The following is a 95059-nucleotide window of genomic DNA, read 5'->3' on the forward strand; positions in this document are numbered from 1 at the left end:
CGCGATCAGCTTGAGGAACGCGAGACGCCCAAGGGCGCGGTCTATTTCGCCACGCTCGAGAAACCGGGCCGGCCGGCGGCCGGGATCGTGGCCGAGGTGCTGGAGGCCACGATCCGCAATTTCCCCTGGCCCAAGTCGATGCGCTGGGGAAATTCCGCCTTGCGCTGGGTGCGCCCGCTGCATTCGATCCTGTGCATCCTCACCGACGAGGCCGGGGCGCAGGTGGTGCCGCTCACCATCGAAGGCATCGCGTCGGGCGATACCACCGAGGGGCACCGCTTCATGGCGCCGGGGAGGTTTTCCGTAACATCCTTTGAGGATTACGAGGCAAAGCTCAAGCGCGCCTCGGTCATGCTGTCGCCCGAAGACCGGGCCGCGCATATCTGGAACGACGCGCAGAACCTGGCCTTTGCCGCCGGGCTGGAGGTGGTCGAGGACAAGGGCCTGCTGGCCGAAGTGGCCGGGCTGGTCGAATGGCCGGTGGTGCTGATGGGGCAGATCGACGACGAATTCCTGGACCTGCCGCCCGAGGTGCTGCAGACCTCGATGAAGGAACACCAGAAATTCTTCTCGGTCCGCAATCCGAAAACCGGTCGGATCGAACGGTTCGTCACCGTGGCCAACCGCGAGACCGCCGACAATGGCGCGACCATTCTGGCCGGCAACCAGAAGGTGCTGTCGGCCCGTCTGGCCGATGCCAAGTTCTTCTGGGACAACGACCTGCGGGCGGCCAAATCGGACATCGCGCAATGGACGCGCGCGCTGGAAAACGTGACCTTCCACAACAAGCTGGGCACCCAGGCCCAGCGGATCGACCGCATCGCCGCGCTGGCCCGCGAACTGGCGGCAATGACGGGCGCCGACCCGGATCAGGCCGAAAAGGCGGCGCGTCTGGCCAAGGCCGATCTCAGTTCGGAAATGGTCTATGAATTCCCCGAACTTCAGGGGCTTATGGGCCGGTATTACATCGAGGCGGCGGGCGAGGACGCCGCCGTGGCCGCAGTGGCGCAGGAGCATTATTCGCCGCTGGGACCGTCGGATGACGTGCCCACCGCGCCGCTCTCGGTCACGGTGGCGCTGGCGGACAAGCTGGACACGCTGACCGGCTTCTGGGCGATCGACGAAAAGCCGACCGGCTCGAAAGACCCGTTCGCCCTGCGGCGGGCGGCGCTGGGGGTGATCCGGTTGGCTCTGGAGAACGATCTGCGCCTGCGCCTGGATCGCTTCATCGACGCGCAGCTCTTGCGGCACAAGTATCATGCGAACGGCGATGACGCCCTTCGGGATCTGATCGAGGAAATCGCTGACCGCGGCGTGTTCGGAGCCGCATACCGTTCGGTCCGCGAGAAACTGGGCGAAAACTCAGTTCTCGAACAGGTCGGACAACAGGTGCCCGACCTTTCCAACGATCTGCTCTCCTTCATCCACGACCGCCTCAAGGTCTTCCTGCGTGACGAGGGCATCCGCCACGACATCATCGACGCCTGCATCGCGATGGAGGGCAGCGACGACCTCACCCTGCTGGTCAAGCGCGCCCGCGCGCTGAATGCGGTGATCGCCACCGAGGATGGCGAGAACCTGGTGCAGGGCTTCAAGCGCGCCAACAACATCCTGACCCAGGCCGAGGAAAAGGACGGGGTGGAATACTCCTTCGGCGCCGACCCGAAATTCGCCGAAACCGACAGCGAAAAGACCCTGTTCGCCGCCCTTGACGCGGCGCAGGGCAGGATCGCGCCGGCGCTGGAGGCCGAGGACTTTCCCGCCGCCATGTCGGCGATGGCGGCGCTGCGCGGTCCGATCGACGCCTTTTTCGAGGATGTGCAGGTCAATACCGACAACGAGGTTCTGCGCCGCAACCGGCTGAACCTGCTGAGCCAGATCCGCCGGATCTGCAACACGGTCGCGGATCTGGGCCGGATCGAGGGCTGAGCCGGGGGCGCACGGCGCGGTCCAGATCGCACTTGCACCACGGGCGCAGGCGCCTATGCTGCGGTGAAACAATTGGGTGCCGCAGTGCAGAATAATCCGGATACGACCCTTGTCACCCCCAAGGCGCCGATCGCGACCGCCACCCATGGCGGGCGCGCGAAATGCCTGCAGCGCCTGGTGCGGCTGGACCTGCCGGTGCCGCGCACCGTGGCCCTGTCGTTCAACGCGGTGCATCGGATCGCCGAAGGCCGGATGCCCGATCTCGACGCAATCCTGGGGCAGTTCGATCCGACCTCGCTGCTCTGCGTGCGGCCCAGTTCCGAAGATCCCGACTGGGGCGGGCCCGGCGCGGTGCTGAACATCGGCATGAACGACGCGCGCTATGTCGATCTGTCCGACACGATGGGGGCCGAGGCGGCGGCGGCGCTCTATCTGCGCTTCGTGCAGAGCTATGCGATCCACGTGGCGCGGCTGGACCCGGACGTGTTCGACGACATCGAGGCGGACGGGCGCGAGGGTCTGCGCCTGTCGCTGCGCGCCTACGAGGACGAAACCGACGAGAGCTTTCCGCAGGATCGCGGCGAACAGCTGAGCGCCGTCCTGCGGTCGATGGCGCGCGCGTGGGAGGGCACCTCGGCCCGGCTGTTGCGGCAGGCCAAGGGCGCCCCCGCCGATGCCGGGCTGGGCCTGGTGGTGCAGGAGATGATCCCCGGCGTCGGGCCGAGCGAATGCGGCTCGGGCGTACTGCAACTGGTCGATCCGGTCACGGGCATGCCGCAGATCACCGGCCGCTATCTCAGCCAGTCGCAGGGGCGCGATGCTTTGGGCGAGGGGGTCGCGGCGCTCTACCTCGAAAAGGATCCGCGCGGCCGGTCGCTGGAAGACGTGGCGCCCGAGGCCTTCGCCGCGCTCAGGGAACATGCCGCGCTGATGCGCCGGAAGCTGCGCGAGGAAATGCAGGTGGAATTCGTGATCGAGAACGGCCACGTGCACATCCTCGACGGCGTGCGCGTGCCGCGCAGCGCGCGCGCGGCGGTGCAGATCGCGGTGCGGCTGGCCGAAGACGGCATCATCACCCCGCAGGAGGCGGTGATGCGGATCGATCCCCATTCGGTCAACGAATTGCTGCACCGGCAGGTGCACCCCGATGCCCGGCGCGACGTTCTGACGACCGGCATCGGCGCCAGCCCGGGGGCGGCGACCGGCCGGATCGTGTTCACCTCGGCCGAGGCCCAGGCCAGCGCCGCCCGCGGCGAAGCCTGCATCCTGGTCCGCAGCGAAACCTCGCCCGAGGACGTGCGCGGGATGCACGCCGCCGCCGCCGTCCTGACCGAAAAGGGCGGCATGACCAGCCACGCGGCGGTGATCGGGCGCGGCATGGGCGTGCCCTGCATCGTCGGGGCGTCGGACATGCGGTTCCGGATGAAGGAGAGGCAACTGGTCGCCCCGGACGGGCGCATATTTCAGACCGGTGACATCCTGACCATCGACGGCAGTTCGGGGCAGGTGCTGGCGGGCGAGCCCGAGATGCTCGAAGCCGCGCAGGACGGCAGTTTCCAGACCCTGATGGCCTGGGCCGATGCCGAACGCGACATCGGCATCCGGGCCAATGCCGACACGCCGGCGGACGCCCAGACCGCGCGCAATTTCAACGCCCAGGGCATCGGCCTGTGCCGGACCGAGCACATGTTCTTCGAGCCCGGCCGCCTGACCGTCATGCGCGAGATGATCTTTGCCCAGACCCCGTCGGGCCGGGCCGCGGTTCTGGAACGGCTGCTGCCGATGCAGCGCGAGGATTTCGTGCAGCTGTTCCGGATCATGGAGGGTCAGCCCGTCTGCATCCGCCTGTTCGACCCGCCTCTGCACGAGTTTCTGCCGACCACCCGTTCAGGGCAGCGCGAACTGGCCGAGGCTCTGGACCTGCCGGTGTCGGATGTCGAACGCCGCGTCGCCGCCATGTCCGAATACAACCCGATGCTGGGGCTGCGCGGCGTGCGTCTGGGCGTGACCCTGCCCGAGATCTACGACATGCAGGCGCGGGCGATCTTCGAGGCGACGCTGGAAGCCAGCAAGGACGGCGCGCCGGTCGTGCCCGAGGTGATGATCCCCCTGGTCTCGGCCAAGCGCGAGGTGGAACTGGTCAAGACCCGCATCGACGCCGTGGCCGCGGCGGTCGCGTCGGAACGGGGCGTCGAGTTCGACTATCGGCTGGGCGTCATGGTGGAAACGCCGCGCGCCTGCCTGCGCGCCGACGAGATCGCGCCCCATACCGCCTTTCTCAGCTTCGGCACCAACGACCTCACCCAGATGACCTATGGCCTGTCGCGCGACGATGCCGGACGGTTCATGTCGGCCTATGTCCGCCAGGGCGTGTTCGTCGAGGATCCGTTTCACGTTCTGGATGCGGACGGGGTGGGCGAGTTGCTGAAACTGGGCGTCGAACGCGGCCGCACGGCCAAGCCCGACATCGTGCTGTCGGTCTGCGGCGAGCATGGCGGCAACCCCGAATCAATCGCGTTCTGCCGTGCGGCGGGGTTCGATTACGTCTCGTGTTCGCCCTTTCGGGTGCCGGTCGCTCGGCTGGCTGCCGCTCAACTGGCGATTTCGTCCAGACTTGGGGGTTGACTCGCGGTTTCTTCTCAAGATTTTGTGGTTTCGGGATGGACCTGCGGACAAAAATTTTTGGCCGGACGGGCAAGAATCCTCTTGCTTTTTCCCAGGAACTGGACCTCAGACGTTTGATGAGTTAAGAGCCTCGTCGCGCCCGCCGGGGGAGGGTATGGCGCGTAAAGTGCCTGTGCGAGGTTTTCTGATGATACGCTTAATCACCGCCGCGGCGGTTATTGCCGCATTCATGCTGCCGAGCGAGTCCGTCGCGGAACGGGAATCGGCCTACACCACCGGGAAAGAGGAACTGGTGACGCGGAACGAACCGCCGGGGCAGCGTTTCCGCGAATATCTGAAACTCTTCAAGCCGCGGCAGGAGCCGGAGCCGATCACCGTGAGCTACACCCGCGAATGGCTGGACCAGCGCCCCAGGGCCTCCGGCGACGAACACTGGAAATGCCTGGCCGAGGCGCTGTATTTCGAAGCGCGCGGCGAAAGCGTCAAGGGCCAGTTCGCGGTGGCCGAGGTCATCCTGAACCGGGTCGAGAACGCGCGGTTTCCCGACACGTTGTGCGGCGTGATCCGTCAGGGCACCGGGCGCAAGTATCAGTGCCAGTTCACCTATACCTGCGACGGCCGCAAGGAAGTGATCGCCGAAAAGAAGGCCTACGAGCGGGTGGCCAAGGTGGCCCGTCTGGCCATCGACGGTGTGGCCGACGATCTGACCGACGGCGCCACGCATTACCATACCAAGGCGGTGCGCCCGTCCTGGTCGCGGGTCTACAAGGAAACCGCGCGGATCGGTGTGCACATCTTCTATCGCCACAACTACCGCACCGCCAGCAGCAACTGATTGACGCACCCGCGCTGGAAGCCGGCTGGCGCCGGCGGCGCGGGCGTCTATAGTGCGGACCAGGAGGTCCGCGATGACGATCACCCGACGACAGGTTCTGACGGCGGCGGCGGCCATGGCGCTGTTGCCGGGACACGCCCGCGCGGCCTTGCCCAGACTCGAAGTGCGCGAGGCGATGCAGCAGATCGCGCCGGACGGATACGCGCCGACGCGGATCTGGAGCTTCGAGGGCAGCGCGCCCGGACCGGAGATCCGGGCGGTGCAGGGCGGCCGGATTCAGCGCAGGGTGATCAACACCCTGAGCCAGCCCACCGCGGTGCACTGGCACGGCATCCGCATCGACAATGCGATGGACGGGGTGCCGGGCCTGACGCAGGAGGCCATCGGGCCGGGCCAGGGCTTCGACTATGATTTCGTCGTGCCCGATGCCGGAACCTATTGGTATCACTCCCACAACCGCTCGATGGAGCAGGTGGCGCGCGGCCTCTACGGACCGCTGATCGTCGATGAGCCGGCCCCGCCCGACGTGGACCGCGACCTGGTTCTGATGGTGGATGACTGGCGGCTGGACCCGGACACCGGCCAGATCGTCGATGGGTTCGACAACGGTCACGATCTCAGCCATGCCGGGCGCCTCGGCAATCTTCTGACCGTCAACGGCCGCTTCGACCCCGCCTACAAGGTGCGGCAGGGCGACCGTCTGCGGCTCCGGCTGATCAACGCGGCCAACGCCCGGATCTTCGATCTCGGCCTCGACGGGCTGGACGGGTGGATCGTGGCGCTGGACGGAATGCCCCTGGAACGACCCGAGGCGCTGACGCAAAACCTGACCCTGGCGCCTGCCCAGCGGGCCGACCTGATCGTGGACGTGACCGCCGAAACCGGGCAGACCGCAAGCCTGGTCAGCCTCGAGCGGGACGGGGGATACGGTCTGGTCCGGTTCGAAACCGCAGACCCCCGGACCGGATCCCGCCGCCCGCCGCCCGGCCCCCTGTCCCCCAACCCGATGCCCGAGATCGCGGACCTGGCGTCGGCGCCCCTGCACGAGATGCGCATGCAGGGCGGCGCGATGCGGTGGCTGGACAGGGCCCGGATCGGAGACACCGAACTCAGCGGCCGCGACCTGGCCGAGTTGGGGCGGTTCTGGGCGCTGAACGGCTTTGCCGAACGCCCGGAGGCCCCGTTTATCGACGCAGAACGCGGCAGCCTGCACCGGATCGATTTCGTCAACGACACCGCCTTTCCGCACGGCATGCATCTGCACGGCCACCATTTCCGCCCGGTGCTGCCCGACGGCCGGCTCGGCCCGTGGCGCGACACGATCCTGGTGCAGCGCGGCGAGACCCGCCGGATCGCTCTGGTGGCCGACAATCCGGGCGACTGGCTGCTGCACTGCCACATGCTCGGCCACGCGGCTTCGGGCATGATGAGCTGGATCAGGGTCTCCTGACGCCGCATTCCGCTGCTGGTGTGGCGTTTGCGAAGCTGTTATAGGCCCGCCGATCCGTCTATTCTGGGCGGACCTGTCACCCGAGCCGAAAAGGCAAGACCCATGAGTTCCGAAATCCGCCTCGCCTTTGCGCATCCTTCCGAGCGGTCCGAAGCCACCGCGCCGCGCGGCCCGCTGGACCGGATTTCGCTGCGCGACCATGTGGTCGAGGTGGAAATCGGCGCCTTTCAGGCCGAACGGGGCACGACCCAGCGCGTCTGTTTCAACATCGTGGTCGAGGTCAAGCCGATGACCGGCCCGATCGATGACGACGTGGACCGCATCCTGTCCTACGACCGCGTGACCGAGGCCATCGCCCATGAACTGGCCGCCGAGCGGCTGAACCTGCTGGAAACCCTCGCGGAACGCATCGCCGAACGGATTCTGCTTGAACCTCAGGCGGTAAGAGCTTTTGTGCGCATTGAAAAACTGGATCGCGGACCCGGTGCGCTTGGGGTTGAGATCGTGCGCGGCAAGGACGCCATCCATCACGATGTCATCATCGAAGAGCGCCCGCATCCGCGGCTGGTCTATCTGTCGAACGAGGCGATTGCCTCGGACAACCTGTCCGCCTGGATCGATCAGCTGGAGAACCGCAGGCGTCCGCTGATCCTCTGCGTCGGCGCGGCGCCCCTGCCGGTGCCGCAGACCGGCCACGCGATGACCCAGCGCCGGATCGACCTGCTGGCCATCGAGCAGAACGCCTGGGTTCTGGCGGCCCGCGATCCCCGCTGCGTGGTGGTCGCCACCCGGACCGAACTCGACTGGGCGATGAAGAACGGCCAGATCTGCGTCTGGGCGCCGTCCAAGATCGTGCTGGATGCGGTCGATGGACCCTCGGCCAAACCGGCCGACGCCGTGGCGCTGGCGGCGTGGTTCGCCGCGACCTTCGAGGCGAGCGAGATGCTGGTGATCGGCGGCGACCTGCCGTCCGAGGCCAGCGTGCCGCTGCGCGCCGTACCGGTGGAGCAGACGCGGCTTTGACGGGCTACTATCGACCGCTGGTTCAGCACGGGACCGCCCGGCCGCCCGGCGCGCTGCCGCTGGCGGGCACGGGGCTGTGGTTCACCCATGCCGAGCGCCTGCGCCGGGACGCGCCGTCCGAAATCGTTCCGGCGGCCGAAATCGCCCGCGCCGCGCTGGACCGGCTGACCGCCCCGCGCGCGCCCGTCGCCGGTCTGGACATGGGCCGGCCGCAGGTCATGGGCATCCTCAACGTCACGCCCGACAGCTTCTCGGACGGAGGTCGCCACGACACGGTCGAAACGGCGCGCGACGCGGCGCTGCGGATGGTGGCGGACGGGGCCTCCATCCTCGACATCGGCGGCGAATCCACCCGCCCCGGCGCCGAAACCGTCGCCGCCGAGGCGGAAATCGCCCGCGCCGTGCCGGTCATCCAGGCCCTCCGCGCGGAAACCGGCGTGGCCATCTCGATCGACACCCGCAAGTCCCGGGTCGCCGGCGCGGCACTGGCGGCGGGCGCGGGTCTGGTCAACGACGTGTCCGGCTTCGTCTTCGATCCCGACCTGGCGCCGCTCTGCGCCGCCCGCCAGGTGCCGGTCTGCGTCATGCACATGCAGGGCGATCCGGCGACGATGCAGGAGGATCCCCGCTACGAAAACGTGCTGCTGGACGTCTACGATTTCCTCGAAGGCCAGGTGGCCAAGCTCGAATCGCTGGGCCTCGACCGCAGCCGGATCGTGATCGACCCCGGCATCGGCTTCGGCAAGACCCAGACGCACAATCTGACCCTGCTGCGCAATCTCGGCCTGTTCCACGGGATCGGATGTCCGATCCTTCTGGGGGTCTCGCGCAAGGGATTCATCGGCCGGATCGGCAAGGAACCGCGCGCCGACGCCCGTGCGCCGGGATCGATCGCGGTGGCGCTGGCGGGTATCGCGCAGGGCGTTCAGATTGTCCGGGTGCACGACGTGCGCCAGACGGTTCAAGCCTTGCGCCTCTGGGCCGCCGTCCGGTAATCGTTGCGTGCCGGCGAAAAGCGGAGAGTGAAGATGCGCAAGCTGTTCGGAACCGACGGGGTGCGGGGCACCGCCAATTCCCATCCCATGACCGCGGAAATGGCCCTGCGAATGGGGGCGGCGGTCGGGCGGTATTTCCGCCGCGACGCCTCCGGCGTGCACCGGGTGGTGATCGGCAAGGACACGCGTCTCTCGGGCTACATGTTCGAAAACGCCCTGACCGCCGGGCTGACCTCGACCGGGATGAACGTGCTGCTGCTGGGACCGGTGCCGACCCCGGCCGTCGGGCTGATGACCCGCTCGATGCGGGCCGATCTGGGCGTGATGATCTCGGCCAGCCACAACCCGGCCGAGGACAACGGCATCAAGTTCTTCGGACCGGATGGCTACAAGCTGTCGGATCAGGCGGAACTCGAGATCGAGCGGCTGATCGAAGAAGGGGTGAAACCGGCGCAGGCGCAGAATATCGGGCGCGCGCGCCGCGTGGACGACGCGCGGTTCCGCTATGGCGAGCGGGTGAAATCCTCGCTGCCGCGCGACCTGCGGCTGGACGGTCTGAAGGTGGTGATCGACTGCGCCAACGGCGCGGCCCACCGCACCGCGCCCGAGGTTCTGTGGGAGTTGGGGGCCGAGGTGATCCCGGTGGGCGTGGCGCCGGATGGCAAGAACATCAACCTGGGCTGCGGTTCGACCCAGCCGCAGGTCGCGGCCGAAACCGTGGTCGCCCACGGTGCGGATGTGGGCATCTGCCTCGATGGCGATGCGGACCGGGTCGTGGTGATCGACGAGACCGGCACGGTCGCCGACGGCGATCAGCTGATGGCGCTTCTGGCGGCGCGCTGGGCCGCCGAGGAGCAGCTCAAGGGCGGGGCGCTGGTGGCCACGGTCATGTCCAATCTGGGGCTGGAACGGTTCCTGACCGATCGCGGCCTGCGGCTGGAGCGTACCGCCGTGGGCGACCGCTATGTGGTCGAGCGGATGCGCCAGGGCGGCTTCAACCTGGGCGGCGAGCAATCGGGCCACATCGTGATGAGCGACTACGCCACGACCGGCGACGGGCTGATGGCCGGGCTGCATTTCCTGGCCGAGATGCTGCTGTCGGGCCGCTCCGCGTCCGAGCTGGCGCGCCAGTTCACGCCGGTGCCGCAGCTGTTGAAGAACGTGCGCTTTGCCGCCGGGCAGGCGCCGCTCGACCTGCCGGCGGTGCAGGACGCCATCGCCCAGGCCGAAGGGGCGCTGAACGGCAAGGGGCGTCTGCTGATCCGCAAGTCGGGCACCGAGCCGCTGATCCGAGTGATGGCGGAATGCGAGGACGAGGCGCTGCTGGAACGCACCGTCGGGGCCGTGGTCGATGCGGTGGCCGGAGCGGTTGACGCGTGACGCCCCTCAGCCCCGGCCGAACAGGCGCTGCAAGGCGCCGTACTGGCTGAGCCCGACGCCGGACAGGATCAGCAGCAGCGCCCAGATGAGGGCGGGCGGCAGCGGCTCGCCCAGAAACACCGCGCCCAGCACCACCGCCCAGACCGGCACCTGGTAGTTGGTCAGGCTCATGAAGACCGGCCCGGCGGTGCGCACCACCGTCACCCGCAGGATGTTGGCGGCGGCGGTCGGCACCATGCCCAGAAACGCTACCAGCCACAGGGTCCGCGGCCCCGGTACCGGCGGCGGCCCTTCCACCGCCCAGGCCAGCGGGATCACCGCGACCGCGCCGATCAGCAGCAGCACGGTTGACAGCCCGATCGGATCGACCGGCGGCAGCCGGCGCAGCAGCACCGAGGCCACCGCATAGCAGGCCGCGGCCGACAGGCAGGCGAGGCGGCCGGGAAATTCCAGCGCGTCGCCGGTGCTTTCGAAGCCCTGCGCGCCGATGAGCACCGACACGCCGGCAAAGCCGATGGCAAACCCCAGGGCGCGGCGCAGGCTCATCCGCTCGCCGGGGACGAAGAAATGCGCCAGCGGCAGCACCATCAGCGCGATCGAGGCCATGGACACGCCGGTGAACCCCGAGGTGACATGTTGCTGACCCCAGGAGATCAGCGAAAACGGCAGGGCCGAGCTGAGTACCGCGATGACGACCAGCGAGATCCGCGCATCGCGGCTCAGCGGCGCGGCGAACAGCCTGCCGCCCAGCGCCTGCCAGACGACACAACTGAGCACCGCCCCGAACCCGATGCGATAGGCGGCCAGCCAGAACGGCGTCATGTCCTGCAGCACCAGTTCGATGATCAGAAAGGTGCCACCCCAGACAAAGCCCAGAATGGCGACCATGAGCCAGCTTTTCGGGGAAATTTCCAGAGGATTGTCCAAGCGCGACTCCGCATCCCTGCGCCGCGCAAGAGACCCCGGTCCATCGCCGGGGTCAACCCTGATACCACATTTCGGGCATTGCTACTGGGGAATTTCGTCCGACAGGGGCGGGAGTTGATAGTGGTGCTCTTTCCCCGCCGTGGATACGCCCTCGAGGGCGCGGATTTTCTCGACCGCTTCTTCCTCGGCAGTGCCGAATACCACGCCGATTTCGGGGATGACTTCTTCGATATCGAGCCCCAGGTCGCGCAGTTCCTCCTCCAGCATGTCTCCGCTTTCCACATGCACGTCGTCCACGACGACCTTTACGGACACTTTCGACATTGCCGTGACTCGCTTTCGATCAGTTGGTGTTGCAACCGAGTCCAATGTGGGTCTTCGCGCGAGTCTGTGCAAGGTTCACGCGGACAGCGTCGAAGGGGCCTGTGCCAGCCCCGCCCCTGCATCGCGCGGTGGCAGCTGCACGTCGGCCGCGGTTCGGATCAATTGATCCCAGAGTGCCTGCCCGCGCAGTTTCGGGTCGGACTCGGCCCAAAGGGCCGCCAGACCCGCCACATGCGGGCAAGCCATGCTGGTGCCTGGTAGCGCGCGATAGTTTCGAGGCCGTGGGACCGACGAGAACACCGAAACTCCGGGGGCGGCAATGTCCACTGCGCCACCATTGCCGTTGATCCCCCCGCACGAGAAATCGGCCACCCTCAGGTTTTGATCCAGCGCCGCCACCGCCATGACCGACGGTGAATTGGCCGGTGCGCCGACGGGGGCGATGAACCCGATGTTGCGGCGGCTTTCATTGCCGGCCGCTGCCACCACCAGCGACCCGCGGTCCAATGCCATCCGCGCAAGGCGTTCGTATTCCGGGCTGTGCGGCTCGCCCGGACGCACCGCCCGGCCCAGTGACATCGAAATCACCTCGCATCCTTCCTGAATGGCCCAGAGCATCGCGGCGAGGATGTCGCGTTCGCGGCCCGAGCCGGAATTGTTCAGAACCTTGCCGACGAAAAGCTCCGCCTCGGTGGCGACGCCATAGCGCGGAATGCCGGGCGTGTCGCTGTGGCCGCATGCCGTGCCTGCGCAATGGGTGCCGTGGCCCTGTATGTCCTGTACGGCCTCGCCGGGCACGAAGCTGCGCGACGTGACCGAGCGCCCCGAAAAATCCGGGTGTTGCAGGTCCAGCCCGGTGTCCAGAACGCAGAGTTTGATACCGGCTCCGGTGTGGTTCGAGGTCTCGGCCCCGGTTGCCGCGATGCCCCAGGTCCGGTCGGCCGTGTCATCGTATGGCGGTTGCGTGTCGAACATCCAGAATTCGGGCCGAACGTCTTCGACTGTTTCATCGAGACTCAAACGGGCCTGGGCGCCTTCGGTGTCGCTTTTTTCCGAGATCACGGCAATGCCCACATCCTCCAGCACAAGCGCCGGGGTGGTGTCGTCGAACTCAATGCCTTCCTGCCCGGCGGAAAAGGCGCGCACGCCCGCTCCGACGTTGTTTTCCAGCGCATTGATCTGGGTTGCAAGGTCAACGTCTTGATTGAAGGTCACAATCAGGCCGCCGGTGGGTTGGGGACGCAAGGCGTCAAGGATCGGATCGGTCATAGAAATCACCTTGGAGAGGAAAGAAAACACAAACAAAAGCAAAAACAATCATAGCACGAATGCGGCAAGAAATAAATCGGACCCACGAAAAAGGGGCGCCCGTTTCCTTGCGGGCGCCCCGGCTCACCGTCTGACGGTTCGCGTCAGTTCTTTTCCTGATCCACCAGCTTGCCGGCCGAGATCCAGGGCATCATCGCCCGCAGCTTCTTGCCGACTTCCTCGATCTGGTGTTCGTCGTTCAGGCGGCGGGTGCCCTTGAAGAACGGCTGGCCGACGGCGTTTTCCTGCATGAAGTCGCGCACGAACTTGCCGGTCTGGATGTCGCGCAGGATCGCCTTCATCTCCTTCTTGGTCTGCTCATAGGGCAGCACGCGCGGACCCGAGACATATTCGCCGTATTCGGCGGTGTTCGAGATCGAATAGTTCATGTTGGCGATTCCGCCTTCATAGATCAAATCGACGATCAGCTTCACCTCGTGCAGACACTCGAAATAAGCCATCTCGGGCGCATAGCCCGCCTCGACCAGGGTTTCGAAGCCGCAGCGGATCAGCTCGACCAGACCGCCGCACAGAACCGCCTGCTCGCCGAACAGGTCGGTTTCGCATTCCTCGCGGAAATTGGTCTCGATGATGCCCGACCGGCCGCCGCCGATGGCCGAACAGTAGCTGAGCGCGGTTTCCAGCGCCTTGCCCGACGCATCGGTATGCACCGCCACCAGGCAGGGCACGCCGCCGCCCTTGACATACTCGCCGCGCACCGTGTGGCCGGGGCCCTTGGGCGCCATCATGATGACGTCCACGCCCTCTTTCGGCTCGATCAGGCCGAAATGCACGTTCAGGCCGTGGGCAAAGGCGATCGCCGCGCCGGGCCTGATGTTGTCATGCACGTATTTCCGGTAGGTCTCGGCCTGCAATTCGTCGGGCATGGTGAACATGATCACGTCGCACCAGGCCGCGGCCTCGGCGATGCCCATCACCTGCAGCCCCTCGGCTTCGGCCTTCTTGGCCGAGGCGGACCCTTCGCGCAGGGCGACCACGAGGTTCTTGGCGCCCGAATCGCGCAGGTTCAGCGCGTGGGCGTGGCCCTGGCTGCCATAGCCCAGGATGGCCACTTTCTTGTCCTTGATCAGGTTGATGTCGCAATCGCGATCGTAATAGACGCGCATTTTTGCCGGTCCTTTCTGTTTCGATTGCCGTGCTTTTACCGGTGGGCCGGGCTATTGGCGAGAGCACCCGCATCGGGTATTCAGGGAAAATGAGAAAATCCATTCGTCAAAACGGAAAACAGCGAAACGATCATGCTTGACGACATCGACCGGCGCCTCCTGCGCCATTTCCAGGCCGAGCCCAGCCTCTCGACCGCCGAACTGGCCGAACGCTGCCGGATCAGCGCGGGCGCCTGCTGGCGGCGGATCGAGAAGATGCAGGCCGCCGGGATCATACAGGGGCAGGAGGCGGTGATCGACTGGGCGGCGCTGGGCTATGCGGTCGAGGTGTCGCTGCGCATCACCCTCGACAAGACGCAGCCCCGCGCCTTCGACGAATTCACCGCCGCCGCCCGGCAGGTGGCCGAGGTTCTCGAAATCCAGACCTTCCTGGGCCGCGTGGACGTGCGCCTGTCGGTGATCGCGCGGGACATGCCGCACTATCAGCAACTCTACCGCGACCGCATCCTGACCCTGCCGCATATCGCCGACATCGAGGCGCTGATGCACATCGCGCGCCTCAAGCGGGACGAGGTGCTGCCGGTATGATCGAACTGGACGATCTGGACCGCAGGCTGCTGCGCGCTCTGGCGCAGGACGCCACCCAAAGCGCGGGCGCCCTGGGGCGGCGTTTCGGCCTGTCGCAGCCGGCCACCTGGCGGCGCATCCGGCGGCTAGAACAGGCCGGCGTGATCAAGGGCCGGCGGCTGCGGCTGAATGCCGAGGCGCTGGGCTTTGGCGTGACCGTGTTCCTCGGCGTCAAGCTGGCGCGCAAGGGCCAGCTGAGCCTGGAGGATTTCGAACGCGCGGTCAGCGCCATCCCCGAGGTGCAGACGGTCGAACACGTGCTGGGGCTCTACGACTACCGCCTGCGCGTCGTGGCCCGCGATCTCGGCGATTTCGAGCGCGTGCTGCGGCGGCGGATCATGACCCTGCCCGGCGCCGGCGAGGTCGAGGCCAACGTCCTGCTCAGCGAGGAGCGCCTGCCGGGACCGATCGGTTAGCCGGCGTCAGTACCGGCTGCAGATCCTGTAGCCCGGATGGTGGGTGATGCGCGCAAAGGTGACGGGCTTGCCGCTCAGCCAGGTGGTCCGCTCGGTCTGCATCAGGGCGGCGCCCGGTGTCGTGCCCATGAACTCGGCCAGGCGGCTGTCGGCGGTGATCGCGGAAAAGGCGACCATGGCATCCGTGAAGGGCGCGGCCTTGAGCAGCCATTCATGCGGCCCCGAGGCGCTGAGATCGGCATGTTCGATCTCGGGCACGGCGGCGATGTTGATCCAGCGTTCCTCCAGTTGGAACGGGTGGTCATCGGCATAGTGCATGCACAGCAGGTGCAGCACCCGCGCGTCCTGCGGCAGCTTGATCTGCGAGGCCAGCCAGGCCGGGCAGGCGGCGATATGCCGCTCCACCAGAGCATAGCGATACTCGGCGTTCTGGTCCTCGACGATCTGACGGGTCAGGGCGATCTCCAGCCGCGCCTGTTTCGACGGGGCGCGCTTGACCCGGGTTCCGCTCTTCCGCTTGCGCTCGACGAAGCCCTGATCGGCCAGTTCGCGCAGCGCCCGGTTCACCGTGGCGCGGGCACAGCCGAATTCCTCGGCCAATTCGGTTTCCGTCGGCAGCACGCAGCCCGGAGGCCAGATGCGGTTTTCGATCCTTTTCTTGACCTCGTCCCGAACACTCTGAAAACTGATCCGCTTCTGCGCAGTCACCTGTTACCAACTCCGTACATTCATGTTCTGGCTGCAAATATCTGCCCAGAAACACGCCAAGGTGTAAAGACGCCGTGACCGCCTTTGCCGTCAATTCGCGGAAAATGGGGGGTTTCGGGACACCGATTGTCGCGATGCCGAAAACGGTCCCGGCCTATTGCGCCGCTTGTCCCCGGCGGGCCGAAGCCTTTTCCGGTGCCGTGTTTCCCGGTTTTCGCGTCGAATACAGTGCTGCGGATTGGCGGATTGCGTCTATACCCGGTGCAACGCTACCGTCACGGGGTGGCCAATCCATCAGAAGGGACCGAACATGCCGGCATTGCTCGAAACCGTCGATCCGCAGGGGCTCGAAGAATTCTCGGTGGTCTTCACCGACCGCTCGCTCAACCACATGTCCGCCGCCTTTCAGCAGGTGATGCGCGACATCTCGGATATGCTGCGCGAGGTCTACGCTGCCGACGGTGTCGCGGTGATTCCGGGCGGCGGCACCTATGCGATGGAGGCGGTGGCGCGGCAGTTCGCGCGCGGCGCCAATGTGCTGGTGGTGCGCAACGGCTGGTTCTCCTACCGCTGGAGCCAGATCTTCGAGACCGGCGGGCTGACGGCCGGCGCGACCGTGCTCAAGGCGCGCCAGACCGGCAACACCAGCCCCGCACCCTTCGCGCCGGCCCCGATCGAAGAGGTGGTCGCCGCGATTCGCGACCAGCGCCCGGATGTCGTCTTTGCCCCGCATGTGGAAACCGCCGCCGGGGTGATCCTGCCCGACGCCTACGTGACCGCCATGGCCGCCGCGGCGCATGAGGTGGGCGCGCTGATGGTGCTCGATTGCATCGCCTCGGGCTGCGTCTGGGTGGACATGAAGGCGACCGGCGTCGATGTCCTGATCTCGGCCCCCCAGAAAGGCTGGAGCGCCTCGCCCTGCGCCGGTCTGGTGATGCTGTCCGAACGCGCCGAGAAAAGGCTCGGGGACACCGCGTCGGACAGTTTCGCCATCGACCTCAGGAAGTGGCGGCAGATCATGCAGGCTTACGAAAACGGCGGCCACGCCTATCACGCCACCATGCCGACCGACGCGCTGCGGGCGTTCCGCGACACCATGCTGGAAACCCGCGCCTACGGCTTCGACAGACTGCGCGACGCCCAATGGGCGCTGGGCGACGGCGTGCGGGCGATGCTCAAGGACAAGGGCGAGACCTCGGTCGCGGCCGAAGGGTTCGGCGCGCCGGGCGTGGTGGTGAGCTATACCGCGGATCCCGAGATCCAGAACGGCAGGAAATTCGCGGCCCTGGGCATGCAGATCGCGGCGGGCGTGCCGCTGCAATGCGACGAGCCCGAAGGCTTCAGCACCTTCCGCCTCGGGCTCTTCGGGCTCGACAAGCTCTATGACGTGGAGGGCACCATCGCCCGGCTCAAGAGGGTTCTGGACCAGGTGCTGTAATGCCGGCCGGGCCTCAGCGCACGCCGAGGCCCATCTGCATCAGCGTCTTGCGCACCGGCGCCAGCGAATAGAGCGCGCTCAGCCCCATCGCCCGCGCGTCCCGCAAGGGGCGCGCCTCCACCATCGAGGCGCGGTTCAGCAGGTCGATCCCCTGGACCCGCAACGCGATCTCGCGGTGGCGCGCCGCGTGATAGGCGTTCAGCATCTCGGCATCGCCCAGCCCCTCGGGCCGCGCCTCAGCCAGATCCAGCAGGGTCCGCAGATCGCCCAGCGACATGTTCAGCCCCTGCGCGCCGATGGGAGGCACGACATGCGCGGCCTCGGCCATCAGCGCGATCCGCTCGCCCGACAGGCGCTCGGCCGACTGGCTGATGATCGGCCAGATCGTCCGGCGCGAGGCCAGCGTCAGCTTTCCGAACAGGCTGCAGGAGCGTTCGGTCATCGCGGCCTCGAAGGCGTCGCGTTCCAGGTCCAGAAGCTCAACCGCCTTCGGCCCGCGCTCCATCCACACGATCGCCGACGAGGGCTGCCCCTGCCAGTCCGGCAGCGGCACCAGCGTGAACGGCCCGCCCGAACGGTGGATCTCGGTCGAGACATTGTCGTGCGGGATCGGGTGCGTGACCGCAAAGGCCAGCGCCTTCTGGCCATAGCGCATCGTGTGTACGCCGATGCCGGCCGCTTCGCGCATGGGCGAATTGCGGCCATCCGCCGCGACCACCAGCCTGCAGCGGATGCGGCTGCCGTCGCTGAGCCCGACGCGCGCCTCTGACAGCCGGGTGAACAGGCTGGTGGTCGCGGTGCCGGGGCGGAAATCGACATTGGGCAGCTCGGCCAGCCGCGCCACCATCTCGCGCCTGAGCAGCCAGTTGGGCAGGTTCCAGCCGAACGGCTGATCCGAGATGTCGGCGGCGTTGAAATCCCGCACCACGCGCGGCTCGGGCCGGTCGCCGCCCGCATCGACGATCCGCATGATCTGCAGGGGGGCCGCGTGTTCCGCCAGCCGCTCCCACAACCCGCACTGCTCCAGCACTCCGCGCGCCGGCTGCAGGAACGCGGTCGTGCGCAGGTCGGACCCTTCGGCATCGCGCTCGGTGATCGGCGGCGCGGGATCGACGCAAATCACGTCGAACCCCGCCGCGCCAAAGGCCGCCGCCGCCGTCAGCCCGGCAATGCCGCCGCCTGAAATCAGGATGTCACAGCTTTGCATCGTTCCCTCTGCCTCCGTTGCTTGCGGACCCTAGGGCCGATGCGGTCCGGACGCCAAGTGACATCCTGTCCCGCCGCCCTAGCCGTAGGAGATCAGGATCAGGACCAGAAACATCACCGGAACCATGGCCAGCGCCGGAATGTAAAGGCCCGGCAGCCCGAACAGCAGGGCGGAACAGCCCCACATGCTCACCAGGGCCACGGCGAAATACCCGAATTCCTCGGGGCCGCCCTTGGCAACGTCGCGCGCCATCCAGCCAAACAGCGGCACGGCAAAGATCAGGCGCTGCCACAGGGGCAGGCGGCGGGGCATGTCCGCAGCACTCATCGGGGTCTCCGTTCTGTTCGTCGCTGCACCGGATATAGGGGCCGCGCCGACCCGCGATCAGGTGCAGATCGTCGCAGCCGGCGGCTCAGACCAGACGCGCCAGAAAGGCGGTCAGGTCGTCGGTGTGATGATGGATGTGATCCGCCGCATGCGGCTCGGGCGCGACATGCACGGTGCGCATGCCCATCTCGTGCGGCGCGGCCAGGTTGCGCGGGTCGTCCTCGAACATCGCGGCGGTTTCGGCGGTGATACCGTCCCGTTCGAACACCGCCTCGAACGCGACCCGCTCGGGCTTGGGGCGATACCCGGCGTGCTCCACGCCATAGACCGCGTCGAACAGCCCGGCCAGTCCGCGCGCGACCAGAACCCGCTCGGCATAGGGCGCGCTGCCGTTGGTGTAGACGATCCGCCGCCCCGGCAGACCGCGGATCAGCGCCGCCAGTTCCGCGTCGGGCGCCATGTGGCTCATGTCCACCTGGTGCACCGCGTGCAGATAGGGTTCGGGATCCAGATCGTGCTCGGCCATCAGCCCGGCCAGGGTGGTGCCGTATTGCCGCCAGTACTGGCTGCGCAGGCGGTCGGCTTCGTCCCGTTCCACCCCAAGCGCGTCCATGACATACTGGGTCATCAGCACCTCGATCTGGTCGAACAGGCGCATCTGCGGCGGGTAGAGGGTGTTGTCGAGATCGAACACCCATTGCGTGACATGAGCGAAAGCCGGTTTGACCATGCCGTGGGTGTAGGCCGGTTGCGGCGGGTTTTCAATCTTGATTGCGCCCCCGCCCGACGGATAGACAGGTCCGAACAGGGAGAACCACGACAAGATGAGCCAGAGCCGCCACAGCCACACGGATGCCTACAGCCTGATCCTCGAAGCGATCGACGTGGGGATCTACAAGCCGGGGGACCGCCTGGTGGAAAGCGAACTGGCCGAGCGGTTCGGGGTCTCGCGCACGCCCATCCGCGAGGCGCTGCAGCGGCTGGAAACGCAATCGCTGCTGGAACGCGACGGGCGGTCGCTGATCGTGGCGTCGCTGGATCACAACCAGATGGCCGAGCTCTACGTGGTGCGGCGCGAGCTCGAGGGTCTGGCCGCACGGCTGGCGGCCCGCCACGCCACCGAGGAAGAGATCAGGGTGCTGCGCGACATGGTGGCGGCGGATGACGCGCTGGTGGGCGATCCCAACGCCCTTTCGCGCGCGAACCGGCGCTTTCACGAACAGATCCACCTGGCCTCGCACAACCGCTATCTCGTGCAGCAGCTCGACCTGGTGCATCGCACCATGGCGCTGATGGCGACGACCTCGCTGGCGGCGCAGGGGCGCGGCGAGGTCGCGCAGGGCGAGCACAAGGGCATCGTCGAGGCCATCGCGGCGCGCGACGAGGAGGCGGCCGAAAAGGCGCTCAAGGATCACATCTCCATCGCCTTCATGACCCGGCTCAAGCAGGACGCGGACAAGCGCGAACGGGCCTGACACTCACGCGGGCACGTGTTCCTCGCCCGCCTGGCCGTGCTGGGTCTTGTCCCAGAAATAGGGCCGGATCGCCAGTTCCCACAGCGCCTTGTAGGCGGCGGCGACGCCCAGCGGAAAATACAGGATCATGGTCGGCACCCAGGGCATCAGGAACCTGCGGCGGCGCGACGACACCGCCAGCAGACCGACGACCAGGTTCAGGGCTTCGGCCAGCAGACACAGCCCGATGCAGGCCGCGGCGACCTGCGGCGGAACCACCCCGGTCAGCGGATGGTCCAGCCCCAGCGCCATCAGCCAGAACGACCACAGCACCGGCGCCAGCAGGAACTGCCCCACGGTTCCCAGAAAGAACGCCTGAAAGCCCAGAAACCGCTTCCAGCCCAGATCGGCGAGCAGCTGGCGCGGCGCCCGCATGTGGACCAGATAGGTCATCATGAATCCCTTCAGCCAGCGGGACCGCTGCCGCACCCACGGCCAGGGCCTGAAATTCGCCTCTTCATAGGTCACGGTGTCGATCGCCTCGGTCCGGTATCCGGCCCGGCACAGCCGCACCCCCAGATCCGCATCCTCGGTCACGTTGTGGGCGTCCCAGCCGCCCAGCCTGTCCAGCGCCCGGCGGCGAAAGAACAGCGTGGTGCCGCCCAGCGGCACCACCAGCCCGAGCCGGGCGATGCCCGGCAGGATGACCCGGAACCAGCTGCAATACTCGATGGTGAAGCATCGGCTGCGCCAGTTGGTCCGGGGGTTGTAGTAGTCCAGAACCCCCTGCAGGCAGACCACATCCTTAGGCGCGCGCGCAAAGCGCCGGACGACCTGTTCGATCTGGTCCGGCACCGGCGCATCCTCGGCATCCCAGACACCGACGAACTCGCCCCTGCAGAAATCCAGCGCATAGTTCATGGCGCGCGGCTTGGTGGTCAGGCCGTTCCGGTCGGGCACCTCGATCACCCGCATCCACCTTGGCAGGCGCGCCGAGTCCAGCGCCTTGCGGGTGATCTCGTCCTTTTCCTCAAGCACCAGGATCACGTCCAGCAACGCCTTGGGATAGGTCAGGCGTTTCAGCCGGCGCACCAGATCGCCAGCGATTTCGCGCTCCTTGTAGAGCGGCACCAGCACCGAGACATGGGGCAGCCGGCCGTCCGGGTCCGGCCCGGCCGCGGGCGCGCCGGGCGCGTCGATCAGGGCGTGCCCCGACAGATGCCCGGCGATGCCGATGATCCGCAGCGACAGGAACAGCGCCAGCGTCCCCACCGCCACTGCCGCCGCGACGGCCAGGGCGGCCAGCGGATAGGCCACGGCGGCGGCGAGCAGAAACAGCGCGATCAGCACCGCCGGCAGGCGCGAGATCAGCGTCCAGTTCCGGCAGCTCTGCGCCGCATCGACGCGTTCTTCCGCCGCCTTGGCCAGCTGCGGCGAGAACCGGTGCGCGATGGCGGCGTCGATCTGGTCGGGCCAGGCGAGGACCGGAAGGGCGGTGATCCCGGCCTCGGACAGGGCCTCGCGCACCGGCTCGAACCGGTCCGGCCGCGCGATGGCGACGAAGACGATCGGCCCCAGCCGGAACCAAGGCACGGCATTGTGCGCCAGCCAGAACGAAACGGGCATCGCGGCGCACAGTTCCGGCGCCGGTGCCGGTGCGGTGAGGTCCGCGACCTGCAGACCGTTCTGCGCGGCCAGCGCGGCCAGAACGTCCGCCGGATCGGCCCAGCCTTCCGCGATCAGGATTTCACCGATGGGGGCGTTGAGCCGCTCCTGCATGGCCAGCGCCTGGCCAAGCCGCTCCGGCGTGATGACGCCCCGCTCGACCAGATACCGGCCCAGCGGCTCGCGTGTCTCGGCGGACGGAACGGGCAGGGCCGATACCAGTCTCTGCAGGTTCTGATCGCTCATCGCCCAACCCCGGTGCACTTGCTCTGCAGCAGGTTTGGGTGAACAGGGTTAACGGGCGGTTAAGCGCACCGCGCCGCGCGTCAGGCCGCGGTCTTGCGGGCCTCCATGGCGGCGGCGAACCGTTCGAACAGGTAGAAGCTGTCCTGCGGTCCGGGCGAGGCTTCGGGATGATACTGCACCGAATAGACCGGCCGCTCCGTCATGCGGATGCCGCAGTTGGACCCGTCGAACAACGAGCGATGCGTCTCGATCACGCCGTCGGGCAGGCTCTGGGCGTCCACCGCGAACCCGTGGTTCATCGAGGTGATCTCGACCTTGCCGGTCTCCAGATCCTTCACCGGGTGGTTGGCGCCGTGGTGGCCGTGGTTCATCTTGACGGTCCTGCCGCCAAGCGCCAGCGCCAGCATCTGATGTCCCAGGCAGATGCCGAAGACCGGCAGATCGGTGCCGTCCAGAATCTCGCGGATCATCGGAACCGCATATTCGCCGGTCGCCGCCGGATCGCCCGGCCCGTTCGACAGGAACACGCCGTCCGGGCCGTGGGCCAGAACCTCGGCCGCCGTCGCCGTCGCCGGCAGCACCGTCACGTCGCATCCCGCCGAGGCCAGACAGCGCAGGATGTTGCGTTTCGCGCCATAGTCCAGCGCCACGACCTTGTTCCGGGGCGCGTCCTGCCGCGGGTATCCGTCGGGCCAGGCCCAGCGCATTTCGTCCCAGCGATAGCTCTGCGCGCAGGTGACTTTCTTGGCGAGGTCCATCCCTTCCAGCCCGGCGAACCCGCGGGCGGCGGCCACCAGCGCCTCGATGTCGAAATTGCCCTCGGGGTCATGGGCCAGCGCCACATGCGGGGCGCCCTGCTGCCGGATCTCGCGGGTGAGGCGGCGGGTATCGACGCCGCCGATGGCGATGCGCCCGCGGCGCTCCAGCCAGGCCCGCAGATCCTCGGCCGCACGCCAGTTCGACGGCGCGGTGGGATCCCATTTCACCACCATGCCCTCGGCGACCGGATCGGCGGTTTCGTCATCGTCGGGATTCACCCCGACATTGCCCACATGCGGAAAGGTGAAGGTCACGATCTGCCCGGCATAGGAGGGGTCGGTCATGATCTCCTGATAGCCGGTCATCGCGGTGTTGAAGCAGAGTTCGGCAACCGTCTGGCCCGTCGCCCCGAACCCGTGACCGAAAAACAGCGTGCCATCGGCCAGGGCCAGGCAGGCGGTGGGCTTGGACGTGGCGGACTGGGCCATGGCGCGACTCTCCTGCAGGGTAAATCGGCGCATTCCTAAGGGTGAAGCGCCGTGGGGTCAAGCCCGTTCAAATTTCCGGCATCCTTGTTTTTCAAGGGGTTAGCACTATATGACTCCTGTTGTCTCATTCTTTATGTTTTTATATGGTCGGGTTTCCGGATCCATGGGGATGGGCAGAACAAATGGACATGCGAACACGGGTGAACACCGCCCTGAAGCAAGCTATGAAGGACAAGGCCGCCGACCGGCTGTCGACGCTGCGGCTGATCAACGCCGCCATCAAGGACCGCGACATCGCCGCCCGGGGTGGCGGCAACGAGGAATCGCAGGGCTGCGGCGACACGGAAGTTCTTGAAATTCTAGGGAAAATGACCAAGCAGCGCAAGGAAAGCGCGCGCGCCTATGAAGAGGGCGGGCGGCTCGATCTTGCCGAGCGCGAGCGTCAGGAAATCGCCGTGATCGAGGAATTCCTGCCGCGGCAGCTCGACGACGAGGAGGTGGCCGAGGCCATCTCCAAGGCCATCGCCGCCACCGGGGCCGGGTCGATCCGCGACATGGGCAAGGTCATGGGCGAGCTCAAGGCGCGTCATACCGGCCAGATGGATTTCGGCAAGGTGGGCGGCATGGTCAAGGATCAGCTCTGCGCGGCGTCCAACGGCGACTGCTGAACCGGGCGCCGGAAACGACCGTCAGGCGGTCTGCCGTCCGTTCAGCCGGCGCAACAGCTCGTCATAGAGCGCGATGCGTTCGTCCTCGGACAGGAACGCGCCGATCTCCACCTCCCGGTCGCCGCCCTTGAGCGTGATGTAATGCGGCACCGGGCCGCCGCTTTCGTGCATCTCCGGACGCGCCCAATAGCGGTTGCACTGCCACTCCTGGGTGCCGCCGCGCGGATTGTGCCGCACCAGATGCGCCTGGCTGCCGGTCAGGGTCAGCACCTCGATCAGCCGCCGCTGCCGGTAGTTCACCTCCAGCGCCAGCCAGAGGCCCAGCACGACCAGCAGCAGGAACGGCAGCAGCCCCCACAGCAGGACCGAACCCAACATCGCCAGCAGCGGCACGAGCCCGAGGCCGAACACGCTCAGCACCACCGCCATCGCGCCGCGCGGCGGCAGCGAGTTGTGGGGCCACAGGTGCAGTTCCTGCACCGAATCCGAACTGTCCTTCCAACGATAGGGCATGTCCGAATGATAGCAGCGCGGCGGCGCGCGTCGAGCCGGATTCCGGCCCGGACCCGTCAGACCACGTGACCGACCCGCGCCCAGGAAAAGGCGTCGTCCAGCCGGTCGTCGCCCCAGAACAGCTCGCCCCGCACGACAAAGCTCGGCGCGCCGAACACCCCCGCCGCCATGGCGGCCTCGGTCGCGTCGTCCAGCGCGCGGACCGCTGCGGCTTCGCGTGCCCGCGCCAGCACCGGCAGAGGATCCTGATCGCTGCGATGGAGCGCCTCGGACAGCGCCGCCTCGCTGCCGGCCTCGACGCCGGTCTCGAACCAGATGCGATAGAGGTTGCGGGTAAAGCTCTCGCCCCATCCCTCGGCCATGCCCAGCAGGGCGATCTGGTTGGCCAGCGCCAGGTCCGAGATCGGATAGGGCGCGGGCAGACGGGCGTGCAGGCCGTATTTGGCGGCGCGGCGCTCGATGTCGCGCCACATATAGGCCGATTTGGCCGGCTTGCCCGCAAAGGGGATGTTGTTCTGCTCGGTCATCACCCTGCGCACGTTGAACGGGCGCCAGCGCACCGTGGCGTCATGCGCCTTGCACCAGTCCGGCAGGCGCATCACGGTCAGGAACGTGTAGGTGCTGCCAATGGAATACCAGAAATCGATCTCGGGCATCGGCACAACTCCTGAGGCGCAGGACAAACCCCGCCAAGCATAGCCGATTTTGCCCGACCTGGCGATTCCGCGGGCGGCCGCGCGTCCGCATGAACGGGGCAGGCACAAGCCAATGCACAACTCCGACACGTTCCCGCCGCGCGACGCGCGGGCCGTTTTGGCGAACGATCAATGACTGCAATGCGGACAAAGCTGACCTCTGCCGCAATTCAGTGCTAGAGTTGGCTGCGTTGAGGGAATGTGCACGCTTTGTAATCTGTTCAGGCCCCGAGCTGGATTTTGAAATTCGATGAAGCCTACAAGAAGACTCGCCGCGATACTTTCTGCTGACATCGTGAATTACTCGGGGCAGATGAAGTCTGACGAGACCCAGACCCTTGCGGAACTTCGCAAGTTGCGCAAAGAGGTGTTCGAGCCACTTGTGTCCGATCACCGGGGAAACGTCATCAAGCGTATGGGCGATGGCTGGCTCGTGGAATTCGATGCAGTCTCGGATGCGGTGCGTTGCGCCCTCGATATTCAGACCGGTGTATTGCGGCAATCTGCGCTTCAACTCCGGATCGGCGTGCATTTGGGCGATATCGCGTTTGAAGAAGAGGATATCTACGGGGACGGCGTCAATCTCGCCTCGCGTATTCAGAATTCGGCCGACCCGGGAACGGTTTTGATTTCCGATGTGGTTCAGCAGAGCATAGACGATCGGCTTGCAGAGGTTTTTCGCAAGGCGGCCGAACGAAACCTGAAGAACGTGGCCACCCCGGTCTCGGTGTTTCAGTGGGCGCCGCCGGAAGCCCCGCCGCCACGCATCGCGCCCTCATCGCACACCCAGTCCCTTCTGATCGGTGTGCTGCCTTTCGACAATCATTCTTCCGATCCCGACCAGGAGTTTTTTGCCGACGGGATCACGGAAGAGATCATCACAACCCTTGCAAAGCTGCCGAACCTGTTGGTCGTCGCCCGCAATTCCACCTTCGTCTACAAGGGCCGTTCCGTAGATATCAAACAGGTCGGATTGGAACAGGGCCTCGATCTTGTTCTCGAAGGCAGCGTGCGCCAAAGCCGCGATCGGGTGCGGATCACTGCCCAGTTGATCGACGCCAAGACCGGGATGCATCTTTGGGCAGACCGATATGATCGGCTCATCGAGGATGTCTTTGAGGTTCAGGACGAAATTGCCCTGAGAATCGCGACCGAATTGCACGTGGAGTTGCTTGAAGGCGAGATGGCGCGATTCCGCGGATCTGGAACGAAGAATCTGGATGCCTGGTCGTCACAGCTCAAGGCGGTCGAGAGTTCGAGAAAGGTAACCAAAGAGAGCTACGCTGAGGCCCGCCGACATGCCGAGCGCGCGATCTCTCTGGATCCGACCTACTCCGCACCGCTCTGCACCCTGGGTTTCATTTGCACCGTGGAAGCGCGACATGGTTTTGCCGATGACAGGGCGGCGGCTCTTGCAGAAGCCAGGAACTGCGCGCGACGTGCTTTGGAAATCGACGACTACAATCCGGAAGCCCATGCGGTTGACGCCTTTGCCGACGCAATCGAGGGCAATCTCGATGACGCGATACGGAAGTTCGACAAGGCACTGGATCTCAATCCAAACCATGCTGACGTGGCCGCACGGTTGTCGCTGACGCTGGCCTTCAATGGCCGGATTTCGGAGGCAATCCGCGCCGCTCAACAAGCGATTACGCTGAACCCTCATTATCCGGGATGGTACGCGGGTGTCCTCGGCTTTGCCAAGCGTTTGGACGGCAGTTTCGAGGAAGCCATTGCCGCATTCAAGGAATACAGCGAAATGGTTCCGGGCTTCGGCTATTTGGACCTGGCCATCGTATACGCGGAAATCGGTGAGATGGACGCGGCGAGAAGTGCGGCGCAGTCCCTTTTGGCTTTTCGGCCAAATTTCAAAATTTCGACCTGGAAGCAAACTCAGCTTTATTCCGACCGGCAGCGACTGGAACTGGATTGCGAATGCCTTCGGAATGCCGGCCTGCCTGACTGACCGTCGCTTTCCCGTATTCGTTCGATACGTTCCGTCGGAACACCACCCCAAGCCGTTTTCGAACCCGCCTCACCCCAGCCGTTCGTAGGCGGATTTAACGCCCGCAGCAATCCCGACTCTGCTTGACCGTGACCCACGAAAAGGAAACCCCGCCAGACGGCGGGGTTTCAGGCATTCTGCCGGGCGGGATCAGTGCGCGTGGCCCTTGTCCCACTCCTCCTGCTTGGGCAGGATCTCGAACGTGTGCTCGGGCGGCGGCGAGGGCAGGGTCCACTCCAGCGTGTCCGCGTATTCGTTCCAGTAGTTGTTCTGGGTCACGCGCGCGCCGCGGGTGAGCGCGTAGAACATGATCCCGAAGAACAGGATGAACGAGGCGAAGGAGATGAACGCGCCGATCGACGAGACATAGTTCCACAGGGCGAAGGCCTCGGGATAGTCGATGTAGCGGCGCGGCATGCCCTGACGGCCCAGGAAGTGCTGCGGGAAGAAGGTCAGGTTGGCGCCGATGAAGAAGGTCCAGAAATGGACCTTGCCCCAGAATTCCGGGTACTGGCGCCCGGTCATCTTGCCGAAATAGAAGTAGATCCCGGCAAAGATCGCGAACACCGCGCCCAAGCTCATCACATAGTGGAAATGCGCCACCACATAGTAGGTGTCGTGATAGGCCCGGTCCACGGCGGCCTGGCTCAGCACCACGCCGGTCACGCCGCCGACGGTGAACAGGAACAGGAAGCCGAAGGCGAACAGCATCGGCGTCTTGAACTCGATCGAGCCGCCCCACATGGTGGCGATCCAACTGAACACCTTGACGCCCGTGGGCACCGCGATGACCATCGTGGCCAGCATGAAATAGGCCTGCTGGCGCAGCGACATGCCGACCGTGTACATGTGGTGCGCCCACACGACAAAGCCCAGCACCCCGATCGCGATGATCGCCCAGACCATCGGCAGGTAGCCGAAGATCGGCTTGCGCGAGAAGGTGGCGATCACGTGGCTGATGATGCCGAAGCCCGGCAGGATCACGATGTACACTTCCGGGTGGCCGAAGAACCACAGGATGTGCTGGTACAGCACCGGATCGCCGCCGCCGGCCGGATCGAAGAAGGTGAAGCCGAAATTGCGGTCCATCAGCAGCATGGTGATGGCGCCGGCCAGCACCGGCAGGCTCAGCAGGATCAGCCAGGCGGTGACGAAGATCGACCAGGAAAACAGCGGCACCTTGAACAGGGTCATGCCGGGGGCGCGCATGTTCAGGAAGGTGGTGATCATGTTGATCGCGCCGAGGATCGAGGAGGCGCCCGATACGTGCACGGCAAAGATCGCCAGGTCCATGGACATGCCGCCCTCGGTCGTGGACAGCGGCGGGTACAGCACCCAGCCCACGCCCGAGCCCAGCTGGTCGTTGCCGCCGGGGCTGAGCATCGAGGCGACGCCCAGCGACGTGCCGGCCACATAGAGCCAGAAGGACAGGTTGTTCATCCGCGGGAACGCCATGTCCGGCGCGCCGATCTGCAACGGCATGAAATAGTTGCCGAAACCGCCGAACAGGGCCGGGATGACCACGAAGAACATCATCAGGACGCCGTGATAGGTGATCATCACGTTCCAGACATGGCCGTTGGGGGTGCAGGGATCGGCCATGAACCCTTCCATGCACATGTACTGCACGCCCGGATGCATCAGCTCCAGCCGCATGTACACGGTCATCAGGACCGAGATCAGGCCCGCGATGGCCGAGAAGATCAGGTAGAGAATCCCGATATCCTTGTGGTTGGTCGACATGAACCATCGGGTGAAAAATCCGCGCTGGTCTTCATGCTCGTGACCATGAATGGCTGCGTCTGCCATTTAGGTGCCTCCTGTTGCAACTCAACCGCGCAGCCGGACCTCTCCGGCGCGCGGGGATTCCTGCAGGTTTTAGAATGTGGAAGGCCCGCCTTCAATGGCGGAGTTTGATCTGGATCAAGATAAATGGCCGCACCCCTGTTGAAGTCGGGGGTGGCGCCCGCGTGTTTTCCGCCCTGCGCAGGCGGGTCCGCGTCGGTGCGCGCAGCATGCCGGACCTGCCATCCGTGCGCGGCGGGGACGTTCGGTCCGGTGCGGCAGGGCGAGCGATAACGGAAACGTCGGGTTCGAGTGCAGAGTTGCGAATGCTGCACTTTGTCCTAATGTCCGCACTGGAATTTGCTCACGCGGGCAAGAGTATCGCCGTCGCGATCTTATCGACATGGACGAAGTCCGTTCCGCAGCATCCACCAAAGACATTCATGCTTGGGAACTGTTTGCGGATATCTGCATATTGAGCAGCAAGTTCGTCCGGATTGCCCTCTTCAAGGTGGCCAAGCTGGCAGAGTGTGCCGTGATCCAGGGTTGATGCGTTCGCGCGCAATCCGCGAATGCGATCCGACCAGGCACCACGCTTCAGCGCCGGGCCGAAATCGACCGGGTGCGCGCAGTTGATCATGTAGTAGGCAGGTGCGGCGCCGGTCTGCGAGTCGACGGTCTCAATGGCCTCCTGCAAGCTCTCACCGCTTCGGAGGCAGCGGTTTTTTTCCAAGGTGAACGAAATCACCGACGGTAAGCCTGCCGACTGCGCCGCGCGAGCAATCCCGATGGCCTCTGCCGTGGTGTTGAGTGTTAGGGCAGTGACGATGTGCGCGCCTCCGGCCTTGAAGGTCGCGATTTGCTCGCTGTGGTAGGTTTCGGCGCCTTCGGCAGTCAGCGCCTGATCCAGTTTGTACGCATCGCCTTTTGGCCCGATGCACCCGCTGATCACCGTCTTTGCGTTAGGCAGACCAGCGGCGTGGGCCGCGTCTCGGTAAAGCTCGAAACAGGCGTGGTTCATCTCGGCCAAGCGGTCATCATCATAACCGAGCAACCGCCCCCAGTCGCGGCTGGCGCGGTAGGTCAGGCTGTCGAAGATGAAGCTTGCGCCATGTTGCACCGCGATCTCGGCAAAGGTGCGGTAATACTCGTGCAGGGCCGCTCTGGCTTTTGGGTCATGCAGCAAATGGAAGGCCGCGAATTCTTCCAGTTCGAAGCCTCGCTTGTACATCAGCCAGGTTTCGGTGCCGCCGTCCGTCAGAAACAGATCGGTCGTCTGGTGCGGCAGGGTCGGGATCGCCATGTGCTTGTCCTCTGTCAAAATTCTGATCGATACAGGCAGGCTAGGTGGGGCTGGCTAATTCGCACAAACGATCATACTTTGCGACATGGGTTAGATTTTCTACGGTGTGATCAGATCATGGCCAGGCGCTTACCGTCTCTCAATCAGCTTCGCGCGTTCGAGGCTGCTGCGCGGCATCAGAGCATCAAGAAGGGTGCCGATGAGCTGTGCGTGACACCCGCCGCCGTGGGTCATCAAATCCGCGCGCTCGAAAGCTATCTCGAAGTGACATTGTTTCATCGCGGTGTGCGGCAGATCACCCTGACCGAACAGGGGCGGCGGTTGGCTAAAGATGTCGGAGACGCCTTGGATCGGATCGAAGCAGCCGTTGCCCCAGCCTTCAGCAACAGCCTGTCAGGGCCGTTGAAAATCTCAGTCGCGCCCTTCTTTGGGAACCGATGGCTGTTGCCCCGGCTGGAACGATTCAGCGCGCAGTATCCAGAGATCGTCGTGCAGCCGGTCTTGTCGTTCGACTATGTCGATTTGGCGAAGGACGGATTTGATGCTGCGGTTCGGTACGGGGATGGGACGTGGGACGGCACGACGGCCGAGCTTGTTTTCCGCGACACGCTTCGGCCGGTTTGCGCACCGCAACTGGTCGAAGGACGCACCTTGCCGCTTGCACCCGATGACATCCTGAGCCTTCCGTTGGCCTCTGCGAAGAACTGGCCGGATGATTGGACTGCCTGGGCAGAGGCAATCGGAAGTGCATTGGCGCAGCACATGGCCCCCCATCAGCATGATAGCCGCGCATTCATGTTTGATAGCGCTCTTTCAGGTCAGGCAGTCATCCTTGCCGATTGGCGTATGACCAGTGTGGACGAAAGGGCCGGTCGTCTGGTTTGCTTGTCGGAAATCAGCGTCGAACGCTCGCAAGGCATACATATAGTGACGGCTGCATCTGAGATGGGGCGCAAGGTGCGGGCATTTGCGGATTGGATGAAGGCAGAAGCGCACGTCGTTCAATGATAGCCGCCATTGGCGCAACCGCAGCGAAAGCTCACTTTGTCCCGCACTACCGAAGTTTGGTTCTGGTAGACTTAAACCGCAATCCGCCCGACTAACGAATGCCTGCGAGGCAGTTCGATCCCATCGTGCTTCTGCCTCCGGAAATGGAGCGTGCAAAGCGCCCGCCAAGCGGGGCATTCCCCGCGAACCCCGACCGAAAACACATGTACAAAACGGTCATCTCCCCCCAAATCCACGGTACGAAACGGACAATTCACAGCTCAAACCTGCGGGTTGACCCGGCGGGGCGGCTGGCCCACAACTCTCGCGACAGCCCTGACAGAACGGATGCCCCACATGGACTACGATCCCGACAACGTCTTCGCCAGGATCCTGCGCGGCGAGATCCCCTCGACCCGCGTCTACGAAGACGACGACACGCTTGCGTTCATGGACATCATGCCCCGCGCCGACGGGCATCTGCTGGTGATCCCGAAGACCCCCTGCCGCAACCTGCTGGACGCCTCGCCCGAGCAGATGGCCGCGGTCATGCGCACGGTGCAAAAGATGGGCCGCGCGGTCATGAAAGCCTTTGGCGCTCAAGGGGTTACGGTGCAGCAGTTCAACGAGGCCGCGGGCGGGCAGGAGGTGTTTCACCTGCATTTCCACATCCTGCCGCGCCACGAAGGCGACCGGCTGCGCCCGCCGGGACAGATGGGCGACATGGACGCGATCGCGGCCCATGCCGACAAGATCCGCGCGGCGCTTGCATGAGGGCCGGCCGGGCCGCCGCCGGCAAGGGCCCGCCGGATGCCGCATGACCATCCGCACCTGACCGACCCCAGGGCCGGGGACGCGCGCGTGGCCTGGGCCATCGCGGTCAACGCCCTTCTGACGCTGGCCCAAGTGGTCGGCGGTCTTCTGTCCGGCTCTCTCGCGCTGATCGCCGACGCGCTGCACAACTTTTCGGACGCCATCGCGCTGATCATCGCCTATGCCGCGCGCAGGATCGCGCGGCGGCCGGCGGATGCGCGCATGAGCTTCGGCTATGGCCGGGCCGAGGTCATCGCGGCCCTGGTCAATTACACGACGCTGGTCGTGCTGTCGGTCTATCTCCTCTACGAGGGCGTGATGCGGTTTTTCGAACCGCAAGCGATCAACGGCTGGATGGTGGTCTGGATCGCGGCGCTGGCGCTGATCGTCGATCTGATCACGGCGGCGCTGACCTATCGCATGGCCAGGGAAAGCGTGAACATCCGGGCCGCCTTCCTCCACAACGTCGCCGACGCGCTGGGCTCGGTCGCGGTGATCGTCGCGGGTTGCGCGGTCATCCTGTTCGGTTGGACCTGGGTGGATCCGATGGTGACGATCCTGATCGCCGCCTACATCCTGTGGCACGTCAAGTCCGAGATCGGCGGCACCATCCGCATCCTGATGCAGGGCGCGCCGCCCGGACTGGACCCGGATGAGGTCGCCGGCGCCATCGAGGCGGTGGACGGCGTGCGGCAGGTCCACCACGTTCACCTCTGGAGCATGCAGGAACGCGATCCCGCCCTGGCCGCGCATCTGGTCGTGGAGCCGGGCCAGTGGGATCGGGCCGACAGCGTGAAGGCCAGGGTCAAGGCGGAACTCGACGCTCGGTTCGGAATTGGCCACGCGACGCTGGAACTGGAAAGCGCCGCACAGGCCTGCGACGAGCCGCGGCGCTTTGGACATGACTGAGAGTTTTCGGTCCCGAAGCGAATTGCCGCTCCGATTTGGGTCGGAGCGGCAGACTCGTACCAATCACACCGATCGGTCAACTCAGATATTCGTCGAGTTTCCCGGTTTAACATACCACTCACTCTGAGAATGGTGATTCCTGTGTACGCTATTTGGCCGCCGGCTGCATGGGGATTCTGCAAAAATGGTTTAAAAGGTAAGGAAAACCTGCATCATCCTGCGCATTGGCCACTTGAATTGGAAACATATCGCATCATTCGACAGGATTGTTCTCGGAGCGGGCTCTGTGCGGCCGCCGCCGCCGCTCGGGTCCGCCGGTCGCGCCCACTGGCGGGCGGCGCCGTCAGGCGGAGCGGCGGCCCGAAACCTCGCCGTCTGCCGCAGTCTCGAAAACCGCATCGAAGGTGCGTTTCAGCGCCACGTCCACATCCGCCATCGTGACCGGCAGGCCCAGATCGACCAGCGAGGTCACGCCGTGCTCGGAGATGCCGCAAGGCACGATCCCCGAGAAATGGTCCAGATCCGGTTCCACGTTGATGGAAAGGCCGTGAAAGCTGATCCATTTGCGCAGCCGGATGCCGATCGCGGCGATCTTGTCCTCGGCAACCTGTCCCGAGGCGGTGCGCGGCTTGTCCTCGCGCCGGACCCAGACGCCGACCCGCCCGTCGCGGAGTTCGCCGCGCACGTTGAATTCGGCCAGCGCCGCGATGACCCAGGTTTCAAGCTGTTTCACGAACCGGCGCACGTCGTGCCCGCGCCGCCCCACGTCAAGCATGACATAGACCACCCGCTGGCCGGGGCCGTGATAGGTGTACTGACCGCCGCGTTTGCTCTGGTGCACCGGGAACCGGTCGGGATCGGTCAGATCCTCGCGCCGCGCCGATGTCCCCGCCGTGTAGAGCGGCGGGTGTTCCAGCAGCCAGATGCATTCCGCGGCCTCGCCCGCGGCGATGGCGGCCACATGTTGTTCCATGAAGGCCACGGCCGCGTCATAGTCGGTCAGGCCGTCCGAGATCTTCCATTCCATGGGGCCTGCATAGCCCGGGGCGCGCGGCGGGGAAAGGGGCGATGTCATGCGGCCTCGGCCAGGCACCGCTCGACGATCTGCGCATAGGTTTCGACGCCCTGCGCGCCGGTCACGAGGTATTTGCCGCCGAACACCATGGCCGGGACGCCGGAAATGCCGCGGCTGGTCCAGAACGCCTGTTTTTCGCGCACAGGCGCTGCATGGGCGCCCGAGGTCAGCGCCGCACGTGCGGCCTCGGGGTCCAGCCCCGCCGACTGCGCGGCCGCGACCAGAACTTCGGTGTCGGACACGTCCTTGCGGTCGGTGAAATAGGCCGTGAACAGGGCCAGCTTCAACGGGTGCTGGCGCTCGTGCCCCTCGGCCCAATCGAGAAGCTGATGCGCCTGAAAGGTGTTCACGATGCGGCTGTCGTCATCGAAGTTGAAGGCAAATCCCAGATCCGCACCGATTGCCGTCAGCCTGTCGCGGGCCTGCTGGCTCTGTTCGGCCGTCGTTCCGTACTTTTCCATGATGTGCTCGCGCAGGTTCTGCCCCTCGGGCCCCTTGGCGGGGTTCAGCTCGAACGGGTGCCAGCGCAGCCGGGCCAAGACATCCGCCCGGGCAAGCGCTTGTTCCAGCTGCTTGAATCCGACGATGCACCACGGGCAGACCACATCCGAGACCACATCGATCCCGACGATCCGGTTTTGCGACTCGGCCATCTTTCGGGTCTCCTTCCAGGATTTCCACGCCAGGTGAGACTAGCAGATATGCCCGCGCATCCGGAAATCAATCCGATGTGTTTTTGCCTCTTCACATCAAACGCCGGAGCGTCTATACGCCGCCCTACCAAGCCAAGGCGTGCGGTCGTGGCGGAATTGGTAGACGCGCAGCGTTGAGGTCGCTGTGGGGTAACACCCGTGGAAGTTCGAGTCTTCTCGACCGCACCAGATTTCTTCCAACGGATCTCCGTCGTTCCCGCCCTTCGGCCTTTGCGGCACGTTCTCCCGAGCCTCGCGCCATGACCAGGCCAAGCCTGCGCGCCCGGCAGCCCGAGGGCGGCGCGTGTCGGCGGGGTCCAGTCTCCTGAGGTGGTCACGCAATGGTCCCTGGCCTGGAGCTTGCGGGCATCCGGATGAGCCGCCGTGCCAATACGGGCAATTTCCGGCAAAACCCCAAACTCAACCGCGGCATTTCAACATTCATGCTTGATTTTGCCCGGATTGCGTGTCTGTCTTTCAGCAGCATCGGAATCTGCAAACGGGGGCGGCGTGCCGGGGCGCGGAGTTCATACGCATCGCGAGGTCGAATTGCTCGACGTGCTGCGCAGGCTCGGCGGGGCCGCGCGCAATTCCGATCTGGCCAAGGCGATGGACGTGTCCGAGGAAACCGTGCGCCGCGCGATCAAGGCGCTGTCCAAGGCCGGTGCGGTCGAGCGCGTGCACGGCGGCGCCTATCTTGCGGGCACCCAGGGCGACCCCAGCTTCTTCCGCCGCCTGTCCCAGCATTCCGACGAAAAACGGCGGATCGCCGCCCGTCTCGCGCAATTCGTGCGCGACGGCATGACGGTGTTTCTGGATGTGGGTTCGACCACCGCCTTCGTCGCCGAAGAGCTGCGCCAGCGCGGCAATCTGACGGTCGTGACCAATTCGGTCGGCGTCGCGCAGACGCTGGTCGGCGTGAACGGGACGCGGGTTCACCTGCTGGGCGGCGAGATGCAGAGCGACGAGCGCGGCACGTTCGGCCATGTCACCCATCGGCAGGCGCAACGCTATGCCTTCGATCTCGCGGTGCTGAGCGCCGATGCCATATCGGCCCGCAAGGGCTTTCTGTATCTCAGTTCGGCCGAGGCCGATCTGGCGTCGGTCATCGTGGACAGTGCCGACCGGTCGATGGTGGCGGCGGATCATTTCAAGTTCGGCGAGACCGCCCCCCATCGCGGCCCGGAGCCGCGGCGGATCGACGATCTTGTGACCGACAAGAGACCCAAGGGCCAGTTGGCCGACGCCATGGACGGCTGGGGCATCGACGTGCACATCGTGACGGGAGACGGAACCGATGCTGGCCAGGGATGACTATGCCGCGCATGCGGCCCGGATCGCGCAGATCGCGGGCGAGGCGGCGCGGGTCTATTTCCGCGGGCGGCTGGGCGTCGAGTTCAAGGCCGACGAAAGCCCGGTGACACAGGCCGACCGGCGCGTGGAAGCGCAAGTCCGCGCCTATCTGGCCGAGCATTTCCCCGATCACGGGATCTATGGCGAGGAACACGGATTCGAAGGCCGAAACCGCCGCCATGTCTGGATCGTGGATCCGATCGACGGCACGCGGTCGTTCCTGTCGGGGCATCCGCTGTTCGGGTTCCTGCTGGGGCATCTCGTGGACGGGGTGCCGCAGCTGGGCGTGATCGGGATGCCGGCTCTGGGCGAGACCTTTCTGGGCGTACGCGGGCAGGGGGCGACGCTGAACGGCGAACCGATCCGGGTCTCCGCGGCGACCAGACTCGACCGGTCGGTCCTGTTCGTGAACGAAGGCGACAAGATCCACCGCGACCATCCGGCCTTGTTCGACCGGCTGATGCAGGCCGGGCAGACCCGGCGCTTCGCCTATGACTGCTATCCGCATGCGCTTCTGGCCGCAGGCTACGTGGATGCGGTGATCGACTATGACCTGCAGCCCTACGACCACCTGCCGGTATCGGCCGTGGTCGAGGCGGCGGGCGGGCTGATGACCGATTGGGACGGGCGGCCGCTGGGACTCGGGTCGGACGGGCGGGTGGTTTCGGCGGCGACGCCGGAGTTGCACGCGGAAATGCTGGAGCTTGTGCGGGGATAGAGAATGGCGATCGTCAGTTTCCTCATAAGCCTTGCCGGCGCGACGATGCTGCTGCTGTTTGCCGTGCGCATGGTGCGCACCGGCATCGAGCGCAGCTACGGCGCATCGTTCCAGCGGCTGATGACGCGCCAGCGCAACCCCGTTCAGGCCGCGTCCGTCGGCCTGGCGATGGCGGTCGTGCTGCAGAGTTCGGCGGCGGTGGCCCTGCTGAGCTCGGGCTTTGCGGCGGGCGGATTGCTGACCTTTCCGGCCGGGCTGGCGATCGTGCTGGGCGGCGATCTGGGCTCGGCCCTCGTCATCCAGATCCTGTCCTTCCGGCTCGACTGGCTGGTGCCGGTATTGCTGGCGACCGGCGGCTATCTGTTCGTCAAGACCGAGGCCAAGAAGGCGCGGCAGACCGGCCGGATCCTGATGGGCGTGGCCTTCATCCTGATCTCGCTGCGGTTCCTGCGCGAGGCGATGGACCCGATCCGGGACAGCGCCTTTCTTCCGGCCATCGCCGAATATCTGGCGCGCGACTACGTCACCGCCTTTCTGGTCGGCGGCGGGCTGGCCTTTGTCATGCATTCGTCGGTGGCCGCAATCCTGATGTGCGTGACGCTGGTCCAGATCGGGGCGCTGCCCTTCGCCGCCGGCCTCTCGCTGGTGCTGGGGGCCAATCTCGGCTCCGCGTTCATCCCCGTGTGGCTCACGCGCGGGATGCCGCTGTCGGCCCGGCGCATTCCATGGGCCAACCTTGCGCTGCGCGGCAGCTGGGCCATCCTGGTTCTGGTTGCGGCCAATCTGGCCTTGCGCGCGGGCGTGCTCGGCGATCCGCAGGGCGGTCAGATGCTGGTGATCGCGCATCTGGCCTTCAATGCGTCGCTGCTGGTTCTGGCGCTGCCGTTTTGTGGCTGGCTGCAAGCGCCGGTCGAGCGGCTTCTGCCCGACCCCCGAACGGAGCCGGCCGCACCCGCCGCCCGCCCCGTCAGCGCCCTGGACGCGCGCCATCTGGGCAGTCCGAGCCAGGCGCTGTCGAGTCTCAAGCGCGAGCTTCTGCGCATGAGCGATCTGGTCGAGGCCATGTTCCGCCCGGCGCTCGATCTCTACCGCAGCGGCACCCGGGATCAGATCCGCGCGGTGCAGGCGATGGATGCCGAGGTGAACGCGTGCCTGTCCGGCATCCGCCGGTTCGTGGCGTCGCTTCCGGTCGAGGAGTTCGGCAGACGGAACGCCAGGGACGCGCGCGATCTGATGGAATACGCCATCCGCCTGGAGACGGCGGGGGACGTGGTGGCCAAGCGCCTGACGGTGCTTGCAGGGAACATGCGCAAGACGGGCGCAGCGTTCTCGAAGGAAGGATGGAGCGAACTGGTCCAGATGCATGAAGCCATTCTGGCCAACATGAAACTGGCCTCGAACGTGCTGATCTCGGACGACCTGGAAAGCGCCCGCCTGCTGAGCCTGGAAAAGACCGAGATCAAGCGCGCCGAGCGGGACAGCCGCAAGCGCCACCTGCGGCGTCTGCAGCGCGGAAGCACCGAGAGTTTCGAAACCAGTGACATCCACCTCGAAACCCTGCGCGCCTTTCGGGAGTTCAACAGCCATATCGCGGCGGTGGCCTATCCGATCCTCTACCGCAACGGCCAGTTGCTGGAGACCCGGCTGATCGAGCGGATGCCGCACCGCCAGAACGATCCGGACAACGGGGTGGACGCATGAAGCCCCCGGTCGAAATCCTGAACGAAGCCGGAAAGGGACGCGTCGTCCTGCTGTGCGAACATGCGAGCAACCGGATCCCCGAAGGCTATTCCGGCCTGGGGCTGACCGAATCCGACCGCGACAGCCACGCCGCCTGGGATCCCGGCGCGCGGGCCCTGGCGCTGGAGCTTTCGGCGGTGCTGGACGCGCCGGTGATCGCCTCGACGGTCTCGCGGCTGGTCTACGACTGCAACCGCCCGCCCGAGGCGGCCAGCGCCATGCCGGAACAGGTGGAACTGATCGCCGTGCCGGGAAATGCCGGGCTGGACCGGGCCGAACGGGAGGCGCGCGCCGCCTCGGTCTACGCGCCCTTCTGCGCGGCGGTCTCGGGCGTGCTCGACGCCCGGGGGCCCGAAACCGTGGTGATGACGGTGCATTCCTTCACGCCGGTCTATTTCGGGCGGCGCCGGGAGGTCGAACTGGGCCTGTTGCATGACGCGGACAGCCGGCTGGTGGACGCGATGTTGGATCACGCGGACCGGGCGCCGCATCGCCGGATCGCCCGCAACGAACCCTACGGCCCCGCCGACGGGGTGACGCATTCGCTGCGGCTTCACGCGCTGAGCCGCGGGCTGGCCAACGTGATGATCGAGGTGCGCAACGATCTCTTGCGCAGCCGGGATCAGGTGGCCGGCATGACACGGGACATAGTGGCGCTGCTCGAACCGGCGCTCAGGGATATCGCGATCAGGGAGGACGCATCGTGAGTGCAACGCTCAGCTTCGAACATCTCAAGACGCAGGTGACTGCGGGCGAGGTGGACACGGTTCTGGTCTGCATGGTGGACATGCAGGGCCGGTTGATGGGCAAACGCTTCCATGCCGGGCATTTCGTCGCCGGCGGCTGGGAAGAGACCCATTGCTGCAACTACCTGCTGGCCACCGATCTGGAGATGGCGACGCCGGACGGCTATGCGGCGACCAGCTGGGAGCGCGGCTATGGCGACTATGTGATGAAGCCCGATCTGGACACGCTGCGCCCGGTGCCCTGGCTGGAGGGTACGGTGATGGTGCTGTGCGACGTGCTGGACCACCACACGCATGAGGAGGTGCCGCATTCCCCGCGGGCGATCCTGAAGAAACAGGTCAACCGCCTGCGGGCCATGGGCTATGAGGCGATGGCGGCGACCGAGCTGGAGTTCTTCCTGTTCGAAAAGAGCTTCGATGCGATCCGCAAGGAAGGATTCCGCAACCTCGAACCGATCTCGGGCTACAACGAGGACTACCACATCCTGCAGACCACCAAGGAAGAACACGTGATGCGCCCGATCCGCAACCATCTGTGGACCGCGGGGATTCCGGTGGAGAATTCCAAGGGCGAGGCCGAGACCGGGCAGGAGGAACTCAACATCAGATACGCGCCGGCCATGGACACTGCGGAACATCACACCATCGCCAAGAACGCGGTGAAGGAGATCGCCTGGCAGCATGGCCATGCCGCGACCTTCCTGCCGAAATGGCATCACGACAAGGTCGGCAGTTCCTGCCATGTGCATCAGTCGCTCTGGAAGGACGGCGAACCGGCCTTCTTCGACGCCGCCGACGATCTCGGCATGTCGGCGCTGATGAAAAGCTACGTGGCCGGTCTGCTCAAATACGCCGCGGACTACACCTGTTTCATGGCGCCCTACATCAACAGCTACAAGCGGTTCATGAAGGGCACCTTCGCGCCCACGCGGATCATCTGGTCGGTGGACAACCGCACCGCCGGGTTCCGCCTGTGCGGCGACGGCACCCGCGCGGTGCGGATCGAGTGCCGGATACCGGGCTCGGACATGAACCCCTATCTGGCCCTGGCCGGGATGCTGGCGGCTGGGATCGCCGGGATCGAGGAGGGGCTTGACTTGCAGCCGCCCGCCCGGGGCGATGTCTATCAGGGCGACACCGGGCGGATCCCCGGCACGCTGCGCGACGCGCGGGCGGCGCTGGACGGGTCGCGGATGCTGCGCGCGGCGCTGGGCGACGACGTGATCGATCACTACGTCCGCGCCGCCGAAGTGGAGATCGAGGAATTCGAGCGGGTGGTGACCGATTGGGAGATTGCCCGCGGGTTCGAGCGGGCGTGAGTCCCGGCGCGGCTGGGGGCTCTGCCCCCAGACCCCCGGGATATTTTTGGCCAGATGAAGCAGGGATCCTGTTTCTTGTGAAGATGGAGTGATCATGGGGCGGATGTTGCAATGCATCTCACCGATTGACGGGTCGGTTTTTGCCGAGCGGGAGGTGATGTCGCGCGATGCGGCCTTTGCCGCCGCGGCGCGGGCGCGGGCGGCGCAGGCGGGCTGGGCGGCGCGCCCCTTGCAGGAGCGCATCGACCTGGTGCTGGCGGGTGTCGCGGCCCTGGGGGCGATGAACGGCGAGATCGTGCCGGAACTGGCGCACATGATGGGCCGCCCGGTGCGCTATGGCGGCGAGTTCGGCGGCGTCGAGGAGCGCGCCCAGCACATGGCGGAGATTGCCGAGGCCTCGCTGGCCGATATCGCGGTGGGCGAGGATGAGGTCTTCCGGCGCTACATCAGGCGCCTCCCGCATGGCGTGGTGTTCGTGGTGGCGCCCTGGAACTATCCCTACATGACCGCGATCAACACGGTGGCGCCTGCCTTGATCGCGGGCAATACGGTTGTGCTGAAACACGCCACCCAGACCCTGCTGGTGGGCGAGCGGATGGTGCGGGCGTTCCAGTCCGCCGGCGTGCCCGAGGACGTGTTCCAGAACGTCTTTCTCGACCATGACGTGACCCGTGACCTGATCGCCGGCCGGGCCTTCGACTTCGTCAATTTCACCGGCTCGGTCGGCGGCGGCCGGGCGATGGAGCGGGCGGCGGCGGGAACCTTCACCGGGGTCGGCACCGAGCTGGGCGGCAAGGATCCCGGCTATGTGATGGAGGATGCCGATCTGGGCGCGGCGGTCGAAACGCTGATCGACGGGGCCATGTTCAACTCGGGCCAATGCTGCTGCGGGATCGAACGGATCTACGTGCATGAAAGCCTCTACGACGATTTCGTCGCCCGGGCGGTGGAGATCGTCGGTGGCTACAGGCTGGGCAACCCGCTGGACCCGGAAACGACGCTGGGTCCGATGGCCCATGTCCGGTTCGCCGGCGAAGTGCGCGCGCAGATCGCCGAGGCGGTGGCTGCCGGCGCCGTGGCGCATGTCGAGACCTTTGCCGAGGATGATGGCGGCGCCTATCTGACGCCGCAGATCCTGACCAACGTCAGCCACGACATGCGGGTGATGCGGGACGAAAGCTTTGGCCCGGTCGTGGGCATCATGCCGGTGCGCGACGATGACGAGGCGGTGCGGCTCATGAATGACAGCGCGTTCGGCCTGACCGCCTCGCTCTGGACCCGCGACGTGGAGCGCGCGGCGCGGGTGGGAGACCGGATCGAGACCGGCACCGTGTTCATGAACCGCGCCGATTACCTGGATCCCGGCCTGTGCTGGACCGGCTGCAAGAACACCGGGCGCGGCGGCGCCCTGTCGGTCATCGGCTATCACACCCTGACCCGTCCCAAATCCTACCATCTGAAGAAGGTGACATCATGAGCCTTGTTGGAAACTGGTCCTATCCGACCGCGATCAAGTTCGGCGCCGGGCGGATCGCGGAACTGCCGGGGGCCTGCGCACAGGCGGGCATCCGGGCTCCGCTGCTGGTCACCGACCGCGGCCTGGCCGATCTGCCGATCACGCAATCGACGCTGGACATTCTGGAGGCCGCCGGGCTGGGCCGGGGCCTGTTCGGCGAGGTGGACCCGAACCCGAACGAAAGGAACCTCGAGGCCGGCGTGGCCGCCTATAGGGCGGGCGGGCATGACGGGGTGATCGCCTTCGGCGGCGGCTCGGGACTGGACCTGGGCAAGATGGTGGCCTTCATGGCCGGCCAGACGCGGCCGGTCTGGGATTTCGAGGATATCGGCGACTGGTGGAAGCGGGCCGATGCCGACGCCATCGCGCCGATCATCGCGGTGCCGACGACGGCCGGCACCGGCTCGGAAGTGGGCCGCGCCAGCGTCATCACCAATTCGGAAACCCATGCCAAGAAGATCATCTTCCACCCCAAGGTGCTGCCGACCGTGGTGATCTGCGACCCCGAGCTGACCGTGGGCATGCCGAAATTCATCACCGCCGGGACGGGCCTGGATGCCTTTGCCCATTGCGTCGAGGCCTATTCCAGCCCGCATTACCACCCGATGAGCGCCGGGATAGCGCTGGAGGGGATGCGGCTGGTCAAGGAGTATCTGCCACGCGCCTATGCGGACGGCACCGACATCGAGGCGCGGGCGCAGATGATGAGCGCCGCCGCCATGGGCGCGACCGCGTTCCAGAAGGGGCTGGGCGCGATCCACGCCATGAGCCATCCGGTCGGGGCGCATTTCGACACCCATCACGGCACAACCAACGCGGTGTGCATGCCGGCGGTGCTGGCCTTCAACGCGCCGGCCATCGCCGAACGGTTCGAGCGGGCGGCGGCCTATCTCGGCATCGCGGGCGGCTTCGACGGGTTCTGTGCCTTCGTGCAGGGGTTCAACGACAGCCTCGGCATCCCGCGCAGGCTGTCCGATCTCGGCGTGACCGAGGCGGCGATACCGGCCCTTGTCGAGGGGGCGATCGTCGATCCGTCCTGCGGCGGAAATCCGATCGAACTGACGAGGGAGAGCCTCGATGGCCTGTTCCGCGCCGCATTGTGACGGGGCGGCCCGCCCGGCCGGCCCGGAAGGGCCGAGGCGCCACCGCCCCGAAACCCGGCGCGGCGGCGCAAACAAGTTGACCGGTGCCGCCCTGTTGGCCGACACTGAAGGCGGCGCGGACCCCGAAATGCGTTGTGGCCGCGGACCGCTGGCCGGGCGCGACCGGCGCAGACCACTGAACCGCGCCGGCTGCGCCGACCGGGCGCCGGCCTTTCGGCGGCAGGTTCCGCGCGGACCAACCGCTTGCCGCCCGATGGCTTGGCGGCCGCCGGGCGGAGGCGCAGCCGGAGCTTAATGCGGGCGAAAGCCGTCGCCCACAAACTGGACCTAAGAAAAATCCAAACTGTCACTTCAGGAGGACCACAGACACCGCGAAACTTCATGAAATCATCAAGATCAAGAACAAAACAACAAACTAGCGAAATGAGTCCAAAACGGGAGAATGAACATGGCCTCGAAATCAACCTTAACCCGGCGCACCGTGCTCAAGGGGGCGGGGGCCGCGGCTCTGGCCGCACCGCTCTACTCGAAAAGCGCGCTGGCCTCGTCGGGTGAGATCAACATCCTGATGTGGTCGGATTACCTGCCGCCGTCATTCCTGGATGCGTTCGAAGGCGAAACCGGCATCAAGGTCAACTATACCGGCATCGGCTCGAACGAAGAAATCATCAACAAGATGAAGGCGACCAAGGGTCAGGGCTTCGACATCGTCTCGCCGACCAACAACCGCTCGCTGCAATGGGAGCCGCTGGAACTGCTGCAGCCCTTCGACATGGGCAAGGTCAACATCGACGCGGTGAACCCGGCGATGGCCAAGATCGGCACCGATGCCTGGAACTTCGGCGGCAACGGCGTGCACTGGCTGCCGCATATCTGGGGCACCGAGGGGATCGCCTATCGCACCGACCTGTGGCTGCCCGAGGGCGACGCGCCGTCCTATGGCGATGTCTGGGCCGAGGAGAATGCCGGCAAGACCATGGGCCGGGCGCATTCCATGATGCTGGGCGCGGGCCTCTACATGGAGCGCGCCGGCGAGATGGAGCCGGGCTCGATCTGGTCCGCCTACAATGACGAAGAGACCATGCGCAAGGTCTGGAGCCAGGTCGCCGACTGGTGCGTGGCCCGCAAGGACCGCATCAAGCTGATCTGGAACGACGCCGACACCCAGAAGAACGGGCTGCTGAACGAAGGCGTCATCGTGGGGCAGACCTGGGACGGTCCGCCGCTGGCGCTCAAGGCCGCGGGCGAACCGGTCCACTACCAGGCGCCGGTCGAAGGCGCGATGGCCTGGGTCGACGGCATGTCGATTCCGGTCGGTGCGACCAACATGGACCAGATCTATGCCTTCATCGAGTTCGCCTATCGCAAGGAGCCCGCGGGCGTGGCCATCGACAGCCACGGCTACAACTCGCCGGTTCTGGGCGCGGATGCCTTCGCGGGCGACGTCTACAAGAAGAACTTTGCCGAAGCCTATCCGGGCGACTCGCTGGCCAACCTGAATCCGTGGCCGGCCGAGGCGCCGTGGTATGCGGAAACCCGGACCGAGTTCGTCAACAAGTTCGTGAGCGCCTGACCGCTCGCAACGCGGGCCCCCTGTCCACGCCGACGGGGGGCCGTCTTTGTACGCGCGACACGCATGAGACAACCTAAAACCAGGCGCCTCCGACCCGGTCGGGGCCGCGCCACAGGGAGAATCCACAAATGAGTGCTGGGGTCGGTGTCGATCTGGAGAACCTTTGGATCAGATTTGGTGATTTCGTCGCGGTGCGCGACGCGAATGTGAACATCAACGGGGGCGACTTCTTTTCGTTTCTCGGGCCTTCGGGCTGCGGCAAGACGACCATCCTGCGCGCGGTCTCGGGGTTCCTGGAGCCCAGCGAGGGCAACGTCCTGATCGGCGGCAAGAACATGAAGGGGATCGGGCCGAACAAGCGCCCGACCGCGCTGATCTTTCAGAACCTGGCCCTGTTTCCCCTGATGAAGGTCTGGGAGAACATCACCTTCTCCATGGAGATCAAGGGCGCCAGCGCGGCCCAGCGCCGCAAGCGCGCCGATGAGCTGCTGGATATGATCGCGCTGCCGGATCAGGGCGACAAACTGCCCAGCGAGCTGTCCGGCGGCCAGCGTCAGCGGGTGGCGATTGCCCGGGCGCTGTGTGCCGAACCGGACGTGCTGCTGCTGGACGAGCCGCTCTCGGCACTCGACCTCAAGCTGCGCCAGCATATGCGGACCGAGCTTCGCGAGATTCAAAAGCGGGTCGGCATCACCTTCATCTACATCACCCACGATCAGGGCGAGGCGCTGACCATGTCGGACGACATCGCCGTGATGCGCGCCGGCGTGATCGACCAGATCGCCGACGGCAAGACTATCTACAACGATCCTTCCACCGCCTTTGCTGCGTCATTCGTGGGCGAAAACAACGTGTTCCGTGGAAAAATTAAACAAGTAATGGGCAGTGAGGCCCTGATCACGACCAACCGCTCGGGCGACCTGGTGGCGCGGATCTCGACCGCCAACCAGGGCAAGATGAAAGAGGGCGACGCCGCGATGCTGTTCATCCGGCCCGAGGCGTTCTCGATCGCCCCGGACGGGGCCAAGGGCGACCACTTCGTGACCGCGCGGGTCACGCACGAGGAGTTCGAAGGCAATGTCTTCAACATCTTCACCGAGGGCGAGGGCGGCAAGGAGATCAAGGTTTCGATCCCCAACCACGGCCAGTCTTTCAAGGATCACACCGGCCAGATGATCACGCTGGAATACGAGACCGGCAACGCGGTTCTCGTGCCCGCCGGCGAACTGGCCGCGGAATAGGGAGCCACTGACATGCCCGGCTTCCTCAAGGACTTCTTCAACCGCAACGGCACCGGCATGGGGCTGGCGATCCTGGGTCTGGTCCTGTTCTGGACCATCGGCCTGATCATCCTGCCGCAGTTGTCGATGCTCGACTTTTCCTTCCGTCCCAACCTGCCGCCGCCCGAGATCGGCGGACCCAAGGACGTGTACACGCTGGAGAACTACAAATACCTGGTCTTCGGCCCCGAAGGCGGCAGCCAGGCGTACAACGCGGTGGATCTCAGGATCTTCTTCCGCACGCTCGTCGCCGCGGTCTGCGTGACGATCTTCAACCTGATCATCTGCTACCCCATCGCCTATTACCTGGGGCAGACCAAGGGCAACCACATCCGCGTCTTCGCGCTGATGCTGATCATCCCCTACTGGATCAACGAGATCCTGCGCGCCTTCGCGCTGCGCATCATCTTCGGCGAAACCGGCGTCTTGAACACGGTGCTGGTGGGGCTGGGCATCTTCGACACGCCCTTCGACTTCATCCGCAACGACATCGCGCTCTATGCCGGTCTGGGCTATGCCTACATCCTGCTGATGATCTTCCCGATGTACAACGTGATCGAAAGCCTGGACAAGAACCAGATCGAGGCCGCGCGGGATCTGGGCGCGCCCTGGTGGCGGATCCACTGGCGGGTGGTCATTCCCTATGCCAAGCCGGGCATCAGCTCGGGCTGCACCATGGTCTTCATGCTCAGCGCCGGGGCGCTGGCCGCGCCGCAGATCCTGGGCGGGCCGTCGTCGCTCTGGTTCACGCAGCTGATCTATCAGCAGTTCAATGACAACAACGACTGGCCGCAAGGCGCCGCCTACGCGATCGTGCTGCTTGTGACCTGTATCCTGTTCGTGCTGGCCGCGATGCGCCTGTTCAAGGTCAACATGGGGGATATCGGCAAATGAACATGTCCATCCTCCGCGTCAGCATCTGGGTCTATCTGGCGATCTTCTTCGCCTATCTGCTGGGTCCGCTGGTGATCATGTCGATCACCGCCTTCAACTCGTCCGAATTCCCGCGGATGACGCCCTGGGAGTGTCTGACCTTCGACTGGTTCGGGGCCCTGTTCCGGGACGAACGCATCCTGAACAGCATCAAGAACTCGCTGATCATCGGCTTCGGCACGGTCGTCCTGTCGGTGGCGATGGGGCTGGCGGGGGCGCTCATGCTCACCCAGATCTGGCCCAAGCTGCGCGCCACCTACTACACGATCATAATCGCGCCGATCCTGATCCCCGGCGTGGTTCTGGGCATCTCGACGCTGGTCTTCTGGGACCGGATCAACCGGCTGCTGGGACTGGGCGCGGACAGCGTGCTGTCGAACGGCATCTTCCTGACCGTGATCGGCCAGTCCACCTTCATCGCCAGCTACTGCATGCTGGTGCTGGTCGCCCGCCTGCAGCGCTACGACACGGCGCTGACCGAAGCGGCGCTGGATCTGGGCGCGACGCATGCGCAGGCGTTCCGCAAGGTTCTGCTGCCGTTCATGCGCCCGGCCATCGCCTCGGCGGCGGTGCTGGCGTTTCTCGCCTCGTTCGAGAACTACAACACCACCACCTTCACCTTCGGCGAATACCCGACGCTGACCATCGAACTGGCGCAAAAGGTCCGCTATGGCATCACCCCGGCGATCTCGGCGCTGGCCTTCATCATCGTGGTTCTGACCGTGTTCTTCGCGCTGGTCAACGAGACCAAGCTCAAGCGCCGGGAACTGGTGGCGGCGGCGCGCAAGAAGGCCACCGTCGAGGAACTGGCGGGCAAGATCCGGCTGCCCGGCTTCTTCGCCGGAAACACGGCGGCGGTGATCCTGGTGATCTTCTGCATCGCCACGGTGACGGTGGTCGGCACGGCGACCGTCTACAGCCCGGCGCAGTGCATTGCCGATGTGCGCGAACAGAAGCGGCTGGAGGCCGAGAAGCGCATCGAGGAACTGCGCAAGCAGCGCGAAGAGCGCCGCCAGCGCCGCTTCGAAGGCGTGTTCGATCCGGACGAGCTGCGGCCCGGCACCGAGGAAAAGGACACGCCGTCGGCGACCGACTCGAACAATTCCGGGTTCGGCAACGTCTTTTCGCCCGGCACCCTGACCGGCGAAGGCGACGACGGGGCGTCGGACACCGAGCAGACCCCGCCGAACAACAGCGGCTTCGGCAACGTGTTCGATCCGAACAGCCTGCAAGGCGGCGACCAGGACCAGTAACGCCGCGCCGCACACGGACCAACCCCGGGCCGGCCGGCCCGGGGCTTTTTGATGGACGAGGGCGCAGAACCCGAACCCACCCTGCGCCGCACCGATTGGCGCACCGTGGATCTGCATGTCGAATTGAATGAGGGCCAAGTTGCAGGTCTGGCAGCCCGTAGGGGAATCGAACCCCTCTTTCCAGGTTGAAAACCTGGCGTCCTAACCGATAGACGAACGGGCCGCAGCAAGCGCGAATGGCAGCCCGTAGGGGAATCGAACCCCTCTTTCCAGGTTGAAAACCTGGCGTCCTAACCGATAGACGAACGGGCCACGCTGGCTTGTGGAGGGCCTTTTACGGATTACACCCGCCCCCCGCAAGCCGAAAAATGCGGTGGAAACCAACTTTTTCAGGGCCCTGCGAGCAAGGTGGAAATCACCGTTTGGCGGCTTCGGCGGCGTCCTCCAGCCGCAGCTGAACCGACTGCCGTCCGCCCCAGGTGTTGACCTCCAGACGGCCCGCGACGTGGAACCGCGCGCCGCCGTGATTGGCCAGCCGCTCGCCCATCGGCCCGTCGAACGCGCCAAAGGCGATCGCGTCCAGACCGCCGTTCATCCCGTCCGACAGCGACAGTTTCAGATGGGCCTCGCCGACGCGCCTGGCGAACCGGACCTGCAGGTCGGGCAGGGCATAGCGCGGGGCGGGCGCGCCGGCGCCAAAGGGGCCGGCCTGCTCGATCCGCCCGATCAGCTCCACCGTCGCCGCGCCGGGCATCAGGGCGCCGTCGAGGTTCAGATCGGCCGGGCCGCCCTGACCGGCCCCCTGTTTCGCCAACAGCTCCGACAGCCGCTCCATCGCCGGTTCCAGCCGGTCGCGCGTCACTGTCAGCCCCGCGGCCATCCGGTGGCCGCCGCCCTTGACCAGCAGGCCCTCGGCGACCAGGCGCTGCACGGACGCGCCCAGATCGACGCCCGAGACCGAGCGGCCCGAGCCCTTGCCCTCGTCGCCGTCGAACCCGATCACGATGGCCGGACGGTTGGCGGCCTCCTTCAGTCGGGACGCCACGATGCCCACCACGCCGGGGTGCCAGCCGTCGCCCGCGGCCCAGACGAGCGGCGCGTCCAGCCCACGCGCCTCGGCCTGTTCCAGCGCCGCCGCGCGCACCGCGGTCTCGATTTCGCGCCGCTCGGTGTTCAATTCATCCAGCCGCTGCGACAGGGCTTCGGCCTCGACCATCGAGTCGGTGCTCAGCAGCCGGGCGCCCAGATCGGCCTGCCCGATCCGGCCGCCGGCATTGACCCGCGGTCCCAGCAGAAAGCCCAGGTGATAGGTGTTGGGCGCGGCATCCATGCGGGCGATGTCCGACAGGGCCACCAGACCGGGGCGCTGGCGCTGCGCCATCACCTTGAGCCCCTGCCGCACCAGCGCCCGGTTGGCCCCGACCAGCGGCGCCACATCCGCCACCGTCGCCAGCGCCACCAGATCGAGCAGCGCCATCAGATCCGGCCCCGCCGCGCCGCTCTCGCGCATCTGCCGCCCGGCCTCGACCAGCATCAGGAACACCACGCCGGCAGCACAGAGATAGCCCAGCTCGCCGCTTTCATCCTGGCGGTTGGGGTTCACCACCGCCACGCAGTCCGGCAGGGTCTCGCCCCCCAGATGGTGATCCAGAACCACCACGTCGGCCCCCCTGGCCGCGGCGATGGGCTCGTGGCTCAGCGTGCCGCAATCCACGCAGAGGATCAGGGCATGCCCCGCCGCCAGCATGCGCATGGCTTCCGCATTCGGGCCATAGCCCTCGTCGATGCGGTCCGGCACATAGAGCGTCGCCTCAAGCCCCATCTGCCGCAGCCACACGATGAGCAACGCCGCCGAACTGCCGCCGTCCACGTCGTAATCGGCAAAGACCGCGATCCGCTGGCGCCTGCGCACCGCCTCCAGGAACCGCGCCGCGGCCTTTTCCATGTCCTTCAGGTCGCGGGGGTCCGGCAGCAGCTCCTTCAGTTTCGGCTCCAGAAAGCCCTTTGCCTCGATGAGCGGCACGCCCCGCCGCGCCAGCACCTGGCACACGGCGCGCGGCAGGCCGGTGCGCTGCGCCATCATCTCGGAGGCGCGTTCCACCTCCGCGCCCGGACCGACCCAGCGCCGGCCCGTCAGCGACCGCTCAACTCCAAGAAACCCCACGGCTCATCCTCATGCGCAAAAGGCCGGACCCAACGCGGATCCGGCCCTTCTTCTCGTTCAAGATACGGCCGCCGGAGGCTGCGGCGCAAGCCGCATTCCGTCGCCACCGGCTCAGACCGGGGTGCGATAGGTCATCCGGCGCACCGAGCCGGTCTTGGACCGCATCAGCAGCGTCGTGGTCTCGACCCAGCCGGGCTCGCGCTTGATGCGCGGCAAGAGCGAGCCGCCGGTGACGCCGGTCGCGGCAAAGATCACGTCCGACGTCACCATCTCGTCCCGGCCGTAGACCCGATCCAGATCCGAGATGCCCGCCTTGTCGGCGCGCGCGCGTTCGTCGTCGTTGCGGAACAGCAGCCGGCCAAAGATCTGACCGCCCATGCATTTCAGCGCCGCCGCCGCCAGTACGCCCTCGGGCGCACCGCCCTGGCCCATATACATGTCGATGCCGGTGATCTCGCTCTCGGCACAATGCATCACGCCGGCCACGTCGCCGTCGGTGATCAGACGGATCGCCGCCCCGGTCTGGCGTACTTCGGCGATCATGTCCTCGTGGCGCGGGCGTTCCAGGATGCAGACGGTGATGTCCGAGCTTTTGCAGCCCTTCGCCCTGGCCAGCGCCTCGACCCGCTCGCGCGGGCTCATCTCCAGCGTCACCACGTTCTCCGGCAGGCCGGGGCCGACCGCCAGCTTGTCCATGTAGACATCCGGCGCGTGCAGCATGGTGCCGCGCGGACCCATGGCGATGACGGTCAGCGCATTGGGCATGTCCTTGGCGGTCAGGGTGGTACCTTCCAGCGGGTCCAGCGCGATGTCCACGCCGGGGCCGTTGCCGGTGCCGACCTCCTCGCCGATATAGAGCATCGGCGCCTCGTCCCGCTCGCCTTCGCCGATGACGACGACGCCGGCGATGTCCAGCAGGTTCAGCTGCTCGCGCATGGCGTTGACTGCCGCCTGATCCGCGGCCTTCTCGTCGCCGCGCCCCACCAGCGAGGCCGAGGCCAGCGCGGCCTGTTCCGCCACCCGCGCAAGGCCCAGTGACAACATGCGGTCGTTGAATTCGATCTTGGCAGCGTTCATGTCCCTGATTTCCTTTGGTCAACCCGTTTTCGTAACCGCATAGCCCGCGCCGGCCTCGACCCGCAAGGGAAAGCTGGCTCAGACCTGCTCGATCCGCAGCGCCACCGGCGCGCCCGCCACCACATCCGTCGCGCGCAGCCCCTCCAGCGCCACGTCCAGCGCCGCCCGCGTCGTCTTGTGGGTCACGATGAGCACCGGCGCGGTGCTGTCGGTATGTCCGTACTGCCGCATCCGGTCGATCGACACGCCGGCATTGCCCAGGATCGCGGCCACCTTGGCCAAGGCGCCGGGCTTGTCCAGCAAAGCCATCCGCAGATAGTAGGGCGCGGGCAGGCCGGTGCGGGCGGGCGCCATCTTCTTCAGCGACGTCGCCGGCTGTCCGAAGGTCGGAATGTGCAGGCCGCGCGCCAGATCGCAAATGTCGGCCATCACCGCGCTCGCGGTCGGACCTTCGCCCGCGCCGGGGCCGCGCAGCACGATCTGCTCCACCGCGTCGCCCTCGATCACCACCATGTTGGTGCCGCCTTCCAGCTGTCCCAGCGGCGAGTCGCTGGGCACCAGGCAGGGCTGCATGCGCTGTTCCAGCCCGCGGGCGCTGCGCTGCGCCACGCCCAGCAGCTTGATCCGGTATCCCATGTCCGCCGCCTGCCGGATGTCGTCGAGGCTGATATGTTCGATGCCTTCGATCTCGATGCCGCCGAAATTCGGGCGCGTGCCGAAGGCGATCGAGGCCAGCAGCGCCAGCTTGTGCGCGGCGTCGATGCCGCCCACGTCAAGGTTCGGGTCCGCTTCCAGATAGCCCAGCTTGGCGCATTCCTCGAACAGGGCGTTGTAGCCCAGACCCTCGGCTTCCATCCGGGTGAGGATATAGTTGCAGGTGCCGTTCATCACCCCCATGACGCGGGTGATCTCGTTGCCCGCCAGCCCCTCGGTCAGGGCCTTGATCACCGGAATCCCGCCCGCCACCGCGGCCTCGAACCGGATCACCCGGCCGGCCGCTTCGGCGGTTTCCGCCAGATCCTGCCCGTGCACCGCCAAAAGCGCCTTGTTGGCAGTCACCACATCCTTGCCCGCGCTCAGGGCCGCTTCGACCGAGGCTTTGGCGGGGCCGTTTTCGCCCCCCATCAGCTCGACGAAGACATCCACGTCGTCGCGCCGGGCCAGGGCCACCGGGTCGCTTTCCCAGCCATAGCCGGACAGGCTGACGCCGCGATCCTTCTTCGGGTCGCGGGCCGATACCGCCACGATCTCGATGGGCCGGCCGGTCCGCGCCGCCAGCAACCCTGCCTGACGCCGCACGATCCGGACGACCCCCACGCCGACCGTTCCCAAACCTGCAATCCCAAGCCGCAGCGCCTGTGTCATCCCGTGGGTATCCTTCCGCTCGCCTTTGCGGCCATGGCTGGCCCGCCTCTTGCCCGGTGCCTTATCCGGTTCGGGGCAGGGGTGCAATCCATCCGGTGCGGGCGTCAGTCCGCGGCGGTCCCGCCGGTCCGCTCCTCGTCCTCCGCGGTGGGTGCCTGCAAGGTCTCGACCCGCTGCGCCAGCCGCTCGCGGCGCGCGTCCAGTTCCGCTTTGACCTCGGCCGCCTCGCCCTGGGGATTCACCGGCGGGCCCAGCGTGTCGTCGATCGGGATCAGCTTCGGATAGGACGCCTTGCGGATTTCCGGCCGCACCCGTTCGGACAGTTCCGGCACCGGGGTGCAGGCGGCCGCGGCAAGCAGCAGGATCGGGGCAAGGCGCGGTCTCATCGATGGGTTTCCGACTGGTGTTTGACGCTTGATGCCCGTTTTGCCGGATCGGTTCAAGCGGGCTTCTATTTGAACGTATGTTCAGATAGCGTGAGCGCATGGCACGTACCCAGGGTTCCCATTCCGACATCACCGGCCCGCGCATCCACGAGGCGGCGCTGAAACTGTTTGCGCGGCACGGCTATGCCGCGGTCTCGATGCGCCAGATCGCCGGCGAGGTGGGTGTTCAGGCCGGGGCGCTGTACAACTACACCCCCGACAAGCAGAGCCTGCTGTTCCGTCTGATGCACGGCCATATGGACGATCTGCTGACGGCGCGGGCGGCGCGGAAAAAGACCGGCGATCCGCTGGAAGACCTCCGGCAATTCGTGGGTTTCCACATCCGTTTCCACCTGGAGCGGCCCGACGAGGTGTTCATCGCCTACATGGAATTGCGCAACCTCACCCCCGAGAACTTCGCCACCATCGAAGCCCTGCGCCGGACCTACGAGGACGATCTCGAAGGCATCCTGCGCGCCGGCGTGGCGCGGGGCGCGTTCACGGTCCCGGACACCAAGATCGCGACGCTGGCGGTCATCGCCATGCTCAACGGGGTCAACACCTGGTATCGCAGCGGCGGGCGACTGTCGCTGGACGAGGTGGAAACCATCTATTGGGATATGGTCCGCAAGGCGGTCGCGTCCTGATCAGGCCGCGCCCGGCGCCAGGTCATAGTGATGCAGGTGCCGGTCCTTCACGATCTCGGCCTCTTCCGGCAGGACGTGGGGCTTCTGCCAGTCCTCGCCGGCAAAGGCGATCAGCGCGTCGAGCGACTCCCACACCATCACCAGACAGAATTCGTTGGGCGTTTCCGGGCGCGGCAGGCACGGGGTGATCGACACCAGCCCGTCCTGCTCGCGCATCAGGGGCAGGGCGGTCTCCAGCAGGAACTTACGGAAATGGTCTATCTTGTCGTCGAAGATGACGGCGCGAAAGATGCGGACGATCATGGTGGCCTCCTGTCGGTTTGCCGGCCACCATAGCACGACTCAGTGTGCCGGGCGTATGAAGGTGCCGTTGCGCAGGTCGCGGAACGCCTGTTGCAGCTCTTCCTGCGTGTTCATCACGATCGGGCCGTGCCAGGCCACCGGCTCGGCGATCGGCGCTCCCGAGATCAGCAGGAACCGCACCCCCTCCGGCCCGGCCTGCACGGTGATCTCGTCGCCGTTGCCGAACCGCACCAGGGTCCGGTCCCCCGACATGTCGCGGATGTTCACCTCCTGCCCGGCGACTTCCTTTTCCAGCAGCACGCCCTGCGGCACCGACGCATCGGCAAAGGCGGCCCGACCCTCGAAGACATAGGCGAAGGCGCGGCGGTAGGTGTCGATCGCGAAGGTCTTTTTCACCCCCGCCGGGATCGAGATGTCCAGGTATTGCGGATCCGCCGCGATCCCGTCCACCGGGCCGGTCCTGCCCCAGAACGTGCCGACAATGACTCTGACCCGCGTGCCGTCATCGTCGATCACCTCGGGAATGTCGGAGCCGCGAATGTCCTGATAGCGGGGCGCGGTCATCTTCTGATCCGAGGGCAGGTTGCCCCAGAGCTGGAAGCCGTGCATCTGGCCCTTTGCATTGCCCTGCGGCATCTCCTGATGCAGGATGCCCGATCCGGCCGTCATCCACTGCACGTCGCCCGCGCCCAGGGAACCGGCATTGCCCAGCGAATCCTTGTGCTCGACCGTTCCGGCCAGGACATAGGTGATGGTCTCGATGCCCCGGTGCGGGTGCCAGGGAAAGCCGCGCAGATAATCCTCGGGGCGCTCGTTGCGGAAATCGTCGAACAGCAGGAACGGATCCAGTTCGGTCGGATCCTGGAACCCGAAGGCCCGATGCAGCTTGACGCCGGCCCCTTCCATCGTGGGGACGGCCTTGCGAATTTCGAGTGTGGGTCGAATGGACATGTGACCTCCTGTGCGTGTCCCGCAATCTAGTCGCGCCGCGCGGTCAATCAATTCGCGCGTGCCAACCGTGCCTGTGCGAATTTGCAAAGCATCCGCATCCCCCTGTTCCTTGCCCGAGATTTGCTTTACGGGTCGGGCAGCAACCGGAGGGCATTCATGCAGGACGAAGTTCTGGCCACAGTCGAGGCTTCGGCGCCGCGGCGCTGGATGGGGGTCGCGATGCTCGGCTTTTTCGGGTTTTTGGTGATCTATGTCGCCTTGTCACAACCCCCAGAGCCGGGCTGGCAGCTGTTCCTGATCGTGATCGGCGTGCTGTCGCTGCTGCTGGCCCAGCAGCTCTACCGGGCCACCGCCCACCGGATCGAACTGACCCGGTCCGAGCTGCGCACCAGCGCGGGGGATCTGATCGCCCGGGTCGAGGATATCGACGGCATCGATCGGGGCATGTTCGCCTTCAAACCGTCCAGCGGGTTTCTGATCCGCACCAAGACCCCCGGCCCGCGCGTCTGGCGGCCGGGGCTGTGGTGGCGACTGGGACGCCGTGTCGGTATCGGCGGCGTCACACCGGGCCATCAGACCAAGTTCATGTCCGAGATACTGGCGGCCATGATCGCCGAGCGCGCCTGAGGTCAGACCGACCCAGCGATTTCGTTGGTGAAACGCGGACGGGTGAAGACGAAATTGTTCAGGGCGATGTCGTTGATCCCGACGTTGAACGGCGGTTCGTAGAGATTGTTGGTCTCCACCAGGATCAGCGTGTCGGCATCCGGCATCGGCGGCAGCTTGTCCCGGATCAGATGGATGTTGTCGTTGGTCCATTCGTTCTGGAACCCACGCACTGCCGACCACCGCACGTAATGCCGGTCGTCATCCTCGTCGAAGGTCAGCAGCGAGATGCGGATGTTCATCGTCGTCCCGTTGCGCACCATGATCTCCATCAGCCGGTGCATCGAGTCGATATAGGCGTCGTTGATGGTTTCCGTCTCGCGCGAGATCAGGTCGCCGATCGTGTAGGCGGCCTTGAGGTTCGAGGCGCTCTGGCGATAGGCGTCGAAATAGGTATAGGAGGCCGCGATGGCCCACAGCAGCACGGGCAGTGCCAGCACCGCTTCGACCAGGATCGCGCCGTCTTCCTCGCGGCGGAACGCTTTGACTCGTTTGAGAATCGACTGAATGAACATGACCTTACAGGGGCTCCTGAACAAAGACCGTCGTCGCCGTCAGCGCGTACTGGCCGTCGGCTGACTCCGCCGACAGCGCGCGTCCCAGCGCAGATGTCGGGAAGACGGGGTTGATTTCGACACAGGCGCGCAGAACCATCAACTCGTTGCTCTGACCGTTGACGAAGGTGTGCTTGGCGCGCACCTCCTCCGGGGAGTCCACGCAGTTCGGTTCGTCGGGCAGGGTGATGCCGACGCGGGCGTCTTGCGTGATCATTTCCAGCCGCATGTTCGCACTGCAGTCCCGGATGAAACCGGCCCGGTCGCAGATCAGGTCTTTCAGCAGGTCGTGGTTGAACTCCGTGTTGCCGGTATTCAGGCGCACATCCCGCACGGTGATATCCACCGCCCGTTCCAGCATCGCGTGATTGAGCGTCATCACGCCCAGTTCGGTGCCGGACAGGATGATGAACATGATGGCCGGATAGACGATCGCGAACTCGACCGTCGCCGTGCCGTCCTCGGCGCGCCGGAACCGGCGCAGCCTTCTGCGCATCCTTGCGATCATTGTGTCAACCTCAGTTTGCGGATGGAGGACGCGATCGACGCGAAGGCATCGGTGATTTCCAGCCCCTGGACGTCATAGTAGTGGCTGTCCGAACTCGCGCAGTACTGGAGCACCGACTTGCCCTCGGCCGGGGCTTCGAACGCGATCGTGTAGACGATGACATCCTTGCCCTTCGCCGCGTCGCAGATCGCCTTGGTGCGCGTGTCCTTGGTGTTGTCGCCATAGTACCCGCGCACGCCGTAGACCCATTGATTCCTGGCGGTATTGTCGTTCATCCAGGGGTAGTAGTGCTTCTTGACGTTGTACCACAGCGTCGTCCGGGCCCACAGTTCGGGATAGTCGAGCTGAACGGCAGCACCGTTTTCCGGCTCGTTCTCGTCGACCCAGCAGTTCCCGTTGTAGCAGTCCCAATGCTCGTCGCCGTTGCCATAGGGGTGGTCCTGCCAGTCGGCGGCGCCGTAGTCGTCGGCATCGACCCAGAAATACATCTCGCTTTCGGGATCGTAGATGGAATAGGTCTTTTCCGCCGCGTTCCACCAGACATTGGAAGCGCCTTCGCGATAGCCTTCCTTGATGTAGTACTGGCTGGTGTTGTTGCCGTCGGTCATCAGCACGATCACCTTGAGCGCATCGCTCGAATTGTAGGCGCCGGGACGGCTGCCAAAGGCCGCGTCAACCTCGCCGGCATCGACAAGCGAGCTGACCACCGGCTGGAAACTCGGGTCGAGCATCGCCGCGCCCCATTTCATGCCGATATCCAGCGACGTGTTTCCGCGCGCGACGAAGGCGTCGATATAGTTCTTGAGCGTCGAACGGTCCTTTTGCAGCGGCAGGATCTCGCGGCTCGACAGCGCCTCGCAGACCGGAAGGGTGCTGCTGGACTGGCTGGCGCCGAGGATCTCGCCGTTGTCGCGGCGGTCGTTCGTGTACCAGGGGTCGAAATGCATCGTGCGCTGATAGGTGGCCGTCTGGTCGATCTCCGTCGTGTTGAAGTCGCTGGCGCTGAAGTTGATGCAGCGGGAATAGTCGTTGGTCCCGCTGGTGAGGTATTGGTCGAAGATCGATTGCGGCACCGAGACCTGCGTCGCATAGGGAACGATCGAGATCGACAGCTTGCCGTCCTCGGTGTTGTCCACCATCTGATCGACGAAATCCTTCGCCGCCACCTTCAGGTTGGTCAGGCGGCTGTAGCTGTTCATCGACCCGGACACGTCGAGCACCAGCGAGATCTCCACCCCGCCGATGCTTTCCTCGGCCGCGCTGGCGGCCGGCGCGCTCATGGAATCCACCCCGGACAGGTGCATGAACTGCGTCGGCACCTCGGCCTCGGCCGTGGCCGTCACCTTGCGGTATCCCAGCCCCTCCTGCACGTCGATGGTCTTGAGCTTGTCCAGCAGCCCCGCCTTGTCCAGATAGTCGCGCACGACCGATTCCGGCGTGCCTTTCTGGTCCAGGTCCGCCGCGGCCAGAACCGCGCGGTCCATCGTGTACTGCAGCGAGGCGCGGTCGCGCTCGTACCGCATCAGATCGACGCCGATGCCGGCGATGGAGAGAATGATCAGAAACAGAAAAAGTGCGAGAATGGTGACCGAGCCGTTTTCCCGGGACGCAAATGTCCCCAGATGTCTCACGAGGCGGAACGGCAGCTTGTCGCACCCATACGCGGGCGTCCGGAATTCCTTGCGCATGAAGATACCCTTTCTGGCCGGGCAGATCGGCCACAGGAAAATTTAGCTATACAAAGGTAAACGCAGATCGTGGCAGGAATTAGGCGTTTTTGCCATTATGTTGCTGGAACTGAACGACAATTGGCGTCAACCGCGCCGGAACCTCTGGTTCTGTTTCGCGATCATGGACAATTCAGCCGCGAAAATCCTGCCTCCGCGACTCAGCTTTCCGCGTTTCAGGTGATTACAAACTGCCAAAAAAATTGGCAGATCGCGGTTGATCCTCCATAAGGGGGCTGCGACAAAACGTCAGGGCGCGAGTCGCCGATAGTACCGATCAGGGAGTGTTCCATGACCCGCATAACCGAACCCAGTTTCCGTGAAAGCGTGGATCTGATGTTCAACAGGGCGGCGGCCCTGATGGATCTGCCGCCGGGGCTCGAAGAAAAGATCCGGGTCTGCAACGCGACCTACACGGTGCGGTTCGGGGTGCGTCTGCGCGGCCAGATCCACACCTTCGTCGGCTACCGCTCCGTGCATTCCGAGCACATGGAGCCGGTCAAGGGCGGCATCCGCTATGCCATGGCCGTGAACCAGGACGAGGTCGAGGCGCTGGCCGCCCTGATGACCTACAAATGCGCCCTGGTCGAGGCGCCCTTCGGCGGCTCCAAGGGCGGGCTGCGCATCGACCCCCGCCAGTACGAGGAGCACGAGCTCGAACAGATCACCCGCCGCTTCGCCTATGAGCTGGCCAAGCGCGACCTGATCAACCCGTCCCAGAACGTGCCCGCGCCGGACATGGGCACCAGCGAACGGGAAATGGCCTGGATCGCCGACCAATACGCCCGCATGAACACCACCGACATCAACGCGCGCGCCTGCGTGACCGGCAAGCCGCTCAATGCCGGCGGCATCGCCGGCCGGGTCGAGGCGACGGGGCGCGGCATCCAGTACGCGCTGCGCGAATTCTTCCGCCATCCCGAAGACGTCAAGAAGGCCGGCATGTCCGGCAAGCTCGACGGCAAGCGCATCATCGTGCAGGGCCTCGGAAACGTGGGCTACCACGCCGCCAAGTTCCTCAGCGAGGAGGACGGCTCCAAGATCATCGGAATCATCGAGCGCGACGGCGCGCTGTTCGATCCGGACGGGCTCGATGTCGAGGCGGTGCGGCAATGGATCGTCAAGCACGGCGGCGTCGAAGGCTATCCCGACGCCACCCACACCGCCGAAGGCGGCAAGGTTCTGGAAGAAGAATGCGACGTGATTATCCCCGCGGCGCTGGAAGGCGTGATCAACCTGACCAACGCGGACCGGATCAAGGCGCCGCTGATCATCGAAGCCGCCAACGGCCCGGTGACGGCGGGCGCCGACGAGATCCTGCGCAAGAAGGGCGTGGTGATCATCCCCGACATGTATGCCAATGCCGGCGGTGTGACGGTGTCCTATTTCGAATGGGTCAAGAACCTCAGCCACATCCGGTTCGGGCGGATGCAGCGCCGCCAGGAGGAGGCGCGGCACGAGCTGATCGTGTCCGAGCTGGAACGGCTCGACCGCTATCTCGGGGGTGCCTGGTCGATGTCGCCGGACTTCAAGGCCAAGTATCTCAAGGGCGCCGACGAGCTGGAACTGGTGCGCTCGGGGCTCGATGACACGATGCGGATCGCCTATCAGGCGATGAGCGAGGTCTGGCACGACCGCGCCGACGTGGATGACCTGCGCACGGCGGCCTACATCGTCTCCATCGACCGCGTCGCCAAGAGCTACCGCGCCAAGGGTCTTTGACGCCACGGCACCGGCGGCAACCGGGTTTGGAATCCGGCCCGGTTGCGCTAGCTTCGCGGCAGAGCAGTTTCCGGGAGTGCCAGAATGCGCCTTGCCAGTCTTTCGGCCGTCCTCGCGGCGGTCGCGATCCCCGCCTTCGCGCCCGCAACGGCCGACGGCCAGCCGCGCGAGGGCTGGTCGTCCATCGTCGACGGGCTGGTGGTCCAGCAGGGGAACACCGATCTGGACGGCGGCGGCGAGTTCAGCGCGCGCCGCGCCTTTCTGCGGGGCGGCGGGTTCTACACTTTCGGCAACGGGTCCGCGGCCGGACTGTTCCTCAGCTACGGGCAGTTCGACTACGATTTCAGCCTGCCCGGCAACGCGCCCTGGGACGACGTGCGCGACATCCGCGTGACGGTTCCCCTGCGCTTCGGCCTCGACAACGGGGCGCGGGTGCTGATCTCGCCCCAGCTGCGCTGGGATTACGAACGCGGCGCCAGCGAATCCGACGGCTTCACCTATGGCGTGTTCGCCGGCATCTCGTGGCAGGTGCACCCGGATCTGCGCATCGGACCGGCGCTCGGCGTGTTCTCCGAGGTCGGCACCGGCGATCTCGACGTGTTTCCGGCGGTGCTGGTGGACTGGGACATCACCGATCGCTGGCGCCTGAGCACCGGCGCCGGCCTGGGCGCGACCCAGGGGCCGGGGCTGTCCCTCGACTACGCGCTGAACGACAAACTCCGGCTGGGACTGGCCGTGCGCTCGGAACGGGTGCGGTTTCAGCTGAACGACAGCGGCCCGGCCCCAGGCGGCGTGGGCGAGGACAGCAGCATCCCGGTCGTCCTGTCGCTGGACTATGCGCCCAACCCCGCGATCTCGCTGACCGCCTTCGCCGGGGCCGAGCTCAACGGCACGCTGCGGCTGGACGATGCCGCCGGGCGCGAGGTTTCGCGCCAGGATTACGACACCGCCCCGATCGCCGGGCTGGCGTTCCGCGTCCGCTTCTGACCCGGCGCGGCGGCCGCCGTCGGTTCCGCCCCGCCATTCGTCGCGCAACGACATGATTTTGTCGAAAACGGAAAGGGGTCCGCATCGCGCCGTTGCTACTGCTGCGCGGAGTTGGTTTCATGCCGACGCACCCGCAGGGAGATGAACATGCGCTTTTCCGGCTTCCGCGTCTTCAAGGAAGGCTTGACCGGCAACAAGGGCTGGACGCCGCATTGGCGCGATCCCGAACCGAAACCGGACTACGACATCGTCATCATCGGCGGCGGCGGCCACGGGCTGAGCACCGCCTACTACCTGGCCAAGGAACACGGCCTGACCAACGTCGCGGTCCTGGAAAAGGGATATATCGGCGGCGGCAATGTCGGGCGCAACACGACCATCGTGCGGGCAAACTACTTTCTTCAGGGAAATTCAGAGTTCTATTCCCATTCCCTGAAGCTGTGGGAGGGGCTGGAGGAAGACCTCAACTACAACGTGATGCATTCGCAGCGCGGCATCATCAACCTGTTCCATTCCGACGGGCAGCGCGACGCCGCCGCCCGGCGCGGCAACATGATGATCAGCCAGGGCGACGACGCGATCCTGCTGGGCCGGGACGAGCTGCGCAAGATGCTGCCCTATCTCAACTACGACGATCTGCGCTTTCCGATCTACGGCGGTCTCTATCATCCGCGCGGCGGCACGGCCCGGCATGACGCCGTGGCCTGGGGCTTTGCGCGCGGCGCGGATCGGCGCGGGGTGGACCTGATCCAGAACTGCGAAGTGACCGGCATTGACATCGAGAACGGCGCGGTCCGCGGCGTGCAGACGACGCGCGGCCCGATCCGGGCCAGGAAGGTGGCGATGGTCGTGGCCGGGCGCTCCAGCCAGGTGGCGGCGATGGCGGGGATGCGCCTGCCGATCGAAAGCCACGTGCTGCAGGCTTTCGTCACCGAGGGGCTGAAGCCCTGCATCGATCATGTGGTGACATTCGGCATGGGCCATTTCTACATCAGCCAGTCGGACAAGGGCGGACTGGTCTTCGGCGGCGATCTGGATTTCTACGCCTCCTATGCCGCGCGCGGCAACCTGCCCACGGTGGAAAACGTGATGGAGGCGGGCATGGCCCTGATGCCGATGATCGGCAAGGCCAGGGTGCTGCGCAGCTGGGGCGGGATCATGGACATGTCGCCGGACGGCTCTCCGATCATCGACCGCACCCATATCGACGGGCTGTATCTGAACTGCGGCTGGAACTACGGCGGGTTCAAGGCGGTGCCGGGCTCGGGCAACGTCTTCGCCCATCTGATCGCGACCGGAAACTACCACGAGAACGCCACCAGGTTCCGCCTGGACCGGTTCCGGACCGGGCGCGGCATCATGGACGAAGAGGGCAAGGGCTCTCAGCACAACCTGCACTAGGGGCGCGTGGCGGATGTCGGATTTGAGTATTTTTGGCAAGATGAAGCAGGGGGCGCGGCCATGAGGATCACCTGTCCGCTTTGCGGCGAGCGGGATCGCCGCGAGTTCTACTATCGCGGCGCGGCGACGGATCTGGAGCGCCCCGCGCCCGAGGCCGGCGCCGAGGCCTGGGAGAGTTTCGTGTTCCTGCGCGAGAACCCGGCCGGCGTGACCCGCGATCTCTGGTATCACGAGGGCGGCTGCGGCGCGTGGATCGTCGTGACCCGAAACACCGTGACCCACGAGGTACTCGGTACGGTCCTGGCGGCGGAGGCGCGGGCATGAGGGTTGCGAACAAGGGTCTGCTGGACCGGTCGAAATCGGTGCCCTTCGTCTTCGACGGGGTGCGCTATTCCGGGTTTCAGGGCGACACGCTGGCCTCGGCCCTGCTGGCGAACGGGGTGCGGCTGATGGGGCGGTCGTTCAAGTACCACCGCCCGCGCGGCGTGCTGACCGCCGGCAGCGAGGAGCCCAACGCCCTGGTCACCGTCGGGCACGGCCCCACGCAGGAACCGAACGTACGCGCCACCGTGCAGGAGATCCATGCCGGTCTCGACGCGCGCAGCCAGAACCGCTGGCCGTCGCTGAATTTCGACGTGCTGGCGATCAACGATCTGGCGGCGCCGTTCCTCGGGGCGGGGTTCTATTACAAGACCTTCATGTGGCCCAGGAGCTTCTGGGAAAAGGTCTATGAACCGGCGATCCGCCGCGCCGCCGGGCTGGGCGCGCTGTCGGGGCAGGACAACACCGACAAGTACGAACGCGCCTGGGCCTTCTGCGACCTGCTGGTGATCGGGGCCGGCCCGGCCGGGCTGATGGCGGCGCTGGTCGCCGGCCGCGCCGGCGCCGACGTGATCCTGGCGGACGAGGACAGCCGCATGGGCGGCCGCCTGCTGGCCGAGACCGGCGAGATCGACGGCAAGCCGGGGCCTGTCTGGGTGGAGGAGGTGCTGGCCGAGCTGCGGGCGATGGACAATGTGCGCCTGATGACCCGGACCACGGTGGCGGGCGCCTATGACCACGGCACCTATGCCGCGCTGGAACGGGTGCTGAGCCACGACGGGCGCCGCCCGCACGGCGCGCCGATGGAGACCTTCTGGCGTATCGTCGCCCGGCGCGCGGTGCTGGCGGCGGGGGCGCTGGAGCGTCCCGTCGCCTTCCGCGACAACGACCGGCCCGGCATCATGACCGCCGGGGCGGTGCGCGCCTATCTCAACCGCTGGGGCGTGGCGGCGGGCCAGACCGTGACCGTGTTCGGCAATACCGACGACATCCACCGTACGGCCCGCGACCTGCTGGCGGCGGGGCTGCACGTCGCTGCCGTGATCGACAGCCGCCACGACGGGCCATCGTCCGACGATTATCCGGTTCTGCGCGGCGCGCAGGTCTGCGGCAGCCAGGGCCGCAAGGGGCTGGAGAGCATCACCGTGCGCCGCCCGAGCGGCGAGGAAAAGATCCAGACCGACTGCCTGGCGATGACCGGCGGCTGGAACCCCTCGGTGCATCTGACCTGCCACATGAACGGACGCCCCACCTGGAAACGCGACATCGCGGCCTTCGTGCCGACGCCGGGCGCGGTGCCCGGCCTGGTCGCGGCGGGGGCCTGCAACGGCGCCTTCTCGACCGCCGCCTGCCTGCGCCAGGGGATCGCCGCCGCCGGCGAGTCGCTGGCGGAGCTGGGGATCAAGGCGCCCCCGGTCGCGCCACCCGAGGCCGAGGACGCGCCCTATGCGATCGCGCCGCTCTGGGCGGTGCCCGGCAAGGGGCGCGCCTGGCTCGACTTCCAGAACGACGTGACGGTCAAGGATGTGAAACAGGCGGCGGTCGAGAACTTCCGATCGGTCGAGCACATGAAGCGCTACACCACCCAGGGCATGGCGACCGATCAGGGCAAGAATTCGAACGTGGCGGCGCTGGCGGTGCTGGCGGACGCCACCGGGCGCGGCATTCCCGAGACCGGCACCACCACCTTTCGCCCGCCCTATTCGCCGGTGGCGATCGCCGCGATGGCGGCCGGGGCCGAAGGGCAGGGGTTCAAGCCGCAGCGGTTCACCACCTCGCACAAGGCGGCGGTGGCGCGCGGCGCGCCGATGGTCGAGGCGGGGCTGTGGTACCGCCCCAGCTATTTCCCGCAATCCGGCGAGACCACCTGGCGGCAGTCCTGCGACCGCGAGGTGACGATGGTGCGCGAAACGGTGGGCATCTGCGATGTCTCGACGCTGGGCAAGATCGACATCCAGGGGCCGGACGCGGCGGCCCTGCTCGATTTCGTCTATACCAACACGTTCTCCACCCTCAAGGTCGGGCGCACCCGCTATGGCCTGATGCTGCGCGAGGACGGCTACGTGATGGATGACGGCACCACCGCCCGGCTGGGCGAGCATCACTACCTGATGACCACGACCACCGCCGCGGCAGGCGACGTGATGAAGCACCTGGAATTCGTGCATCAGGGGCTGCGGCCGGAGCTGGATGTGTGCTTCACCTCGGTCACCGAACAGTGGGCGCAGTTCGCCGTGGCCGGGCCGAAGTCGCGCGACCTGCTGAACGATCTGGTCGAGGAGGAGCTGACCGACGAAAGCTGGCCCTTCATGGCCTGCGGCCCGGTCCGCGTGATGGGGGTCGCGGGGCGGCTGTTCCGGATCTCGTTCTCGGGCGAGCACGCCTACGAGATCGCGGTGCCGTCGCGCTATGGCGCCAGCCTGTTCGACGTGCTGACCGCGCGGGCCGAGGCGCTGGGCGGCGGGCTCTACGGGATGGAGGCGCTCAACGTGCTGCGGATCGAAAAGGGCCACATCACCCATGCCGAGATCCACGGGCGCACCACCGCCTATGACATCGGCATGGAGCGGATGGTGTCGCAGAAGAAGGACTGCATCGGCAAGACCATGTCGGAACGGCCCGGCCTGGAAGAGGAAGGGCGCGAACGGCTGGTGGGGCTGAAGCCCATCGGCGAAAGCAGGCAGTTGCTGGCCGGCGCGCATCTCTACGACGAAGAGGCCGAGCCGGTCCGCGTCAACGACCGGGGCTATGTGACCTCGGTCTGCTACTCGCCGACGCTGGGCCACATGATCGGGCTGGGCTTTCTGGCCGACGGCCCCGACCGGCACGGCGAGGTGATCAAGATGGTGGACGGGCTGCGCGGGGTGACGACGCTGTGCGAAGTGGTCAGTCCGGTCTTCTTCGACCCCGAGGGAGGGCGCGTCCGTGGATAAGCTGGTTGCCAAGACACCGTGCGAGGGGCTGCTGCCGCTGACCGTCGGATCGGTCACGCTGACCGAGGACGCGCCCGGCATCATGACCTCGATCGCACCCTACAAGGGCCGGCAAAAGGCGCTGTCCGACGCGCTCAGGGCGGCGCATGGCATGGCCTATCCGGCGGCCAACCGGGCCACCGGCAAGGCGGGCGCCCGTGCGGTGTGGTTCGGCCGTGGGCAGGCGCTGCTGATGGGGCCTGCCCCCGATCCCGCGCTGGCCGAACACGCCGCGCTGGTGGACCAGTCCGACGCCTGGGCGGTGGTGCGGCTGGACGGGCCGGGGGCCGAGCAGGTGCTGGCGCGGCTGGTGCCGGTCGATCTGCGCCCGCAGCATTTCAAACGCGGCCACACCGCCCGAACGCTGCTGTTCCACCTGTCGGTCTCGATCACGCGGATCGGCGACAGCGCGTTCCAGATTATGGCCTTCCGCTCGATGGCCGCGACATTGGTGCACGATCTGAAATCCGCCATGGAAGGCGTCGCCGCGCGCGGCTAACCTGCGCAGGATACCAGAATCAGTTCGGGGAGACCGTCCCATGATCCGCGCCGCTCTTGTTGCCGCCCTCGTCGCCACGCCGGTTTTCGCGGCCGAGTCCAAGCAGCAAAGCTGCCGGTACCAGGCCGATGTGGTGGCGGCGATCCAGCAGGCGCGGCTGGATCGGGTCCGGGAACGCGATGTCCCCAAGGCCATTGCCAAGACCAACCCGGCCTGGCCCGACAACTACAACGCGGCGATCCCGCTGATCACCCCCTGGGTCTACGAGCAGAAGATGCGCGACATCCGCAACAAGGATCTGTCCGCCGCCTGGCTGGAGCTGTGCCTGAAACAGCCGTAATCCGCCGAAACCAAAAAGCCTGTGGACAATCCGCGCCGGGCGCTTGGCGGGCGCGCCGGTTTCTGCCAGATTTGTCGCATGTCACTGCCCCCCGGATTCCTGGACGAGTTGCGCACCCGGCTGAGCCTGTCTCAGGTGGTCGGCCGCAAGGTCATGTGGGATGCGCGCAAATCCAACCAGGCCAAGGGCGACATGTGGGCGCCGTGCCCGTTCCATCAGGAAAAGACGGCCTCGTTCCATGTCGATGACCGCAAGGGGTTCTATTACTGCTTCGGCTGCCACGCCAAGGGCGACGCCATCAGCTTCGTGAAAGAGACCGAGAATGTCTCGTTCATCGAAGCGGTGGAAATCCTGGCCCGCGAGGCGGGGATGACCATGCCCGCGCGCGATCCGAAGGCGCAGGAAAAGCAGGACCGCCGCGCGCAACTGGCCGAGGTCATGGAACAGGCGGTCCAGTTCTTCCGCCTGCAGCTCAAGACCGGGGCAGGGGCGGCGGCGCGCACCTATCTGGACCGGCGCGGGCTGGATGCCCCGGCGCTGGATCGCTGGGAAATCGGCTTCGCGCCGGATGGTTGGCAGGGGTTGTGGGACCATCTGCGCGGCAAGAGCGTGGCCGAAGACCTGATCCTCGGTGCCGGGCTGGCCAAGCCGTCGAACAAGGGCGGCAAGCCCTATGACACCTTCCGCAACCGGATCATGTTCCCGATCCGCGACGTGCGCGGGCGCTGCATCGCGTTCGGCGGCCGGGCGATGGACCCCAGGGACAACGCCAAATACCTGAACTCGCCCGAAACCGATCTCTTCGACAAGGGGCGCAGCCTCTACAACCACGGGCCGGCACGGCAGGCGGCCGGGCAGGGCCAGCCGCTGATCGTGGCCGAAGGCTACATGGACGTGATCGCGCTCTCCGAGGCCGGGTTCGGCGCGGCGGTCGCGCCGCTGGGCACCGCGATCACCGAGCACCAGCTGCAGCTGCTGTGGCGCATCGCGGACGAGCCGATCATCGCGCTCGACGGCGATGCCGCCGGTCTGCGCGCCGCGATGCGGGTGATCGACCTGGCGCTGCCGCTGCTCGAAGCCGGCAAGTCGGTGCGCTTCGCGCTGATGCCGCAGGGCAAGGATCCCGACGATCTGCTCCGGGCCGAGGGGGCCGGCGCGCTGAGGGCGGTGCTGGACCGGGCGGTGCCGATGGTCAACCTGCTCTGGCAGCGCGAGACCGAGGGCAAGGTGTTCGACAGCCCCGAACGCAAGGCGGCGCTGGACAAGGCGCTGCGCGAAAAGATCCGGCTGATCCGCGACCCGTCGATCCGGTCGCATTACGGGCAGGAGATCAAGGATCTGCGCTGGCAGCTGTTCCGGAAAAAAGGTCAGCCGCGCCCCGGCGGCGGGCCGCGGCGCGGCCGCTGGCAGATGGAAAAGCCGCTTCCCACCCCCGGAACCCGCGCGTCCTTTCTCGCCACCTCGGGCGAGGACGCCGAGACCCGGATGCGCGAGGCGGTCATCCTGGCCGCCGCCATCTCGACCCCTGAGGTGGTGGCCCAGTTCGAACCCCAGATCGAAGAGATGGAGTGCCGCGATCCCGACCATGCGGCGCTGCGCGCGGCCATCCTGCGCCACGCCGTCGAAGACCCGTCGAACCTGAAGGATCACATCATCGATTCAATCGGTGCCGGCCCCCTTGAAAACCTGATGGCGCTTCGCCATGTGGCAATCAGCCCCTGTGTGCGCAGACCCGGCGATGTGGAACTGGCCGAGATGACCTTGGCCGAAGAACTCGCAAAACTCCAGGCACAACGCGGGCTGGATGCCGAGATTGCCGAGGCCGAGGAGGAGTTGTCCGATCTCGCGGACGAGGCGTTGACCTGGCGGCTTGCCCAGGCCGCCGAACAGAGGAATCGCGCCAGCCGCAGTCACAACGAGGACAAGGCCATCTTCGACATCGCCGACAACGGCGCCCGAATCAACCGGGGCGAGAAGGAGGCGTTCGAAGCGATCACATCGGGCATCAGGTTCGAGCGGAAACGCAGGTAGCCCTGCGATTCCTGAGGTACAGTTGAAGAAAAACGGGTAAACGGGTGGCCGAATCACTTCTTCGCGCTAATGATTCGGCTCTGACGAATCACCCATCCCCGCAGGAGCATTGAATGGCCGCCAAGGATACGACCGAGGAACGCAAATCCGACGAGCAGGAACAGGAAATCTCGCTGGACATGAGCCAGGCCCAGGTCAAGAAGATGATCGCCGAGGCCCGCGAGAGGGGATACATCACCTACGATCAGCTCAATCAGGTGCTGCCGCCCGATCAGGTCAGCTCGGAGCAGATCGAGGACGTGATGTCGATGCTGTCGGAAATGGGCATCAACATCATCGAGGATGAGGAGGCCGAGGAGGAAGAGCAGAAGGGCTCGACCGACCTGGTCACGGCCGAAAGCAACCGCGAGGTCGCGCTCGCCGGCGCACAGACCGAAAAGCTCGACCGCACCGACGACCCGGTACGCATGTATCTGCGCGAGATGGGCAGCGTCGAACTGCTCAGCCGCGAGGGCGAGATCGCCATCGCCAAGCGCATCGAGGCCGGGCGCAACACGATGATCGCGGGCCTTTGCGAAAGCCCGCTGACCTTCCAGGCCATCACCATCTGGCACGACGAATTGCTGTCCGAGGACATTCTGCTGCGCGACGTGATCGATCTCGAGACCACGTTCGGCAACCAGATCGACGAGGACGGCGAGGTGGACGAGCCGGTGGTGGGCGCCCCCGCCATGGCGGCCAGCGCCAAGAAGGACGAAGACGACACGCCCGAACTGGATGCCGACGGCAATCCGATCGTCAAGGAAGACGACGACGACGAGGACGATCAGGCCAACATGTCGCTGGCCGCGATGGAGGCCGCGCTCAAGGAACAGGTGCTGACCACGCTCGAACGCATCTCCACCGATTTCGCCAAACTCAGCGAGATGCAGGACAGCCGGATCTCCGCGACGCTCAACGAGGACGGCTCGTTCAGCGCCAAGGACGAGGCGACCTATCAGGCGCTGCGCTCCGAGATCGTCGAACTGGTCAACGGCCTGCACCTGCACAACAACCGGATCGAGGCGCTGATCGACCAGCTTTACGGCATCAACAAGCGTGTCATGTCGCTGGACAGCGCGATGGTGAAACTGGCCGACCAGGCCCGCATCAACCGCCGCGAATTCATCGACGCCTATCGCGGCCGCGAACTCGACCCCAACTGGCTGGCCGAGATGGCCGAAAAGCCGGGTCGGGGCTGGCAGATGTTCATCGAACGCTCCTCCGACAAGGTCGAGGAACTGCGCAACGACATGGCGCAGGTGGGCCAGTATGTGGGCCTCGACATCAGCGAATTCCGCCGCATCGTCCAGCAGGTCCAGAAGGGCGAGAAAGAGGCGCGCCAGGCCAAGAAGGAAATGGTCGAGGCCAACTTGCGCCTGGTGATCTCGATCGCCAAGAAATACACGAACCGTGGCCTGCAATTCCTTGATCTCATTCAGGAAGGCAACATCGGCCTGATGAAGGCGGTGGACAAGTTCGAATACCGCCGCGGCTACAAGTTCTCGACCTATGCGACCTGGTGGATCCGCCAGGCGATCACGCGGAGCATCGCGGATCAGGCGCGCACCATCCGTATCCCGGTGCACATGATCGAGACGATCAACAAGCTGGTCCGCACCGGCCGCCAGATGCTGCACGAGATCGGCCGCGAACCGACGCCCGAGGAACTGGCCGAAAAGCTGCAGATGCCGCTGGAAAAGGTCCGCAAGGTGATGAAGATCGCCAAGGAGCCGATTTCTCTCGAAACCCCCATCGGCGACGAAGAGGACAGCCAACTGGGCGATTTCATCGAGGACAAGAATGCCGTGCTGCCTCTGGACAGCGCCATTCAGGAAAACCTCAAGGAAACCACGACCCGGGTTCTGGCCTCGCTCACCCCGCGCGAGGAACGGGTTCTGCGGATGCGCTTCGGCATCGGCATGAACACCGACCACACGCTGGAAGAAGTCGGCCAGCAGTTCAGCGTGACCCGCGAACGGATCCGCCAGATCGAGGCCAAGGCGCTCAGGAAGCTCAAGCACCCGAGCCGCAGCCGCAAGCTCCGGTCCTTCCTGGATCAGTGATCAAAAGGCGCCTCTTCGGAGGCGCCTTTTTCCTGTGGCCGGTGTCACGCCGGCCGGCGCCGGGGCGGAAACGCCCGGCTGCCGCCCTGATCCGGTTGAAATCACCGTGATTTCCCCTGTCCGAACCCCGTGCCGGGCTTTAAGTTGGTCGGCAGAGGCCAACAGGAAAGTGCATTGCGATGAAACAGATTGGAGTCCTTGCCGCCGCGGGATTGATGGCGGTCGCCACCCAGGCTGACGCGTTCAGCACCTGGAACGGATACCGGGTCAACCAGGTGGACAACGCGGTATTCGAGGTCATCCCGCGCGGCCGCAGCCGCACCGACGACTACTGGTGCGCCGCGTCCGACTATGCGCGCCGGCAACTGGGCGCGGACTGGCGCCAGCGGATCTATGTGGTGAGCGGTTTCGGGCCCAGCGTCACCACCAACCGGCGCACGGCGGTTCAGTTCACCATCGACCCGCAGGCCGCCGGCGTGACGCCGCTGGAAAGCGGCGTGTTCCGGTCCGGCTTCACCCCGGGCGACAGCATGAGCGTGCAGCAGGCCAACAACTATTGCGAACCCTTCCCGCTGCGCTCCTGACGGATTGGCGATTGACCCCCGGCCATCGCTCGGCCTAGCTGATCCCCATGCAGCACGAATTTCAGATCGCGACCAGGGGGGCGGGCCTCTACGAGTTCACCGCGCAGGTGCGGGACTGGCTGCGCACGGCCGGCGGCGACGGGCTGCTGACGCTGTTCGTGCGGCACACGTCCTGCTCGCTGCTCATCCAGGAAAACGCCGACCCCGAGGTGCAGACCGATCTGCGCGCCTTCTTCGACCGGCTGGTGCCGCCCTCGGACCATCCGTCCATGTCCTATCTGCGCCATACCTACGAGGGGCCGGACGACATGCCCGCGCATATCAAGGCCGCCATGATGCCGGTCTCGCTCTCGATCCCCGTGACCGGAGGCGCACCGGCGCTGGGCACCTGGCAGGGGATCTACCTGTTTGAACACCGCAGCGCGCCGCATCGCCGCAGGGTCGCGGCACATCTCGCCTGACCGCCTTCGCCGCGAAATCCGCGCGGTCTTGACCAAGGTCAAGGGGGGCGCGCGCGGGCCGGTATTAATCCTGCGCCATGAACGAGATTGCCCACGATTCCCCGCCTTCCGCCCGGCGCGGACCGTTCCGGTTGCCGCTGCCGCTGTTCCTTCTGCAACCGGTTCTCGCGGCCGTCGCGCAGCGGGTCGCGCGGCGGCATCCGTCGCTTTTCGACCGCCTCGGGCCGCACCGCAGCGCCCGGTTCGTGATCGATGCACAGGGTCTGCCCTTCGTGCTGCTGCTGGTGCCGGACCCGGCCAACCTGCAGTTCCGCGCCTGCTCCCGGCAGGCCGAACCGCCGTCGGATGCCCGCATCGCGGGCGCATTCTTCGACCTGCTGTCGCTGGTCGACGGCAATGGCGACGGCGATGCGCTGTTCTTCTCGCGCGACCTCGACATCACCGGCAATACCGAAGCGGTGGTGTGCCTGCGCAACGCGCTCGACGATGTGGACGGCTCGATCGCCGAGGATGCCGCGGGCCTATTCGGTGCGCCCGGTCACGCCCTTCTGGCGGCGCTCAGGCGCGCCGGCGACCGGCGGAGGAAGGCCGAATGAAACGCCCCGAACTCGTCTGTCCCGCGGGCACTCCGGCCGCGCTGCGAACCGCGGTCGATGCCGGTGCGGATGCGGTCTATTGCGGATTCCAGAACGCCACCAATGCGCGCAACTTCCCGGGGCTGAACTTCACGCCCGACGAGATGGCTCAGGGCGTCGCCTACGCCCAGGCCAGGGGCGCCAGGGTGCTCCTGGCGGTCAACAGCTTTCCCACGGCGGGGCGGTTCGACCTTTGGCGCGATGCCGTGGATGCGGGCGCGCGCATGGGCGTCGATGCGGTGATCGTGGCGGATATCGGCGTTGCGGCCTATGCCGCCGCGACCCATCCGGATCTGCGCCTGCACCTGTCGGTCCAGGCCGCCGCTTCAAGCCCCGAGGCGATCCGCTATTACGTCCGGGAATTCGGCGTCAAGCGCGTGGTGTTGCCGCGCATTCTGACCGTGCCCGAGATCCGCGAGGTCAAGGCCGAGATTCCCTGCGAGATCGAAACCTTCATCTTCGGCAATCACGGCCTGATGGTCGAGGGGCGGTGCAGCCTGACCAACTACGTGACCGGGCAATCCACCAACATGGATGGCGTCTGCTCGCCGGCCGCGCAGGTGCATTACGACAAGGAGCCCGACGGTTCCGTCGCGACCCGGCTGGGGGCCTTCACGATCGACCGCTTCGGCGCCGAGGAACAGGCCGGCTATCCGACCATCTGCAAGGGCCGCTACCGGGCGCCGCATCGCGACGATGCCTATTACGCCTTCGAGGAACCCGTCAGCCTGAACCTGTCCTCGCTTCTGCCGCAACTGATGGCGGCGGGGGTCGAAGCGTTCAAGATCGAGGGCCGCCAGCGTTCGCGGGCCTATGTGCGCCAGGTGGTTTCGTCCTTCCGGGCCGCGGTGGACAACGTGCTGGCGGGGCAGGAGCCGGACCTGGCGGACCTTGTCGCGCTGACCGAAGGACAGAAGCAGACGGTCGGCGCGGCCGGATCGAAGAAATGGCGGTGAGTGAGATGGCAGGCAAGCTGACACTGGGGCCGGTGCTTTACCACTGGGATGCGGAGAGAAAGCGGGAGTTCTACGCCCGCATCGCCGACGAGGCGCCGGTTGACACGGTCTATCTGGGCGAGGCGATCTGTTCCAAGCGGACGCCGTTCTTCGACCCGCACATGCCCGAGGTGATCGAACGGCTGGAACGCGGCGGCAAGACGGTGGTGCTGACGTCGCTGTCCGAAGTGGTGATCCGGCGCGAACGCAACATGATGCGCGACTTCTGCGAGACCGACAGCCACGAGATCGAGCTGAACAATGCCGCCGGGCTGTATCACATCGGCGGGCGGCCGCATCGGCTGGGCGGGTTCATGAACGTCTACAACGAACACACGCTGGCCTGGCTCGCGCGTCAGGGTGCGACCCACGTCACCCTGCCGGTGGAGCTGCCGGCGCGCGTCGTCGGAGAGATGGCGCGCGCCGCCGGCGACCTCGGCCTGGGCTGCGAGGTGCAGGTCTTCGGTCGCGCCGGCCTCGCCCTGTCGGCGCGCTGCTACCATGCCCGCGCCCATTGCCGGACCAAGGACAACTGCCTTTTTGTCTGCGAAAACGATCCGGACGGAATGCCGCTCGACACGGTGACGGGGCAGGCCTTCCTCGTGGTCAATGGCATCCAGACCCAGTCACGGTCGTACATCTGCCTGAATGCCGAGATCGACGAGATGGCCGCCATGGGCGTCAGCCATTTCCGCCTGATGCCGCAGGACGTGGACATGGTGGCGGTGGCGCGGGTCTTCGCCGACCGCATCGGCGGGCGCTGCGACGCCGACGAGACCGCCGCGCGCCTTGCGGCGCTTGAACTGCCCGCACCGCTGTCCAACGGGTTCTGGCACGGGCGCGAAGGGCATCGGCGGTTCGGCCCGCGGGCGGCTTGACCCGCGGGACACGCCGGCGCACCACGCCGCATGTTGCGTCACGAAATCACCACTACCCAAATCCTAGCGTCTGCCCTATAGTTGTGGATAAGTGAGCCGAAGCACTCACAAAAAGAGGCGGACATGGGACGAGGAGACGGCGGATGCGCTGCCCGTTTTGCGGAAATATCGACACTCAGGTAAAAGATTCACGACCAGCAGAAGATCACGTGGCCATCCGGCGGCGCCGCTTCTGTCCCGCGTGCGGCGGGCGGTTCACCACCTATGAACGGGTGCAGCTGCGCGATCTCGTCGTCATCAAGTCCAGCGGCAAGCGCGAGGATTTCGACCGCGACAAGCTGGAACGCTCGATCCGCATCTCGATGCAGAAGCGCCCGATCGACCCGGAACGGATCGACCAGATGATCTCGGGCATCGTGCGCCGGCTTGAAAGCATGGGCGAAACCGACATCCCTTCGCACAAGATCGGCGAGATCGTCATGGAAGCCCTGGCGCGGATCGACACGGTGGCCTATGTCCGCTTCGCCAGCGTCTACAAGAACTTCCAGGCGGCCGATGATTTCGAGGAATTCGTCCACGAATTGCGACCGCCGCAGCCGACCCCCGAAGAGTGAGCGAAACCGACACGCGATACATGGCGCTGGCCTTGTCCCTGGGCCGGCGCGGGCAGGGCACGTGCTGGCCCAACCCGGCCGTGGGCTGCGTGATCGTGCGGGACGGGCGGATCGTCGGGCGCGGCTGGACCCAGCCTGGCGGGCGTCCGCATGGCGAGACCGAGGCGCTGGCCCAGGCGGGGCCGGCGGCGCGCGGCGCGACGGCCTATGTCTCGCTGGAGCCCTGCGCCCATCACGGCGAAACCCCACCCTGCGCCGAGGCGCTGATCGCGGCCGGGGTGGCGCGGGTGGTCTGCGCCGTCGAGGACAGCGATCCGCGCGTGGCCGGGCAGGGCTTCGCCATGCTGCGGGCGGCGGGGATCGAGGTGACGACCGGCGTTCTGCGGGACCGGGCCGCGCGGGATCACGCCGGGTTCTTTCTCAAGACCGAACAGGGCCGCCCGCTGGTCACGCTCAAGCTGGCCAGCAGCTTCGACGGCCGGATCGCCACCGCGACCGGGCAGAGCAAGTGGATCACCGCGCCGCAGGCGCGGCGCGCGGTGCACGCCCTGCGCGCCCGCCACGATGCGGTGATGGTCGGCGCGGGCACCGCGCGCGCCGATGACCCGTCACTCACCGTGCGCGACCTCGGCATAGGGCGCCAGCCGGTCCGGGTGGTGGTGTCGCGGCATCTCGACCTGCCGCTGATGGGGCAACTGGCCCGCACCGCCGCCGAAACGCCGGTCTGGCTGTGCCACGGCCCCGGCGCCGATGCCGAGCGGCTGCGCGCCTGGGAGGGTCTGGGCGCGCGGCTGATCCCCTGCGCCGTGCGCGCCACCCGGATCGACGCCGCCGACCTGTTGCAGCAACTGGGCCAGGCCGGCCTGACGCGGGTGTTCTGCGAGGGCGGCTCGGCCCTGGCGGCGTCGCTGCTGGCCGAGGATCTGGTGGATGACCTGGTCGGGTTCGCCGCCGGGCTGGCGATCGGCGCCGAGGGCTTGCCCGCGGTCGGCGCGCTGGGGCTGGACCGTCTTGAGGACGCGCCGCGCTTCGAACTGGTCGAAACCCGGCCCGTCGGCCCCGACCTCCTGATGCGCTGGACGCGCGGGCTGGGGTGAACTCCGGCCGCGGCCGCCTCAGCGCCAGAACCGCGCATGGGTGGCCAGCACCCCCTGCGCCTTGGCCAGCAGCCGGTTGCCCGCGCCGGGCGTCGGGATCTCGCCCGCCGCCAGCCGGTCCACGATCACCTCGACCGGGCAGGGCAGGCCCGTGACCGGGTCGCGATAGCGCGGATAGTCGATCAGCGCGGCGTGAACCAGGCCCGCCACCGACGGGCGCGCCCCCCGCCGCGCCGGCACCGACCCCAGATCCGTGGTCAACCCCCAGCCGGCATAGAACGGCGCGCCCAGGGTCGTGACCTTCAGGCCCCGGATCAGCGCCTCGAACCCGGTCAGCGAGGTGATCGTCCAGACCTCCTGCACCTCGGCCAGCAGCGTCGCGACATCGCTGTGCGCGGCGACCGCGTCGGCGATCCCCTCCGCCGTGATCGCGCCGTCGCGCAGCCCGGCTTCGACATCCGGATGCGGCTTGTAGACGATCACCGCATCCGGGTTGGCCGCCCGCGCCGCGCGCAGCAGATCCAGATTGGTGCGCAGGCCGCCGGCGCCCTTGCGGATCGACATGTCGTCCTCGACCTGCCCCGGAACCAGAATCCGGCGCCCCTCGGGCAGGGCGGGCGGATCGCCGCCCAGATTGTACTTGCTCAGCCCCAGCCGGATCAGCCGCGCCATCAGCCGCTCGGCCCGCAGGCGCTGATCCGGCCGCAGCGTCTCGCGCCGGGCGATCAGGCTCTCCAGCCGGCTGGGCCGGGTGGGGTCATAGTAGATGCCCAGATCGTCGGCCACCAGCGACAGCGGCGGCACCAGCTCCGCCCCCAACCCGCGCGAGCGCAGGAAACCGTCCTCGACCCGTACCACATCCTCGGCCTCCCCGGCCCGCCCGGCCCAGACCATGTGCGGCACCGACCCGGACGGATCGCGCGCCTCGGCAAAGCGCAGCCGCCCGTGCCGGCCGAACATCCGCTTCAGATGCGGCCGTTTCCACAGCCGCATTCCCGCCGCCGTCCAGCCCCGGTGATCCTCGCGCCAGGCCCGCGCCTGCGCTTCCAGCATGTCCAGCACGGTTTCCAGCTCGCACAGCCGGTCGCGGCAGGGATCGTACCAGACCGGATAGAGCAGCATCGCCCCGGCAAAGAGCTGCGCGCGGGTCAGGCTGCGCTGCCGCCGGGGCGGCGGGTCTTCGTCCTGCGTCAGCCCCCAACCGGCATAGAACGGCTGCCCGAACACCCGCGGCCTGTGCCCGGCCAGGATCGCCTCGAACCCCATCTGCGACGACAGCGTATAGACGCCCACCGCACCTTCCAGCAGCGCCCAGGGGCTCACCGCCCGGTCCAGCAGCGTCACGCGGTCGCTGGCGTCCCGCGCATCATAGTGCCCGCCGCGATGGCCGGCCGCCGTTTCGGGATGCGTCTTGATGACCACCGGCGCGCCCGGATGCTCCTCCTGCGCAAAGATCAGCATTTCCCGAAACCGCGCCTCGGTGCCGCCGCTGGCCCGGACGGCGGCATCGCCGCGGGTCTGGTCGATCACCAGAACATAGCCGGGCGCGGGCACCTCGGCGCTCGGGTCAAAGGCGGAATACTTGCTCAGATGCGACTCGCGCAGACGTTCAATCGCCCCGCGCGCCCGGTCCAGAAGCGCGGTGTCGTCCAGCGGATGCGTGGCCAGCAGGGTCTCCAGATCCGACGGGGCCGCCGGGTCGAAATGCAGGCCGGACCGGTCCAGCAGCAGGCCCAGCGGCGGCTCGCCGCCGCGGCCGGGATGCAGCGAGCGCAGGAAGGCGTCCTCGACCCGCAGAACCGGAACGCCGCGCCGCGCCGCCACGGCTTGCCCGCGCCACGCGGTCGGGCTGTCGCCCCAGACCCCCACCAGATCGCCCGCGCCCGGCAGACCCAACCGGACGTCATGGCCCTTCAGCGACAGGATCCGCCGCAGCTGCCGCTGCGTCAGAAACCCCCCGTTGTACACGAACAGCCGGGAGCCTGCGCCCCCGGCCGCGGAATGGGGGGGCTGCGCCACCGTCACCCGCCGGTCAGCGTCGCGACATTGGCAAAGGGGGTCAGGCCGCCGGCAACCAGCGAAATGGTCTTGGTCCACTGGGCATAGGGCGCCTCGGTGACATAGATCGTGTCGTCATCGCGGATCACGAAGTCGCGGGCGACGAACAGCCCGTTGGGGGCGGTCAGGTTCAGCACGTAGATGAGCCGCTGATCGCCCTGCAGATCGGGCCGCGCCAGCACCTTGCGCGCGATGTCCTGCGATTCGCGGCGCAGAACGAAGATGCCGGTCGGGTCCGAGGCAAAGGATTGCAGGCCGCCGACCTGGGCCAGCGCCTCCAGCGCCGACAGATCCTGGCTCTCGAAGGCGACGCGCGCCTGACTGCTGGTCGATCCCAGCGCGGTATAGGATCGGGTGTCCTTTTCCACCAGAATCTTGTCGCCGCCGCGCAAGGCGATGTCGAGGCCCGGATCCTTGAACAGATCCTGATACCAGATCGTGCCCCTGTGCTGGCCGCGGATCACCGTGACCAGCGCGATTTCCGGTTCCACGGCGATGCCGCCGGCCCGCGCCAGCATGTTGGCCAGCGTCCGGGTCGGCCGTTCGATCGGATAGACGCCGGGTGCGCCCACCGCCCCGGTCAGGGCCACCGTCGCCCCGTCGCCGGCCAGACGCCGGACCTGCACCTGCGGATCGGGGGTCTGGTCCTGGAGTTTCGCGGTGATGAGTTCCCGCAACTGTTCGGGCGTGTTGCCGGCGGCGCGAACCCGGCCCGCATAGGGCACGAAGATGAACCCGTCGCTGTCCACCTGCACCTCTTCCAGAACCGTCGAATTGCCGATATCGCCGGTCAGCAGCCCGTCATCGACATTCTCCCACACGGTCAGGCCCAGCACGTCGCCGGGACGGATCGTGTCGGCGGTGATGCTGGTCGCGCTGCGAAAGGCCGAGGAAAAGCCCAGATTGGGTATCCCCGCCGCGGCGCGCGCCACGCGGTCGTCCACCAGAACGACATGCGCGTTGCCGCCTTCCTCGACCGCTCCGGCCAGAATTTCCTTCTCGCTCGGTCCGGATTTGGGAAGCGCGCAAGAGGCCAGCATCGCAACAGAAATCAAGAGGGCACAATACTGTGCCCATCTGCGGGGGGAGAGCTTCACGGCCGGGGGCTCCTCGATTTTCCTGCCTCGTATTTTTGCTGGCAATTTATCTGGTTCCGTCCGCGACTTCCAGCGAAAGCAGGGCCGGGGCTCAGCCAAAGACCCGCAACTGTGGCTTCCGGGACTCTGTATCGGCCAGCCGCGCGGCATAGGGATCAGCGTGCCGGAGCATCAGGTCCACCACCTGCCGCAGCAGCTGCCGGCGCCCGCGGCCGGAATAGAACCCGCCCGGCACCTGGCTGGTTTCCAGCAGAAAACGGCGATAGTCGCGATAGGCCGCCCGGTCCGGCTGTTGCGGGCGGGCAAAGAACGCCTCGATCGGCTGGAACGAGACGAAGTCCGGCTTGGCATAGACGGACCGCCCGAAGACCCGCAGCGGAATGCCCCGCCACAGCGCCTGCTGACCGGCGGTCGAGTTGATCGTGACCGCGCTCCGCGCGTCGTTCAGAAGCCGCGCCAGCTTGCCGCCGGGCACATAGTGGACCCGGCCTGTCAGGCCGTGCTGCCGCGTCAGCCGCCGCACCTCGCGGTGCAGCGGGACGCGATGGTTTTCCAGCGGGTGTTCCTTGATCACCAGGTGATGATGGCGCGGGGCGCCGCGGGCGAACCCGGCCATGACCAGTTCGAGAAACTCCGTCATGCTGGCGAATTCGGAATGGCTCCGGAACGAGCTGTCATGTTCGAGCTGCAGCAGCACCAGGTGATAGGGATTGCCGCCCCGGCGGGTGCGGGCGGTGGCCAGCAGGCGTTCGATCCGGCGCACCGGCATCCACAGCAAGCGTTTGAAATAAAGCTGGAATTCCTTGGACACCGGCACCGCGCGATGGGGGCGGAAATGGCGGTAGCCGCGATTGAGGAACATCACGAACCAGTGATAGAGCGCGCCATAGAACACGTGCTGGCGCATGTCGCCCCAATGCGCGGGCGGCGGCGGCTGATCGGCCTCCCCGCGTTCCAGCGCCGCCCGCATCTCGGCGACCTCCAGCTGCATCAGGCGCGAATGGCCGTTCGACCCGCCGCGTTCATACGTGACCCACCAGGGCCGCAGATACCCCTCCTCGAAGACGTGAACCGTCAGCCCGCGCGCCCGCGCCGCCGCGACCGCCTGCGCATGGATCGGGCGGGTGTCGCCATAGAGCACGATGTCGGTGACGCCCAGCCGCTCCAGCAGCGCGTCCAGCGTCCCCGGCCACCGCTCCGGCCGGTCGCGAAACGCGATGTAGCTCCGCCTGTCGAACCAGAACGCCCGGTCGCCCGCGTTGAACCCGACCCGCCAGACGGTGCCGCCGGCCTTGCGCAACATGCCGGCCAGCATCGAGAAGAACGGGCCGTGCGGACCCTGCAGGAACAGGAACACCCGGCCGCAGGCTGTGTCTTGGGGTTTCACTGGTCTTCGTGTCACGATGGCTGCTCGACGTGAGTATCGTTGATCTTTTGGCCGAAACTATGACCCCGGCCGGGTTTTGACGCAAGCCGGGGCTTGCCCGAGCCGGTCAGGACCGCTAGGTCGGCTCTGAACGCTAGCCCCGGAGATTTAACGCCATGTTCACAGGGATCGTCACCGATATCGGCACCGTGGTCGAGCTGGACCAGCAGGGCGATCTGCGCGCCCGGATCCGCACCGGCTACGATACCGGCACGATCGACATCGGCGCCTCGATCGCCAGCGACGGCGTCTGCCTGACCGTGATCGCGCTGGGCGCCGACTGGTACGACGTGCAGATCAGCGCCGAAACCGTGTCCAAGACCAACCTCGGCACCTGGCGCACCGGCAAGCGGGTGAACCTGGAACGCGCGCTCAAGGTCGGCGACGAACTGGGCGGCCACATCGTGTCGGGGCATGTGGACGGGGTGGCCGAGGTGATCGCGGTCGCGGACGAGGGCGACAGCACCCGCGTGACCTTCCGCGCCCCCGCGGATCTGGCCCGCTTCATCGCCCCCAAGGGTTCTGTCGCCCTGAACGGCACCTCGCTCACGGTGAACGACGTGCAGGGGCGCGATTTCGGGATCAACATCATTCCGCACACCAAGGAGGTGACGACCTGGGGCGAGGTCGCGGCGGGCGACCGGGTGAACCTCGAAATCGACACCCTGGCGCGCTACGTGGCCCGGCTGGCCGAAACGGCCTGACCCGCCCCGGCCCGGCGGCGGCCGGGACCGGGAACGCCGCGTCCGGCCCCGCCCATGCCGTTTGCGGTCTGGCCTTTGCGGCCCGCGTGGTCTATCCCGCCCTGCAACGGATGCTCTGCGAAAGGCTGCCCCATGAGCTTTGAGACCCCAGGCCCGATCGAAGCCCGGCTGCGCGACGCGATCAGCCCGATCGAAGACATCATCGAGGACGCCCGCCAGGGCCGCATGTACATCCTCGTCGATCACGAGGATCGCGAGAACGAGGGCGATCTGTGCATCGCGGCGGAATTCGCCGATGCCGCGGCGATCAACTTCATGGCCACCCATGGCCGCGGCTTGATCTGCCTGCCGATGACGGCCGAGCGGATCGACCGGCTGGGCCTGCCGATGATGGCCGTCAACAACTCCTCGCGGCACGAAACCGCCTTCACCGTGTCCATCGAGGCCCGCGAGGGCGTGACCACCGGCATCTCTGCGGCGGACCGGGCGCTGACGATCAAGACCGCGATCAACGAACAGAACACGATGGCGCACCTGGCCACGCCGGGCCATGTCTTTCCGCTGCGCGCCAAGCGCGGCGGGGTGCTGGTGCGCGCCGGCCATACCGAGGCGGCGGTGGACATCTCGCGCCTGGCGGGTCTGAACCCCTCCGGCGTGATCTGCGAGATCATGAAGCCCGACGGCACCATGGCCCGGCTGCCCGATCTGGTCGAATTCGCCCGGGAACACGGGCTCAAGATCGGCACCATCAGCGATCTGATCGCCTATCGTTCCCGTAACGACAACCTGGTGGTCGAAACCTCGCGCCAGACGGTGACGTCGGCCTATGGCGGCGAATGGGAGATGCGGATCTTCACCGATCAGACGCACGGGATCGAGCATGTGGCGATGATCAAGGGCGACATCACCACGCCCGACCCGGTGCTGATCCGCACCCATGCGCTGCACGAGGCGTCCGACGTGCTGGGGCTGGGGCCGAAATCGCCGCAGGAACTGCCCCGCGCGATGGAAAAGATCGCCGCCGAGGGCCGCGGCGTCGTCTGCCTGTTCCGCAACCCCCGCAATTCGCTCTATGCCACCGAGGACGAAGGCCCCCGCACCATCAAGCAAACCGGGTTGGGCGCGCAGATCCTGTCCAAGATGGGCATTCACGAGCTGATCCTGCTGACCGACTCGCCGCAAACGAAATATCTCGGCCTGGACGCGTTCGGACTGTCCATCGTCGGGACCAGGCCAATCATGAAGGATGACTGACCGTGGCTGAACAAGACAAGCATGGCGCCCTGCCGCGGCCGGAATTTGACCGGCCGGTGAAACTGCTGATCGTGGTTGCGCCGTTCTACCGCCATATCGCGGACGATCTGATCGCCGGCGCGACCGCCGAGATCGAGGCCGCCGGGGGAAGCTTCGAGATCGTCGAGGTTCCCGGCGCGCTCGAAGTGCCGACCGCCATCGCCATGGCGGACCGGCAGTGCAATTTCGACGGCTACGTGGCGCTGGGCTGCGTCATCCGGGGCGAAACCACCCATTACGAAACCGTCTGCAACGATTCCAGCCGCGCGCTGCAGCTGCTGGGCCTGCAGGGTCTGTGCATCGGCAACGGCATCCTGACGGTCGAGAACGAGGCTCAGGCCCGGGTCCGGGCCGATCCGGCGCAGATGAACAAGGGGGCCGGGGCGGCCGCCGCGGCCTTGCATCTGGTCGCGCTCAGCCGTAAATGGGGCGCCTTGAAGAAGGGCGTCGGGTTCAAACCGCCGTCCGAGTCCATCCTCCTGGCGGGCGACAACAACGGACCCTCTGCAACATGACCACCAGGCAAACGTCCCGACCGGGCAGCCGGAACCGCATGAGCAAATCCGCCGCGCGGCTCTATGCGGTGCAGGCCCTGTTCCAGATGGAACGCTCGGGTCAGACCGTGGAACAGGTCGTGCACGAGTTTCTCGACCACCGGTTCGGCGCGGTCTATGACGGCCACGAGATGATCGACGGCGACATCGCGCTGTTTCGCAAGCTGGTCGATGACGCAGTGAACTATCAGGCCCCGATCGACCAGATGACCGACCGGGCGCTGGTGGCGAAATGGCCGATCGGCCGGATCGACCCCACGCTGCGCGCCGCCTTCCGCGCCGCCGGCGCGGAACTGACGCAAAGCGACACGCCGCCCAAGGTGGTGATCACCGAATTCGTGGACATCGCGCGCGCCTTCTTTCCCGAAGGCAAGGAGCCGAAATTCGTCAACGCGGTGCTCGACCACATGGCCCGCGAGGCCCGGCCTGAGGCGTTCTGACACGACAAACTGTGCTGGACCCCGGTCTCACATGCGCTAGACTGAATGTCACAGCGCAAGGAGACTCGCCATGCCGAAACTGATCCGCCTCTACATCACCCAGGTCGCCATCGGCTTTGCCCTCTCTGCGGTGTTCGTGGGGCTGCTTCTGGCCGTGAACGTCGCCAATCTGCGCGGGCTGATCGCCGGCTCCGACAGCGGCCTGCTGGCGCTGGGGATGATCTGGTTCATGAACGGGATCGTGTTCGCCGGCGTGCAGTTCGCCTGGGCGATCATGAGCATGGCCGAAAAGCCCCAGGGCCCGCAGCGCGGCACCCCCGTGGCGCGCGACTTCGAACCGGCCGTGGCGCATCAGGAGGCTTCGGCCCGACGCTGATCGCGTCGGCCGGAACCGTGGCGGGACCGCCAGTCAACCGTGCGGCGTCGATTCCCGAGGACCTGCATGTACAGGTGGGCGCCAGGTAATCAGGCCAGGACCTGAACAGAGCCAGCTCCCTCGGAAATGTTTAAGGCCACCGGAATACTGCCTGACACGAGAAGGGCAGAACCCGCCACCGGCCTAACTAGGCGCCCCGGCCGGTTTGCACAAGGGGTCAGCTGAAAACGATCGCCCGCACGTTGCCGATTGGCAGAGCGGTCTCCGCCCCGCCTGGCCGCGCAAACCGGCCGCCAGAACTGGTACAAACCGGAAGAACCGCGCTCGGGACCGTGTACAAACCGGACAGATGGCCGGACCGGCGGGTCTTGCGAGCGCATCTGCGCCGCGGCCCCGGCGCCTGCCATCTTGATTTCCGTTCCCTTATTGTTCACCCTTGTCCCATGACCCTGGATCTGCAGCCCGGACAAAGACTCGCGCGCGGCGTGGCCCGCCATCTGGCCAGCCATGGCTTTGTTTCCGTTGAAGAATTCGTGCCTGCGCGCGGGCTGCGCGTGGACGTGATGGGGCTCGGCCCGCGGGGGGAGCTCTGGGTGATCGAATGCAAGTCCAGCCGCGCCGACTACCAGACGGATTCCAAATGGCACGGCTACCTGGACTGGTGCGACCGCTTCTTCTGGGCCGTCGACATCGACTTCCCCACCGACCTGCTTCCAACGGAAACCGGCTTGATCATCGCCGACGCCTATGATGCGGAGATCGTCCGGATGGCGCCGGAAAGCAGGCTGGCCCCGGCGCGGCGCAAGAAGATGATCCAGAAATTCGCCATGGATGCCGCCCGGCGCCTGCGCGCCCTGCGCGATCCGAAACTGTAGCCAGTCAGCCCCTTACGCTGCGCGCGGCCTGGGCGGCGGCGCGGATTTCCTCTGCGATTTCATCGGCTTCTTCGGGATCGAAGTCCATCGGGATCTCGACGTCGCCGGCTTCGACGAACAGCCGCACCATGCCCTGATCGGTGGGGCCGATCTGCAGGTTGGCCTCGATGTCGCGTTCGGTGTTGATGCCCATGACAGCCTCCGGAAGCGGGAGCCTCGTGCTAGCCCGCAACGGGTTGAGAATCAAGCGCCTCCTGCGGTCTGATGGGGCATGACACCGCCTCTGCTCCGCCCGTTCCGCCCCGATGACGCCCCCTGGCTGGTCGAAAGGCATGGCACGCTCTATGCGCGGGACGAGGGTTTTGACGACACGTTCGCCCCGCTGGTGGCCGAGATCCTGGACGACTTCCTCCGCAACCATGATCCGGCGCGGGAGCGGGGCTGGATCGCCGAGGCCGGCGGGCAGCGGCTGGGCAGCATCTTTTGCGTCTCCGCCGGCGGCGACACGGCCAAGCTGCGCCTGTTCCTCCTGGTGCCCGAGGCGCGCGGCAAGGGGCTGGGCAAGCGCCTGCTCGCCACGTGCATGGGCTTCGCCCGCGCGGCCGGGTATCGCGACATGGTGCTCTGGACGCATGAAAGCCACCGCGCGGCCTGTGCGCTCTACGCGGCCACCGGATGGGTGTTGGTGGACAGCAAACCGGTACATTCCTTCGGCGTCGATCTGGTCGAACAAAGCTGGCGAATTTTGCTTTGACACCCTTGCATTCATCCGAGCTGTTGGATACATCGCCCCTCACGAGTGCCGCCTTAGCTCAGTTGGTTAGAGCGCTGGATTGTGGATCCAGAGGTCCCCCGTTCGAGCCGGGGAGGCGGTACCATTCAGGCCCCCACCACATACCGACCGACCCCGCCGGTACCGGCCAGGCGGCGTGATTCAATCTGCAATTCATGGTAGTCTCGGCGCAGTTGGCTTCGCGCCTGTTTGGGTGCGCCGCGACCGGATCGGCGCTTTGACGCCGGGCAGCGGCACGATTTCAGCAAGGATTTCAGCAGGGAGGGATTGAAATGGCCGGAATTCGCAGGGACATCGCCAAGTTGAACGGTCCATGGGCCGAAGAGGTCTTGTGGTATGCGCGGGCGGTGCGGGACTTGCAGTCGCGCGCACCGGCGGACCGGACCAGCTGGTGGTATCTGGGCGCGATACACGGCATCAACGTGCAGGGCTGGCTGCAGCAGGGGCTACTTGCCTCGGCCGGGTCGCTGCCACCCCAGCAGGAGCAGGACATCATCTTCAACCAGTGCCAGCATGCCGGATGGTTCTTTCTGCCCTGGCACCGGGGATATCTGGCCGCGTTCGAGGCCATTCTCGATGCCTGGATCGTGGCGCAGGGTGGCCCTGCGGACTGGGCCTTGCCCTATTGGAACTATCTGAACGACACGGAGCCCAACGCGCGGGCGATCCCGCAGGAGTTTCTCGATGCGACCCTGCCGGACGGCACCGCCAACCCCTTGTCGCAGGCGCCGCGCAACGGCACGCAGGTGCTGGGACCGCAGCCGTGGTTCCCGGCCGACATCAGCCTGAACGCGCAGACCCAACCGGCGCCCTACACTGCCGCGCCCGGCACCAGCGGCTATGGCGGAGCGATCAGCGGCTTTGCCCAGCAGGGCAATCTGAGCGGCGCGGTGGAACTGGACCCGCACAACCGCGTTCACGTGCTGGTGGGCGGCGTCGGGCAGAATGCCGGCTGGATGAGCGACCCGGATTTTGCAGCACTCGATCCGATCTTCTGGCTGCACCACTGCAACATCGACCGGCTGTGGGAAGCGTGGATGAGCGATCCGTCCAACGCGCAGGAAAGCAGCAGCGCCTGGCGCAACGGGCCTTTCCCGCGCCAGTTCCTGATGCCCAATCCGGCGGGCGGCGGGGATGTCTTCATTCCCGGCGATACGCTGCCCGGTGGTCCGCTGGCCCCAAGTTATGATACGCTTCACGACGGCACCGGCATTGCCCAGCCGGTGGCCGGAGGACCGTTGCCGGAGGCTGTCATGCCCGCATCCTCTTTCTCTGGCGGATCGGCGCTGATGGGGGCCAATGCCGCACCGCTGACCGTGACCGAAACGCCGGTCAGCACCGATGTGACGGTTGCGGAGGGACTTGCAAGCGAAGCAGAGGCGCCCGGCGCGGTCGCGGCCCGGACGCGGATCTACCTGAACCTCGAAGGCGTGCGCGGCACGTCGGCCACGGGCGTTCTGCAGGTGTCCATAAGGGTTCCGAAGGCGGACGGAACCGAGGATCTGCGCCCCGTCGATACCGTGGCGCTTTTCGGATTGGCCAAGGCCACCTCGACCGAGGGCGTCCATGCGGGCAACGGCTTGTCGGCGGCACTCGACATAACGGGCCTGGTGCAGGATCTGCAGGCCGCCGGTGCCGGCGCGCTGGACCGGATCGAGGTGGAGTTGAACCAGCCGACGGCGGGGGAACCGCCGATCACGGTGGAACGGGTCAGCATCTACAAGCAGGAACTGGGCTGAATCGTGCGGTTCCGCGCGTTTCTTGCGCAGCTCGGGCTGGGGCCGATGCCCTGGCTGCTGGCGCTGTCGGGGGTGGGGTTCGCCGTCTATGTCCTATTGCCTGAGGCCGCGCGGGTGTCGGCGATCTGCGGGCGGGTTTCGCTGTCTGATCTGATTGATCCGGTCGCTCTGACTGCGCTGATCTGGTCCCCGGGCCTGCTGGTTGCGGATTGGGTCGTGATGGTCGTGGTCATGATGCCGCCGCTGGTGTCGCTGCAGATGGCGCATGTCTGGCGCTCCTGCGGAAGGGCGTGGCGCGGCTGGGGCGCCGCCCTGTTCGGGCTGTCCTATACGGCGGTCTGGGTGCTGGCCGGGCTGGTTCTGGTGCCGGCCGCGGTGGCTCTGTCGGCGCTGCTGCCGCCGCTGACCAGCTTCGGTGTAGCCCTGGTTCTCGCGCTGGGCTGGAGCGCGTCACCCCCGGCCCAAGCCGCCCGGAACCGGTGCCATCGCGTGTACCGGATCGGCGCCGGAGCGCCGCGGGCGCTGCCGGACTGCGCCCGACACGGGGTCGCCACAGGGCTTGCCTGCGTTGGTGCCTGCTGGCCCTGGATGATCGTGCCATTGACGGTCGCGACAGGTCACGCGGCCGCGATGCTGCTCGTGGCGCTCTACTTACTGGCCGAACGTCTTGCGCCTGCCGGGAGAGTGCGCTGGCGGGTGCCGCCGGGCTGGGAAACCCTGTTCGGACCGGTCGGCGGGCAGGTCCGGTCCTAGTCGATCGACACGCTTTGCCGCAGATTGCCGGTGGTCTTGTCGAAAATCAGGATGCGATCGTCATCCGTGACGACGGCATACCAGTTGTTGCCGATCGTCACCGCCTGCGCGCGCGCGCCGTCGGGCAGTTCGACCTGCTCGGGCAATGTCGGGGTGCGATCCGACAAGCGGATGACAATCAGCGCGAATGTCACTAGAACCCCGCCAATCATCACCGCGGTCAACGCCATGACCATGCGTCTGAGCAACCGCAGTTGCGGCGTTTCCTGCGGTTCCTGGGGGTCGGAAGGGACGTTCATGGGCATCCGCCTGATAGAGTTCGAGATCGCGGCCGCGCCGCCGCCCCGCCTTGATAAGGCGCTTTCGCGGGATGTGCCAGCCGCGGAGAACCTGTCGCGCACACGATTGGCCCGGCTGATCGAGGGCGGCGCGGTGGCGGTGGACGGCACCATCGTCACCGATGCAAAGGCGCGCGTGGCGGAAGGTGCGCGAGTGGCGATTTCGGTCGAGGACGCCGCCGAAAGCCATATCGGTCCGCAGGACATCCCGCTTGCCATCTTTTTCGAGGACGAAGACCTGATCGTCATCGACAAGCCGGCGGGTATGGTCGTGCATCCCGCGCCGGGATCGCCGGACGGGACACTGGTGAACGCGCTGCTGCACCATTGCGGGGCCGATCTGTCCGGTGTCGGTGGCGTGAGACGCCCAGGCATCGTTCACCGCATCGACAAGGACACGAGCGGGCTGCTGGTCGTCGCCAAATCCGATGCCGCGCACCAGGGACTCGCCGCGCAGTTCGAGGCCCACACGGTCGAGCGGAACTACCGGGCGCTGTGTTTCGGCGTGCCCGACGCCAGCGATCCGCGCTTGCGCGGCGTCAAGGGGGTGAGTTTCGAGCCGGGCAACATCCTGCGGCTGACCACCCAACTAGCCCGGCATCGCGCCGACCGGCAGAAGCAGGCGGTGGTGTTTCACGGTGGGCGACATGCGGTGACACGGGCGCGGGTTGTCGAAACATTCGGCGCCCCACCGGTTCTGGCGCTGGTCGAATGCTGGCTGGAAACCGGACGCACCCATCAGATCCGGGTACATATGGCCCATGCCGGGCACGGTCTGGTCGGAGACCCGGTGTACGGCGGCAAGCGGAAACTGCCTGCGCGCGCACTGGGCGACGCGGCGGCAACGGCCGTGCAGAGCTTTCCGCGTCAGGCGCTGCATGCGGCGGTGCTGGGTTTTGACCACCCGGTTTCGGGCCGGAAACTGCGCTTTGAGGCACCGCTGCCGCAAGACATGCAAACCCTGCTCGACACGCTCCGCGCACCGGTGTCATAATGCGCAAAAAGCCGTGATACACAAAAACTTAGCTTTTCTTAATGATAGCTTAAGATCAAACTGTTAGCGGTCCCCTTGAAAGGGCAACATAGATGACCCATATGCTATGTTAAAGCTCTAAACATTATATGGAGGGACACGGACGAATGGCAAATTATGCAAATCTCCCTGCTCCGACGCCCGAAGGCGGTCTGAACCGCTATATGCAGGAAATCCGTAAGTTTCCTCTGCTTGAGCCGGAAGAAGAATACATGCTGGCCAAGCGTTGGGTCGAAGAACAGGACACCGAAGCGGCGCACAAGATGGTCACGTCGCACCTGCGACTCGCGGCCAAGATCGCCATGGGCTATCGCGGCTATGGCCTGCCGCAGGCCGAGGTAATTTCCGAGGCCAACGTGGGTCTGATGCAGGCCGTAAAGCGTTTCGACCCCGAGAAGGGGTTTCGTCTGGCCACCTATGCGATGTGGTGGATCCGGGCCTCGATCCAGGAATACATTCTGCGGTCCTGGTCCCTGGTGAAACTTGGCACCACGTCGGCGCAGAAGAAACTGTTCTTCAACCTGCGCAAGGCCAAGGCGCGGATCGGCGCGCTGGAAGAGGGCGACTTGCGGCCCGAAAACGTCAAGCAGATCGCCAATGACCTGGGCGTGTCCGAAGAGGACGTGATCAGCATGAACCGCCGTATGTCGGGGGGCGATGCGTCGCTGAACGCGACCGTCGGCACCGAGGGCGACAGCGCGATGCAGTGGCAGGACTGGCTGGAGGACGAAGACGCCGACCAGGCCGGCGACTATGAGGCGCGCGACGAGCTGGAAGCCCGGCGCGAACTGCTGGCCGAGGCGCTGGACGTTCTGAACGACCGGGAAAAGGACATCCTCACGCAGCGCCGCCTGATGGATCAGCCGGTGACGCTGGAAGACCTGAGCACCCAGTACAATGTCAGCCGGGAGCGCATCCGGCAGATCGAGGTCCGGGCGTTCGAGAAACTGCAGAAGAAGATGCGGGAACTCGCGCGCGACAAGGGTATGCTGACGCCGGTCTGATTGGCCGGCCCCGACAACGCGAATACGGCCCGCCGATCTGGCGGGCCGATCTTTTTGGGCCGGTTCTCAGGCGAACAGGAAGTCATCCGCGGACAATTGATGCTCGCGCACGCCCAGGAGCGCGATGCTGTCGCCGTCATCCAGTTCGATCACGGTCCGGAAGAAGCCGCCGTCGATATCGTCCTCGATATCTTCGTACCCGGTGATGCCCGCGTAACCGGTCAGATCGATCACGTCGCGCCCGGGACGGAAATCCACGATGGTGTCGTGCCCGTCACCGTTTTCCATCACGAAGGTATCCCTGCCGCGCCCGCCGCTCAGAAGGTCGTCGCCGGTGCCGCCGTCGATGGTGTCCTTGCCGCGCCCGCCAAAGATCTTGTCGTGGCCGTCCTCGCCCAGGAGCTTGTCCTTGCCGCGGCCGCCGAAGATCACGTCATTGCCCGCGCCGCCCAGGGCGATGTCATCCCCGGACCCGGCGTTGATCACGTCGCGCCCACCATTGCCGTCGATGAAATCCTTGCCTTTTCCGGTGAAGATGAACTGGTCGCTGTCGTCGCCGATGATGAAATCGGTGTTGCGCTGCGACAGGATGCCGGAGACCGAGACCGGCAGCAGAACGCCGTTCAGGACATGGATGATGCCGTTCGAGGCATCCACGTCGAAGCCGATCAGCCCCGGATCGGCCACGCCGTCGTCGGCATCTCCGAGGCTGGGCGGATCGCTTTGCAGGTTGAGCGTCAGGTTGGAGCCCAGAAGGGTCGGGATCGCGGCGCCATCGCCCAGCCCGACCACGGTTTCCTTGTCGAATTCACCGTTCACGACGTGATATTTCAGAATGTCGGTCAACAGGGGGATGGGATCGCCACCGCCCAAGAGCGTCAGCGCCTCGATCACGAAACTCAGTGATCCCGCCTCGTCCGAACCGGTGAACCCCAGCGCCTGCGCCAACCCGACGAATGCGGCGTCGGTCGGTGCGAATACGGTCAGCGAGGCCGCCGGATCGTCGAGAGGGCCGGCCAGCCCGGCCGCGATGACCGCTTCGCGCAGGATGTCGAAATCGCCGCTGTTGTCGTCGAAAGTGCCCGGCGCGCCGCTCTTGAGAACCGTGCCGGTCAAGGTATGTGTCGCTTCCATATCTGATAATCCTCTAACCCTGTTTCAGCAACGCCGGACGCAGGGCCGCGAGGGTCGGGCCGACGGCCATGGCGACTGGCGAAGATGTCAGGGGTACGTCGCCGGTTTCAAACCGGATCACGATGCGGGGATGCACGATTTTGTGAGCGGCCGTGTAGGCGGTATCGGGCCGGCCCGGAGCGATCAGCGCAGCCGCGCCTGCAGGACGCGGACCATGTTCTCGCCCATGACCTTGCGGATCTGGGCTTCGGTCAGTCCCAGATCCATCAGCGCCGAGGTCAGGGCGGCCAGTTCGGACGTATCGAACGCGGTTTCGACCGAACCGTCGAAATCAGACCCCAGCGCCACGTGATCCTCGCCCACCGTGTCGATGGCGGCCTTGATCATCTGTGCGATTCCCTTGGGCGAAATGTCGCCGCAAGTCACGTCCGCCCAATACCCCATGCCGATCACGCCGCCAGTGGCGGCGATCTCGACCATCAGATCGTCGGGAAAGTTGCGTTTGACCGGGCAGTGGCCATGCAGGCCGCCATGGCTGACGATCAGGGGAACGTCCGTCATCGCAAGCACGTCACGCGCCACCTGCGGGCTGGAATGGGCCAGGTCGATCACGACGGGGCGCTGCGCGAGTTCGGCGACGACGGCACGGCCGAATTCTGTCAGGCCGGAATCGCCCTGGCCGTGCAGCGACCCTCCCAATTCGTTGTCGAAGAAATGGTGCAGGCCAAAAACACGATGCCCAGCATCGAAGATCGGGTCGAGATTGGCCAGGTCGCCTTCGAGCGCATGTGCGCCTTCGATCCCGAGGATGCCTCCGACAACATCCTGACCGTTGGCGCGTGCGTCCAGAACCGTGTCCAGATCGGCGGCGGACTTCACGATCTTCAGCCGGCCGTCCGAGGCGGCCTCGAACCGGTGGAGCTTTTCGGCCTGATGGATCGCGCGTTCGCGCAGGCTGTTCCAGGTGCGGATGGGCCACATCTGGCCGATCGCCAGCAGGGTGATGTTGTCGAAGGCATCTTCCGAGTTGCTTTCGTAGTTCTGGCCGGCCGGAGATTTGGTGACGGCGGTGAAGACCTGCAGCGCCACGTTCCCCTCGATCAGACGCGGGATGTCAACTTGCCCGCGATCGCCGCGCTGGGTCAGATCCCGGCTCCACAGCAGGGGGTCGGCGTGCAGATCGCCGATGACGAGCGTCTCGTGCAAGTCTGCGGCCGCGTCGGAAACGGGGTAGGGCGCATGGTCGATCACGTTGTTGCGCGCCGCTTCGACATAGGGCGGCAAGAACACGAAAAACACCAGCGCACCCACGATCAGCGCCAGCACGATCAGCCCGGCGAACCACTTCAATACCCTGCGCATGACCTTCTCTCCACCTGTTGCCGGTCCAGATTACGGCGGAGTCGGAAATTGGAAAGCCTGACTTGGCGTCGGGACGCTCCAAACTTGTTTCGAAGCACCTGCCTGATCTAGTCTGACGGAACGGAGTTCGGAGAGGGCATCATGGCCGGCGGATGGGCGCGCGACGGCGCGGTGAGCGAACAGATCGAAGCCTCGATCAAGGACGAACTGGCCCGGTTGCGGGCGCGAAAGCGCCCGGCGGGCGAAAGCCGGACGCATTGCGCGGAATGCGACGAACCGATCCCCGCGGCGCGGCGCAAGGCTTTGCCCGGCGTCAAGCTGTGCATCGACTGCCAGCAGGAACGCGACACGGCCTTCAAGCCACGCGGCGGGATCAACCGGCGGGGATCGAAGGACAGTCAACTGAAATGAACCCTGCTGAAATCATGGCGCGGGCGCAGTTCCGGACCTGTCTGACAGAACGCATAACTTGCCGGGAAACCGGGCGCGTTTCATGTCGGGCAGAGTAGGCGCGGTGCAGAAGAGCGGCCTGGCGCTGGGGTTTCTGGCGGCGTTCCTGTGGGGGACGCACAGCGTGATCGTCAGGTATCTGACGAGCGATCTGGGCGGCTTGCAGATCGCAGCGGTTCGATTGTTCGTCGCCGCGGCGGCCATCTATGGATTGCTGAGGGTCATGGGCGCACCGGTCACGGTGAACTTTCGGGATTGGAACTTTCGGCTGGCGGCGCTTTCGACGGTGATCAATTACATTCTGTTCCATGTCGGGCTGGAGCATACCGGAGCTGCCAATGCGATGGTGCTGGAAAACACCGCGCCCTTCTTTGTCCTGATCTTTCTCTACTTCTTTTCGCAGACGGCAATCGGCCTGAAAGAGGTGGCCGCGACCCTGCTGGCGATCGTCGGCGTATTCCTGACCGTGTTTCAGGATTTCGAGGCGGGCGGAGAGCCGCTTTTCGGCGACATCCTGGAAATCGGCGCGGGGATGAGTTGGGCCGTCTTTCTTGTCTCCAGCAGCCGGGCCATGCGGGCCTCGACCTCGACGGCGGAACGGCTGAATTTCCTGTTCGGCGTATTCGTCTGCGCTTTTGTTGCGCTCGCTCCGATGTCCCTTTTCGGTCTTTCCGCGCCGACGGCAGACGACGTTGTCTTTCTGCTTCTGCTGGGCGTCTTCCCGACCGCTCTGGCCTATTATCTCTGGTACGAGGCCGCCGCGCGCGTCTCGACCGTCACCGCCACGCTCATGTTCGCGTCGTCCGTCGCGTTCACCTTCGTCAACGCCTCGCTGTTTCTGGGCGCGCCGATCACGGCAGCGGCCGCGCTGGGCGCCGTGCTGATCGTTGCGGGCGTTTTCCTGAGCTCTGATCGCCGAGACTCCCGCTAAGCGCGTCACCGGTTGTCGCGGCGGCGTTTCCAACGGCGGTACAGCTCGACATCCATCGCCGCCACCATGATGCCAAGCGGGATCATCCAGAATCCGAGGATCGGCAGGAATCCGAACACGCCGCCGACGATCAGCAACAGGCCCACCACGATCCGCAGTCCGCGCGGGACGTTGCGGCGGATGCGCGACAGGGCGGGGCGCAGGCGCGCCTTTGCGGCGGCCCAGCGCCTGCCTCCGGGGCTCACGCCTCCATCGCCTCCAACTCGTCGATCAGGCCCGCGATCATCGACAGGCCCTTGTCCCAGAATTTCGGATCGGTCGCATCCAGCCCGAACGGCGCCAGCAATTCCTTGTGGTGCTTGGACCCGCCGGCGCGCAGCATCTCGAAATACTTGTCTTCGAACCCTTCGGCCCCTCTTTCGTAGACCGAGTA

The 95059-nt window shown here is 66.2% G+C and carries 91 protein-coding genes, 4 tRNA genes and 1 pseudogene; 60 read left to right on the top strand and 36 right to left on the bottom strand.

Going from position 1 to position 95059, the window contains the following annotated elements:
- From glyS to glmM, 7 genes are all read left to right on the top strand, one after another.
- On the top strand, window positions 1–1929 hold a 1929-nt coding region (gene glyS, locus AC2FNJ_RS07530; protein ID WP_496763605.1), incomplete at its 5' end, for a glycine--tRNA ligase subunit beta.
- A 63-nt stretch (window positions 1930–1992) separates the two neighbouring features.
- On the top strand, window positions 1993–4554 hold the full coding sequence (locus tag AC2FNJ_RS07535) for a putative PEP-binding protein (RefSeq protein WP_496763606.1): 2562 nt from the start codon (window positions 1993–1995) through the stop codon (window positions 4552–4554).
- 187 nt (window positions 4555–4741) lie between these two features.
- The gene (locus tag AC2FNJ_RS07540; protein WP_496763607.1) at window positions 4742–5389 is read left to right on the top strand and encodes a cell wall hydrolase; all 648 of its coding nucleotides are present in this window, start codon (window positions 4742–4744) and stop codon (window positions 5387–5389) included.
- Between the two features lie 73 nt (window positions 5390–5462).
- The gene (locus AC2FNJ_RS07545) at window positions 5463–6839 is read left to right on the top strand and encodes a multicopper oxidase family protein (RefSeq protein WP_496763608.1); all 1377 of its coding nucleotides are present in this window, start codon (window positions 5463–5465) and stop codon (window positions 6837–6839) included.
- Between the two features lie 102 nt (window positions 6840–6941).
- A complete protein-coding gene (locus AC2FNJ_RS07550) occupies window positions 6942–7862 on the top strand; it encodes a dihydroneopterin aldolase (protein WP_496763609.1) in 921 nt (306 codons plus the stop codon).
- Window positions 7859–8857: a dihydropteroate synthase gene (folP, locus tag AC2FNJ_RS07555; protein ID WP_496763610.1), complete on the top strand. Its 999-nt coding sequence runs from the start codon at window positions 7859–7861 to the stop codon at window positions 8855–8857. The genes AC2FNJ_RS07550 and folP overlap by 4 nt, the downstream gene beginning before the upstream one ends.
- A gap of 33 nt (window positions 8858–8890) precedes the next feature.
- A complete protein-coding gene (gene glmM / locus AC2FNJ_RS07560) occupies window positions 8891–10237 on the top strand; it encodes a phosphoglucosamine mutase (RefSeq protein WP_496763611.1) in 1347 nt (448 codons plus the stop codon).
- Window positions 10238–10243: 6 nt separating this feature from the next.
- On the opposite strand, the gene AC2FNJ_RS07565 is transcribed toward glmM, so the two are convergent.
- The 4 genes from AC2FNJ_RS07565 to ilvC all read right to left on the bottom strand — a co-directional run bounded on the left by AC2FNJ_RS07565 (window position 10244) and on the right by ilvC (window position 13923).
- A complete protein-coding gene (locus AC2FNJ_RS07565; RefSeq protein ID WP_496763692.1) occupies window positions 10244–11125 on the bottom strand; it encodes a DMT family transporter in 882 nt (293 codons plus the stop codon).
- Window positions 11126–11245: 120 nt separating this feature from the next.
- The gene (locus AC2FNJ_RS07570) at window positions 11246–11488 is read right to left on the bottom strand and encodes a hypothetical protein (protein ID WP_496763612.1); all 243 of its coding nucleotides are present in this window, start codon (window positions 11486–11488) and stop codon (window positions 11246–11248) included.
- 75 nt (window positions 11489–11563) lie between these two features.
- Window positions 11564–12757, bottom strand: a complete 1194-nt coding sequence (locus tag AC2FNJ_RS07575; RefSeq protein WP_496763613.1) for a S8 family peptidase — start codon at window positions 12755–12757, stop codon at window positions 11564–11566.
- 143 nt (window positions 12758–12900) lie between these two features.
- Window positions 12901–13923 carry a ketol-acid reductoisomerase gene (ilvC, locus tag AC2FNJ_RS07580; protein ID WP_496763614.1) on the bottom strand — a complete coding sequence of 341 codons (1023 nt, stop codon included), beginning with the start codon at window positions 13921–13923 and terminating at the stop codon, window positions 12901–12903.
- A gap of 132 nt (window positions 13924–14055) precedes the next feature.
- Between ilvC and AC2FNJ_RS07585 the strand changes: the two genes are divergently transcribed.
- Complete coding sequence (locus AC2FNJ_RS07585; RefSeq protein WP_496763615.1) at window positions 14056–14511, top strand: Lrp/AsnC family transcriptional regulator; 456 nt, start codon at window positions 14056–14058, stop codon at window positions 14509–14511.
- Window positions 14508–14966 carry an Lrp/AsnC family transcriptional regulator gene (locus tag AC2FNJ_RS07590; protein ID WP_496763616.1) on the top strand — a complete coding sequence of 153 codons (459 nt, stop codon included), beginning with the start codon at window positions 14508–14510 and terminating at the stop codon, window positions 14964–14966. The genes AC2FNJ_RS07585 and AC2FNJ_RS07590 overlap by 4 nt, the downstream gene beginning before the upstream one ends.
- 6 nt (window positions 14967–14972) lie before the next feature.
- On the opposite strand, the gene hutC is transcribed toward AC2FNJ_RS07590, so the two are convergent.
- Window positions 14973–15674, bottom strand: a complete 702-nt coding sequence (gene hutC / locus AC2FNJ_RS07595) for a histidine utilization transcriptional repressor HutC (protein ID WP_496763617.1) — start codon at window positions 15672–15674, stop codon at window positions 14973–14975.
- 310 nt (window positions 15675–15984) lie between these two features.
- Here hutC and AC2FNJ_RS07600 point away from each other — a divergent pair, with 310 nt between their 5' ends.
- The gene (locus AC2FNJ_RS07600) at window positions 15985–17112 is read left to right on the top strand and encodes an aminotransferase class V-fold PLP-dependent enzyme (protein WP_496763618.1); all 1128 of its coding nucleotides are present in this window, start codon (window positions 15985–15987) and stop codon (window positions 17110–17112) included.
- 13 nt (window positions 17113–17125) lie between these two features.
- Here the strand turns inward: AC2FNJ_RS07600 and AC2FNJ_RS07605 are convergent, their stop codons facing one another.
- The 3 genes from AC2FNJ_RS07605 to AC2FNJ_RS07615 all read right to left on the bottom strand — a co-directional run bounded on the left by AC2FNJ_RS07605 (window position 17126) and on the right by AC2FNJ_RS07615 (window position 19376).
- Entirely contained in the window at window positions 17126–18319 is a 1194-nt protein-coding gene (locus tag AC2FNJ_RS07605; protein WP_496763619.1) for a UbiH/UbiF family hydroxylase, read from the bottom strand.
- Between the two features lie 78 nt (window positions 18320–18397).
- Complete coding sequence (locus AC2FNJ_RS07610) at window positions 18398–18646, bottom strand: hypothetical protein (RefSeq protein WP_496763620.1); 249 nt, start codon at window positions 18644–18646, stop codon at window positions 18398–18400.
- Between the two features lie 85 nt (window positions 18647–18731).
- On the bottom strand, window positions 18732–19376 hold the full coding sequence (locus AC2FNJ_RS07615; protein WP_496763693.1) for a pyrimidine 5'-nucleotidase: 645 nt from the start codon (window positions 19374–19376) through the stop codon (window positions 18732–18734).
- A 94-nt stretch (window positions 19377–19470) separates the two neighbouring features.
- Between AC2FNJ_RS07615 and AC2FNJ_RS07620 the strand changes: the two genes are divergently transcribed.
- On the top strand, window positions 19471–20121 hold the full coding sequence (locus tag AC2FNJ_RS07620) for a GntR family transcriptional regulator (RefSeq protein ID WP_496763621.1): 651 nt from the start codon (window positions 19471–19473) through the stop codon (window positions 20119–20121).
- A gap of 3 nt (window positions 20122–20124) precedes the next feature.
- On the opposite strand, the gene AC2FNJ_RS07625 is transcribed toward AC2FNJ_RS07620, so the two are convergent.
- Together AC2FNJ_RS07625 and carA are read right to left on the bottom strand one after the other, a co-directional pair.
- Window positions 20125–22011 (bottom strand): glycosyltransferase, encoded by a 1887-nt coding sequence (locus AC2FNJ_RS07625; RefSeq protein ID WP_496763622.1) that lies wholly within the window; start codon window positions 22009–22011, stop codon window positions 20125–20127.
- An 80-nt stretch (window positions 22012–22091) separates the two neighbouring features.
- A complete protein-coding gene (carA, locus tag AC2FNJ_RS07630) occupies window positions 22092–23258 on the bottom strand; it encodes a glutamine-hydrolyzing carbamoyl-phosphate synthase small subunit (RefSeq protein WP_496763623.1) in 1167 nt (388 codons plus the stop codon).
- Window positions 23259–23440: 182 nt separating this feature from the next.
- Here carA and AC2FNJ_RS07635 point away from each other — a divergent pair, with 182 nt between their 5' ends.
- A complete protein-coding gene (locus AC2FNJ_RS07635) occupies window positions 23441–23926 on the top strand; it encodes a GatB/YqeY domain-containing protein (protein WP_496763624.1) in 486 nt (161 codons plus the stop codon).
- A gap of 21 nt (window positions 23927–23947) precedes the next feature.
- On the opposite strand, the gene AC2FNJ_RS07640 is transcribed toward AC2FNJ_RS07635, so the two are convergent.
- Window positions 23948–24439: a DUF2244 domain-containing protein gene (locus AC2FNJ_RS07640; protein WP_496763625.1), complete on the bottom strand. Its 492-nt coding sequence runs from the start codon at window positions 24437–24439 to the stop codon at window positions 23948–23950.
- A 56-nt stretch (window positions 24440–24495) separates the two neighbouring features.
- Window positions 24496–25095 carry a 2-hydroxychromene-2-carboxylate isomerase gene (locus AC2FNJ_RS07645; RefSeq protein WP_496763626.1) on the bottom strand — a complete coding sequence of 200 codons (600 nt, stop codon included), beginning with the start codon at window positions 25093–25095 and terminating at the stop codon, window positions 24496–24498.
- A gap of 289 nt (window positions 25096–25384) precedes the next feature.
- On the opposite strand from AC2FNJ_RS07645, the gene AC2FNJ_RS07650 reads away from it, so the two are divergent.
- Window positions 25385–27100, top strand: coding sequence for an adenylate/guanylate cyclase domain-containing protein (locus tag AC2FNJ_RS07650; protein WP_496763627.1), 1716 nt, complete (start codon window positions 25385–25387; stop codon window positions 27098–27100).
- Window positions 27101–27289: 189 nt separating this feature from the next.
- Here AC2FNJ_RS07650 and ctaD read toward each other — a convergent pair whose 3' ends face one another.
- Complete coding sequence (ctaD, locus tag AC2FNJ_RS07655) at window positions 27290–28948, bottom strand: cytochrome c oxidase subunit I (RefSeq protein WP_496763628.1); 1659 nt, start codon at window positions 28946–28948, stop codon at window positions 27290–27292.
- A 340-nt stretch (window positions 28949–29288) separates the two neighbouring features.
- Window positions 29289–30227 carry a homocysteine S-methyltransferase family protein gene (locus AC2FNJ_RS07660; protein WP_496763629.1) on the bottom strand — a complete coding sequence of 313 codons (939 nt, stop codon included), beginning with the start codon at window positions 30225–30227 and terminating at the stop codon, window positions 29289–29291.
- A 117-nt stretch (window positions 30228–30344) separates the two neighbouring features.
- On the opposite strand from AC2FNJ_RS07660, the gene AC2FNJ_RS07665 reads away from it, so the two are divergent.
- The 3 genes from AC2FNJ_RS07665 (at window position 30345) to AC2FNJ_RS07675 (ending at window position 32936) form a co-directional block, all read left to right on the top strand.
- Complete coding sequence (locus AC2FNJ_RS07665) at window positions 30345–31235, top strand: LysR substrate-binding domain-containing protein (RefSeq protein ID WP_496763630.1); 891 nt, start codon at window positions 30345–30347, stop codon at window positions 31233–31235.
- 336 nt (window positions 31236–31571) lie between these two features.
- Window positions 31572–31988, top strand: coding sequence for an HIT family protein (locus AC2FNJ_RS07670; RefSeq protein ID WP_496763631.1), 417 nt, complete (start codon window positions 31572–31574; stop codon window positions 31986–31988).
- Window positions 31989–32024: 36 nt separating this feature from the next.
- A complete protein-coding gene (locus AC2FNJ_RS07675; protein WP_496763632.1) occupies window positions 32025–32936 on the top strand; it encodes a cation diffusion facilitator family transporter in 912 nt (303 codons plus the stop codon).
- Window positions 32937–33279: 343 nt separating this feature from the next.
- On the opposite strand, the gene lipB is transcribed toward AC2FNJ_RS07675, so the two are convergent.
- Window positions 33280–33963 (bottom strand): lipoyl(octanoyl) transferase LipB, encoded by a 684-nt coding sequence (gene lipB, locus AC2FNJ_RS07680; RefSeq protein WP_496763694.1) that lies wholly within the window; start codon window positions 33961–33963, stop codon window positions 33280–33282.
- Window positions 33964–34007: 44 nt separating this feature from the next.
- Window positions 34008–34664: a DsbA family oxidoreductase gene (locus tag AC2FNJ_RS07685; RefSeq protein ID WP_496763633.1), complete on the bottom strand. Its 657-nt coding sequence runs from the start codon at window positions 34662–34664 to the stop codon at window positions 34008–34010.
- A gap of 141 nt (window positions 34665–34805) precedes the next feature.
- Between AC2FNJ_RS07685 and AC2FNJ_RS07690 the strand changes: the two genes are divergently transcribed.
- From AC2FNJ_RS07690 to AC2FNJ_RS07745, 12 genes are all read left to right on the top strand, one after another.
- Window positions 34806–34892 (top strand) — tRNA-Leu (locus AC2FNJ_RS07690).
- A gap of 321 nt (window positions 34893–35213) precedes the next feature.
- Window positions 35214–36017, top strand: a complete 804-nt coding sequence (locus tag AC2FNJ_RS07695; protein WP_496763634.1) for a DeoR/GlpR family DNA-binding transcription regulator — start codon at window positions 35214–35216, stop codon at window positions 36015–36017.
- A complete protein-coding gene (locus AC2FNJ_RS07700; RefSeq protein ID WP_496763635.1) occupies window positions 36001–36774 on the top strand; it encodes an inositol monophosphatase family protein in 774 nt (257 codons plus the stop codon). Before AC2FNJ_RS07695 ends, AC2FNJ_RS07700 begins: the two co-directional genes overlap by 17 nt.
- A 3-nt stretch (window positions 36775–36777) precedes the next feature.
- Window positions 36778–38475: a Na/Pi cotransporter family protein gene (locus AC2FNJ_RS07705; protein WP_496763636.1), complete on the top strand. Its 1698-nt coding sequence runs from the start codon at window positions 36778–36780 to the stop codon at window positions 38473–38475.
- Window positions 38472–39221 (top strand): N-formylglutamate amidohydrolase, encoded by a 750-nt coding sequence (locus AC2FNJ_RS07710; RefSeq protein WP_496763637.1) that lies wholly within the window; start codon window positions 38472–38474, stop codon window positions 39219–39221. Before AC2FNJ_RS07705 ends, AC2FNJ_RS07710 begins: the two co-directional genes overlap by 4 nt.
- Window positions 39218–40579, top strand: coding sequence for a glutamine synthetase family protein (locus tag AC2FNJ_RS07715; RefSeq protein ID WP_496763638.1), 1362 nt, complete (start codon window positions 39218–39220; stop codon window positions 40577–40579). The genes AC2FNJ_RS07710 and AC2FNJ_RS07715 overlap by 4 nt, the downstream gene beginning before the upstream one ends.
- Before the next feature lie 94 nt (window positions 40580–40673).
- Window positions 40674–42056 (top strand): aldehyde dehydrogenase family protein, encoded by a 1383-nt coding sequence (locus tag AC2FNJ_RS07720; RefSeq protein ID WP_496763639.1) that lies wholly within the window; start codon window positions 40674–40676, stop codon window positions 42054–42056.
- Window positions 42053–43198 (top strand): iron-containing alcohol dehydrogenase, encoded by a 1146-nt coding sequence (locus tag AC2FNJ_RS07725; RefSeq protein WP_496763640.1) that lies wholly within the window; start codon window positions 42053–42055, stop codon window positions 43196–43198. The genes AC2FNJ_RS07720 and AC2FNJ_RS07725 overlap by 4 nt, the downstream gene beginning before the upstream one ends.
- A gap of 448 nt (window positions 43199–43646) precedes the next feature.
- Window positions 43647–44771 (top strand): extracellular solute-binding protein, encoded by a 1125-nt coding sequence (locus tag AC2FNJ_RS07730; RefSeq protein WP_496763641.1) that lies wholly within the window; start codon window positions 43647–43649, stop codon window positions 44769–44771.
- A gap of 128 nt (window positions 44772–44899) precedes the next feature.
- Complete coding sequence (locus tag AC2FNJ_RS07735; protein ID WP_496763642.1) at window positions 44900–46012, top strand: ABC transporter ATP-binding protein; 1113 nt, start codon at window positions 44900–44902, stop codon at window positions 46010–46012.
- Between the two features lie 12 nt (window positions 46013–46024).
- Window positions 46025–46945 carry an ABC transporter permease gene (locus AC2FNJ_RS07740; protein WP_496763643.1) on the top strand — a complete coding sequence of 307 codons (921 nt, stop codon included), beginning with the start codon at window positions 46025–46027 and terminating at the stop codon, window positions 46943–46945.
- Window positions 46942–48237 (top strand): ABC transporter permease, encoded by a 1296-nt coding sequence (locus AC2FNJ_RS07745; protein WP_496763644.1) that lies wholly within the window; start codon window positions 46942–46944, stop codon window positions 48235–48237. The genes AC2FNJ_RS07740 and AC2FNJ_RS07745 overlap by 4 nt, the downstream gene beginning before the upstream one ends.
- 148 nt (window positions 48238–48385) lie before the next feature.
- On the opposite strand, the gene AC2FNJ_RS07750 is transcribed toward AC2FNJ_RS07745, so the two are convergent.
- The 6 genes from AC2FNJ_RS07750 to AC2FNJ_RS07775 all read right to left on the bottom strand — a co-directional run bounded on the left by AC2FNJ_RS07750 (window position 48386) and on the right by AC2FNJ_RS07775 (window position 53229).
- Window positions 48386–48460, bottom strand: a tRNA-Glu gene (locus AC2FNJ_RS07750).
- 14 nt (window positions 48461–48474) lie between these two features.
- Window positions 48475–48549: transfer RNA gene (locus AC2FNJ_RS07755), tRNA-Glu, on the bottom strand.
- Window positions 48550–48652: 103 nt separating this feature from the next.
- Window positions 48653–50401, bottom strand: a complete 1749-nt coding sequence (recJ, locus tag AC2FNJ_RS07760) for a single-stranded-DNA-specific exonuclease RecJ (RefSeq protein ID WP_496763645.1) — start codon at window positions 50399–50401, stop codon at window positions 48653–48655.
- 111 nt (window positions 50402–50512) lie between these two features.
- Complete coding sequence (gene glpX, locus AC2FNJ_RS07765) at window positions 50513–51478, bottom strand: class II fructose-bisphosphatase (RefSeq protein ID WP_496763646.1); 966 nt, start codon at window positions 51476–51478, stop codon at window positions 50513–50515.
- Window positions 51479–51556: 78 nt separating this feature from the next.
- Complete coding sequence (locus AC2FNJ_RS07770; protein WP_496763647.1) at window positions 51557–52843, bottom strand: homoserine dehydrogenase; 1287 nt, start codon at window positions 52841–52843, stop codon at window positions 51557–51559.
- Between the two features lie 104 nt (window positions 52844–52947).
- The gene (locus AC2FNJ_RS07775) at window positions 52948–53229 is read right to left on the bottom strand and encodes a hypothetical protein (RefSeq protein WP_496763648.1); all 282 of its coding nucleotides are present in this window, start codon (window positions 53227–53229) and stop codon (window positions 52948–52950) included.
- A 98-nt stretch (window positions 53230–53327) separates the two neighbouring features.
- On the opposite strand from AC2FNJ_RS07775, the gene AC2FNJ_RS07780 reads away from it, so the two are divergent.
- On the top strand, window positions 53328–53915 hold the full coding sequence (locus AC2FNJ_RS07780) for a TetR/AcrR family transcriptional regulator (RefSeq protein ID WP_496763649.1): 588 nt from the start codon (window positions 53328–53330) through the stop codon (window positions 53913–53915).
- On the opposite strand, the gene AC2FNJ_RS07785 is transcribed toward AC2FNJ_RS07780, so the two are convergent.
- Both AC2FNJ_RS07785 and AC2FNJ_RS07790 read right to left on the bottom strand, forming a co-directional pair.
- On the bottom strand, window positions 53916–54218 hold the full coding sequence (locus AC2FNJ_RS07785; RefSeq protein ID WP_496763650.1) for an antibiotic biosynthesis monooxygenase family protein: 303 nt from the start codon (window positions 54216–54218) through the stop codon (window positions 53916–53918). It lies immediately after the preceding gene.
- Between the two features lie 39 nt (window positions 54219–54257).
- Window positions 54258–55169 (bottom strand): pirin family protein, encoded by a 912-nt coding sequence (locus AC2FNJ_RS07790; protein ID WP_496763651.1) that lies wholly within the window; start codon window positions 55167–55169, stop codon window positions 54258–54260.
- 156 nt (window positions 55170–55325) lie between these two features.
- On the opposite strand from AC2FNJ_RS07790, the gene AC2FNJ_RS07795 reads away from it, so the two are divergent.
- Entirely contained in the window at window positions 55326–55796 is a 471-nt protein-coding gene (locus AC2FNJ_RS07795) for a hypothetical protein (RefSeq protein WP_496763652.1), read from the top strand.
- A gap of 2 nt (window positions 55797–55798) precedes the next feature.
- Here the strand turns inward: AC2FNJ_RS07795 and AC2FNJ_RS07800 are convergent, their stop codons facing one another.
- From AC2FNJ_RS07800 to AC2FNJ_RS07810, 3 genes are read right to left on the bottom strand one after another with little or no spacing between them, the layout of a single operon-like run.
- Window positions 55799–56350, bottom strand: a complete 552-nt coding sequence (locus tag AC2FNJ_RS07800) for a TadE/TadG family type IV pilus assembly protein (protein WP_496763653.1) — start codon at window positions 56348–56350, stop codon at window positions 55799–55801.
- 4 nt (window positions 56351–56354) lie between these two features.
- Window positions 56355–56885, bottom strand: a complete 531-nt coding sequence (locus tag AC2FNJ_RS07805; RefSeq protein ID WP_496763654.1) for a TadE/TadG family type IV pilus assembly protein — start codon at window positions 56883–56885, stop codon at window positions 56355–56357.
- A gap of 8 nt (window positions 56886–56893) precedes the next feature.
- Window positions 56894–58585: a pilus assembly protein TadG-related protein gene (locus tag AC2FNJ_RS07810; RefSeq protein WP_496763655.1), complete on the bottom strand. Its 1692-nt coding sequence runs from the start codon at window positions 58583–58585 to the stop codon at window positions 56894–56896.
- A 330-nt stretch (window positions 58586–58915) separates the two neighbouring features.
- Between AC2FNJ_RS07810 and AC2FNJ_RS07815 the strand changes: the two genes are divergently transcribed.
- From AC2FNJ_RS07815 to ribD, 16 genes are all read left to right on the top strand, one after another.
- On the top strand, window positions 58916–60346 hold the full coding sequence (locus AC2FNJ_RS07815) for a Glu/Leu/Phe/Val family dehydrogenase (protein ID WP_496763656.1): 1431 nt from the start codon (window positions 58916–58918) through the stop codon (window positions 60344–60346).
- An 84-nt stretch (window positions 60347–60430) separates the two neighbouring features.
- Window positions 60431–61333 (top strand): hypothetical protein, encoded by a 903-nt coding sequence (locus tag AC2FNJ_RS07820; RefSeq protein ID WP_496763657.1) that lies wholly within the window; start codon window positions 60431–60433, stop codon window positions 61331–61333.
- 147 nt (window positions 61334–61480) lie between these two features.
- Entirely contained in the window at window positions 61481–62734 is a 1254-nt protein-coding gene (locus AC2FNJ_RS07825; RefSeq protein ID WP_496763658.1) for a sarcosine oxidase subunit beta family protein, read from the top strand.
- Between the two features lie 60 nt (window positions 62735–62794).
- On the top strand, window positions 62795–63058 hold the full coding sequence (locus AC2FNJ_RS07830) for a sarcosine oxidase subunit delta (protein ID WP_496763659.1): 264 nt from the start codon (window positions 62795–62797) through the stop codon (window positions 63056–63058).
- Window positions 63055–65988 carry a sarcosine oxidase subunit alpha family protein gene (locus AC2FNJ_RS07835; RefSeq protein WP_496763660.1) on the top strand — a complete coding sequence of 978 codons (2934 nt, stop codon included), beginning with the start codon at window positions 63055–63057 and terminating at the stop codon, window positions 65986–65988. Before AC2FNJ_RS07830 ends, AC2FNJ_RS07835 begins: the two co-directional genes overlap by 4 nt.
- Complete coding sequence (locus AC2FNJ_RS07840) at window positions 65981–66526, top strand: sarcosine oxidase subunit gamma (RefSeq protein ID WP_496763661.1); 546 nt, start codon at window positions 65981–65983, stop codon at window positions 66524–66526. Before AC2FNJ_RS07835 ends, AC2FNJ_RS07840 begins: the two co-directional genes overlap by 8 nt.
- A gap of 40 nt (window positions 66527–66566) precedes the next feature.
- Window positions 66567–66866 (top strand): hypothetical protein, encoded by a 300-nt coding sequence (locus AC2FNJ_RS07845; RefSeq protein ID WP_496763662.1) that lies wholly within the window; start codon window positions 66567–66569, stop codon window positions 66864–66866.
- 78 nt (window positions 66867–66944) lie between these two features.
- Window positions 66945–68897, top strand: a complete 1953-nt coding sequence (gene dnaG, locus AC2FNJ_RS07850; protein WP_496763663.1) for a DNA primase — start codon at window positions 66945–66947, stop codon at window positions 68895–68897.
- A gap of 113 nt (window positions 68898–69010) precedes the next feature.
- Window positions 69011–71002, top strand: a complete 1992-nt coding sequence (rpoD, locus tag AC2FNJ_RS07855; RefSeq protein WP_496763664.1) for an RNA polymerase sigma factor RpoD — start codon at window positions 69011–69013, stop codon at window positions 71000–71002.
- A gap of 179 nt (window positions 71003–71181) precedes the next feature.
- On the top strand, window positions 71182–71586 hold the full coding sequence (locus AC2FNJ_RS07860) for a hypothetical protein (RefSeq protein WP_496763665.1): 405 nt from the start codon (window positions 71182–71184) through the stop codon (window positions 71584–71586).
- Between the two features lie 47 nt (window positions 71587–71633).
- Window positions 71634–72047: a secondary thiamine-phosphate synthase enzyme YjbQ gene (locus AC2FNJ_RS07865; RefSeq protein WP_496763666.1), complete on the top strand. Its 414-nt coding sequence runs from the start codon at window positions 71634–71636 to the stop codon at window positions 72045–72047.
- A gap of 131 nt (window positions 72048–72178) precedes the next feature.
- On the top strand, window positions 72179–72643 hold the full coding sequence (ubiT, locus tag AC2FNJ_RS07870; protein WP_496763667.1) for a ubiquinone anaerobic biosynthesis accessory factor UbiT: 465 nt from the start codon (window positions 72179–72181) through the stop codon (window positions 72641–72643).
- Window positions 72640–73638, top strand: a complete 999-nt coding sequence (gene ubiU / locus AC2FNJ_RS07875; RefSeq protein ID WP_496763668.1) for a ubiquinone anaerobic biosynthesis protein UbiU — start codon at window positions 72640–72642, stop codon at window positions 73636–73638. Before ubiT ends, ubiU begins: the two co-directional genes overlap by 4 nt.
- A complete protein-coding gene (gene ubiV / locus AC2FNJ_RS07880) occupies window positions 73629–74555 on the top strand; it encodes a ubiquinone anaerobic biosynthesis protein UbiV (RefSeq protein ID WP_496763669.1) in 927 nt (308 codons plus the stop codon). Before ubiU ends, ubiV begins: the two co-directional genes overlap by 10 nt.
- Before the next feature lie 143 nt (window positions 74556–74698).
- Window positions 74699–75169, top strand: coding sequence for a transcriptional regulator NrdR (gene nrdR / locus AC2FNJ_RS07885; protein ID WP_496763670.1), 471 nt, complete (start codon window positions 74699–74701; stop codon window positions 75167–75169).
- Entirely contained in the window at window positions 75166–76266 is a 1101-nt protein-coding gene (gene ribD, locus AC2FNJ_RS07890; RefSeq protein ID WP_496763671.1) for a bifunctional diaminohydroxyphosphoribosylaminopyrimidine deaminase/5-amino-6-(5-phosphoribosylamino)uracil reductase RibD, read from the top strand. The genes nrdR and ribD overlap by 4 nt, the downstream gene beginning before the upstream one ends.
- An 18-nt stretch (window positions 76267–76284) precedes the next feature.
- Here the strand turns inward: ribD and AC2FNJ_RS07895 are convergent, their stop codons facing one another.
- From AC2FNJ_RS07895 to AC2FNJ_RS07905, 3 genes are all read right to left on the bottom strand, one after another.
- Window positions 76285–78285: a capsule polysaccharide biogenesis protein gene (locus AC2FNJ_RS07895; protein WP_496763672.1), complete on the bottom strand. Its 2001-nt coding sequence runs from the start codon at window positions 78283–78285 to the stop codon at window positions 76285–76287.
- A gap of 2 nt (window positions 78286–78287) precedes the next feature.
- Complete coding sequence (locus AC2FNJ_RS07900; RefSeq protein ID WP_496763673.1) at window positions 78288–79421, bottom strand: polysaccharide biosynthesis/export family protein; 1134 nt, start codon at window positions 79419–79421, stop codon at window positions 78288–78290.
- A gap of 91 nt (window positions 79422–79512) precedes the next feature.
- The gene (locus tag AC2FNJ_RS07905) at window positions 79513–80736 is read right to left on the bottom strand and encodes a capsule polysaccharide biogenesis protein (RefSeq protein ID WP_496763695.1); all 1224 of its coding nucleotides are present in this window, start codon (window positions 80734–80736) and stop codon (window positions 79513–79515) included.
- A gap of 227 nt (window positions 80737–80963) precedes the next feature.
- Here AC2FNJ_RS07905 and AC2FNJ_RS07910 point away from each other — a divergent pair, with 227 nt between their 5' ends.
- The 6 genes from AC2FNJ_RS07910 (at window position 80964) to AC2FNJ_RS07935 (ending at window position 85089) form a co-directional block, all read left to right on the top strand.
- Window positions 80964–81551 (top strand): riboflavin synthase, encoded by a 588-nt coding sequence (locus AC2FNJ_RS07910; protein WP_496763674.1) that lies wholly within the window; start codon window positions 80964–80966, stop codon window positions 81549–81551.
- 132 nt (window positions 81552–81683) lie between these two features.
- Window positions 81684–82805 (top strand): 3,4-dihydroxy-2-butanone-4-phosphate synthase, encoded by a 1122-nt coding sequence (gene ribB, locus AC2FNJ_RS07915; RefSeq protein WP_496763675.1) that lies wholly within the window; start codon window positions 81684–81686, stop codon window positions 82803–82805.
- A gap of 2 nt (window positions 82806–82807) precedes the next feature.
- Complete coding sequence (locus AC2FNJ_RS07920; RefSeq protein ID WP_496763676.1) at window positions 82808–83359, top strand: 6,7-dimethyl-8-ribityllumazine synthase; 552 nt, start codon at window positions 82808–82810, stop codon at window positions 83357–83359.
- Window positions 83360–83397: 38 nt separating this feature from the next.
- Entirely contained in the window at window positions 83398–83838 is a 441-nt protein-coding gene (gene nusB, locus AC2FNJ_RS07925) for a transcription antitermination factor NusB (protein WP_496763677.1), read from the top strand.
- A 70-nt stretch (window positions 83839–83908) separates the two neighbouring features.
- The gene (locus AC2FNJ_RS07930; RefSeq protein ID WP_496763678.1) at window positions 83909–84214 is read left to right on the top strand and encodes a hypothetical protein; all 306 of its coding nucleotides are present in this window, start codon (window positions 83909–83911) and stop codon (window positions 84212–84214) included.
- Window positions 84215–84657: 443 nt separating this feature from the next.
- On the top strand, window positions 84658–85089 hold the full coding sequence (locus tag AC2FNJ_RS07935) for an MmcB family DNA repair protein (protein ID WP_496763679.1): 432 nt from the start codon (window positions 84658–84660) through the stop codon (window positions 85087–85089).
- Between the two features lie 4 nt (window positions 85090–85093).
- On the opposite strand, the gene AC2FNJ_RS07940 is transcribed toward AC2FNJ_RS07935, so the two are convergent.
- Window positions 85094–85282, bottom strand: a complete 189-nt coding sequence (locus tag AC2FNJ_RS07940) for a DUF6324 family protein (protein WP_496763680.1) — start codon at window positions 85280–85282, stop codon at window positions 85094–85096.
- Between the two features lie 78 nt (window positions 85283–85360).
- Between AC2FNJ_RS07940 and AC2FNJ_RS07945 the strand changes: the two genes are divergently transcribed.
- The 4 genes from AC2FNJ_RS07945 (at window position 85361) to AC2FNJ_RS07960 (ending at window position 88374) form a co-directional block, all read left to right on the top strand.
- On the top strand, window positions 85361–85843 hold the full coding sequence (locus tag AC2FNJ_RS07945; protein ID WP_496763681.1) for a GNAT family N-acetyltransferase: 483 nt from the start codon (window positions 85361–85363) through the stop codon (window positions 85841–85843).
- Window positions 85844–85890: 47 nt separating this feature from the next.
- Window positions 85891–85967 (top strand) — tRNA-His (locus tag AC2FNJ_RS07950).
- Window positions 85968–86154: 187 nt separating this feature from the next.
- Window positions 86155–87621: a tyrosinase family protein gene (locus AC2FNJ_RS07955; protein WP_496763682.1), complete on the top strand. Its 1467-nt coding sequence runs from the start codon at window positions 86155–86157 to the stop codon at window positions 87619–87621.
- Between the two features lie 3 nt (window positions 87622–87624).
- The gene (locus AC2FNJ_RS07960; protein ID WP_496763683.1) at window positions 87625–88374 is read left to right on the top strand and encodes a copper chaperone; all 750 of its coding nucleotides are present in this window, start codon (window positions 87625–87627) and stop codon (window positions 88372–88374) included.
- On the opposite strand, the gene AC2FNJ_RS07965 is transcribed toward AC2FNJ_RS07960, so the two are convergent.
- Window positions 88371–88673 carry a DUF6476 family protein gene (locus AC2FNJ_RS07965; protein ID WP_496763684.1) on the bottom strand — a complete coding sequence of 101 codons (303 nt, stop codon included), beginning with the start codon at window positions 88671–88673 and terminating at the stop codon, window positions 88371–88373. The genes AC2FNJ_RS07960 and AC2FNJ_RS07965 overlap by 4 nt on opposite strands.
- On the opposite strand from AC2FNJ_RS07965, the gene AC2FNJ_RS07970 reads away from it, so the two are divergent.
- Both AC2FNJ_RS07970 and rpoH read left to right on the top strand, forming a co-directional pair.
- Window positions 88672–89706 (top strand): RluA family pseudouridine synthase, encoded by a 1035-nt coding sequence (locus tag AC2FNJ_RS07970; RefSeq protein ID WP_496763685.1) that lies wholly within the window; start codon window positions 88672–88674, stop codon window positions 89704–89706. The two genes, AC2FNJ_RS07965 and AC2FNJ_RS07970, sit on opposite strands and share 2 nt — an antisense overlap.
- 146 nt (window positions 89707–89852) lie before the next feature.
- Window positions 89853–90749, top strand: a complete 897-nt coding sequence (gene rpoH, locus AC2FNJ_RS07975; RefSeq protein WP_496763686.1) for an RNA polymerase sigma factor RpoH — start codon at window positions 89853–89855, stop codon at window positions 90747–90749.
- A gap of 66 nt (window positions 90750–90815) precedes the next feature.
- Here the strand turns inward: rpoH and AC2FNJ_RS07980 are convergent, their stop codons facing one another.
- A complete protein-coding gene (locus tag AC2FNJ_RS07980) occupies window positions 90816–91883 on the bottom strand; it encodes a fasciclin domain-containing protein (RefSeq protein ID WP_496763687.1) in 1068 nt (355 codons plus the stop codon).
- Between the two features lie 183 nt (window positions 91884–92066).
- Window positions 92067–93245, bottom strand: coding sequence for a dipeptidase (locus tag AC2FNJ_RS07985; protein ID WP_496763688.1), 1179 nt, complete (start codon window positions 93243–93245; stop codon window positions 92067–92069).
- A gap of 141 nt (window positions 93246–93386) precedes the next feature.
- Here AC2FNJ_RS07985 and AC2FNJ_RS07990 point away from each other — a divergent pair, with 141 nt between their 5' ends.
- Window positions 93387–93656: a DksA/TraR family C4-type zinc finger protein gene (locus AC2FNJ_RS07990; protein WP_496763689.1), complete on the top strand. Its 270-nt coding sequence runs from the start codon at window positions 93387–93389 to the stop codon at window positions 93654–93656.
- A gap of 82 nt (window positions 93657–93738) precedes the next feature.
- Window positions 93739–94626, top strand: coding sequence for a DMT family transporter (locus tag AC2FNJ_RS07995; RefSeq protein WP_496763690.1), 888 nt, complete (start codon window positions 93739–93741; stop codon window positions 94624–94626).
- 5 nt (window positions 94627–94631) lie between these two features.
- Here the strand turns inward: AC2FNJ_RS07995 and AC2FNJ_RS08000 are convergent, their stop codons facing one another.
- Together AC2FNJ_RS08000 and AC2FNJ_RS08005 are read right to left on the bottom strand one after the other, a co-directional pair.
- Window positions 94632–94871 carry a hypothetical protein gene (locus tag AC2FNJ_RS08000; RefSeq protein ID WP_496763691.1) on the bottom strand — a complete coding sequence of 80 codons (240 nt, stop codon included), beginning with the start codon at window positions 94869–94871 and terminating at the stop codon, window positions 94632–94634.
- A pseudogene (locus tag AC2FNJ_RS08005) lies at window positions 94868–95059 on the bottom strand (M3 family oligoendopeptidase); the annotation flags it as partial. The gene AC2FNJ_RS08000 and the pseudogene AC2FNJ_RS08005, both read right to left, overlap by 4 nt.

The organism is Ruegeria sp. BHSB196, assembly GCF_059613135.1.

Excerpts from the sequence above, each read along its gene's own strand:
- AC2FNJ_RS07540 (WP_496763607.1), top strand. The coding sequence starts at position 4,742 with ATGATACGCTTAATCACCGCCGCGGCGGTTATTGCCGCATTCATGCTG.
- AC2FNJ_RS07545 (WP_496763608.1), top strand. The coding sequence starts at position 5,463 with ATGACGATCACCCGACGACAGGTTCTGACGGCGGCGGCGGCCATGGCG.
- AC2FNJ_RS07550 (WP_496763609.1), top strand. The coding sequence starts at position 6,942 with ATGAGTTCCGAAATCCGCCTCGCCTTTGCGCATCCTTCCGAGCGGTCC.
- glmM (WP_496763611.1), top strand. The coding sequence starts at position 8,891 with ATGCGCAAGCTGTTCGGAACCGACGGGGTGCGGGGCACCGCCAATTCC.
- AC2FNJ_RS07565 (WP_496763692.1), bottom strand. The coding sequence starts at position 11,125 with ATGGTCGCCATTCTGGGCTTTGTCTGGGGTGGCACCTTTCTGATCATC.
- AC2FNJ_RS07570 (WP_496763612.1), bottom strand. The coding sequence starts at position 11,488 with ATGTCGAAAGTGTCCGTAAAGGTCGTCGTGGACGACGTGCATGTGGAA.
- AC2FNJ_RS07575 (WP_496763613.1), bottom strand. The coding sequence starts at position 12,757 with ATGACCGATCCGATCCTTGACGCCTTGCGTCCCCAACCCACCGGCGGC.
- ilvC (WP_496763614.1), bottom strand. The coding sequence starts at position 13,923 with ATGCGCGTCTATTACGATCGCGATTGCGACATCAACCTGATCAAGGAC.
- AC2FNJ_RS07585 (WP_496763615.1), top strand. The coding sequence starts at position 14,056 with ATGCTTGACGACATCGACCGGCGCCTCCTGCGCCATTTCCAGGCCGAG.
- AC2FNJ_RS07590 (WP_496763616.1), top strand. The coding sequence starts at position 14,508 with ATGATCGAACTGGACGATCTGGACCGCAGGCTGCTGCGCGCTCTGGCG.
- AC2FNJ_RS07600 (WP_496763618.1), top strand. The coding sequence starts at position 15,985 with ATGCCGGCATTGCTCGAAACCGTCGATCCGCAGGGGCTCGAAGAATTC.
- AC2FNJ_RS07605 (WP_496763619.1), bottom strand. The coding sequence starts at position 18,319 with ATGCAAAGCTGTGACATCCTGATTTCAGGCGGCGGCATTGCCGGGCTG.
- AC2FNJ_RS07610 (WP_496763620.1), bottom strand. The coding sequence starts at position 18,646 with ATGAGTGCTGCGGACATGCCCCGCCGCCTGCCCCTGTGGCAGCGCCTG.
- AC2FNJ_RS07615 (WP_496763693.1), bottom strand. The coding sequence starts at position 19,376 with ATGGTCAAACCGGCTTTCGCTCATGTCACGCAATGGGTGTTCGATCTC.
- AC2FNJ_RS07620 (WP_496763621.1), top strand. The coding sequence starts at position 19,471 with ATGAGCCAGAGCCGCCACAGCCACACGGATGCCTACAGCCTGATCCTC.
- AC2FNJ_RS07625 (WP_496763622.1), bottom strand. The coding sequence starts at position 22,011 with ATGAGCGATCAGAACCTGCAGAGACTGGTATCGGCCCTGCCCGTTCCG.
- carA (WP_496763623.1), bottom strand. The coding sequence starts at position 23,258 with ATGGCCCAGTCCGCCACGTCCAAGCCCACCGCCTGCCTGGCCCTGGCC.
- AC2FNJ_RS07635 (WP_496763624.1), top strand. The coding sequence starts at position 23,441 with ATGGACATGCGAACACGGGTGAACACCGCCCTGAAGCAAGCTATGAAG.
- AC2FNJ_RS07640 (WP_496763625.1), bottom strand. The coding sequence starts at position 24,439 with ATGCCCTATCGTTGGAAGGACAGTTCGGATTCGGTGCAGGAACTGCAC.
- AC2FNJ_RS07645 (WP_496763626.1), bottom strand. The coding sequence starts at position 25,095 with ATGCCCGAGATCGATTTCTGGTATTCCATTGGCAGCACCTACACGTTC.
- AC2FNJ_RS07650 (WP_496763627.1), top strand. The coding sequence starts at position 25,385 with ATGAAGCCTACAAGAAGACTCGCCGCGATACTTTCTGCTGACATCGTG.
- ctaD (WP_496763628.1), bottom strand. The coding sequence starts at position 28,948 with ATGGCAGACGCAGCCATTCATGGTCACGAGCATGAAGACCAGCGCGGA.
- AC2FNJ_RS07660 (WP_496763629.1), bottom strand. The coding sequence starts at position 30,227 with ATGGCGATCCCGACCCTGCCGCACCAGACGACCGATCTGTTTCTGACG.
- AC2FNJ_RS07665 (WP_496763630.1), top strand. The coding sequence starts at position 30,345 with ATGGCCAGGCGCTTACCGTCTCTCAATCAGCTTCGCGCGTTCGAGGCT.
- AC2FNJ_RS07670 (WP_496763631.1), top strand. The coding sequence starts at position 31,572 with ATGGACTACGATCCCGACAACGTCTTCGCCAGGATCCTGCGCGGCGAG.
- AC2FNJ_RS07675 (WP_496763632.1), top strand. The coding sequence starts at position 32,025 with ATGCCGCATGACCATCCGCACCTGACCGACCCCAGGGCCGGGGACGCG.
- lipB (WP_496763694.1), bottom strand. The coding sequence starts at position 33,963 with ATGGAATGGAAGATCTCGGACGGCCTGACCGACTATGACGCGGCCGTG.
- AC2FNJ_RS07685 (WP_496763633.1), bottom strand. The coding sequence starts at position 34,664 with ATGGCCGAGTCGCAAAACCGGATCGTCGGGATCGATGTGGTCTCGGAT.
- AC2FNJ_RS07700 (WP_496763635.1), top strand. The coding sequence starts at position 36,001 with ATGCTGGCCAGGGATGACTATGCCGCGCATGCGGCCCGGATCGCGCAG.
- AC2FNJ_RS07705 (WP_496763636.1), top strand. The coding sequence starts at position 36,778 with ATGGCGATCGTCAGTTTCCTCATAAGCCTTGCCGGCGCGACGATGCTG.
- AC2FNJ_RS07710 (WP_496763637.1), top strand. The coding sequence starts at position 38,472 with ATGAAGCCCCCGGTCGAAATCCTGAACGAAGCCGGAAAGGGACGCGTC.
- AC2FNJ_RS07720 (WP_496763639.1), top strand. The coding sequence starts at position 40,674 with ATGGGGCGGATGTTGCAATGCATCTCACCGATTGACGGGTCGGTTTTT.
- AC2FNJ_RS07725 (WP_496763640.1), top strand. The coding sequence starts at position 42,053 with ATGAGCCTTGTTGGAAACTGGTCCTATCCGACCGCGATCAAGTTCGGC.
- AC2FNJ_RS07730 (WP_496763641.1), top strand. The coding sequence starts at position 43,647 with ATGGCCTCGAAATCAACCTTAACCCGGCGCACCGTGCTCAAGGGGGCG.
- AC2FNJ_RS07735 (WP_496763642.1), top strand. The coding sequence starts at position 44,900 with ATGAGTGCTGGGGTCGGTGTCGATCTGGAGAACCTTTGGATCAGATTT.
- AC2FNJ_RS07740 (WP_496763643.1), top strand. The coding sequence starts at position 46,025 with ATGCCCGGCTTCCTCAAGGACTTCTTCAACCGCAACGGCACCGGCATG.
- AC2FNJ_RS07745 (WP_496763644.1), top strand. The coding sequence starts at position 46,942 with ATGAACATGTCCATCCTCCGCGTCAGCATCTGGGTCTATCTGGCGATC.
- glpX (WP_496763646.1), bottom strand. The coding sequence starts at position 51,478 with ATGAACGCTGCCAAGATCGAATTCAACGACCGCATGTTGTCACTGGGC.
- AC2FNJ_RS07770 (WP_496763647.1), bottom strand. The coding sequence starts at position 52,843 with ATGACACAGGCGCTGCGGCTTGGGATTGCAGGTTTGGGAACGGTCGGC.
- AC2FNJ_RS07775 (WP_496763648.1), bottom strand. The coding sequence starts at position 53,229 with ATGAGACCGCGCCTTGCCCCGATCCTGCTGCTTGCCGCGGCCGCCTGC.
- AC2FNJ_RS07780 (WP_496763649.1), top strand. The coding sequence starts at position 53,328 with ATGGCACGTACCCAGGGTTCCCATTCCGACATCACCGGCCCGCGCATC.
- AC2FNJ_RS07785 (WP_496763650.1), bottom strand. The coding sequence starts at position 54,218 with ATGATCGTCCGCATCTTTCGCGCCGTCATCTTCGACGACAAGATAGAC.
- AC2FNJ_RS07790 (WP_496763651.1), bottom strand. The coding sequence starts at position 55,169 with ATGTCCATTCGACCCACACTCGAAATTCGCAAGGCCGTCCCCACGATG.
- AC2FNJ_RS07795 (WP_496763652.1), top strand. The coding sequence starts at position 55,326 with ATGCAGGACGAAGTTCTGGCCACAGTCGAGGCTTCGGCGCCGCGGCGC.
- AC2FNJ_RS07800 (WP_496763653.1), bottom strand. The coding sequence starts at position 56,350 with ATGTTCATTCAGTCGATTCTCAAACGAGTCAAAGCGTTCCGCCGCGAG.
- AC2FNJ_RS07805 (WP_496763654.1), bottom strand. The coding sequence starts at position 56,885 with ATGCGCAGAAGGCTGCGCCGGTTCCGGCGCGCCGAGGACGGCACGGCG.
- AC2FNJ_RS07810 (WP_496763655.1), bottom strand. The coding sequence starts at position 58,585 with ATGCGCAAGGAATTCCGGACGCCCGCGTATGGGTGCGACAAGCTGCCG.
- AC2FNJ_RS07815 (WP_496763656.1), top strand. The coding sequence starts at position 58,916 with ATGACCCGCATAACCGAACCCAGTTTCCGTGAAAGCGTGGATCTGATG.
- AC2FNJ_RS07820 (WP_496763657.1), top strand. The coding sequence starts at position 60,431 with ATGCGCCTTGCCAGTCTTTCGGCCGTCCTCGCGGCGGTCGCGATCCCC.
- AC2FNJ_RS07825 (WP_496763658.1), top strand. The coding sequence starts at position 61,481 with ATGCGCTTTTCCGGCTTCCGCGTCTTCAAGGAAGGCTTGACCGGCAAC.
- AC2FNJ_RS07830 (WP_496763659.1), top strand. The coding sequence starts at position 62,795 with ATGAGGATCACCTGTCCGCTTTGCGGCGAGCGGGATCGCCGCGAGTTC.
- AC2FNJ_RS07835 (WP_496763660.1), top strand. The coding sequence starts at position 63,055 with ATGAGGGTTGCGAACAAGGGTCTGCTGGACCGGTCGAAATCGGTGCCC.
- AC2FNJ_RS07845 (WP_496763662.1), top strand. The coding sequence starts at position 66,567 with ATGATCCGCGCCGCTCTTGTTGCCGCCCTCGTCGCCACGCCGGTTTTC.
- dnaG (WP_496763663.1), top strand. The coding sequence starts at position 66,945 with ATGTCACTGCCCCCCGGATTCCTGGACGAGTTGCGCACCCGGCTGAGC.
- rpoD (WP_496763664.1), top strand. The coding sequence starts at position 69,011 with ATGGCCGCCAAGGATACGACCGAGGAACGCAAATCCGACGAGCAGGAA.
- AC2FNJ_RS07860 (WP_496763665.1), top strand. The coding sequence starts at position 71,182 with ATGAAACAGATTGGAGTCCTTGCCGCCGCGGGATTGATGGCGGTCGCC.
- AC2FNJ_RS07865 (WP_496763666.1), top strand. The coding sequence starts at position 71,634 with ATGCAGCACGAATTTCAGATCGCGACCAGGGGGGCGGGCCTCTACGAG.
- ubiU (WP_496763668.1), top strand. The coding sequence starts at position 72,640 with ATGAAACGCCCCGAACTCGTCTGTCCCGCGGGCACTCCGGCCGCGCTG.
- ubiV (WP_496763669.1), top strand. The coding sequence starts at position 73,629 with ATGGCGGTGAGTGAGATGGCAGGCAAGCTGACACTGGGGCCGGTGCTT.
- nrdR (WP_496763670.1), top strand. The coding sequence starts at position 74,699 with ATGCGCTGCCCGTTTTGCGGAAATATCGACACTCAGGTAAAAGATTCA.
- AC2FNJ_RS07905 (WP_496763695.1), bottom strand. The coding sequence starts at position 80,736 with ATGCTGGCCGGCATGTTGCGCAAGGCCGGCGGCACCGTCTGGCGGGTC.
- AC2FNJ_RS07910 (WP_496763674.1), top strand. The coding sequence starts at position 80,964 with ATGTTCACAGGGATCGTCACCGATATCGGCACCGTGGTCGAGCTGGAC.
- ribB (WP_496763675.1), top strand. The coding sequence starts at position 81,684 with ATGAGCTTTGAGACCCCAGGCCCGATCGAAGCCCGGCTGCGCGACGCG.
- nusB (WP_496763677.1), top strand. The coding sequence starts at position 83,398 with ATGAGCAAATCCGCCGCGCGGCTCTATGCGGTGCAGGCCCTGTTCCAG.
- AC2FNJ_RS07930 (WP_496763678.1), top strand. The coding sequence starts at position 83,909 with ATGCCGAAACTGATCCGCCTCTACATCACCCAGGTCGCCATCGGCTTT.
- AC2FNJ_RS07935 (WP_496763679.1), top strand. The coding sequence starts at position 84,658 with ATGACCCTGGATCTGCAGCCCGGACAAAGACTCGCGCGCGGCGTGGCC.
- AC2FNJ_RS07940 (WP_496763680.1), bottom strand. The coding sequence starts at position 85,282 with ATGGGCATCAACACCGAACGCGACATCGAGGCCAACCTGCAGATCGGC.
- AC2FNJ_RS07945 (WP_496763681.1), top strand. The coding sequence starts at position 85,361 with ATGACACCGCCTCTGCTCCGCCCGTTCCGCCCCGATGACGCCCCCTGG.
- AC2FNJ_RS07955 (WP_496763682.1), top strand. The coding sequence starts at position 86,155 with ATGGCCGGAATTCGCAGGGACATCGCCAAGTTGAACGGTCCATGGGCC.
- AC2FNJ_RS07970 (WP_496763685.1), top strand. The coding sequence starts at position 88,672 with ATGGGCATCCGCCTGATAGAGTTCGAGATCGCGGCCGCGCCGCCGCCC.
- AC2FNJ_RS07965 (WP_496763684.1), bottom strand. The coding sequence starts at position 88,673 with ATGAACGTCCCTTCCGACCCCCAGGAACCGCAGGAAACGCCGCAACTG.
- rpoH (WP_496763686.1), top strand. The coding sequence starts at position 89,853 with ATGGCAAATTATGCAAATCTCCCTGCTCCGACGCCCGAAGGCGGTCTG.
- AC2FNJ_RS07980 (WP_496763687.1), bottom strand. The coding sequence starts at position 91,883 with ATGGAAGCGACACATACCTTGACCGGCACGGTTCTCAAGAGCGGCGCG.
- AC2FNJ_RS07985 (WP_496763688.1), bottom strand. The coding sequence starts at position 93,245 with ATGCGCAGGGTATTGAAGTGGTTCGCCGGGCTGATCGTGCTGGCGCTG.
- AC2FNJ_RS07990 (WP_496763689.1), top strand. The coding sequence starts at position 93,387 with ATGGCCGGCGGATGGGCGCGCGACGGCGCGGTGAGCGAACAGATCGAA.
- AC2FNJ_RS07995 (WP_496763690.1), top strand. The coding sequence starts at position 93,739 with ATGTCGGGCAGAGTAGGCGCGGTGCAGAAGAGCGGCCTGGCGCTGGGG.